The following is a 112899-nucleotide window of genomic DNA, read 5'->3' as shown; positions in this document are numbered from 1 at the left end:
CGGCGAGCTTGCGCTCCGGTTCCCGGTCCGGGTGGGTCAGCCGCCACAGCACCAGGTCGTCCGGGTGCAGGAAGATCGGCGCGCCGACCGCCTCGGCCAGTTCCGGGGCCTTGCGCACGTGGTCGTCGTGGGCGTGCGTGGCCAGGATCGCCAGCACCTTCCGCCCGGCGATCAGCTCCTGGACCGCGGCCGGGTCATGCGGCACGTCGATCACGACGCACTCGGCGTCGTCGCCGACCACCCAGGCGTTGTTGTCCACGTCGAAGGTCTGGCCGTCCAGCGAGAACGTGCCGGAAGTCGTGGTGTGGTCGATGCGCGCGGCCATCAGAACACCACCACCGAACGCAGCACGTCACCGGCGTGCATCTTGCTGAACGCGGACTCCACCTGGTCCAACCCGATCTCCTCGGTCACGAACTTCTCCAGCGGCAGCCTGCCCTGCTGGTAGAGCTCCACCAGCATCGGGAAGTCCCGGCTGGGCAGGCAGTCGCCGTACCAGGCGGACTTCAGCGAACCGCCCCGCGCGAACACGTCCAGCAGCGGCAGCTCGAGCCGCATCTCCGGCGTGGGCACGCCGACGAGCACCACGGTGCCCGCGAGATCGCGCGCGTAGAACGCCTGCTTGTAGGTCTCCGGCACGCCGACCGCGTCGACCACCAGGTCGGCGCCGAACCCGTCGGTGAGTTCCCGGATCGCCTCGACGGTGTCCTGCTCACCGGCGTTGACGGTGTGCGTGGCACCGAACTGCTTGGCCCAGTCCAGCTTCTTGGGGTCCTTGTCCACGGCGATGATCCGCCGCGCACCGGCCATGTTCGCGCCGGCCACCGAGCCGTCGCCGACACCGCCGCAGCCGATCACGGCCACCGTGTCGCCGGGACCGGCGTGCCCGGTGTTGACCGCGGCGCCGATGCCGGCCATCACGCCGCAGCCCAGCAGCCCGGCCACCGCGGGCCGCGCGGACGGGTCGACCTTCGTGCACTGTCCCGAGTGGACCAGCGTCTTCTCCGCGAAGGCGCCGATGCCCAGCGCCGGTTCCAACGGGGTGCCGTCGGTCAGCGTCATCGGCTGCGCGGCGTTGTGCGTGTCGAAGCAGTACTGCGGGCGCCCGCGCTTGCATGCCCGGCACACGCCGCAGACGGCGCGCCAGTTGAGCACCACGAAATCGCCCGGCTCAAGATCCTGGACGCCATCGCCGACCGACTCCACGACACCTGCGGCCTCGTGGCCGAGCAGGAACGGGTAGTCGTCACTGATGCCGCCTTCCCGGTAGTGCAGGTCGGTGTGGCAGACCCCGCACGCCTGCACGGCCACCACGGCCTCCCCAGGGCCCGGGTCCGGGACCCGGATGTCGACGACCTCGACGGGAGCTCCCTTGCCGGTCGCCACCACGGCACGGACTTCGCTCAACGAACACCTCCTGGCTCTCGGATTTCGCCCAGATGCGCATATCGACATCTGGCGTCGCGACCATACCGCCCGATCGGACGTAGCCGGTGCCGTCGCGACTGCGGTTCGGTCGAACAGCGGACGCGCCTGGGGGCGGACGGTTCGACACAGTGCGTCACAACGTGACTACTGTACGGTGCCGGCGATCGAACGAGGAGCACACCATGGCCGAAGCGCAGCGCCTGCTGTCCAGGGAGATGGACATCGACCGGCCCTGCGCGGCGCGGATCTACGACGCCTTCCTCGGCGGCTCGCACAACTTCGGCGTCGAGCGGCGGTTCGCCGAACGGCTCGAGCTGGCGCTGCCCGGGGTGACCGGGGTTTTCCGGGACAACCGGGCGTTCCTGCGGCGTGCCGTGGAGTACCTGCTGGCCCGCGGGGTGCGGCAGTTCCTGGATCTGGGTTCGGGCATTCCGACGATCGGGCACGTGCACGAGGTCGCGCGCAGGCGCACCGGCCGGTTCCGGGTGCTGTACGTGGACAACGAGCCGCTGACCGTCGCGCACAGCAAACCGCTGCTGGCCGCCGAACCGCGGGCGGAGATCATCCGCGCGGACCTCCGCGAACCCGGGTCCGTGCTGAACGCGCCGGAAACCGCCGAGCTGCTCGACCTCGCTCAGCCGGTGGGGGTGCTGATGTCGGCGGTGCTGCACTTCCTGGACGACGGCGACGACCCGCACGGCTTGGTGCGCACCTACCAGCGGGCGGTGCCGCCGGGCAGCGCGCTGGTGATCTCGCACGTCACCGGGGGCGAGCAGCCCGCTCCGATGCACTTGCTGGCGAATTTCTACGCGGACACGGCGGATCCGCTGGTGGACCGGTCGCCGGAGTGGATCGACGAGTGCTTCGGCGGGTTCGACCGGCTCGGGCCGGGCACCTGCTGCGTGAGCGATTGGCGTCCTGATCCGGGAGCGCCCGCGCACCCCCACTACCGCATCCTGCACGGCGGTGTCGCACGCAAACCCGCTCGGCACGAGTAGCCGGGTGAAGGGCCCGTCGGACCCATCGGACGGGGCGAAAGTCCCCTTCGCACTCCGAACGAGATTACGCGGGTCGGGTGACGCGTCGGCGTGTCGGCCGTCCGGATGGCCGTGCGTGCGCGGGCCGCTCGATCGCCGGCGCCTCCGGTGGGTCAGGAGCGGGGAGTGCGGATGAACAGCAGCAGGACACCGGCGACGACCGCGGCGGTTCCGGCCGCCAGCCAGGCGGCGCCGAGACCAGCGTGCTCGGCGAAGAAGCCGAACAGCAGCGGCCCGGCGCTGCCGCCCAGGTAGATCCCGGTCTGGGTGAACGAGGTCGCGCTCGCCACCCGGTCCGGCGCGATGCGGGCGACGGCGAAGTTCAGCAGCCCCGGCCACGCCCACCCGGCACCGAAGCCGACCGACACCCCGAGCAGGAACAGCTCGGCCGAACCCGCCCCCATCAGTACGTAACCGACCGAGCCGACCAGCAGCATCGCCGTGATCAGCCGCAGCAGGTTCGGGTTCCAGCGATCCGCGACCACCCCGGCCGCCAGCCGGATCGTCAGACCGGCCGCGGAACCCAACGACAGCACCAGCCCCGCCGCGGACGGGCTGAACCCGACTTCGACGGCGGTGGTGGTGACGAACGAGCCGAGCGCGTTGGCCGCCGCCGACCCCAGCCCTCCCGCGATGGCCAGCAACAGCAGCGGCACGAACTTCGAATCGCCGGACGATTCAGCCGAAGACGCCCGCGACGAGCGTTCCGCCTCCGCCAGCGCAGGCACCGCGAACGCGGCCAGCAGCCCGAGCAGCCCGCCGAACACGAACACCCAGCGCCAGCCGATGGTCAGCGCGATCGCCGGTACCGCAGCGCCCGCCAGCAGCGTGGCGACCGGGATGGAGGACTGCTTCACGCCGAAGCCCATGCCGCGCCTGGCAGCCGGAACACCTTGGGTGACCAGCAGGTTCGCCGCGGGTTGCGCGAGCGAGTTGGGCAACCCGGCAATCCACAGCAGCGCGACGAGCCAGCCCGAGTGCTGCACGGCGGCCATCCCGAACAGGCAGGCGGCACTGCCCGCCGCGCCCAGCCGCATCGCCAGCCGGGAGCCGATGCGCTCCACCACCCAGCCCATCGAACGCGACGCCAGCGCGGCGACGCCGAAGAACCCGGCGGTGGCCACGCCGAGCAGCGCTGCGCCGAAATCCAGCTCCCGCTGCAGCTGCACGCCGAGCCCGCCGACGAGGAACACCGGGAAGACCCCGACGGTCACCACCGCGGCGACCGCGCTCAGCACGCGCACCGCGCCGGGGCGGCGTTGGAGCGATCGCCGGTTGCTGATCACCGCTGCGGACATCCGCGCCTCCTCGAATCCGGCCACCAGCGTGTGAACCGAGCAATCGGTTAGCAACGCTAACGTGACGCAGGCCTCGCTGACCGCACTCGAATGCAGGTGCGCACGGCCTTGACGCGCAGGGGCGCAGCGGGACACGGTCGGTGATCGGCACAGCGGCGTGGGGAGTTCGGGTGGCAGCAGAGTTCAGCGGAATCCCATCGCCGGGCCTCGAAGAGCCGGTGCTGCTCGACGCGGTGGAACTGTCCTGGTCGATCCGGCGGCGGGAGATCTCCTGCGTCGAGGTCGCCGAAGCCTTCCTGCGCCACATCGACCGGTTCGACCCGCTGGTCAACGCGATCGTGTCCCGGGCGGACGAGGAAGACGTGCTCGCCCAGGCCCGCGAGCGCGACGCCGCGCTCGACCGCGGCGAGCCCGTCGGCTGGATGCACGGCTTCCCGATCGCGGTGAAGGACCTCGCCGACGCGGCCGGATTCCCCACCACGCAGGGCTTCCAGCGCACCGCACCGGCGACCGAGGACGCGACGCACGTGCGCCGGATGAAGGAAGCGGGCGCGATCGTCGTCGGCAAGACGAACGTGCCCGAGTTCGGACTCGGCTCGCACACGTTCAACGAGGTCTTCGGCACCACGACCAACCCCTACGACCAGACCCGCACGGCGGGCGGCAGCAGCGGAGGGGCCGCTGCGGCGCTGGCGATGCGGATGCTGCCGGTGGCAGACGGCAGCGACTTCATGGGTTCGCTGCGCAATCCAGCGGCGTTCTGCAACGTGCTCGGGCTGCGGCCCGGTTTCGGCCGGGTGCCCTCGCCGGGTTTCGTGGCCGATCCGTCGGTGCCCGGGCCGATGGCGCGCACGGTGCGCGACCTGGCGATGCTGCTGTCCACAATGGCCGGTCCGGACGAGCGGGCGCCGCTGAGCCTGGACCGCGACCCCGCGGAGTTCACCGGGCAGTTGCGCAACGACCCGGCGGGCGTCCGGATCGGCTGGATCGGCGACTTCGACGGCTACCTGCCGACCGAGCCGGGTGTGCTGGACGTGTGCGGTTCCGCGGTGGAGCTGTTCCGGTCGCTGGGCTGCGAGGTCGAGCCGGTTCCGGGCGGGCTCCCGGTGGCGCGGGCGTGGGAGACGTTCCTGCTGTGGCGGCACTGGATGGTCGGCGAGAAGCTGCGCGAGCTGTACGCGGACCCGGCCACCCGCTCGCGGATGAAGCCCGAAGCCGTCTACGAGGCGGAAGGTCACGGCAAGCTCGGGGTACCGGACATCACCGCCGCGCTGGAAGGCCGCGACGCCTGGCGGGCCGTGGTTTCGGACCTGTTCGCCCGCTACGACTTCCTGCTCGCGCCGAGCACGCAGGTCTTCCCGTTCGATGTCGGGATGCGCTGGCCGGAGGAGGTCGGCGGCCACCCGATGGACACCTACCACCGCTGGATGGAGACGGCCGCGCCGTGGACCTTGTCCGGCCATCCGGTGCTGAACCTGCCCGCCGGGTTCAACGGCGCCGGGTTGCCGACCGGGGTGCAGCTCATCGGCCGCGGCCACGCCGAGTGGGAGCTGCTGCGGCTCGGGCACGCCTACGAGCAGGCCAGCGATTGGGTGCACGCAGCCCTGCCACCGGCCCTGACCTGACCGCGTCGCGGCCGGATGTCGAGTGGATTCCCCGGATTCCGCCGTTGCCCGCGCCTCACGGTGCCCTGCGACGCACTCGCTGACCGGCCTCGCGGTCCCGCGGCCTCGCTGGTCATGCTCGAACGAGCGGCATTCGCGGCAGGCGAACGGCCCGGGGCCGGTGTGCACAGCCGCGCAACCCGGTGTGCAGGATGTGCGAGGCTGCATCAGCAACGTGGCGTTTCAGGGAAGGTGGCAAGTGGGTACCGAGGTTTTCTCCCTGCAGGACAAGGTGGCGCTGGTGACCGGTGCCGGGCAGGGCATCGGGCTGGAGATCGCCAAGGCGCTGCGCTCGTCGGGTGCGCACGTGGTGCTCGGGGAGATCAACCCGGAGACCGGCAAGGCCGCGGCCGAGCAGATCGGCGGTGAGTTCCTGCAGGTGGACGTGACCGACTCCGCGCAGGTCGCCGACGCGGTGGCGAAGATCGTCGCCGAGCACGGGCACCTGGACGTCTCGGTGCACAACGCGGGCATGGTGCGCAACGAGCCCGCCGAGGACATGAGCGACGAGTCGTGGCGCAAGGTCGTCGGGCTGAACCTGGACGCGGTGTTCTACTGCTGCCGCGAGGTCGGCAAGCAGATGCTCGCCCAGGGTTCCGGATCGATCGTGAACATCGCGTCGATGTCCGGGCTGATCTCGAACCACCCGCAGCCGCAGGTCTCCTACAACTCCTCCAAGTCCGGCGTGATCATGCTGACGAAGTCGCTGGCCGGTGAGTGGGGCGGCCGCGGCGTGCGGGTCAACTCGATCTCGCCCGGCTACACCGGCACCGAGCTGCTGCGCGGGGTGCAGACCACGCAGCCGGAGTGGTTCAACAGCTGGGTGGCGCAGACCCCGCTGGGCCGGGTCGGTGAGCCGCACGAGCTCGGGCCGGTGGCGGTGTTCCTGGCCTCGGAGGCGAGCAGCTTCGTGACCGGCAGCAACATCGTCGCCGACGGCGGTTTCACCGTCTGGTGATCGGCGCGGGTGCGCGACGAGGGGACCGCGAGCGGCCGGTGACGACCGGCCGCTGATCCCGGTCCCCTGGTCGGCCTCGGATGCCGTCCCGTTCCGGGACCTCTTCCTGAGCCGACGCCGCTGCAAGCCGGCACCCGGACGCGTGTCCTTTGTGGACGTTGCGGCCAGGTCGAGCGGCGTCCGCCCGCGGCATCCCCGATCGGTCCAGCGCCAACGCGCGGACGGTGGTCCGCTGTTGACGGTTGTTTCCTGGCGGCCCCGGCGCGCTCGCCGGGGCGGAACCAGCTCGACCACCGGCGGGCCCTCCTAGCCGCGGAAGGCGTTGCTGCCGGTCAGCGCCTGGCCGATGGTCAGCGCGTGCATCTCGCTGGTGCCTTCGTAGGTCATCACCGACTCCAGGTTCGTCATGTGCCGCATGATCGGGTACTCCAGCGAGATCCCGTTGGCGCCGAGGATGGTCCGCGCCGTGCGGGCGACCTCCAGCGCGCCGCGCACGTTGTCCAGCTTGCCGAAGCTGACCTGCTGCGGAAGCAGCGTCCCGGCGTCCTTGCGCTTGCCCAGGTGCAGCGCCAGCAGCCGGGCGTTGTTCACCCGCACCGCCATGTCGGCGAGTTTGCCCTGGGTGAGCTGGAAGCCGGCGATGGGCCGGTCGAACTGCTCGCGGGTGCGCGCGTAGTCCAGCGCGGTCCCCAGGCAGTCGCGGGCCGCCCCGTTCGCGCCCCACACGATCCCGTAGCGGGCCTCGTTCAGGCAGCTCAGCGGACCGCGCAGCCCCACGGCCCCGGGCAGGGCGGCCTCCGCGGACAACCGCACCCCGTCCAGCACGAGTTCGCTGGTCACCGAAGCGCGCAGGGATGCCTTCTTCTTGATCTCCGGCGCGGAGAATCCGGGCACGTCGGTGGGCACCACGAAACCGCGCACGCCGTCATCGGTCTGCGCCCAGACCACGGCGACATCGGCGACGCTGCCGTTGGTGATCCACATCTTGCGCCCGTCGAGCACCCAGTCTCCGCCGTCCTTGCGCGCGCGGGTGCGCATCGACGCCGGGTCCGAGCCGTGGTCCGGTTCGGTGAGCCCGAAGCAGCCGATCGCCTCGCCCGCCGCCATCCGCGGCAGCCACTGCTGCTTTTGCTCCTCCGAGCCCCAGCGCCAGATCGCGAACATCGCCAGCGATCCCTGCACCGACACCAGCGAACGCAGCCCGGAGTCGACGGCCTCCAGCTCTTCGCAGGCCACCCCGTAGTCCACCGCGGACGCGCCCGCGCAGCCGTAGCCCTCCAGGTGCATCCCGAGGACGCCGAGCTTGCCGAGTTCGCGAGCGAGTTCCCGGGCCTGCGGGAACTCGCCGCGCTCGAACCAGTCGCCGACGTGCGGCACCACCAGGTCCCGGCACAGCGCCCGGACGCTGTCGCGCAGCGCGAGCTGCTCGGTGCTGAGCTCGGCGTCGATGCCGAGGGGGTCGCGGGGGTCGAAGTCGGGTTTGGCGCTCATCGGCGGCCTCCTCGGGACGGATCGTCGAACAACGGCGCCGGCGCGGCGGTCTCGCCTGCCAGCCAGGAACGCACCTCGTCGGTGTGCTCGCCCAAGTGCGGGGGCGCTACCGGCGGCACGACGCCGGACTCGGAGAACTCGATCGGGGTGCGCACCTGCGCCACTCCCCCGTCACCAGGATCGGCCGTGGGGGCCAGCCCGAGCGACTCGGCGTACTGCAGCGCACCGCCGAGGTCGTTGACCTGGCCGCAGGCGATGCCCACCCGGTGCAGCCGGTCCTGCCAGTCCGCGGCCGGCCGCGCGCCGAGCACGTTCTCCAGCCGCTCCACCAGGGAGTCGCGGTTGGCCACGCGCGCTGCGTTGGTCGCGAAGGCCGGGTCGTCGGCCAAGCCGACCAGGCCCAGCGCTTCGGTGAGCCTGCGGAACTGGTCGTCGTTGCCGACCGCGACGGCCAGCAGCGCGTCCTCGCAGCGCAGCGTCTCGTACGGGGCGATGCTCGGGTGCCGGTTGCCCATCCGCTCCGGCGGGATGCCGGTGGTCAGCAGCCCGCTGACCTGGTTCACCAGCGAGGACAGCAGGCTGGAGAGCAGGTTGACCTCGACGTGCTGGCCCTGCCCGGTGGCGTCCCGCTGCCGCAGCGCGGCCATGATCCCGAACGCGAGGTCCTTGCCGGTGAGCACGTCCACCACGGCGACCCCCACCTTCGTCGGTGGGCCTTCCTGGCCGCCGGTGACGCTCATCAGCCCGCCGACCGCCTGCACCACGAAGTCGTAGCCGGGCAGGTCCGCGCCGGGACCGGAACCGAAACCGGACACCGACGCGTAGATCAGCCCGGGGTTGAGCTGCTGCGCGGCGTCGTAGTCCAGCCCGGCCTTGTCCAGCACGCCCGGCCGGAAGTTCTCCACCAGCACGTCCGCGCGGCGGACGAGTTCGCGGGCGGTGGCCCGGTCCTGCTCGTCGGCGAAGTCCAGCGCGATGCTGCGCTTGCCGCGGTTGACCGACTCGAAGTAGGACGAGCTGCGCTCCGTCCACGGTGGACCCCAGCCGCGAGTGTCGTCCCCGGCGCCGGGCCGCTCGACCTTGATCACGGTCGCGCCGAGGTCGGCCAGCAGCATGGTCGCGTAGGGACCGGCCAGCACCCGGCTGAAGTCCGCCACGACCACGCCGTCCATCGGCAGCGCCCGACCCATCGCTGACCACCTTCCGGTTCTTCGACCGCCTGCGGGAACGCACCGCCGGACCGCGCGACGAGCACGCACGTCCCGCCAACCGCCTGCACCGACCGGCCGCCGCCACTTGCGAGCATTCGGCTCCGTGCCAGCGTGTTGCGTTCCACCGAGATTGGATCCAATATACAGTCAGCGCCGCAGTCGTCAACAAGATCTCGTCCGGGTGATCGTCGATCCGGGGCGGTCGTCCGCGCGATGATCGGCGTCACGTCCGCCGAGCACGACGCCACGCCCGAAGACCCGGCAGGAGCCCGATGCCCGCAGATCGCGACCACCCCGACGAGGCGCCGCAGGACCAGGCGCGCACCGCAGATGCCCGCACTACAGATGCCCGCACCGCAGCTCCCCGCGCCGACCTGCGCTGGCCGGACCAGGGCACCCGGCCGCCGACCACGCAGGCCTTCGTGCTCGACGCGCTGCGCCGCGCGATCACCTCCGGGTCGCTGCCACCGGGCCGCCCGATCCGGCAGGACGGCATCGCGCACGACCTCGGCGTCAGCCGGGTGCCGCTGCGGGAGGCGCTGAAGACCCTGGAAGCCGAGGGACAGGTCGTCTACCGCCCGCACCGCGGCTACGCGGTGGCGGAGCTGTCGCTGGACGACCTGGTGGAGGTCTACCGGATCCGGGAACTGCTGGAGTCGGAGGCGGCCGGGATCGCGGCAACCGCGTTCACCGAGGCCGACCTGGCCCGGATCACCGATGCGGCCGAGGACGTCGAATCGGCCGCCGAGGACGGGGACCTGGTGGGCATGATCGCGGCGAACCGCAGGTTCCACTTCGCCTTGCTGGAGCCCGCCGGAATGCCGCGGCTGATGCGGATGGTGCGGACGCTGTGGGACGCCACGGACGCCTATCGCGCGGTCTACTACAACGCGACGGCCAACCGCGCGCGCGTGCGCGAGGAGCATTCGGCGATCGTCCGCGCGGCCGCGGAAGGCGACGCCGAGAAGCTGATCGCCGAGCTGAGCACCCACCGCAGCCACGCCATCGATTCGCTGCGCGAGACGATCACCTGATCAAGTCTTCAGCAGTACCTCGGCCGCCTTCCGCGCCTGCCGCGCCGCATCCGGCACATCCATCGAGGCGGAGACGGTGACGCCTTCGTAGAGCAGCAGCGCGGTCTTGGCGAAGTCGGCCGGGTCGGGCGCATCCGCGGCTTCGGCGAGCCGCGCGAAGTGCTCCCGCACCCATTCCTGCTGCGCGGTGATGATCGCGCGCGCCGGGTGCTCGGCGTCGGGGATCTCGGCCAGCGCGTTGACGAAGCCGCAGCCGCGGAAGTCCCCGCGATCGATCCACTCGGCCAGCGCGTCGAACGTGCCGAGCACTTGCTCCGCGGCCGATCCACCGTGCTCGTCGAGCCACCGCAGCACCCACTCGCGCCAGCGCTCGTCGCGCTGCTCGAGGTATGCGGTGACGAGGTTGTCCTTGGAGCCGAAGCAGGCGTACAGCGTCTTCTTCGTGACCCCGGCTTCGGCGGCGATGCCCTCGACGCCGACCGCGTGGATGCCCTGCCGGTAGAACAGCTCGGCGGCCACGTCGAGGATCCGCCGCCCGGCGGGTGTGAGCCGTTCGCGAGTCATGAGCCCATTCTATACCGACCGGTGTGTTGACAAATCCGCCGCGCGCGTCTTCAGTGATAACCACACCGGTCGGTATACCTAGGAGAAGCGATGCGAGCAGTGCAGTTGACCGGGTTCGGCGGACCCGAACGGCTCGACTACCGCGACGACCTGCCGGAACCCGAACCCTCCGCGCACGAGGTGCGGATCCGCGTCGGCGCGACGGGCATCAACAACACCGACGTGTGGACGCGGGAAGGCGCGTACGGCTCGTCCGACGACCCGTCGGCGACCGCGGGCTGGCGCCGCGAACCGCTCGAATTCCCCCGCGTGCAAGGCGCGGACGTCGCGGGCCGGATCGACCGCGTGGGCCCCGGCGTCGGCGAAGAACGGATCGGCGAGCGCGTGCTGGTCGACCCGATGCTCTACACCGGCGGCGAGCGGGAACTGGTCGACACCGAATACCTGGGCAGCGAGCGCGACGGCGGTTTCGCCGAACTCGTGACCGTGCCCGCGGGCAACGCGCATCCGATCGACAGCGAACTCGGCGACGCGGAGCTCGCCACGTTCCCGACCGCCTACGCCACCGCAATGCGGATGCTGGAGCGAGCCCGCGTGCGCGCCGGGGAGACGGTGCTGGTCACCGGCGCCTCGGGCGGAGTCGGTTCGGCGTTGATCCAGCTCGGTGCGCTGCGGGGTGCGCGGGTCGTCGCGGTCACGACGGCAGCGAAGGCCGAGCGCGCCGCGAAGCTGGGTGCCGAAGCCGTCCTGGACCGGGCGGATCTGGCGGTGGAGCTCGAGCGCACCGGCCCGGTCGACGTCGTCGCCGATGTCGTGGCCGGTCCGGCGTTTTCCCCGCTGCTGCGGGCTTTGGCGCCGTTGGGCCGCTACGTCGTCGCCGGCGGGATCGCCGGGCCGCTGGTCGAAACCGATCTGCGCACGATCTACCTGCGGCAGGTCGAGCTGGTCGGTTCCTCGTTCGGCACGCACGAGGATTTCGCCCGCGTGGTTCGGCACATCGCCGCCGGTGAACTGCGCCCGCTGCTGGCCGGGACCTACCCGCTGCACCGGCTCCGCGAAGCGCAGCAGGACTTCAAGGCCAAGGACTTCTTCGGCAAGCTCGTCGTGCTCCCGGACGCGGCGTGAACCACCTGAGCGCCAGGAGCGACGCGCCCATGGACAACGCGGTCATCGACGGCGCCCGGCTCGCCTACCACCACTCGCCGGGCACGACGGGAGAAACGGTCGTGCTGCTGCACGGCACCCCGTCGCACAGCTTCTTGTGGCGCAACGTGATCCCGGAACCGGAAGCCGACGGGCACGGAGTTCTCGCGCACGACCTGCTCGGCTACGGCCGCTCGGAACGTCCGGTGAGCCGGGCGACGTCGGTGGTCGAGCAGGTCCCGCTGCTGCACGGGCTGCTCGATCACCTCGGGATCGAGCGGTGCACGCTGGTCGCGCACGACATCGGCGGTGCGATCGCGCAGCTTTTCGCCGTCGAGCACCCGCAACGGGTGCGGCGGCTGATGCTGATCGACAGCGTGTGCCGGGACTCGTGGCCGTCACCGACCTGGCGACGGATCATCGAAGAGCACGGCGACGACCACGCGCGGCTGCCGCAGCAGGACTTCGAGCAGATCCTCACGCGGCAGTTGCAGTCGGCGGTCACGACGCCGATGGCGGAGCCGGTGCTCGACGCCTACTTGGAACCGCATCGAGGTCCGCTGGGTCGCATGTCGTTCTTCGAGCACCAAGTGCGCCACTACGACTCGCGGCCCACCCGGGAGATCACCGCGCGCCTGCCGGAACTCGCGATGCCCACGCGGGTGCTGTGGGGCGAGCAGGACCGCTGGCAACCGGTGGAACTGGGCGAATGGCTCGCCCGCACGATCCCGGGCGCCGAGCTGGCCGTGATCCCGGCGGCCGGGCACTTCCTTCCCGAGGAAGCGCCCGGCCGGGTCGCCGCGGAGATCCGGAGCCTGCTCGGGGAATCTTGAGAGGATTCCTCAGTACGTGTAGAAGCCGCGGCCGGACTTCTTGCCGTAGTGCCCGGCGTCGACCATCCGCTGCAGCAGCGGCGGCGCGGCGTACAGCGGCTCCTTGAACTCCTCGTACATCGAGTCGGCGACGGACTTCATGGTGTCCAGCCCGATCATGTCCGACAGCGTCAGCGGCCCCATCGGGTGCGAGCAGCCCAGGACCATGCCGTTGTCGATGTCCTCGGCGGAGGCCACGCCGCTCTCGTACATCCGCACCGCGGACAGCAGGTACGGCACCAGCAGCGCGTTGACCACGAACCCGGCCCGGTCCTTGGCGCGGATGGCCTGCTTGCCGAGCTGTTCGGTGGCGAAATCGGAAGCTCGCTGCACGGTCTGCTCCGAGGTCGCCAGCGAGGGCACCAGCTCGACCAGCTTCATCACCGGCACCGGGTTGAAGAAGTGCACGCCGAGCACCTGCTCGGGCCTGCCGGTGGCGCCCGCGAGCTTGGCGATCGGGATGGAGGAGGTGTTCGAGGCCAGGATCGCGTCCGCGCCGGTGACCCGGTCCAGTTCGGCGAACACGCTGGTCTTGAGCTGCTCGTTCTCCGCGATGGCCTCGACGACCAGCTGCCGGTCGGCGAAGTCGGCCAGCGAGGTGGTGAACCGCAGCCGCCCCAGCGCGGCGTCCCGGTCGGCTTCGGCGAGCTTGCCGCGCTGCACGGCGCGCTCCAGCGAGCCGGTGATGCGCTGCCTGCCTGCTTCGACGGCTTCCTCGCTGACCTCGGAGACCAGCACGTCGAGCCCGGAGCGGGCGTTGACCTCGGCGATGCCGGCTCCCATCAGGCCGGAGCCCACCACGCCCACGCGTTCGATCTTCGTCACCACACCGATCCTTCCGTCCGCGACTCGGCCGCTGCCGAACGACAGCCCGGATGATGTCAAAACGAACGGTTACCGGTCGGTAAGGGGTGCGGTAGGCCACCCCAGTGCGGTCAGGTGGGAGCTCGAAGAAGCCGGACCGCTGCTTGCACGGCCCGGCTTCCTGCCTCCCGGAGCCCCCCGCCACTGACCCCCTGGAGCGAGCCACACTACAGCAACGGACGTGGACGGATCTACGTCTTGCGGCCACATGTGTGGACATCTTTCACGGCATCGGCGGTGTCCCGGAGATCGCCACGCCTTAGAGTCGTGTCCGTGGAGCCCGCGCCCGACTTCTCCGCCAGCCCCGCTTCGGGAAGCGCGATCAGCGTGCACGTGTTCGCCGAGCGGCTGACCGAGCTGCTGGAGGCGCAACCCGATCCGGAAACCGGCAAGCCCTACGGCAGCGAGCGGATGGCCGCGCTGCTGACCGAGCGCGGCGTGCGGATGTCCGGCACGCACATGTGGCACCTGCGCACCGGCCGCGCGGTGCCGCGGCTGACCGAGGTGGTCGCGTTCGCCGAGTTCTTCGGCGTGGGCCTGGACTTCTTCGATCCGGCGATCTCGCGGGACCTGCTGGCGCAGTGGCGGCTGGCCGGGCAATTCCGCAGGCAGGGGGTCGAGGAGGTGGCGCTGCGCCAGCTCACCGGGCAATTCCCGGAGCAGGATCGTCCGCACGTGGCCGAGGCGATTCTCGGGGTGCTGCAAGGGTTCAAGGCGCTGCGCGCGGATCAGTTGCCGGGTTCGCCCGACGACCGGAGCCCGACCGAACCCCTCGAACGGCCCCGGCAGGACGGCAAGCGCGGCAAGGGCCGGAAAAGCTCATGAGGTTCCTGGTGTGGAGCGAAGGCGGGCGGGCGCGTTCGCGCTGGATGCTGCGCAGGCGCAGCGCGCGGCGGCTCGACGCGCTGGGCCTGCCGCACCGGTTCACCGCTGCGCAGCTGCTCGACCGCGCCCGCGCGCACCTCGGCAGGGAGATCTACTTCGCCGCGGTGGAGCTGCCGCCGCGCGCCCCCAGCGGCCTGGCGCTGCTGCCGGCGGGTTGCGTGATCATCGTCGCGGACGCGCGCACGTCGCGCTGGCACCGCTGGCACATCTGGCTGCACGAGCTGATGCACCTGCTGTGGGGCCACGTCGGCCGTCCGGTCGGCGATCCGGCTCCGGCGTTGCGCTCGCTGTTCGGCGATCTGCCGCCGGAGGTGCTGGATCGGGTGCTGACCCGTTCGGCATGTTCGGCGCAGGAGGAAGCGGCGGCCGAGATGATGGCTTCGGTGGCTATGCAGCGGATCAGTTCGTGGGATTCCCCGCAGGCGCACGAGGTGCCCGACGAGGCGCGCGAGGTGCTGCGCCGGTTCCAGATGGCGCTCGGGTGAGCCGGTGACGTTCGCGGTTCTGTACTCGCTGGCGCTGCTGCTGCAGCTGGGCGCTTTCCTGTGGAAGCTGCGGGATCTGCTGCGCGACCCGCGGGATCCGCGGCTGGGGGCGATCACGCTGGCGCTGCTGTTCGTGGCGTGCGGCTTCAACTTCGCGATCCCCCCGGTGTATTCGGCGGTGGCCGCGGCGACCGGCGTGCCGAACCTGTCCACTTTGGCCGTCTACGCGTCGATCGTGCTGTGCACCGCGTCGTTGCAGGTGTTCTCGGTGAATCTGGCGCGGTCGCGGGACGAGGCGGTGCCCGCGGGGCGGGCGCTGGTGCTCGGCACGGGTGCCGCGCTGGCGGTGCTGGTGGCGCTGTTCTGCGTCGCGCCGGTGCACGACGAGCCGCACGTGCTGGACTTCGATTCGCACTACTCGGGCGAGCCGGTCGTCGTCGGGTTCCTCGCGGTGTACCTGGGCGCGTACTCGCTGGGCCTGATCCGCAGTGCGCTGGTGTGCCTGCGGATTCGGCCGCACGCGGCGGATCCGTGGCTGCGGCGCGGTGTGTCGCTGGTTCCGGTCGGTGTCGTGTTCGGGCTCGGGTATTCGCTGTTGAAGGCGGTCGCGGTGGCCGCGACCTGGCTCGGCGGGGATCTCGCGCCGGTCAGCGATGTGGCGGCTCCGGTGAGCGCGACGGTCGGTGCGAGCGTGATGGCGGTCGGGTACGTGCTGCCGTCGGTTCCGCGGTTGCGTCGCCATGCGCGGGCGCGCCGGCAGCTTCGTCCGCTGTTGCGCGCTTTGCGGCCGCTCGCGCCGGAGCTGGCGCAGAACACGCGGCTCGCCTCGGCCGAGTACCGGTGGCTGATCGCGACCGACGACCTGCTGCGGGTGCTGCGGCCGCACCTCGCGCCGGAGGCCGCCGCGCTCGCCGAAGAACACGCGGACCGCCAGGGCCTCGAAGGCGACGAACGCGCCGCAGCCGTCGAAGCCGCCCGCATCGCCGCGGCGCTGCGCGCGCATCGCGCGGGGAGCTCGCCCGGCAACGGCAGCGCCATGATCCGCGAAGAGTCCGGAATGGACGGTCAAGACGTGGCGCTGTGGCAGGTGCCCGACCAGGACCCGGGGCGCGACCTCGCCGAGGAGCTGCGCTGGCTGTGCCTCATCGGTGAAGCGTTCCACCGCCCGCATCCGCTGGTGCGCGCCGTGCTGGACGATCCGCGGCGCGCGGAAAAGAATCCGGCTTCGTGAAAGCTCCGGCCTCCTGACGCTCCAGCCTCGTGGACAGCCCGGCCTCAGAACCCCGGCTTCGCGGGGAACCCGGCTTCGTGAACGGGCCCGCCTCATGAAGAATCCCACCTCGTGACCGACGCGCTCACCGTCTCCGAAACCGCGCACGAACCGTTCGCCTCGCTCGCGGAGCTGCGCGCGCAAGGACCGGTGCACCGGATCGACACTCCGGACGGCCCGCCCGCCTGGCTGGTCACGAGATACGCGGAAGTCCGCGCGCTGTTCGGGGATTCGCGGTTCGCGCTGCACCGCGAGCACTCGCACGGCCGCGACTTCACCGGTTTCGACCTGCCTCCGCAGCTCGACGCGCACCTGCTCAACAGCGACCCGCCTCGGCACACCCGGCTGCGGCGGGAGATCGCGCCCAGCTTCACCGCGCAGCGGGTTCGCGCGATGAGTCCGCAGGTTCGTGCGGTGGCCGACGAACTCGCCGCTTCGCTGTCGGGCGAAGTGGACCTAGTCGGCGAGTTCGCGGTGCTCCTGCCGGTGCGGGTGATCGCGGAGCTGCTACCGCTGCCCGCCGACGCGCGGGACACGTTCGCGGGCTGGGCTGATTCGCTGCTGCGGCACACGCCCGGCGCGGAGCCGCGTGCGCGGGACACGATGGACGACATGCGGCGGATCATCGGTTCGGCGTTGTCGTCGGATCCGCCCGCCGACTCGCTGCTCGCGGGGCTGCTGACCGCGCGCGGCGCGGGACGGCTCGATGCGGACGAGTTGACCAGCATGGTCTTCTACCTGCTGTTCGTCTGGTACGAGATCATGGTGCACGCGGTGTCCTCGGCGATGCTGCGGCTGCTCGGCTCGGAACGGCTCGACACCGGCGTCGAGGAGGTGCTGCGGCTGCACCCGCCGCAGTTGCTCGCCGCACCGCGATACCCGTTGCACGACTTGGAAATCGGCGGAGTGAGCGTCCGCGCGGGCGATACGCTGCTGCTGTCGCTGGCATCGGCGAACCGGGATGAGCGGGTGTTCTCGGAACCTTCGGAATTCGTGCCCGACCGCAACCCGAACCCGCACCTGAGCCTCGGCCACGGCACCCACGCCTGCCCGGCTTCGACGCTGACCCGCGTCATCGCCCGCTGCGCCGTGGAGGCGCTGCACGCGCAACACCCGCACGCCGCGCTGACCCCGGCCCCGGTGACCTGGCGCGGCAACTTCCGCCACCACGGCCCGGCCGCGCTGCGAGCGAATCTCACCCGCCACAAGCGGTAGTCCGCGGAGTGAACGGACCGTTGGTCCCAATAGATTGGATGAACAGGCCGTTCACTCGCCTCGGTCCGCGGGCGCCGGCATGTCGCCCCGGTCCGCGTACGCGGGATGCAATCCGAGCGAACGGACCGTTCGTCCGAATAGATTGGGCCAACAGGCCGTTCGCTCAAGGAACTGCGCTTGCTAGGAGTTGTCGAGGGGCTGGCAGTTCGGACAGTGGAATGTGGTTCGGCCCGCGGTTTTGGTGCGGTCGAGGGCGGTCGAGCAGCGCGGGCAGTGCGGGTCGGGCTCGTCGCGGTGGCCGGTGAGCCAAGACGGGCGGTCGGGCACGTGGGCGACCTTCGCGGACTGGCGCAGCACGGTGTGCGCGCGGCGGCTGAGCTTGGACAGCTCCGGCGCGCTCAGGTCGCCGGTGCTGCGCGCCGGGTGGATGCGGGCCTGCCAGAGGGTTTCGTCGACGGTGAGATTTCCCAGCCCGGCCAGCACTTCCTGGTCCATCAACGCCGCTTTCACGCCGCGCTTGGTGCGGGTCAGCCGCTCCCGGTAGTCCGCTGCGGAGGCCGCCATCGCGTCCGGGCCGAGTTCGCCGAGCTGCGCGTCCAGGTCGGACTGCCGCCGCGCCAGGTGCAACCCGGTCAGCTTGCGCATGTCCCGGTACCGAAGCTCGCCGTCGGCGAAGCGGAACACCACGCGGTCGTGCTTGTGCGGCTCGTCGTCCCGGCCGCACCACAACATCCGGCCGGTCATGCCGAAGTGCAGCAGCACCTCCGGGAACTCGGTGCCGACCGGTATCACCAGCCACTTGCCGTGCCGCCACGGCGTGCCGAACTCCTTGCCGCGCAAGGCTTTCCGGAACTCCTGCGGGCGCACCCCGCGCAACACCTGCGCGTCGTTCACCACGACGTCCTCGACTTCGCGGCCGACCGCCTCTTGTGCGACCCGGCGGAAACCCTCGACGTCCGGCAGTTCAGGCATGTCATCGGAGTACCCGGCACGCCGCCCGAAAACCCAAACGGCTCGCTACGCGGATCAGCGTTCGTAGATCTCCCTACGGTGGCCAAGAGCCAAGACAACGACGACCAAATGATCGTCTTCGATGCGATATATGATCCGCCAATCCCCCACTCGCAACCGCAGTTTCCCCGGCAATCCCTTCATCGCCACGACACCGGGTGGCCGCGGGTCGTTCCTGAGCCTGTCGATCGCCGCTTGCAATCTCCGGCGTACCGGCTTGTCGAGCTTTTGGAGTTCTTTCAGCGCTTCACGCTTGATCTCGATGTCCCAGTGGGCCACTACGAACGGCCCTCAAGGGCAATGATCGCCTCATCCCAGGAAACAGTGTCGGACTGCTCCGCTTCGGCGACCCGGCGCGCCCAGTACTCCTCTTCCGCCGCCTCGTGACGTTCGGCGACGTCAGCGGGAACCAACGCCGCGTACCGAGCCCCGTTCACCGTGATGTACGTGACGTCGCCTTCCCTCGCGCCATGCACGAGGTTCGGCAACTTGGCACGTGCCTGCGAGATGCTGACTTCGTCCGGGTCACCTTCGTACGTCATATCGACCATCTCAACGCTCATGTACCGAATGTACAAGCCGTACATGACAACGAACTCAGCACGGTCTCACTTCAAGTACTGCGTGAACCAGCTGGTGGCGACGGTGGCGGCTTGTTCCAGGGCGCCGGGTTCCTCGAACAGGTGCGTCGCGCCGTCGACGACGTGCAGGTCGTGCGGGGCGCGGAGTTGTTCAGCGGTGCGGCGGTTGAGTTCGAGCACTTCCATGTCGCTGCCGCCGACGATCAGCAAGGTCGGTGCCCGCACGTTCTGCAGGGCCTCCGAAGCGAGATCCGGACGACCACCACGGGAGACCACCGCCTGCACCACATCCGGTCGGCGGGCGGCGGCGCCGAGTGCAGCGGCCGCGCCGGTGCTGGCGCCGAACAGGCCCGCCGGGCCGCGCCACCAGTCCAGCACGCCCAGCACCCGCACGGTCAGCAGCGGGATGTTGAACCGCAGCTCGGCGTGCACGTCGGCGCGGTCCTCGTCCGGCGTGAGCAGGTCCATCAGCAGCGTGCCGATACCGGCTTCCTGCAACTGCTCAGCGACCCAGCGGTTCCGGCTGCTGTGCCGGGACGAGCCGCTGCCGTGCGCGAACACCACCAGCGGCCCGTTGCGGTCTGGCAGCGTCAGGTCGCCGATCAGCTCACCGGTCCCGTGCACGACCGGGAGCGAGACCTGTTCAGGTTCCGCCATCCTGCACCCGCTCCGCGCCTTCCTCCGGTGAGGCGTTGCTGACGCCGGTGGCGTCGCCCTCGTTGGTCGCCGCGGACAGGCCGGTGTCCTCGACCTCGTCGCCCTCCAGGACCGTGCCCGGTTCGCCTGCGGCGTCCTGCTCGGCGGCGATCTGCTCACCGCGGGAACCGTCGGCGACCTCCTGGGTGGCCTGCTCGTCCACCGAGTCGTCCAGCTCGTACAGGCGGGTTTCGGCGACCGGTCTGCCCGGTTCGGCGTCCGGGTCGGGGCGTTCCTCCGAGATCCGTTCGTCGATCGAGTCGCCCGCGCGCTGCTCGCTCGGCGTGGGGCGCTCGGCCGTGGTCTGCGACAGGTGCTCGGGCGGCTCCACGCCCCCTTCGAGCGGGTCCACGCCCAGTTCGTCCTCGTCGAGGTCCCCCGCGGATTGCAGCTCGGCCGGATCTTGCGGTTCCGCAGGGTCCGGGCCGACCTCGTCAGCAGACGGGGTCGTGGCGTCCAGGGGATCCGACATCGTGCGCGTCTCCATTTCCCTACGCGGACATGACCTCCGCGCACGGACTACCCGCAGGTGCCGCTGTTAATCCCCCTTGATCGAACGCAGGAACGACGCCCAGCGGGAGCGGTCGAACACGAGCGTGCCGCCGGAGCGGTCCTTGGTGTCGCGGACGCCGACCGTTGATGGCGTGCGTGCGACCTCGACGCACGCTGCGGCGTTCGAGGTGTAGCTCGACGTGTACCAGTGGGCATCTTCTAGCGGGGTCACACGCTTCACCGTAGTGCCTTGATCTCGCGGTGAATCAAGTCCAGCGAACCTTCGCGCCCCGCTGTCTGTTTCACCGATTCTGCGAACGTCGCGCTGAACTGACCGACTCTCGGGCGGTGTTCCATCACGGTCGCCGACGTCACCGCTTCCTGCCATGCCACCCGTGGCAACCGCGAGTTCGCGAAGTGCAGGATGTGGAATGTGGACGCGCCCAATGCGCCATGCGCACCTGCGCTGAAAGGCACGACCAGAACTTCCAGCGTGTCGGGCTTTTCCTCGATTACCTCGGTCAAGTGCCGCAGTTGCTCGACCATGACTTCGCGACCGCCGACCTGCTGGCGGAGCGCACCCTCGCTGAGTACGGCGGTGAGCCGCAGCGGGTCGTCGCCGGTGAGGCGCTGCTGGCGGCGCATCCGGACCTCCACCCGCTGGTCCGCCTCCGAGGTGCGGATGTTCGGGCCGTCACTGGTGACGATCGCGTAGGCGTACGCCTCGGTCTGCAACAGCCCGGGGATCAGCAGGCTTTCGTGCGTCTGCACGGATTCCGCGCCGTGCTCATAACCGAAGTAGCGCAACACTTCGGCGGGGAAGATGCCGGAGTACTTCGACCACCAGCCGCGTCGCGCGCTCTGCTCCAGCATGGCGCGCAATTCCGCCGCTTCGTCCGCGTCGATCGCGTAGACCTCGACCATCGCCTCAAGCTTGGCCTCGGTGACCTTGCGCTTGCCGTGCTCGAGATCGCTGAGGAAGTTCTGCGACATGTTCAGGCGTTTGCCCGCCTCCACGGCGGTCAGCGCCGCGGTGTCGCGCGCTTCGCGGAGCCGGATTCCCAGCTCCCAGGCGGTAACGGTCGGGGAAGGCGGTGGCATGGCGGTCTCCTTCGTGCGTTCGGGGACAGCGTACGAGTCGATCACCGTTACCCGATCAGGGAATACCCTTTGAGATATCGCAGTCGCTATCGTTCCCGCGGCGGCGGCCCCGGTCCTCCCCGACCCCTCCCCGTTGGGGCCGCCGCCTCCCCTGGGTGGAAGGAGCGGGACGTGGATCCGATCTCGAACGGTCCGGTGGCCTACTGGCGGCCGGTCGGCGGTGTGCGGCACGGGATGCTGACCTCCGAGCGGCCGTATCCGGGCGAGGAGCGCAAAGCGCTCTGCGGCGAGCCGCTGCTGATCACGAAACCGCGCGACGAGGACTGGCTCTCGCCGACCTGCGCGACCTGCTGGGCTGAGGCGAAAGCATTGCGGGACAAGCGATCGCGGCGCTGAGCCGTCAGCTCTTGCCTTCGGTGCTCGCCCGCGGGACCAGCACCCGCGGCGGAAGTTCCAGGTCGTCGGCCGTGCCGGTCTCGATCAGCTCCAGCAGCAGGTGCACCGCTGCCTCCGCGTTCTGCTCGTCGTCCTGCGCCAGCGCGGTCACCTGCGGCGTCACGACCCGGCACAGCATCGAGTCCTGCCAGGACAGCACCGCGAGCTCATCCGGAACGCGGGTGCCGAGCTCGGCGGAGCGCGCCACGGCCGCGACCGCCATCACCGCGCTGTCGTAGACGATCGCCGTGGGCGGCGGGTCCGCGGCCAGCAGCCGCCAACTCGCCCGCACACCACCGGATTCGGTGCTGTCGGCCTCGGCTTTGACCAGGTCGGTGCCGAGGCGTTCGCGCACCCGCCCGCGCAACGCGGCGCTGCGGTTCTGGGTGTGCTGCAGATCGGGACCGCCTTGGACGTGGCCGATCCGGCGATGCCCCAGCGACGCCAGGTGATCGACGACGGCGTGCACCTCTTCGCGCTCGATGTGGCGCAGCACCGCGACGTTGCCGAAGCGTTCGTGGTCACCGACGACGACGGCGGGAATGCCGAGTTCGCGCAGCAGTTGCGGGCGCGGGTCGCAGGCGCGCAGGTCGGTGACGATCATGCCGTCGATGCGGCGCTCGGCCCACCAGCGGCGATAGGTCAGCAGCTCGGCGTCCTGGTCCGGAGTCAGCGCCAGCTGCAACGACAAGCCGTGCTGCGCCAACGCGGCCTCCACCCCGGACAACCACTGCACCACGAGCGGATCGGACCGCAGCTCGTCCGGCGGGCGGGACAGCACGACGCCGACGCTGCCGGTGCGGTCCGCGGCCGGAGTGCGGGCCGGGCCGCCGGACTCCCAGCCGAGCTGGGCGGCGACGTCGAGGACGCGTTCGCGCGTCGCGGCCGAAACACCCGCGCGGCCGTTGAGCGCGTAGGACACCGCGGCCTTGGACACGCCCACGCGGCGCGCGATGTCGATGATCGTGGGCCGGTTCAACTCAGGCTCCCCCTCGGTCAGCCCTCCCCGCCCCGGCAGCATAGCGAATTCCGCGATCTCATCGGCCGGACTTTCCGGAGTGCGAGACCCGTTCGCCCGCTCTTCCCGGGGGCACGGTCCGCTCACTCCGAACACACGATCCCCGGCCGGGTAAGGCGCGGGCGTGTCGATTTTCCGAGTGAACGGACCGTTGGTCCCACTAGATTGGACGAACAGGCCGTTCACTCGGAGAGGACGAGCCGGACGGGGCCGGACATGCCGAAGGCGCCGGGGATCAGCCCGGCGCCTCCAGCGCACTGAACTCGCTCGATCGCGGAAAGACCGAGCGCAACCGGCTCAGCTGCCCCGGTTCTCCCCCAACTCCTCGACGATCGGGTTCGCCGGGACCTCGGCCTGGTGCTCGGCCAAGCCGCCCTTCTGCGGCCGGCGGTTCTGCTGAGCCTTGTCGGAATCCGACTGGCCCTCCTCCTCGCCCCGCTCCAGCGGGACCGAGCGCACTACCTCGGTGACGTTGTCGTAGTCGGCGGGCGGCATCGCCCGCAGCGCCCGCACGGTCTCCTCGTCGACACCGTTGTTGTTGGCGAACTCGACCAGCTGGTCCTTGCTCGCCGGGAAATCGACGCCGGACAGCGAAGCCTTCAGCGTCTCACGCGTCGTCGTCATGCTTTCCCCTTTCGACGCGGGGTCTCGGTTCACGTTCCGCGGCAGGCCCTCAGCCGTCGCTGTAGCGCAGGATCGCGCCGACACCGCCGTCGAGCTCGACCTTCTCCGGATCGACCAGCACCAGTTCGGCGTCGGTGCCCGCCACCGCCCACGCGGTCGCCGCACTCGCGGGCGCGGTGCCGGGGCTGGCCACGCCCATGTCCGTCAGCGGGCGCTGCTCGAGCGCGATCTGGTTCGGCAGTGGACCGACGTGCAGCCAGGTCACCGACTCCGGGCGGGACCACAGCAGGGTCCGGACCTGGCCGCGCTGCAGAGCGCCGATCACGCGTTCCCAGCCTTCGACGGCGCGTTCGTGCCTGCCGCGTTCCTGCTCGAACTCGCGCACCGTCTCGTTCGCGCGGGCCTCCACGGCGTGCGCCACGGTGTCGTCGACCTCGCGGCGCAAGCTCTCGCCGGACGCCTTGCGATCCAGGTGGCTCGCCTCGGTCTGCACCGTGCGTTCCCGGACGTTGTCCGGCAGCGCCTCGTGCACGAGCTTGCGCTGCTGCGGATCACCGGCCAGCACGACCGCTTCGGCGCCGATGCGCATCGCCTGCTTGGCGAGTTCGTCGGCGGCCTCGCGGGCGTTGTGCTGCCACTGCTCCTCGACCGCGTGCTGGAAGCGCTTCTCGTTCTCGTCGTGGCCCCCGACGTGGGCCTTGTGCACCGGGTGCTCACCGCCCTGAACCCGCCGGGTCTGCGGCTCGCCGCCCGCCGGGGCGATCGTGAGCTCCGCGTTGATGTGGTCGACCAGCGCGACCACGTGCGGGATCTTGGAAGCACGCAGCCGCAGGTACGGCATCAGGTGCGGCAGCGTGCCGTAGTGCACCTTCTCGTCGTCGGAAGCGTCGGTCGGCGGTTCCGGCAGCTCCTCGTTGAACACGACCTCGCCGCCGGTGGCGACCAGCACCTGGCCGCGGCGGCCGGTGCGGTACTCGTGCCGATCGACGGTGTCGTCCAATGCGCGCAGCGTGTCCTCGTCGGCACCTTGGTCGGTGAGCTGCTCACGCGCCGAACGCCACCGCAGCTGCACGGCCTTCTTCGCGTCCTCGGCATCCGCCGAGGTGTCCAGGTACACCGTCGCGAACGGCCCGCGGCGTTCGTAGACGTCTTGCAGGAACGCGAGTTTCATCGACCACTCCAATTAAATCTCAGGGCCTCCGATCCGCCGCGCGATGCGCGCGGGCCGGATCAAGCGCTGCGGGCCTGCGCGCGGTGCTTGCCCTCGGCGACCTCTTCCACGAGCTTGTCGCAGAACGCGGGCAGATCGTTCGGGTTGCGGCTGGTCACCAGACCGGAATCGACGACGACCTCCTCGTCGACCCATTCCGCGCCCGCGTTGCGCAGATCCGTGGCCAGGCTCGGGTAGGAGGTGACCCGGCGGCCGCGAACCACGTCCGCCTCGACCAGCGTCCACGGGCCGTGGCAGATCGCGGCGACCGGCTTCTGCTGCGAGAAGAAGGTGCCGACGAAGCGCACCGCGCTCGGCTCGGTGCGAAGCGCGTCCGGATTCGCCACACCGCCGGGCAGCACCAAGCCGTCGTACTCGTCCGGCGAGACCTCGCTGACGACCTTGTCCACGGTGAACGTGTCCGCCTTCTCCAGGCCGTCCCGGCCCTGCACCGAACCGGGCGCCACCGACACCAGCTCGGGTGTGCCGCCCGCGTCCTGCACGGCCTTCCACGGCTGGGTCAGCTCCACCTGCTCGATGCCGTCCTGGGCCACCAGGAACGCCACCTTCGCGCCGTTCAGACTGGCGCTCATCGCACAACCTCCGTGTCGATCGGTGAAGCACCGCTGTGCTGCGGTGCCGCTTGGCCGTGCCCTACCCGTGGCCCGGATGCGGCAAACTCCACGGTGGATCACCCGCGATCGACTTCGAGGAGCCCGGATGCGCATCGGCGCGACGATCGACGACTTCGCACTGCCCGACCAGCACGGCGCGGAACGCAAGCTCTCCGAACTGCTCGCGCACGGCCCGGTGGTGCTGTTCTTCTACCCGGCGGCGATGACCTCGGGCTGCACCGCGGAGAGCTGCCACTTCCGCGACCTGTCCGCGGAGTTCGCCGAGCTCGGGGCGCAGCCGGTGGGCATCAGCACCGACCCCGTCGACAAGCAGGCGGAGTTCGCCCGCACCAACTCGTTCCAGTACCCGCTGCTGTCCGACACCGACGGGGCCGTCGCGCGGATCTTCGGCGTCAAGCGCCGGTTCGGTCCGCTGCCGGTGAAGCGGCACACCTTCGTCATCGGCCAGGACCGCACGCTGCTGGAAACGGTGCGCAGCGAGTTCAACATGGGCACGCACGCCGACACGGCGCTGAAGTTCCTCCGCGAGCGAAGCGGCGCATGAGCCACATCGCGTTCGAAGCCCCACCCGCACCGGGGCACGTGAACCCGACGCTGCCGCTGGTCGCCGAGCTCGTCCGCCGCGGGCACCGGGTCAGCTTCGCCACCGGGGAGCGGATGCTGCACGCGGTGCGGCAGGCGGGTGCCGAGCCGGTCCGGCTGCCCGGTGCGCTGCCGGTGGCCGAACCCGGTGCGGGCGGCGAATCCTTCGGCGCCGAACAACTCGCGGTGCTGCTGGAGGGCGTGCTCGCCGAGATCCGCGCGGACCTGCCCGTGCTGGTCGAGCACTTCGGCCTCGACCGGCCGGACGTGGTGTGCTTCGACGCGATCAGCCCGTTCGGCTCGATGATCGCGGAGAAGCTGGGTGCGCGCGGCATCGCGCTGAGCACGAACCTCGTGGGCGGCGGGACGTTCATGCCGGAGCGGTTCGACTTCGGCCACCCGCGGCTGGTAGCGGTCCGATCCGAGATGGCGGCGTTCGCCGCCGAACACGGGGTGTCGCTACCCGATCCGATGGCCGGATCACCCGCGGGAACGACCATCGTGTTCGCACCCCGCGCGTTCCAGCCCGGTGGTGACGAGTTCGACGAGGGGGTCCGATTCGTCGGGCCGTCCCTCGACCGCCACGAAGAACCGTTCACGCCGCCGGGTTCGCCGCTGCTCTACATCTCGCTGGGCACCGCGCACACCCGCAGGCCGGAGTTCTTCCGCACCTGCGTGGCCTCGTTCGCCGACACGCCGTGGCGAGTCGTGCTCGCCACCGGTGCGGTCGACGCGGGCGAACTCGGGGCGGTGCCGGAGAATTTCACCGTGGCGCCGTCGATCCCGCAGATCGGCGTGCTGCGGGCAGCGGACGTGTTCGTCACGCACGCCGGGCTGGGCTCGGTACTGGAAGCGCTGGCCCTCGGCGTGCCGACCGCGGCGGTGCCGCAGTTCCCGGAGCAGGAGACCAACGCGGCGCGGGTGCGCGACCTCGGGCTCGGGCGGTGGCTCGACGCGGCAGAGCTCGACCCGGGGTCGCTGCGGGCGGCCGTCGAAGACGTTGCCGAAGACGCGGACGTGCGGGCGAACCTCGCGTGGATGCGGCAGGTGATCGCCGAGAGCGGCGGTGCGGCCGCAGCCGCCGACATCGTGGAGAGCCGGCTCTGATCGCATCGGTGCGTACCGGCGCGGGGCAGCGGGTAACCGCGAGGTCGTGCGGGGTTTCACGAGCATCGCGCTGGTCGCGTTCGGGTTGGGTGTGCTGACCGGCTGCGGCGGGACGGTGCTGGAATCGCCCAGCGGTGCTCCGGCGGGTGCCGCGGGGACCATCGGCACCAACGAGGGCGTCGGGCAGATCAAAGTCCGCAACGTGCACTTGGCCGCCACCGAAGCGGGCTATCCGCCTGGTTCCGCCGCACCGGCCGAGCTCTTCCTGATCAATAACGGGATGCGGCAGGACGCACTGGTCGGAGCGCGTTCCCCGCAAGCCGAACGGGTCGAGCTGCGATGGGACCGGGGCTGCGACGGGCAGGCCGAACCCGTGCCGCAGATCCCTGTCACCGCGCAGGGCACGGTCCCGCTGGCGCCCGGCCAGCCCGAGTCGGCCACGCCGTACCGGCTGGAGGTCATCGGGCTGGAGCGGGTGGCCCGCCCGGGAACGACGTTCCCGCTGACGTTGACCTTCGCGCAGGCAGGTGACGTGCGCGTGGACGCGAAGATCCAAGCCACCCGCGACGGCGACAAGCCCCCGCCGCACCCGTGCGCGGCACCGCCCGGTCCACCGGCGACCGCGCCACCGCCTCCGCGAACACCGCAGGGCAGGGAATTCACCGCGCAGGGCACGGTCCAAGCCGGTCCCCGGCCGGACTGCCGGCTGCTGACCGGACACGGCAGGCCGTACATCCTGGTCGGCGGCGATCCGGCCGTGGTGCGGCCGGGCGCCGAGATCACCGTGCGCGGTTCTCCGGTGCCGGAGCTGCGCACGCCGTGCGGCCACGGCACCACGCTGCACGTGCTGCAAGCGATGCCGAGGTGACGGCGCAGCACCGGCGGGATCACCCCAGCGGGATCACTGCGGCGGGTTCGCGCACGACGGGTTCAGCAGCTTCTGGATCTCCGGAGTCCGCATGTTCTCCTTGGTGACCAGCGTCGAACCGGTGTCGGTGGCCGGGCTTTCGCCCGGCAGCCTGCGGATGTCGGTGATCGCCGACTGGACCGAGGAATAGCCCATCTTGAACGGGTTCTGCGCGATCAGACCGGTGATCACGCCGTCCTTCAACGACTCGATCTGGCCTTCCGAGGTGTCCCACCCGATGATCTTGACCTGGCCGGCCTTGCCCGCCTGCCGAACCGCCTCGGCTGCACCCAGCACGCTCGGCTCGTTGCCCGCGTAGATCCCGTTCAGGTCCGGGTTCGCGGTCAGGATGTCCTGGGTGACCTGCAAGGCGGTGTTGTAGTCGCTGCTGGAGGACTGCCGCGCCACCAGCTGCAGGCCCGGGTTCTTCGCCAGCCCGCGCTCGAAGCCCTCCGCGCGGGTCTCGTTCGTGCTGGTGCCCGGCAGGAACTCGATGAACGCGACCTTGCCGCGCCCGCCGAGCTGGTCGGCCAGCAGCTGGGTGCCCTGCTCGGCGGCCTGCACGTTGTTCGTGGCGTAGACCGGCACGCCCGGCGGCTGCGGCGTGGTGCCGGAGTCCATGTTCACCACCGTGGTGCCCTGCTGCAGAGCCGACTCCGACACCTGCGCGAGCGCTTTCGCGTCCGTGGCGGCATAAACCAGACCCTGCACGCCCTGGGCGATGGTGTCCTGCAGCAGGCTCTGCTGGCCGCTGACGTCGTCCTCGGAGGTGACGCCGTCCCAGTAGACGTTGACGTTCGGATGCTTCGAGGCCGCGCACTCGGCGCCGACGCGCACCTGCTCCCAGAAGTCGAACCCGATCGCCTTCGGGATCACCGCGAGCCGGATCGCGCCGCCCTCCGCGGCGGCCGTCCCGCTCGGCCGGTGGATCCGCACGCTGCAGCCGGACGCGGCCAGCAGCACGACCAGGCACAGCAGTCCCAGCAGCTTCTTCATCGCCGAACCCCTCACCCGACGTCCCCGGCGAGCTTGCGGCGCTGGTACCGGTCCCACCACACCGCGAGCCAGATGATCACGCCGATCAGCACGTTCTGGTAGAAGGTGCCGATGTTCAGCTGCACCGCACCGTTGCGGATCACCGCAACCAGGAACGCGCCGATCAGCGAACCCAGCACCGTGCCGCGCCCGCCGAACAGGCTCGCCCCGCCGATCACCACGGCCGCGATCACGTCCAGCTCCAGGCCCTCGCCGAAGTTCGGCTGACCCGAGTTGATCCGCGAAGCCGCGATCATGCCGCCGAGCCCGGCCAGCATCCCGGACAGCACGTAGACCCAGGTCGTGTGCTTGCGCACCGGCACGCCGGACAGCCGCGCGGCCTCCGAGTTCGAGCCCATCACGTAGGAGTAGCGGCCCAGCCGGGTGCGGGTGAGCACCAAGTGCCCGAGCACCGCGACCACCACGATCATCAGCACCGGGATCGGCACCGGACCGATCACGCCCTGCCCGAGCAGGCGGAACGACTCCGGCGCGCCGAACACCGCGACCGCGCCGGTGCTGATCAGCACCAGACCGCGGGCGACGCTGAGCATCCCCAGCGTCGCGATGAACGGCGGTAGACCCACCGTCGACACCAGCAGGCCGTTGACCAGGCCCGCGGCCGCGCCGACCACGAGTCCGCCGAGGATGCCCACCAGCGGGTTGAAGCCGAAGTCGGCCATCAGCATCACGCCGAGCACCCCGGACAGCGCGGCCACCGAACCCACCGACAGGTCGATGCCGCCGGTGATGATCACCAGCGTCACACCGACCGCCATCACCGCGTTCACCGAGGTCTGCGACCCCAGGTTGAACAGGTTGTCCGCGGTCAGGAACGACGGCGCGATGATCGAGAGCACCACGAACACCACGATCAGCGCCCCCGCAGCGGCGACCTGCGAGATCGCTCCGGAGAAGCGGTCGGTCAACCCGCCGAGCAGGCCACCGGAGGCCGCACCCCCGCTTTCCGATCTGTCCTCTTCGACCGGCGGCTGCCCGCCAGGCCCGGTCGGCGACTGCTCGCTCACTGGTCCTCCCTCGCTCCGGTCGCCAGCGCCACGATCCGTTCTTCGGAGAACTCGGCGCGCTCGAGCTCACCGGTGATCCGCCCCTCGCGCAGCACGAGGATCCGGTCGCACATGTTCAGCAGCTCCGGCAGGTAGCTGGAGATCAGCACGACCGCCTTGCCGTCCACGGCCAGCGCGTCGAGCTGGCCGAACATCTCCGATTTCGCCCCGACGTCCATGCCGCGGCCGGGCTCGTCGAACAGCAGCACCTCGGCCTCGGTCTGCAGCCAGCGCGCCAGCACGACCTTCTGCTGATTGCCGCCGGACAACGCCTGCACCGGGCGGCCGATGTTCGGCACCCGGATCCGCAGCCGGTCCCGTTCCCGTTGCGCGACGCGGCGTTCCGCGCCCAGGTCGATCAGCCCGCCCATCATCGGCAGCTTCGCCAGCGTGATGTTCTTGTCCACGCCGAGCTGCAGCGCCAGCCCGTCGGACTTGCGGCTCTCGGTGAGGTAGCCGATGCCCGCGGCGATCGCGTCCGCCGGTCCGCGGATCTTGAGCTCGCGGCCGTCCAGCTCGACCGAGCCGGAATCCGGCGGTTCGGCCCCGAACACCGAACGCGCCAACTCGGTGCGCCCGGCACCCACCAGCCCGGCCATGCCGACGATCTCGCCCGCGCGCACCTCGAACGACACGTCGCGCACCGCCGCGCCGCGGGACAGCCCGCGCACCCGCAGCCGCACCTCGCCCGGGTCGGTGTAGGTGCGCGGGTAGAGATTCTGCACGTCGCGGCCCACCATCAGCGCGACCAGCCGCGACTCGTCCAGCTCGGCCACCGGCCGGGTCGCGACCACCTCGCCGTCGCGCAGCACCGTCACGCGGTCGCCGATCTCGAAGATCTCGTCCAGCCGGTGCGAGATGTAGAGGACGCCGATGCCGGCCGCGGTGAGTTCGCGGACGATGCCGAACAGTTCCGCGGTCTCCTGCTCGGTCAGCGTCGCCGTCGGCTCGTCCAGGATGAGCAGCTTCGCCTCGACCGCCAGCGCCTTCGCCAGCTCCACCCGCTGCTGCTGCGCGGTGGAGAGCTTGCCCACCGGCCGCGCGGGATCGACGTGCAGCCCGACCCGCTTGAGCAACGCCCGCGCCTGTTCGCGCTCGGCGCTGCGGGAGATCCACCCGGCGCTGCCGGGCTCGTGCCCGATGAACAGGTTCTCCGCCACCGACAGGTCGGGGGCCAGCGCGAATTCCTGGTGCACCATCGAGATCCCGAGCCTGCGCGCCGCGGCGGGCCCGCGGTAGGACACCGGCCGGCCGTCGACCTCGACGGTGCCGGAGGAGGGTTCCTCGACCTGCGCCACCAGCTTCATCAGCGTCGACTTGCCCGCGCCGTTCTCACCGGCCAGCACGTGCACCTCGCCCGCGCGCACGTCCAAGTGGACCCCGGAGACCGCGACCACCCCGGGGAATCGTTTGCTCACGTCGTCGAGCCGCACCAGCACCGGCGCCGCCGACCCCTCGGAACGCGACACGGTGTGCCTCCCTCGATCATCGTTGATCAGGTACCGCCACTGCGGTGCGCCGGAGCATACTCACCGCGGCACTGCGCCGGAAGAGTTGCGGCGAACCCGAGTAACCGATTACCAGCAGCCCTCGCGAACGCTCTCGGCGGGGATCGCGACAACGCCGGTGTCCGAATCCGTAAGCTGGCCCCCGCCACCGAGTCATCGAGGGGGACTTGAAGTGCAGCCGTTGCTGGCAAGCGATCCCGCCAAGGTCGGGGACTACCGCCTGCTCGCGCGCATCGGTGGCGGCGCGATGGGCGCGGTGTACCTGGCGCGTTCCCGCGGCGGCCGCGTCGTGGCGATCAAGGTGGCCCGCCCGGAGCTCGCCGAGGACGCGGAGTTCCGCGAACGGTTCCGCCGCGAGGTCGACATGGCCCGCTCCGTCGGCGGGTTCTGGACCGCCGCCGTCGTCGACGCCGAACCGGACGCCGAGCAACCTTGGCTGGCCACCGAATACGTGCCCGGCCCGACGCTGCACAGCGCGGTCTCCGACCACGGCGCGCTGCCCGAGCCGACCGTGCGCAGCCTCGCCGCCGGGCTGGCCGAGGCGCTCAGCGCGATCCACCGCGCCGGGCTGGTGCACCGCGACCTGAAACCGGGCAACGTGCTGCTGGGGCCGGACGGGCCGCGGGTCATCGACTTCGGCATCTCGCGCGCGGTGACCAACAGCGCGCTCACCGCCACCGGGATCTTCCTCGGCACGCCGGGGTACTTCTCACCGGAGCAGACCACCGGCAGCGACGTCGGCCCGCCCAGCGACGTGTTCTCGCTCGGCGCGGTGCTGGTGTTCGCGGCAGGCGCCGCCGGGCCGTTCGGCTCCGGCAGCGCGCCGGTGATGCTGTACCGGGTGGTGCACAACCATCCGGACCTGAGCGCGCTGAGCCCGGGCCTGCGCTCGCTGCTCGGCCCGTGCCTGGCGAAGGAACCGGCCGAGCGGCCGACGCCGGACCAGCTGCTGGACGCGATCGGCGCGACGAGCCCGCAGGGCGACAACTGGCTCCCGCCCGCGATCAGCGCCGTGATCAACGAGCACACCACGCAGCTCAAGCAGGCTTCCGAGGCGGCGTTCGAGATGCCGCTGCCGGGTGGTGCCGCCCAGAACGGCGGCACGGCTCAGAGCAGTGCCGCCCACCAGGGCGGCAACCGAGGAACCGCATTCGCGCAGCCGCCCGGCGGGCAGGCCGTGCCCGGCTCGGCCGCGTTCCAGGCCGGCACGCCGTCGAACCCCGGCTCACGACCGCGGGGTGACTGGTCGGCCGCACCGCCGCAGTCACGGAACCCGAACGCGGGGGCCGCGCCCGCCGCGCAGACCAAGCGGCCGCCCGCCCCGAAGGCTCCCGAGCCGTCGTTCCCGTCGTCGGTGCCGCGGAAGGTTTCCGCGAACACCCCCGGACCGGTGTTCGTCACCGGCGGTCGCGGCGGCGCGCTGCTGTGGGCGGTGTTGATGTTCGTGGTCGCGGCATTCGCTTACACGCTCGGCGACGAAGTCGCCGGCAACCCGGTACCGACGCTGGCGTTCCTGCTGTTCTTCGTCAGCGGTCTGCTGTCGCTGGCCAAAGCCGTGCTGCCGGGCCTGCGGCTGAAGGTCAACACCGACGGGCTGCGGATCTCGCGGGCCGGGCTGGCGCGGGAGATCCCGTGGCACGAAGTGCGCCGCGTCGGCATCGTCGGCAAGGGCAAGAGGCAGGCGTTGACCGTGTGGCTGGCCGAACACGCGCCGCCGCAGCGCTGGCACGCGTGGCACCCGGTGCGCCGGATGCACGGCGGGGTGCAGATGTTCCCGCTCGGCGCGACCGGCGGGCCGATCACGCGGCGGCAGGAGACCCACCGGGTGCGCGAGGCCCTGCAGCAGTACGGCCGCGGCACCTACGACCGCCGCTTGAGCTGACGGTCACTCGGCCCGCGGCGGAACCGGCAGCACGCACGCCGGAGCCGGGGTGGGCACCGGATCGCCCAGCGTCGCGAGCTCGCCCGAGTCCGAAACTTCGAAAGCCTGCACCGTTTCGCTGAGCTGCCCGGCCGCGTACAGCACCCCGCCTTCCGGCGACAGCGCGATGTGCCGCGGACCGCGCACGCCCGCGGGCACGAACCCGAGCGGCTCCAGCTCGCCGGTGAACACCGCGATGCTGTCGTGGCCGCGGTTGGAGGCGAACACGAACCGGCCGTCCGGGGAGACGACCACCTCCGCGGCCAAGTTCTCGTCGGTGTGGCCCGCGGGCACCAGCGGTCGCGGGCGGCCCGGCTGCAGCTCACCGGTCTCCGGGTCGTAGGCCAGCGGCACGATCGTCGAGTCCAGCTCGTTGACCAGGAACGCGCGCTCGCCGTCCGGGTGGAAGGCGAGGTGCCGCGGCCCGGCGCCCGCCTGCGGCGAGACCTCGTGCTTGAGCGCCATGTGCCCGGTGTCCGCGTCGAAGGCGTACACGTACACCGCGTCCGTGCCGAGGTCTGCGGCGAGCACGAACCGCCCGTCCGGCGACGGCAGGATCTGGTGCGCGTGCGGGCCTTCCTGGCGCTGCCGGTTGGGGCCCTGGCCGCTGTGCTCGACGGCGTGGCACGCCTCGCGCAACGCCCCGCGCTCGCCGACCGGATGCACCACGACGTTGCCGGAGAGGTAGTTCGCGGTCAGCACGTAGCGCCCCGAGGGGTGCACGCTCACGTGGCAGGGCGCTGATCCGTGCGTGGGCTGCGAGTTGACCTCGGTGAGCCGGCCGTCCGCACCCACCGCGAACGCCACGACCCGTCCCCTGGCCAGCTCGTTGACCGCGTACAACGCCGCGCCGTCCGGGGACAGCGCCAGGAACGACGGGTCGTAGCTGTCGGCCACGCTGTCGGTGCACCGCAATCGCCCGGTCCCGTCGGCGTGCGCCAGGCGGATCCCGTTGGCGGCGGATTCCGGGCCGGTGTAAGCGCCCAGGTAGACCCGGTAGTGCGCGTCTTGCGGCATCGGCGACCTCCACTCGTGGGTGCGCTCCGCGCGGACTCGCGCCGACGGAGGCCTCGGGGATCGCGCCCGGACATCCGATCATCGACGCTGGGTCATCGACGGTACACGCGGTGTTCATCCGCGTTCGCCCGACCGTAGCCACCGCGTGCCGTCCCGCACAGGTCCGCCGGACCTACGGCCGCACGACGCGTGAACGTTTCACGCCGGAGCCGAAGTGCGCAACGATCAGTCGCGTGAAGCAATGCTGCGCGGCTGAAACGAAGGCGTCGGGCGGCATAACCTGAGCGGCATGACTTCCGCTTCGACCGACACGCCTGCCGCCGCCGGGGCTTCGGGCGCCCCCGACGTCTCCGGTGCCGCCGACATCTCCGGCGCTTCGGGCGCGGCCGAATACCTCCGGCTCGACGAGCAGTACGGCGCGCACAACTACCACCCGCTGCCGGTGGTGATCGCCGAAGCCGACGGGGCGCGGGTGACCGACGTGGACGGTCGCCACTACCTGGACTTCCTCGCCGGGTATTCCGCGCTGAACTTCGGGCACCGGCACCCGCGGCTGGTCGCCGCGGCCACCGAGCAGCTCGGTCGGGTCACGCTCACCAGCCGGGCGTTCCACCACGATCAGTTCGGGCCGTTCTGCCGGGAACTGGCCGAGCTCACCGGCACCGAGCGGGTGCTGCCGATGAATTCCGGGGCGGAGGCCGTCGAATCCGCCATCAAGATCGCCCGGAAGTGGGCGTACGAAGTCAAGGGCGTGCCCGCGGAGCAGGCCGAGATCGTCGTGGCCGGGGGCGGCTTCCACGGCCGCACCACGACGATCGTGTCGTTCTCGACCGACGAGTCCGCCCGCGGCGGCTTCGGGCCGTTCACGCCCGGGTTCCGCATCACCCCCTACGGCGACGCGGCGGCCGTCGAAGCGGCGATCTCCGAACGCACCGCGGCCGTGCTGGTGGAACCGCTGCAGGGCGAGGCCGGTGTGGTCGTTCCGCCGGAGGGCTACCTGAAAGCGGTGCGGCGCTCCTGCGACGAGCACGGCGCGCTGCTGATCGCCGACGAGATCCAGTCCGGGCTCGGCCGCACCGGCGAACTGCTGGCCTGCGAGCACGAGGGGGTGCGCGCCGACCTGTACACGCTCGGCAAAGCGCTCGGCGGCGGCATCCTGCCGGTTTCCGCGGTCGTGGGCCGCGATGACGTGCTCGGCGTGCTGCGGCCCGGTGAGCACGGCTCGACTTTCGGCGGCAATCCCCTGGCATGCGCGGTCGGGCGCGAGGTGGTGGCGATGCTGGCCACCGGCGAGTTCCAGCGACGCTCCCGCGAACTCGGCGCGCACCTGCACGCGCGGCTCGGCGAACTCGTCGGCCGCGGGGTCACCGAGGTGCGCGGGCGCGGGCTGTGGGCGGGTGTGCAGCTCGCTCCCGGCGGCCCGACCGGCCGGGAGGTCAGCGAAGCCCTGGCCGCGCGCGGCGTGCTGTGCAAGGAAACCCAGGACACCACGCTGCGGATCGCACCCCCGCTGGTGATCGGCCGCGACGAGCTGGACACCGGCCTGGACGCGATCAGCGAGGTGCTCCACCAGGAGTGAACGGACCGCTGGTCCCAATAGATCGGGCGAAGAGGCCGTTCACTCGGAACTCAGGATTTGACGATGTCCCTGGATAGCGAAGTGAGACGGCTCAGCGCCCGCAGGTACTTCTTGCGGTAGCCGCCGCGCAGCATCTCCTCGGTGAACAGCCCGGACAGCGGCTCGCCGGAGACCCGCACCGGGATCGCCCGGTCGTAGAGCCGGTCGGCGAAGGCCACCAGGCGCAGCCCCACCGTCTGGTTCGGCGCCGCGTGCAGTCCGCGCAGGTGCACGGTGCTGACGCCGTCGACGAGCTTGCCGTACTTCGACGGGTGTAATCCGGCCAGGTGGGTGCAGAGCTCGTCGAAGTCGTCGAGCGTGGCGCACGCGGCGGAAGCGGCCTGCTCGGCCAGCTCCGCGTCGTCGGCCGGTTCCGGCGGATCGGGCAGCCCGCGGTGGCGGTAGTCCGGCCCGTCCACCCGGACCACGTCGAACCGCTCGGCCATCGCGTGGATCTCGCGCAGGAAGTCCGCGGCGGCGAAACGTCCCTCGCCGAGCTTGCCGGGCAGCGTGTTCGAGGTGGCCGCGACGTGCACGCCCGCTTCGGTGAGCTTCGCGATCAGCTGGGTGACCAGCATCGTGTCGCCCGGGTCGTCGAGCTCGAACTCGTCGATGGCCAGCAAGCGGTGCTCGGACATCCGCCGCACCGTCTCGCTGAACCCCAGCGCGCCGACCAGGTTGGTCAGCTCGACGAACGTGCCGTAGGACTTCGGGCCGGGCACCTCGTGCCACAGCGAGGCCAGCAGGTGCGTCTTGCCGACGCCGAAACCGCCGTCCAGGTACAGGCCCCGCTTGGCCTGCGGGCGCTTCCCGCCGGACTTGCCCGTCTTCTGGCCGAAGAGCGTTCGCCACCACGAGCCGCCTTCGCCGGCGGCCGCGACCCGGCCCGCGAACTCGCGGCAGGCCGCTACGGCCTCGGCCTGGCTGGGCTCGTCCGGGTTCGGCACGTAGGTCTCGAACCGGGCCTCGTCGAACAGCGGTGGCGGAGCCATCGCGTCGATCAGTTCGTCCGGGCTCAGCTCGGGGCTGCGGTCCACGAGGCGCGCGGCGGTCATGCCGCCGACCCTATAACCGGTGTCGGACCGGTGACCGGTGGCAGTGCTCACCCCTCGGCGCCGGCCCTACAGCGCTGCGGGTCCGGCCGATCGGGCGGGCGCCGCCCGTGTTGGGATGGGCGGGTGCAACGCCTCTGGCCTCCCGAACAGCGGTCCCCCGACGAGATCCCGGCCGCCGACCTCGAAGCGTTCTACGCCTACCCGGCCGACCGGCCGTGGCTGCGGGTGAACTTCGTGTCCAGCCTGGACGGAGCGGTGACCGTGCGGGGCAGCTCGCGGGGGCTGTCCGCGCCCGCCGACCGGCGGGTGATGGCGCTGATCCGCAGCCTCTCGGACGTCGTGCTGGTCGGCGCGGGCACCGCGCTGGTCGAGGGCTACCGCGGGGTGAAACGGACCGAGGTGCGCAGCGAGCTGCGGTCCCGGCTCGGGATGCCGGAGGTGCCGCCGATCGCGGTGGTGTCCCGGCGCTGCTCGCTGGAGCCGGACTCGCTGCTGCTGACCGACACGGTCGTGCCGCCGATCGTGGTGACCTGCGGCTCCGCCCCGGAGTCCCGCCGCGCGGCGCTGGCGGACGCGGGTGCCGACGTGCTCGTCGCAGGCGACGAGACCGTAGACCTGCCCGCCGCCGTGACGGCGCTGCACGAACGCGGGCTGCGGCGCATCGGCGGCGAAGGCGGGCCGACGCTGTTCGGCGACCTCATCGCCGACGACCTCGTCGACGAGCTGTGCCTGACCATGTCCCCGCTGCTGACCAGCGGCGACGCAGGCCGCATCGCGCACGGTGCGCCGATCGCGGCGCGCGAGATGCGGCTGAAATCGGTGCTGCACGCGGAATCGCTGCTGCTGTTGCGCTACGGGAGACTGCGGGGGTGACCGAGCAGGTCGACACCGACCGGGACCTGATGGGCGCCGCGCAGCGCGGCGACGGAGTGGCCTTCGACGAGCTGGTCCGCAGGCACACCGCCGCCATGTACCGCGTCGCCTACCGGATCCTCAACGACCGGGCCGAGGCCGAGGACGCCGTGCAGGAGGCGTGGGTCTCGGCGTGGCGCTCGCTGCACCGCTTCCGCGGGGACGCCGCGCCGACCACCTGGCTCTACCGCGTGGTGACCAACGCGGCGCTGGCGCAGGTGCGCAGGCGCAAGCCCGCGGTCCCGATGGACATCAGCGACGAGTCGATGAGCCATCTGGTCTCCGACCGGGAATCCGGCAATCCGGAGGACCACGCGATGCGCTCCGAAGAGGCCGGCCGAGTGCACCGGGCCATCGCGACCCTGGAGCCTTCGCAGCGCGTGCCGCTGATCCTGCGCGAGTTCGAAGGCATGTCTTACGAGGAGATCGCCGAGGTGCTAGAGGTGAACGAGGCGGCATTGCGATCACGGTTGCACCGCGCGCGGCTGGCCCTGGTGGCGAGGTTGAAGGAGATGCACCGTGAGTGAGTCCTCCCTCGACGCCGACCAGCACTTGGCCTGCGGCCGCACTGTCGGCGAACTCGTCGAGCACCTCGCCGGGGACGCACCGCCGGAGTTCGCCGCGCACGCCGCGAGCTGCCCGCACTGCCAGGCGGCACTGGCGGACCTGGCGCCCGGCTGGGAGCCGGTGCGCCGCGCCGCGCAGCTGTCCGTCGAACCGCCGAGGGGTCTGCTCGAACGCACGCTGCTGACGGTGCGGGGAGCGCGGGACGGCGCCGGTGGTTCTCCCGCGGAGATCGCGCAGGAGCAGGGCTCGCTGCGGGTGGCACCGCAGGCGACACTGGTGCTGGCGCGGCGGTTGAGCGGCGAGCTGCTCGCCGATCGGCCGGGAGTCCGGCTGCTGGCCTGCACCGGGGACGTGCAGGAGGTCCGGGTGGATCTGCAGGTCGGCTACGGGCTGGACGCACCGGAGGTGACCACGCGGTTGCGTGCCGAGCTGGAGCGGGCGCTGCGGAACCTGCTCGGCGCGGCGGCACCCGCGGTGTGGGTGCGGGTCGCCGATGTCGCGCCGCGGCAGGGATCATGATTGGCTCGCGAATGTGACTTGAGTCGCACCTGCGCGACGGCTGCGGGATCAGCCGCATCCGATCTTGCGTCGGCGACTCCGCCGGTACTCGCGCGGCGCCGGCGACAACCCCCAACGCGCGCAAGGAAGGAGCCTTACCCATGGCCGAGACGAGTGGTAGCACCAGGCAGAACGCCGAGGAGCAGGCCGGTTCCGCGGGCGCGGGCAAGACCGTGACCACCGGATCCTCCTCGCCCGCCCGGCTGGCCGACGAGACGTCGCAGGGCAAGACGACGATCGCCGCGTCGGTCGTGCAGAAGATCGCCGGGATCGCCGCACGCGAGATCTCCGGCGTGCACGCGATGGGCGGCGGCGTCTCCCGCGCCTTCGGCGCCATCCGGGAGCGGATCCCCGGCGGCAGCGGCACCACCTCCACCTCCGGCGTGCAGGTCGAGGTCGGCGAGAAGCAGGCCGCGATCGACCTGGACATCGTAGTGGAGTACGGCGCGTCGATCGTCGAGCTGGCCCGCGCGGTGCGCCGCAACGTGATCACCGGTGTGGAGCGGATGACCGGGCTGGAGGTCATCGAGGTCAACATCGCGGTCAACGACATCCACCTGCCGTCCGACGACGACGAGGAGAACGGCTCGGCGGCGGGCGGCAGCGCCTCGTCCCGGGTCGAGTGAGCACCGCGGTCCCGGCCTGCCCCGCCGGGACCGCGTCCGGGCCGAAGGAGCTGCCATGACCGAACCCCCGCGCGAAGAGCCCCCGCAGATCGCGGAACGGGTGGCCGCGGCGGTGCGCGCGCACCCCGCCGTGGCCGAGCTGCACGGCGGCCCGTTCGGCACCATCGCCTCGCACCTACCGGGCCGACGGGTCACCGGAGTCCGCGCCGACTCGGCCGGTGAGCCGGTGGAGGTCGGTGTGGTCCTCCGGCTGATCGACCCGCTGCCGGGCATCGTGGCGCAGCTGCGCGAGCTGGTCGCCGAGGTGACCGGTCCGGCGCCGGTGGACATCACCGTCGTCGACGTCCGCACCGCCGAGGACGTCGATGCGGATGATCCGGGCACCGGCGAGGCGGACCGCTGATGACCGGCGCCCGGGACGAAGACGCGCAACGGCGGTACCGCGCCTTCGTCCGCGCCCACCACCCTGACGCGGGTGGTGATCCGGACGAGTTCGCCGCCGGGCTGGCCGAGCTGCGCGCCCAGCGGGACCGTGCGCTCGGCCGGTGCCCGCAGCTGGACCGGCAGGCCGGCGCGGGCGCGCGGCCGGACCGCTACGACGCGCCCGTTCGCGTCGTCGCCGGCCCGCGTCCGTTGCGCGGCGTGGTGCACCGGATCCGGGCGTGGCACCGGCGCAAACGCCGCACGCGAGTGCGCTGAGCGCACTACGGGAGAGTCAGAGCGAGGAAGGTTCCCCAGATGAACGCAACGCAGACCGGCCTGATCGCCGGCCTCATCCTCGGCGCGGCCGCCGCCTGCGGCGGCTTCGTCGGCTTCCTGGTCGCGCTGGTGCTCGGCGCGATCGGCCTGCTCGTCGGGCGCGTGCTGGACGGCGAGCTGGAGATCGGCGACATCCTGGGCCGGGGCAAGGACCGATGAGCGCACCCGCCGAGGCCACCGCAGAACCTGCGGGCGGGGACGCCGTGCGGCCTGCCGCCGGGGACGCCGCCGAGCGCGGCACGCTGCAGATCGACCGCGGGGTGCTGCGCAAGATCGCCGAGCACGCCGCGGACACCACCGCGGGCACCACCCGGGCGCAGCGGCGGATCGCCGGGTTGGGGGTCGGCACGCACGGCTCCAGCGCGAAGCTGTCCGGCCCGGACCGGGAACTGCGCATCCGGCTGGACCTGGCGCTGCGCTATCCCGAGCCGGTGGGCGAGTCGGTGCGGGCGGTCCGCGCGAAGGTCCGCGAGGAACTGGATCGGCAGGCAGGTGTCCGGGTGATCTCGGTGGAGGTCACCGTCTCGGCATTGGTGCCCGCGCCGAAACGCGACCGAGTGGAGTGAGCCCTTGCGTGCCGTTGTCCGTTTGATCACGTCCCTGGCCGGGCTGGCCGCCCTCGCGGCGGGCGTGCTGCTGATCGTCGAGATCGTCGGCGCGTGGACCCGGCGCGGATCGGGTGGCGTGCTGGTGCCCTGGTCCGCGGCCCGTCCCGCGCTGGACGGCTTGAACTGGCAGGACCTGCCGGTGCGGCTGGTGTCGGCAGGTGTGGTGCTGCTCGGGCTGGTGCTGCTGCTGGCGGCGCTGCGCGCGGGCCGCAAGGAGATCCGGCTGCTCGACCCGGCGCCCGAGGTCACCGTGACCACCGACCCGCGTTCCCTGGCGCGGCTGGTGGGGCACCAGGTCCGCGCGCAGGACGGCGTCGCCGGGGCTTCGGTGACCGCGGACCGGCGCCGGGTGCGGGTGCGGGCCACCGGGCAGTTCCGGGTGGTCGGCGACCTGCGCGACCGGTTGTCGCAGACCACGGCAGGCGCGGTCGGCGAGCTGCCGCTGCAACGCGCACCCAAGGTGTCGGTTTCGGTTTCCCCGGCGAAGGAGCGGCGATGACGCACCGAGAAGTTCCCGCCCGCCCGAGTCGCACCGCGGTCGGCCGCTCGCTCGGCTTCGAGCGGTCGCTGCTGACGGTGATCGGGTTGGTGCTGCTGCTGGTCGGCGCGCTGGCGCTGGTGGTGGGCGCGGGCTGGCTCGGCCGGTTCCGCGCGCAACGCCCGGTGCTGGATCCGCTGGCCACGCGCTGGGCGAGCGGCCACAGCGAGTGGGTCTACGGCATCGGCATCGCGCTCGGGGTCGTGCTGGCGGTGCTGGGCGTGTGGTGGCTGCTGCGGTCGCTGCGCCCGGAAGGGCGGCCGGACCTGCGGCTGACCGGTGAGGGGGAGAGCTCGGCGACGGTCACGTCCGCGGCGCTGACCGAGGCGGTGCGCGCCGACGCGGAGAACGTCACCGGGGTCAGCCGCGCCCGGGTGCGGATGGCGGGCACCGATCAGCGGCCCAACGTCCGGCTCACGCTGTCGCTGCAGGAAGGCACGAACGTGCGGCACGTGTGGGAGGAGCTGGACGACAAGGTCCTCTCCCGCGCCCGTCGGGCGCTGGGCACCGAGGAGCTGCCCACCGCCGTCCGGATGCAGCTGGACCGCTCGCCGCGGCAGCGGGTGCGCTGAGCCGCGCACATACTCGACGAACTTGGTGCGGACCGAGGAGGTCGTCGTGGCGCTGCGGGTGCATCCGCCGGTGAAACCGATGCTGGCCGGGCCGGTCGACGGGCTGCCGGAGCGCCCGGGCCTGTGCTTCGAGCCGAAGTGGGACGGCTTCCGCTGCCTGGTCTTCGCCGATCCGGGCGGGCCTGCACCGGACGACGCGGCCTCGGATCCTCCCGTGATGCTGCAGTCGCGCACCGGCAAGTCGTTGAACCGCTACTTCCCGGAGGTGCTCGAAGCGGTCGCCGCGAAGCTGTCCCGTCCCGCGGTGCTCGACGGCGAACTGATCGTGGTGCGCCGCGACGAGCACGGCGACCACCTCGACTGGGACGCGCTCAGCGAACGCATCCACCCGGCGGCCAGCCGGGTGCGGCAGCTGGCCGAGCGCACCCCGGCGCGGTTCGTCGCCTTCGACCTGCTCGCGCTGGACTCCGACGACCTGCGCACCGAACCGTTCTCCACCCGCAGGCAACGGCTCGACGAGCTCGGCCTGACCGGCCCCGAGCTGCTGGCGACGCCGATGACCACCGATCACGGCACGGCCGAGGCGTGGTTCCGGGTGTTCGAGGGCGCCGGGCTGGACGGCATCATCGGCAAGGACGCGGAAAGCCCGTACCTGGCGGGCAAGCGCACCATGCTGAAGATCAAGCACGCGCGTACCGCGGACTGCGTGGTTGCCGGGCTGCGCTGGCACGCCAACACCGAACCCGGCACGGCGGTGGGGTCGCTGCTGCTGGGGCTCTACGACGACCGCGGCGTGCTGCACCACGTCGGCGTCGTGGGCGCGTTCCCGGCTGCGATGCGGCGCGAACTGGCGGACCAGCTCAGCACCCTGCGCACCGAGGGGGAGCACCCGTGGCTCGGCGAGCACGCCGCGGACGGCCGCAGGCTGCCCGGTTCGATCAACCGCTGGCGCAGCACCGAACAGCCGTGGCAGCCGCTGCGGCCGGAACGGGTCGTGGAAGTCAGCTACGACCACACCGAAGGCGCCGCGCCATCCCGATTCCGGCACACCACGCAGTTCGTGCGCTGGCGACCGGACCGCGACGCCACCTCCTGCCGCTACGACCAGCTCGACGAACCCACCCGCTACGACCTGGAGGCGGTGCTCCGCGGCGAGATCACCGCGGCCGGTCGGGGAGGCTCCGGGATCGGGACGTAGTGCCGATCGAGCTGCTGAACGGCTTCTCGCGGCTGATCGAGGGGTGCACGAACAAGTAGGCTGCGGCCGTGGCTGCTCAACGAATTGCGGTGATCGGGGCGGGTGCGGTCGGCGGGGTGCTCGCGGCAGCGGCGCACGCGGCCGGGCACGAAGTCACGGTGTGCGTGCGCACGCCGTTCGACGAGCTCGTGATCGAGGACCCGGACGGCAGCAGCGAGCTGCCCGTCGCGATCGAGACCGACCCGCAGCGGCTCGGCCCGGTGGACTGGGTCCTGCTGACCACGAAGGTCCAGGACATCGCGAGCGCCGAAGGGTGGCTGCGGGCCGCGGACGGGCCGAAGACGCCCGTCGTCGCGGTGCAGAACGGCATCGAGCACCACGCGTCGCTCGCCCCGTTCGGCCTGCGCTCGCCGGTGCTGCCCGCGCTGCTCTACGGGGGCGCGGAACGGTTGCGGCCCGGATACGTGGTCCGCCGCTCCCCGATCAGCCTGGTGGTGCCCGCCTGCGAGCTCGCCGAGCGGTTCGAGGGCCTGCTGAGCGGGCCGGACGTGCGCACGACCGAAGACTTCCGCAGCGCGGCCTGGCGCAAGCTGCTGACCAACCTCGGCGCGAACCCGATCTCCGCGCTGACGATGCGGCGGCTGGACGTGTTCGCCGAACCCGGCGCGCGCGAGCTGCTGCGCGCGGTGCTGTCCGAAGCGGTCGCGGTGGCGCGCGCGGAAGGTGCCGAGCTGGACGAGGGCGACGTGGACCGCAGCATCGAAGCGTTCGGCTTCCTGGTCGACGACTCCACCGGCACGTCGATGCTCTACGACCGGCTGGCCGGGCTGGGCACCGAGCACGAGGCCATCACCGGCGTTCTGGTGCGCGCGGCGCGGCACCACGGCATCCCGGTGCCGCGCAACGAAACGCTGCTCGCTCTGCTGCGCGCCCTCCCGGAGAACTCCCCGCGACCTCCCGGGTGAACGGACTGCTCGATGCTCCTATGTTTGACCAGCGGTCCGTTCGCTGCACCGGCGATCACCCCGGCCCGGTGGCGTCCGGGCGTGTCGGCGCCCCGGCAGTTCCGAGTGAACGGACTGCTCGTCCAATCTATTGGGACCAACGGTCCGTTCACTTCCGGCTGAACCGGGTCGGCGGGAGCCGCTACTGGGCGAAGCGGGTGGAACCGACCGAAGCGAGCACGACGCAGCCGATGGCCACCCACTGCAAAGCGCTCAGCGCCTCCCCCAGCACGAGCAGCCCGGCCAGCGCGGCGACCGCGGGCTCCAGGCTCATCAGCACGCCGAACACCCGCGGCGGAATCCGGCGCAGCGCCTCCAGCTCCAGCGAGTACGGCACCACCGACGACATCAACGCCACCACGAGCCCGGCCACCAGCACCGGTGGCTCCAGCAGTTGCATCCCGGAGCCGGTGATCCCGAACGGCAACGCGACAACTGCGCCGAACGCCATCCCCAGCGCCAGGCCGGAACCACCGCTGGTGTACTTGCCGAGCTTCCCGCCCACCAGGATGTAGCTGCCCCACAGCACTCCCGCAGCCAGCGCGAAACCGACGCCGACCGGGTTCAGCCCACCGTCCACACGGGACAGCAGCAGCACGCCGATTCCGGCGAGGACCGCCCACAGCAGGTCCAGCTTGCGCCGCGAGCCGAACACCGCCACCGACAGCGGCCCCAAGAACTCGATGGTCACCGCCACGCCCAGCGGAATGCGGTCGATCGCCTGGTACAGGCAGATGTTCATGCCCGCGAGCACCGCCCCGTAGGCGGCGATCACCAGCCAGGTCGTGCGATCCAGGCGCAGCGACGGACGCCAGACGACCAGCAGCACGAGCGCGGCGAACAGCAGCCGGAGCGTCACCACCCCGTTGGCCCCGGCCATCGCGAACAGCTGCTTCGCGAACGCGGCGCCGACCTGGAGGCTGATCACGCCGAGCAGCACCAGCATCGGCGGCGGGACGGCACCGAAACCGCGGGCGACGGCAGGTCGAAGCGACTCCCACGGCCGCCGCCTGCCCCACGATGCTCCGGCCATGTTCGCCGCGTCCACGTCCGCGCCTCCGATTCCGCCGCTATCCGCGATTCGGATTCCCGCCATCCCGATCGCCTGCGATTCCGCCGGTCCGCACGCCGGTGCTTCGGGGGAACCGCCGGGAACCCGGCGAGCAACCGTAGCCGGTGCGCAGCGGCCGCCCAAGCGCAAGCACGGCGACGTTCACCACGCCCGGCCCGCTCCCCCTAACCGGGGGCTCACGCCGATCATGCGATGCTCAGCCGCAGCCAAACCTGCGTCGAGGGAGCAGCCGTGCCGCGCGCCAGCCACCGGATCGGTGCTCTGCTGCTGCTGGCCGCACTGGCCACCGGCTGTTCGGCCGGTCCCTCGCAACGCCCGGCGGTGGCCTACCGCGGGCCGGAGCAGCAGGTCGCGCCCACTCCCCCGCCGCCAGGCCCGGCTCCCGTGCCCGAGCTCGGCGCACCCGCGGGCGGCACGTTGAACTGGAAGGACTGCACGCAGCAGACCCGCGACGAGATCGGGGCCACCGACGGCCCCGCGTTCTCCTGCTCGCAGTTGCTGACCACATTGGACTCACCGGAGTCGCCAGCGGCGGGCACCACCCGCGCCGAGCTGCTCAGCACCGGCAACGGCGGCATCCCGCTGGTCGTGCTCGGCGACGCCGGTGGTGAGCCGGGCACCAGCGTCGCCGCCCGGATGGCGCTGCGGATGCCGCCGGAGATGCTGAACACGTTCCGGATCATCGGCATGGACCGCCGCGGCACCGGGGGCTCCGACCCGGCCGACTGCATCCCGCCGCAGCAGCGGCAAAGCATCGCCGGTTTCGACCCGCGGGCGACCGACCGCGCCTCGCTGGACCGGTTGCTGGTGTCGGTGCGCGACTCGAGCCAGGAATGCCTGCTCGACCTCGACGACCGGTTGCAGGCGTACGACACCTGGCGCACCGCGGGTGATCTGGAGGAGCTGCGCCGCGAACTGGACGTGCCGAAGCTGCACGCTCTGGCCAGGGGCGAGGCGTCGCGGGTGCTGACGACCTACGCCCAGCGCTACCCGGGCTCGGTGGGCCGGATGGTGCTCGACGGCGGGCCGAACCCGCTGATGGACGCGATGGGCCAGGCCAAGGAGCAGGCGCAGAGCGCGGAGCGGACCTTCGACGCGTTCGCCGAGGACTGCGCGGCCAACGGCCCTTGCCCGCTCGGGCCGGATCCGCGGCGCACCGTCGAGGACCTGGTGGAGCGCACGCGGGCCGCACCGCTGCCCGCCGCCGGTGCGCCGGTGACGGCGGGCAAGATCGTCCGGGTGCTGGCGAGCGGGCTCGGCGACAGCGACCGTTGGCCGCAGCTGCGGGAAGCGCTGGCCGCGGCGAACTCCGGTGACGGAGCTGCCATCGGCGAGCTGGCCCGGCCGCTGGTCGAGGACACCGGTCAGGATCCGGCGCAGCTCGACGGCGACCTGATCACCAGCTGCAACGACACCGCGCTGCGGGTTCCGCCGGAGCGGGTCGTGGCTCTCGCAGGGGAATGGGTCCGCACGCATCCGCTGTTCGGCGGCATGTACGCGCAGCGGCTCGCGTGGTGCAGCCAGTGGCCGCCACCGGAGCAGGAGCCGCCGGCGCCGTCGGCGCCGGGGTTGCCGCCGATGCCGGTGGTGGCGACCGCGAAGGATCCGTCGATGCCGGAGAAGGGCACCGAGCAGCTCGCCGAACAGCTCCCGTCCGGCGTCCCGATTCGCTGGCTGGGCGCAGGCCACGGCGCGTTCGGCCGTTCGGACTGCGTCACGGAGGCCGTCACGCGGTTCTTCGTGCGCGGCGAGGTACCCGCTGCCGGGACGGCCTGCCCGGCGTGATCGGCCGGGGCACCTGCGCGTGAGTCCCGGGGAGGTCGGCGGCCACCCCGGGACTCACGTGCAGAAATGCGACGAATGAGTTCGTCAGCAGTTCGAGCAACACCCGCAGGAGGGTCCGCTGCAACTGGCGCAGCAGTTGCAACCGCCGGCCTGCGGAGCGGTCTCGTTCTCGGTGGGAACCATCGGGGTCCTCCTCACGTGGTGAACACCAGCAGTAGCGATGGTGCGCGGCCATCCGCCACGCGGCACACCGCCGCCAGAGGGACCCGGTCTGGTCCATCCCGTTGAACAGGGATCATGCACACATAGCAATGGGTGACCAAAGCGCTGTGCGCACGGGCGGCTGCGCCAACGGGGTCACCGTTCGACCGCGGGACTGTTCTTCCGGGACCTGGTCGGCTCGCCGGGCATCTTCGGGTAGTCCGGCGGGTAGGGCAGCTCGCCGAGACCGCGATCGCGCTCGTCGCGCTCGTACCACTCCAGCAACGCGGTGATGTCGTGCGCGCGCTCGTCCAGCCCGCGGTGCGGGTCGCCGTGCTCGGCAAGCCAGTCCGGCACCGTGGCCAGGTCGAACTCGTCCGGTTCGACCTCGGCGAGCCGGTCCCAGGTCAGCGGGGTGGACACGGTCGCGCGCGGATTCGCGCGGATCGACCACGCGGAGGCGATGGTGCGGTCCCGCGCGGCCTGGTTGAAATCGAGGAACACCCGCTCACCGCGGTCCGCCTTCCACCAGGCGACCGTGGCGTGCTGCGGGATGCGCCGCTGCACCTCGCGGGCCAGCGCGATCACCGCGTGCCGCACTTCGACGAAGTCCCAGCGCGGCCGGATCCGCACCAGGACGTGCACGCCGCGGCCGCCGGAGGTCTTCGGGAATCCTTCCAGGCCCGCTTCGCCGAGCACTTCGCGCAGCACCTCGGCGACCCGGACGGCCTCCGCGTACCCGGTGCCCGGCTGCGGGTCGAGGTCGATCCGCAGCTCGTCGGGATGATCGACGTCGGCCGAGCGCACCGGCCACGGGTGGAAGTCCAGCGTGCCGAGGTTCGCCGCCCACGCGAGCACCGCGGGCTCGCTCGGGCAAACCGTCTCGGCGGTGCGCCCGGACGGGAAGGTCACCTGCACCGAGCGCACCCACCGCGGCGCGCCCTTCGGCACGCGCTTGGCGTAGAAGGGCTCGCCGGTCACGCCGCCGGGAAAGCGCTTGAGCGTCGTCGGGCGGTCGCCGACGGCCCGCAGCAGCGGTTCGGCCACCGCGAGGTAGTACTCGACGACCTGGCGCTTGGTGAATCCGCGCGCCGGGAAGTACACCTTGTCCGGGTGCGAAACCCGGACCGTCCTGCCTGCGACGTCCAGTTCCAACGAGGATTCGGCCACGCCGCCAGACTAGGCCGCCGACCCGGCCCGAGCGCCGTTGCGCGCGCGGCAGCTCCAGCGGCCTGTGTTCAGCGGAGCACAGCGGCGCCGCCGGAGCGTTAACGTGGGCCGATGCCGCCGGGACACGGGGCCGACGATCCAGAGGCGCGCGGCCCGCAGGGAAGGTTCGCCGACGACCTCGTCGGCTTGGACCCGCAGGATCCGGAGGTGCGGCGGTTCGCCGAACACCTGGACAAGATCGAGCACCCGAACTCGCCCGCCACCGTCGAGGGGATGCTGCGCGGCGTCGGCGACTTCGCGGACGGGGCGAACCGCGCCGGGGGCCACCGGCGACTCGTGGTGGCCCTGATCGTGCTGCTGGTCGTCGGCCCGTCGGCGCTGATGCTGGTGTGGACCGGGCTGCGGCTGGTCGCCGAAGCGCTGGCCGGTTGACCGGGCACGGGCAGTCGATCACCGGAAGGGTTAGCGTGGAGGCATGGATCCGGTCGCGGGCGCCACTCCGAAGGTCTCCAAGTCCGAGCAGGAATGGCAGCAACAGCTCAGTCCGAACGAGTACGCCGTGCTGCGCCAGGCGGCGACCGAGGCGCCGTTCAGCGGCGAGTACGTCGACACCGACACCACCGGTGTCTACGAGTGCCGGGCGTGCGGCGCGGAACTGTTCCGCAGCGAGACGAAGTTCGCCTCGCACTGCGGCTGGCCGTCGTTCTACGACCCGCGGGACACCGACGCGGTGATCCTGCGCGAGGACCGCTCGATGGGCATGGTCCGCACCGAGGTGCTGTGCGCGACCTGCTTGAGCCACCTCGGCCACGTCTTCACCGGCGAGGGCTACGACACCCCCACCGACCAGCGCTACTGCATGAACTCCATCGCACTGCGCCTGGTGCCCGCGCAGTGACCGACCAAGGCCCTACCAGCGGGCGCACCAGCTCGTCAGGGACAAGCGAGCGGCGTGAGCCTCAACTAGGCGCGGGGTGATCTCCGAACCGCCGGTGCGGCCGCGCGAAATGGTCGCGCGGCCGCGGCCGGTTGGCGCGTCGTGCTCGTCGGCAGTCCACCGGTCCGGAAACCGCTGAGCGTCAGGGCAGCCGCTCGAGCAGGTCCGCCACGTCCACGCGCTTGCCGGTGAAGAACGGCGTCTCCTCGCGCACGTGCCGCCGCGCCTCGGTGTAGCGCATCTTCCACATCAGGTCGACGATCCGGTGCAGCTCCGGGGCCTCGAAGGCGAGGATCCACTCGTAGTCGCCGAGCCCGAACGAGGACACCGTGTTCGCCCGCACGTCCGGGAAATCGCGGGCCGCCATGCCGTGGTCCTTGAGCATCGTGCGGCGCTCGTCGTCCGGCAGCAGGTACCAGTCGTGCGAGCGCACGAACGGGTAGACGCAGAGGTAGTCGCCCGGTTCGTTGTTGACCAGGAAGTCCGGCACGTGGCTCTTGTTGAACTCCGCGGGCCGGTGCAGCGCCGCGTTGCTCCACACCGCCTCGGAAGCCTCGCCGAGCGTGGTGCCGCGGCGGAAACCGGCGTAGGCGGCCTGCAGGGGCTCGATCTGCTCGGCGTGCCACCAGATCATGAAGTCGGCGTCCGCGCGCAACCCGGCGAGGTCGTAGACGCCGCGCACCACGACGCCGGATTCGGCGAGACCGTCGAGGTATTCGCGGGTGGCCACCGCGGCCTTCTCCCGGTCCTCGGGCAACGCGCCCGGCTCGACCTGGAAAACCGACCACATGGTGTAGCGGAGAGTTTCGTTGAGTTCGGAGTAGTTCAGCCGCGCCATGCGGCCATGGTCCCACTTCTGGGCAGTCAGGCGGCCACGAGGTGTTCTGCTATGGCACTCGCGGCCGCTTCACCGGTGGCCACGCACGCGGGCACGCCCACTCCGTGCAGCACAGCACCGGCCAGCGCCAAACCGCCCGCACCGGCCACCGCTCGTTCCAGCTCGGTGACGGTGTCCAGGTGGCCCACCGCGTACTGCGGCAAACCGCCGCCCCAGCGCACGACCGCGGAGTCCACGGGTTCGACCGCGAGCCCGCTGATCTCGCGCAGATCGGCAACGACCCGGCGGACCATCTCGGCGTCGGTGAGCCGCAGCAGCTCGTCCTGCCCGGATCGGCCGACGGAACCGCGCACCAGCAGCTCACCGCGGCTGCCTGCCAGGTGCGGCCACTTGCGGCTGGAGAAGGTGAACGCCTTCGCGGTGAACGGCGTGCCGTCGGCGTGCGTCTCGCCGCGCGCGATGAGCGTGCCGGACGCGTCCGGCAGCTCGGTGTCCGCGGGCAACGCCAGGCCGAGCACCGCCATCGACGCCAGTTCGACCTCGGAGAGCAGTTCGGCCGCGGCCGGGACCTCCTCGGCGAGCAACCGCCGGGCGGCGGGGGCGGGCACCGCGAGCACCACCGCGTCCGCGTCCAGCACCTCGGGATCCGGCGCGGGGCCGATCTCCAGGAGCCATCCGGGACCGCCGCGGCGCAGCGCCCGGACCGGTTGTCCGAGCCGCACGCGCGCCTGCGAGGACTCCGCCAAGCGCTGCACGAGTTCGCCGTATCCGGCCCGGAAGGCGCCGAACACCGGTGGTTTCGGTCCGGAGGTCGGCGGCGGCAGCGCGGCCGCGGCGGCCGCGGTGATCGATTCGGCGCCCGCGTCCAGCGCGGCGGCCAGCGCCGGGACCGTCGCGCGCAGCCCGAGCCCGTCCGCGCTGCCCGCGTAGACCCCGCCGAGTAGCGGCTCCACCAGCCGGTCCACGACCTCGCCGCCGACGCGTTCCCGCAGCAGTGCGCCGACCGAGACGTCCGCGCCGCGCAGGTCCAGCGGAGGCAGCTGCGCCTCGCCGCGCAACGCGGCCATTCCGTCCTCGGACAGCACCTCGCGCACCGCCTCCGGATCCGACGGCACCCCCATCACGCCACCCGCAGGCAGCGGATGGATGCGCCCGCCGGCGCGCACCCGCGCGGAAGCACCGCCGGGGTGCACGACTTCGCCCGGGATTCCGAGTTCCTCGGCCAACCGCAGCACTTCCGGGCGCCGGGCCAGGAAAGCCTCCGCGCCGAGATCGAACTCGCGGCCTGCCAGCTTCGCGGTGCGCAGCTTCCCGCCCAGCCGGTCGGTCTGCTCCAGCAGCACGATCTCCGCATCGGGCAGCGCGGTCCGCAGCCGGTGCGCGGCGGCCAGGCCGCTGACGCCGCCACCTACCACCGCGATCCGCGGTCCTGTCACGACCGGGCGCTCTCGGCGTGCACCTGCCGCACGATCCGGGTCAGCACGTCCGGGTCCGTGGTGGGCAGCACGCCGTGCCCGAGGTTGAACACGTGCCCGCCCGCGGCGCGGCCGTCCGCGAGAATCCGGCGCACTTCCCGCTCGACGGCCTCGTCCCCGGCGAACAGCACCGCCGGGTCGAGATTGCCCTGCACCACCGGATCGGTCCCGGGAGCGGCCTCGCGCAACCGCTGCGCCGCGGTGTCCAACGGCACCCGCCAGTCGACGCCGACCACGTCGGCACCCGCCGAACGCATCGCGCCGAGCAGCTCACCGGTGCCCACCCCGAAGTGGATCTTGGAGACGTCCGGGGCGGATTCCGCGACGCCCTCGAAGATCCGGCGGCTGTGCGGCAGCACGAACTCGCGGTAGTCCCGCAGCGACAGCGCGCCCGCCCAGGAGTCGAACAGCTGCACCGCGTCCACTCCGGCCGCCAGCTGCACGCGCAGGAAGGTCAGCGTCGTCTCGGCCAGCTTCTCCAGCAGCGCGTGCCAGGTGCGCGGGTCGGAGTGCATCAGCGCCTTGGTGCGCTCGTGGTTGCGGCTCGGACCGCCTTCGACCAGGTACGAGGCCAACGTGAACGGCGCACCGGCGAAACCGATCAGCGGCGTGTCCCCGAGTTCGCCCAGCAGCCGCCGCACGGCCTCGCCGACCGGCGCGACCTGCTCGGGATCCAGCTCGGGCAGTGCTGCGACCGCTGCGGGATCGCGCACCGGCTCGGCCACCACCGGGCCGGTGCCCGCGACGATGTCCAGCCCGACACCGGCCGCGTACAGCGGCAGCACGATGTCGCTGAACAGGATCGCCGCGTCCACGCCGTGCCTGCGCACCGGCTGCGCGGTGATCTCGCTGACCAGGTCCGGAGTCAGGCACGCCTGCAACATCGGGGTGCCTTCGCGCACCTTCCGGTATTCCGGCAGCGACCGCCCTGCCTGGCGCATGAACCAGACCGGGGTGTGCCGGGGAGTGCCGCCGCGCGCGGCGACCAGCAGCGGTGCGTCGGTGAGGTCCCGGCGAGCCGAGACCGGTGCGGGTTGAGTCATGGCGCGTCCGTACTCGATGAATGGAGTCGCGGCGCTCGACCGTCGCGACGGCCCGGGCGGTTCCCCCGGTTCGACAGCGGGCTTGCTCGACTTTCCGCTCGCCGAACTCCGCCGGCCGCGCGGGGTGCGGTGCGCCGTACCGGACATCTTCGCAGACGCCCTTCCGCCCGGACGCGCGGGCAAGATCAGCTTCGGCGTGCGGGTGCCCGGCGTGGCTCCTACACCCCGCCGAGCGGGCCGACTACGGTCCCGACCCGTGACGGAGATGGCGGCGGTGCCCGAGACGTTCCGGCAGGCAGTTGCCGCACTGGCCGCACCCGCTGAGCGCACGGGGGTGGCGGTCAGCGAGGTGCGTCCCCCGAAGCGGCTCGCGCCGTGGGCCTACGCGGTCGCGGCGGAGGCGAACGGACCCGCCGACGAACTCGCGACCGCCCGGCTGGTGCTGCTGCACGACCCGGACGAGCCGGACTCCTGGAACGGCGTGCTGCGGCTGGTGGTGTACCTGCGGGCCGAGCTCGATCCGGAGCTGGCCGCCGATCCGCTGCTTCCCGGCGTCGGCTGGTCCTGGTTGACCGACGCCCTGCACGAGGCGGGCGCGGCGGCGGACCGGCTGGGCGGCACGGTGACGCTGACCTCTTCGGCGCGATTCGGCGACATCGCGGGCCCGCCGCGCAGTCACGATCTGGAGCTGCGCGGTTCGTGGACGCCGGGCGGGGAGGACCTCGGCGCGCACGCCATCGCCTTCCAGGAGTTGCTGGCGAGTGCCGCGGGCCTGCCTCCCGAGGGCGTCTCGCTGCTCAACCAGCGAGCCGGTGGCGCTGCGCCGCGTTGATCCGGAACGGCCGGCGCCGAGCGGCCACGCGCGCACGGCCGGGCGCCGCGCGCGAAGCGTCGGGATTCCCCTCACGAGGACCCCGAAAATCCCGCAGCTGGTTGCTTCGGCAACGTTTTTGCGATGTGCAAACTAGGTGTGTCGTTCAACCACGTTCCGGCGTTACGGAAATCCCCCGCACCCACCCGATCGAGTGACAAAAACGGACCGCTGTGACAACTCGATCGGGATACATACCCGATTGATCGTCCCGCTGACCCGCTTGGGCGGTTACGCTGCCCCCGACGACACCACTTTCGGTCGATCAGTGGCGCGGCTGATTGGTCGAGAGTCCCGGTGCCGGTCGGGGGGCACGACCGACTCCAGGGAGGTAGTGACGTGGCTGCCGTCGGCTTAGGTCAGGCCGCTCGAACCACGCCCGCCGGCGCGTTGCCGGCCAACATGGTCCCGCACCCGCGGGAAGAGCTGTTCACGGTGCTCGTGGTGGATGACCATCCGCTGCTCCGGGAGGCCATCGCCGCCCGGCTGCTGCAGATGGGCGCCGGCACGGTGCACGAGGCCGCTTCGATGGCCGAGGCCAGGGCTCGCGCCCTGGCGACCGGTCCGTGCGACCTCGCGATACTCGATCTCGGACTCCCCGACGGGACCGGCATCGACCTGGTCACGGAACTCCGTACCCAGGGCTGGCCGCGGATCGTGGTGCTCGCTTCGTCCGACGACCCCTATGCGGTCCGGGCCGCCTTCCAGGCAGGCGCTCAGGCGTACCTGCTGAAGTCGGCCTCGCCGATGGTCGTCACCGACGGGGTGCGCCGCGTTCTGGACGGCGGTGTGTATGCCGACCCCAGCGTGGCTCCGGTGCTCGCAGCGGGCACCCGGGTCCCGGGAACCGACAACACGCCACGGGAACTTTCCGGGCGTGAGGTCGAGGTGCTGCAACTGGTGGCCGATGGCCGATCCAACAAGGAGATCGGCGAGGCGCTCAACCTCTCCGCGCTCACGGTGAAGAGCCACCTGTCGCGGATCGGCCGCAAGTTGGGCACCGGAGACCGAGCGCAGATGGTTGCCCTGGCCATGCGGGCCGGGGTGATCAGATGACCGGTTGATCATCGAGTGATCCGAAGTCCCACCGCGATCGTCGGGTCCGGTCGGGCACGGCGGGCCTCGGGCTGGTCGCTCCCGCGGGCGGACCGCAACACGTAAGGTCTGATAGCCGTGGAAGCTGCTTGTCCCGAGTCCGTCGAACCCGACCGCCCCGAGCCCGCGCTGCTCACCGAGCCCGCTGACGGCGTCCCGCCGGTAGTGGAATCACCGGCAGCGCTGGAGACCGCCGCGGCCGCACTGGCCGCGGGGTCCGGTCCGGTCGCGGTGGACACCGAACGCGCGTCCGGCTACCGGTACTCGCAACGCGCCTACCTGGTGCAACTGCGCCGGGAAGGGGCGGGAACCGTACTGGTGGATCCGGTCGCGCTGAACGGTGCCCTGGGGCCGCTGGCTGCGGCCCTGGCGGGCACCGAGTGGGTGCTGCACGCCGCTTCGCAGGACCTGCCGTGCCTGGCCGAGCTGGACCTGCGGCCGGAGCGGTTGTTCGACACCGAACTCGCCGGTCGGCTGGCCGGGTTCGAGCGGGTGTCGCTGGGCGCTCTCGTCGAGCGGATGCTCGGTTTCCGGCTGGAGAAGGGCCACAGCGCCGCGGACTGGTCGCGTCGGCCGCTGCCGCAGGAATGGCTGGTCTACGCGGCGCTGGACGTGGAACTGCTGATCGCGTTGCGCGAGGCGATGCGCGCCGAACTGGAACGCCAGGGAAAGCTGGACTGGGCCTGGCAGGAGTTCGACGCGGTTCGCACCGCGGAACCACCCCGTGCGCGCCCCGAGCCGTGGCGGCGCACCTCCGGGATCCACCGGCTGCGCAATCCCCGCCAACTCGCCGCCGTTCGTGCGCTGTGGGAGGCCCGGGACCGCATCGCGGCCGAGCGCGACATCGCACCCGGCCGGATCCTGCCGGACTCCGCGGTGGTGCAGGCGGCGCAGGCCGACCCGAAGACCGCGGAGGAGCTGACCGCGCTGCCGGTTTACGGCGGCAAGCAGCAACGGCGCCGGGCATCGACCTGGCTGGGCGCGCTGCGCTCGGCCCGCGAACTCACCGGCGCGGAGCTGCCGGTCGCGTCCCCGCCGCAGGACGGCCCGCCGGCACCGAACCGCTGGGCGGACCGCGACCCGGCCGCCGCCGCGCGGCTGTCCGCGGCGCGCTCGGCGATCTCGGAGATCGCCGAGGCGAACGGCTTGCCTGCGGAGAACCTGCTGCTGCCCGATCTGCTGCGGCGGATGTGCTGGACCCCGCCGAAGCAGCTCGACACCGAATCCGTGGCGGCGCACCTGCGCGAACGCGGCGCCCGCGAATGGCAGCTGGACCTGACCGCGGCAGCCCTGAGCACCGCGCTGCAGGCCGGGTCCGAGGGATGAACACCGTCGGCGGAGAACGCCGCGCAGCTCCTCTCCCCACGTCGCGCGGGCTCCCGCGTCCCGAACCGACCGCGGCGCTGGGATGACCACGCGGCCGGACAAGGCGGAGCACGCGGGTGAAGGGACCGAAATCGCGGACCTCCCGACCGGCCCGGTCGAGTACCGGCTGACCGGCGGCGGCGAATCGACCGTCGTGGTCTTGCACGGCGGGCACATGCGGGCCGGCCTCCGGCTCGGCGAGGACGTGTTCGCCGAGGGCCGTTCGGTGCTCATCCCCTCGCGACCCGGCTACGGCCGGACTCCGCTGGAGGTCGGCGCGTCCCCGGCCGCGTTCGCGGACGTCACCGCTCGGTTGTGCGAACGGCTGGGTCTGCGGCGGATCGAAGCCGTCGTGGGCGCCTCGGCAGGTGGCCCGACGGCGGCTGCGCTCGCGTCGCGGCACCCGCACCTCGTCCGGCGGGTCGTGCTGGAGTGCGCCGTCGGTCCGCTTCCGTGGCCGGACCGGCGAACCAGGCTGGTAGGGCGGGTCGTGTTCGCACCTGGTGTGGAGACCGTGACGTGGACCGCCGTGCGGGCACTGCTGCGGATCGCTCCCGCAACCGGGCTGCGGACACTGCTGGGCGGGCTTTCGAACCGCCCGCCCGCCGAGGTGTTCGCCGCTCTCGACGACGACCGCCGGGCCGGTTTAGCCGAGGTCCACTCGCGGATGCGTTCGGGCCGCGGCTTCCGCAACGACCTGCGCACCTGCTCCGGTTCGGTGCCGTCGTTCGAGCAACCATGCCTGGTCGTCGCCGCTCGCGGCGACGGCGCGGTGCCCATGGCGCAGGCTCTGGCGTGGGTGCGTGCGCTGCCCAACGCAGAGCTGCTGATCAGCGATGCCGATTCGCACCTGCTCTGGTTCGATGCGGACTACCCGCTCGTGGCCGATCGCATCCGGCGGTTCCTCGGGGCCGGTGCCTGATTCGCCGTCCAGGGATCACGGCCGCTTCCGTCCCAGCTGACACCGCGCAGCCTGCTGTGATCGACCAGACAGGTACCGGCTGGAAGCGGTGCACGAGCCCGGTGGTTACCGGCGGGTAATGGGCGCTAGGGTGCAGTTACCGGCCAGTAGCGGCCCGCGGGTTCCGGCGATCGCCGCCCGCGACCACGAGCGAAGCCGGGCAACGAGCCAGACAGTCCACAGTGAACAGTGAGGAGCACGCCGTGGCCGCACCCGCGTCGGCGCCAGCCGACTCGCGCAGCGCAGCACGTGCCGTACGGGACGTGGTCTTCGTCGACGGCGTCCGCACGCCGTTCGGCAAGGCAGGCAAGAAGGGCTACTACGCCGAAACCCGCGCCGACGACATGGTTGTCAAGGTCATCCGCGAGCTGCTGCGGCGGCATCCCGAGCTGCCGCCGGAACGCATCGACGAGGTCGCGATCGCCGCGACCACCCAGATCGGCGACCAGGGGCTGACCATCGGCCGCAGCGCCTCGCTGCTGGCCGGGTTGCCGCAGTCGGTGCCCGGCTTCGCCATCGACCGGATGTGCGCCGGGGCGATGACCGCGGTGACCAGCGTCGCGGGCGGCATCGGGTTCGGCGCCTACGACGTGGCCATCGCGGGCGGCGTCGAGCACATGGGCAACCACCCGATGGGCGAGGGCGTGGACCCGAACCCGCGCTACGTCGCGGACAACATCGTGGACCCGTCCGCGCTGGTCATGGGCTCCACCGCGGAGAACGTGCACGACCGCTACCCCAGCCTGACCAAGGAGCGCACCGACGCTTACGCGGCGCTGAGCCAGCAGCGCTACGAGCAGGCCGCGCTGGCGGGCAAGATCTCCGCCGACCTGGTGCCGGTCTCCACCCGCTCCGCCGAGCAGGGCTGGGGCCTGGCCGCCGCGGACGAGCCGCCGCGGCCGGGCACCACCGCGGATTCGCTGTCCGGGCTGAAGACGCCGTTCCGCCCGCACGGCCGGGTCACCCCGGGCAACGCCGCCGGGCTCAACGACGGCGCCACCGGCTGCCTGGTCGCCGACGGCGACACCGCCCGCTCGCTGGGCCTGCCGATCGGGATGAAGCTGGTCGGCTACTCCTTCGCCGGGGTGGAACCCGAGGTGATGGGTGTCGGGCCGGTCCCGGCCACCGAGAAGGCGCTGCAGCGCGCGGGCCTGAGCATCGACGACATCGGCCTGTTCGAGATCAACGAGGCGTTCGCGGTGCAGGTGCTGGCGTTCCTGGAGCACTTCGGCATCGCCGACGACGACGCGCGGGTGAACCCGTGGGGCGGGGCGATCGCCTGCGGCCATCCGCTGGCCTCCTCCGGGGTGCGGCTGATGACGCAGCTGTCCCGGCACTTCGCCGAGCACCCCGAGGTGCGCTACGGCCTGACCACCATGTGCATCGGTTTCGGCATGGGCGGCACGGTCATCTGGGAGAACCCGAACTTCGACACCGCAGGGGGCGCGGAGTGAGCACGCAGACCGACTTCGCAGCGCTGTTCCCGGACGAGGTCGTCACCGAGGCCCGCACCCGGCTGCTGGACGTGCCGGGACTGCGCGGCAAACTAGCGCTGATCACCATCGACAACGGCCACGACCACACCAAGCCGTCCACGTTCGGCCCTGGCGGGCTGACTTCGCTGAACACCGCGCTGGACGAGGCGTTCGCCGCCGAGCCCGCCGCGATCGCGGTCACCGGCAAGCCGTTCGTGTTCGCCGTGGGCGCGGACCTGTCCGGGATCGGGCAGATCTCCCAGCGCGAGCACGCGCACCAAGTGGCCAAGACCGGGCACGACGTGTTCCGGCGGCTGACCGAGTCGACGATCCCGACCTTCGCGTTCGTCAACGGGGCGACGCTGGGCGGCGGGCTGGAACTCGCGCTGTCCTGCCACTACCGGACCGTGTCCGAGGGCGTCTCGGCGGTCGCGTTCCCGGAGTGCTTCCTCGGGTTGTTCCCCGGCTGGGGCGGCACGCAGCTGCTGCCGAACCTGATCGGCGCCGACTCCGCGGTCAGCGTGATCATCGAGAACTCGCTGAACCAGAACAAGATGCTCGACGCGAAGAAGGCCACCGGCCTGGGCATCTTCGACGAGCTGCTGGGCAGCGCCGACTTCCTGGAGGAGTCGGTGCGCTGGGCGGTGCGCGTCGCGAACGGCGAGCAGACCGTCCAGCGTCCGGAGGTCGACCGCGGCCAGGCGTGGGATGACGCCGTCGAGCGCGCCAAGGGGATCGTGCAGGCCCGCACCCAGGGCGCCTCGCCCGCGGTGACCAGGGCCGTCGAGCTGATCGAGCTGGCCCGCGGCAACGACCTCGACGCCGGCTACGCCGCCGAGACCGAGGCGCTTGCCGACGCGCTGATGTCGGACGAGCTGCGCGCCGGGCTGTACTCGTTCGACCTGACCCAGAAGCGCGCCAAGAAACCGGCCGGGGCCCCGGACAAGTCGCTGGCCCGCGAGGTCAACAAGGTCGGCGTGGTCGGCGCCGGGCTGATGGCCGGGCAGCTCGCGCTGCTGTTCGTGCGGCGGCTGCAGGTGCCGGTGGTGATCACCGACGTGGACCAGGGGCGCATCGACAAGGGCGTGGCCTACATCCACGGCGAGATCGACAAGCTGGCGGGCAAGGGGCGGTTGTCGCCGGACGCGACCAACCGGCTCAAGGCGCTGGTCACCGGCTCGCTGGACAAGGCGGCGTTCGCCGACGCCGACTTCGTCATCGAAGCGGTCTTCGAGGAGATGTCGGTCAAGCAGAAGGTGTTCGGCGAGCTGGAGCAGCACGTCTCCCCCGAGGCGATCCTGGCCACCAACACCTCCTCGCTGTCGATCAGCGAGATGGCCGCGCAGCTGAACAACCCCGAGCGGGTCGTGGGCTTCCACTTCTTCAACCCGGTCGCGGTGCTGCCGCTGCTGGAGGTCGTGCGCGGCGCCAAGACCGATGACGGCGCGCTGGCCACCGCGTTCTCGGTGAGCAAGCAGCTGAAGAAGTCCAGCGTGCTGGTCTCCGACGCCCCGGCGTTCGTGGTGAACCGGCTGCTGACGCGGTTCATGGGCGAGATCATCGCGACGGTCGACGAAGGCACCCCGTTCGACGTGGCCGATCGCGCGCTGACCCCGCTGGGGCTGCCGATGAGCCCGCTGGTGCTGCTGCAACTGGTCGGCCCGGCGGTGGCGCAGCACGTCAACGAGACGATGCACGCCGCCTACCCGGACCGCTTCGGGCTCAGCGACAACCTGGACCGGTTCGTCAAGGCGGGCAAGACCGCCGTGTGGCAGTCCGACGAAGCGGGCAACCAGGTTCTCGACCCCGAGGTCGCCGAGCTGTGGGTGCAGGGCTCGAACCCGTCCACCGAGGAGCAGGTGCGGGAGCGGGCGCTGCGGGCGCTGGCCGAGGAAGCGCAGCTGATGCTCGACGAGGAGGTCGTCGCCGAGCCGCACGACCTCGACCTGTGCATGATCCTCGGCGCGGGCTGGCCGTTCTGGCTGGGCGGCATCACGCCGTACCTGGACCGCGCTGGGCACGCCGAGCAGGTCAACGGCAAGCGGTTCCTGCCGCGGGGCGTGGCCTCGGTGCCGACCGCCTGATCAGCGGGACCACGCGGGGCCGGGGCGATCCGTTCGCCCCGGCCCTTCGTCGTCCGGAAGTGGATCTCCGAACACGATCTCGTGACTTCTTCATCGGCCCACGACGAGCCATTTCACCGTCCGTGATGTAGGCATCGGACTCGTTCGTGCCTAAGCTTGGACTGTCACGATGGCCGCGTCCCGGACGAGACGAGGTGATGACCAGTGGTCGCGCTGGTGCAGCACGAACTCGGACCTTTCACGGTCGAGGACTGGCGTGTGCTGCCCCCTCGCGAAGACGGTTCGCGCCTGGAGCTGATCGAGGGCTACTGGCTCGTGACACCCGCCCCCACCGGACAGCACCAGTTCGCGGAAAAGCGCATCCTCAACGCGTTCGATGCGGCGATCGCTGCCGCGGAGAGATCGGACCTGACCGCGCTGAGCGGCATCGGAGTGGAAGTCAGCACGCCCTACCGCACCGCCATCAACCCGGACTTCGCGGTGCTCGGCGTAGCGCCGATCGGCACGAAGTTCGCCGCCTCGGATGTGCTGCTCGTTGGCGAGATCTGGTCCCCCGGCAACACGTCCATCGAGCAACGTGGCAAGTTCGACGGCTGCGAGCGCAAGAAGATCCCGTTCTTCTGGAGCATCGCCCAGGACGAGATCGGGCCGACCGAGCTGGTCACCTACCGATTGATCGGGCGTCGCTACGAGCTGGAGGACCACATCAAGCTCGGCGACGGTCCCCAGACGATGACGGCTGGTCCGGTACCCGTCGAGCTCGACCTCGCGCATTTGCGGTATCCGCGGCGGTAGCTCTCCCGATCAACACCGGCGCCGTTCAGGCCTCAGAAGCGCTCATGTCCGTCAGCGTAGTTCGGCCCGCACCACCTTTTCGCCTACTGGCGAGGTGGAAAGGAGACGGTGATGGCGAGGCCGCCGGTGTTGACAGGACTGGCGTGCAGGTGACCTTCGTGGGCGGTGACGGCGGCTCGGACGATGGACAGGCCGAGCCCGGCCCCGGTGCGGGCGGTTCGCTGGATGCCGGCGCGGCGGAACGGATCGAACAGGGCGTCGACCTGATCCGCGTCGATCACCGGCCCGGAGGAAGCGACCCGGAGCGTTCCCTCCCCGGTACTGACCTCGACCCAGCCGCCGTCGACGTTGTGCCGCACCGCGTTCTCCAGCAGGTTGCCCGCCACCCGCTCCAGCAGTGCCGGATCACCCTGCACCAGCGACCGCCCGGCCGTGCGGGTCAGCTGCAGCGAGCGGGCCGCTGCCTCGTCGCGCACGCCGTTCCAGGCGCGGGTGACCACCTCGTCCAAGTCCACCGGCTCGCGGGTGGCGAGCTCGGCCCCCTCCGTGCGGGCGAGCAGCAGCAGCGCCTCGACCAAGCGTTCCGCGCGGGTGGTGGCCTCGCGCACCACGGTCGCCATCCGGCGCAGCTCCGCGGCGTCGGCGTCCGGGTCGGACAGCGTCACGTCCAGCTCGGTGCGCAGCACCGACAGCGGAGTGCGCAGCTCGTGGCTGGCGTTGGCGACGAACCGCCGCTGCGAATCGAACGCGGCCTGCAACCGGTCCAGCATCGCGTCGAAGGTGTCCGCCAGCTCGGCCACCTCGTCGCGCGGACCGGTCAGCTCGATCCGCTCGTCCAGCGACTCCGCGGACAGCCGCCGCGCCGAGCCGGTGACCTCTTGCAACGGCCGCAGCACGCGTCCGGTGACGGTCCACGCCAGCACCGCGGCCGCCGCGACCACCGCGACGAACGCGATCCCGCCGATGGTCAGCACCTGATCGCGTGCGGCGCTGCGCAACGCGGCGCCCAGGTTCTCCGCGGGCACCTCCGCCCCGGCCACCCGCACCCGGCTGCCCGGTGGCAATCGCGGAACCGCGGCGACGACGTTGCCCGCCAGCATCCATCCCAGCCACAGCAGCAATCCGCTCACCGCGGCGACCAGCCCGGTCGCCAGCAGCGTCAACCGCACCCGCAGGCCGGGACCGCGGCGGATCAGCCGGCGCCCGGCGCTCACTCGTTGGCCGGCGCTCACTCGTACTCGGTGCGGGCCGCCGTGGGCACCTGGTAGCCGGAGCCGACGACGGTTTCGATCACGCCGGGCTCGCCGAGCTTCTTGCGCAACGTCATCACCGTGACCCGCACCGTGGTGGTGAACGGGTCGGCGTTCTCGTCCCACACCCGTTCCAGCAGCTCCTCGGAACTGACCACGGCGCCGCCCGCGGCGAGCAGCACTTCCAGGACCCCGAACTCCTTGCGCGTCAGGTCGACCTCGGCGCCGTCGCGGGAGACCACCCGCCGCGCCGGGTCCAGCGACAGCTCCCGTGCGGTCAGCAGCGGCGGGACGGCCGGTGTGGCGCGCCTGCCCAGCGCGCGCACCCGCGCGGTCAACTCCGGGAACGCGAACGGTTTGGCCAAGTAGTCGTCGGCACCGAGCGACAGCCCGTCCACCCGGTCCTGCACCGCGGCGCTGGCCGTCAGCATGAGCACACGGGTCAGCTCGCCGGAAGCCACCACCTCGCGGCACAACTGGTCCCCGGACAGCACCGGCAGGTCCCGGTCCAGCACGATCACGTCGTAGCGGGTGATCGCGGCCTTCTCCTGGCCGTCGGCGCCGTCGTAGGCGACGTCCACGGCCATGCCCTCTCGGCGCAGCCCGCGAGCGACGGCGTCCGCCAGCGGCTGCTCGTCCTCCACGACAAGGATTCGCACCTGTTCACCGTGCCACAGCCGTGCCGGTCCGGATCAGCGCCCGGCGGGCGCTCGGCGGATACTCCGGATTCGCGTATCGCCGCGGAGCAGGTTCGCGGGTCGGGCCAGGACACGCGGGTGTGGACGCAGACCGCGCAACAGACGGGATCTACGGTTTGCGGCCCACGGCGCAGCGGGAGAAGTGCTCCGCAGCGGGCTCCGCGCCGTCGGGTCGCCACTGGTGGCAGGGCACCAGCCCGGGATCGACGAGGTCCAGGCCGCGGAAGTAGTCCGCCACCACCTCCGGACTGCGCAGGAGGTACTGCGGCGCACCGGTCGCGGCGTACTCCGCGGCCGCTCGCGCTGCCTCGGGGTCGGTGTCGAGCGTCTCGTGAACGGCGAGGTAGCTGCCGGAGGCGAGGCCGCCGACCAGGCCGTGCACCACCCGCAGCACCTGTTCATCGTCGCCCGCGTGCCCGAGCACGCCCATCAGCATGAGCCCGACCGGGCGGTTCAGATCGAAGGACTCCGCGACGCGAAGCAGGGTCGACCGCGGATCGCACATGTCGGCGTCGAGGACGGCGTGCCGCGGCTGCTCGCCGAGCAGCTCCTGGTAGCGCTGCCGGACCTGCGGGTCGACGTCGACGTAGCCGACCCGGGCGTGTCGGCTGATCCGTTCGACGATCTCGTGCGTCGGGTTCGCCGTCGGCAGGCCGGGGCCGACGTCCAGCACCTGGTCGACACCGGCCTCGCCGACGAGGAAGCGCACGGAGCGGGTGATGAACGCCCGGCTGGAGCGGGCCACGTCGACCACGCCGGGAAACGCCAGCCGCCCCCGCTCGCCCGCTTCGCGGCCGGCCGAGCCGTGTTCCGAACCGCCCTGCCAGTAGTTCCACACCTGCGCGGACGTCGGGACGTCGGCACCGGACCGGTCATCGGAATCCGTTCGCCCGCCGCCCATCTCGCCTCCCGCACCGTGGGACCGCTGGGCTCGATGCTGCCGCACCGAGGCGGGGAAACCAACGTCCATCCGAACGAACGACGTGGTGTCCCCACCTCAACGCGGAGACGGGTCGCGTGCTGGGCGGGACCGCGGGTCGCGGTGCTGCCGCGGCCGTCCGGGAACCACCGCCCGGGAAGATCAGCGGTCAGGCCTCGCGGCTGAGCGTGTCGCCGATGGACTCGCGCTGCGCGGCACGCAACCGGTCGGCGACCCACTCGGTGATCTGCCGGGCCACCTGCTGCTCGGTCAGGCCGAGTTCGGCGAGCACCTCCTCGCGCGAGGCGTGCTCCGGGAATTCGTTCGGCACCGCCAGGTCCCGCAACGGCACGTCGATCCCCGCGTCCCGCAGCGCCGCCGCCAGCGACCAGCCGAAGCCGCCGTGCCTGCCGCAGTCCTCCAGCGTGACCACCAGCTCGTGCTCGCCGACCATGGTCACGACCTGCTCCGGCACCGGCAGCACCCAGCGCGGGTCCACGACGGTGACGCCGATGCCCTGCGCGGACAGCCGCCGGGCCGCGGCGACCGCCGCCTCGCCGAACGCGCCGACCACGGCCAGCAGCACATCGCTGCGCTCACCGCGATCAGGCCGGTGCAGCACGTCCACACCGCCGACCCGCTCCACGGCGGGGACCTCTTCGATGACCGAGCCCTTCGAGAACCGCACCACCGTGGGCCCGTCGTCGACGGCCACGGCCTCCCGCAGTTCCTCCCGCAACGTGACCGCGTCGCGCGGCGCGGCCACCCGGATGCCGGGGATCACGCCGAGGATCGACAGGTCCCACATGCCGTTGTGGCTCGGACCGTCGTCACCGGTGATCCCGGAGCGGTCCAAGGTCACCGTGACCGGCTGCCGGTGCAGCGCCACGTCCAGCAGCAGCTGGTCGAAGGCCCGGTTCAGGAACGTCGAGTACACCGCGAACACCGGGTGCAGCCCGCCCATCGCCATGCCCGCGGCCGAGGTCATCGCGTGCTGCTCGGCGATGCCCACGTCGAAGCAGCGCTCCGGGTACGCCTTGGCGAACTTGTCCAGTCCGGTCGGCCCGAGCATCGCCGCGGTCAGCGCCACCACGTCGGAGCGTTCGGCGCCGATGCGCACCAGCTCGTCGGAGTAGACGTTCGTCCAGCTCGTCGGCGCGGGCTTGGTGGGCGCCCCGGTCTCCGGATCGATCACCTTGACCTGGTGCATCTGGTCGGCCTCGTGGTTCTCGGCGGGCGCGAAACCGTTGCCCTTGCGGGTCACCGCGTGCACGATCACCGGGCCGCCGAACGAGCGGGCCATCTGCAGCGCCTGCTCCATGGCGCGCATGTCGTGCCCGTCGACCGGACCGAGGTATTTGATGCCGAGGTCGGAGAACATCACCTGCGGGCTGAAGGCGTCCTTGAGCCCGGACTTCGCCGCGTGCAGCCCGGTGTAGAGCGGGCGCCCCACCACCGGCAGGTTGCGCAGCGTGCGCCTGCCGCTTTCCAGCGCCTTCTCGTAGCCGGGGTTGAGCCGCAGCGCCGCCAGGTGCTCGGCCAGCCCGCCGATCGTCGGGGCGTAGGACCGGCCGTTGTCGTTGACCACGATCACCAGCGGGCGTTCCTGGTCGGCGGCGATGTTGTTCAGCGCCTCCCAGCACATCCCGCCGGTCAGCGCGCCGTCGCCGACGACCGCGACGGCGTGCCTGCCGCCGCCGGTGAGCTGGAACGAGCGCGCCAGCCCGTCGGCGTAGGACAACGAGGTGGAGGCGTGCGAGTTCTCCACCAGGTCGTGCTCGCTCTCCGCCCGCGACGGGTAGGGCGCCAGCCCGTCCTTCTTGCGCAGCCGGTCGAAGCCCTGCTGCCGGCCGGTGACCATCTTGTGCACGTAGGACTGGTGCCCGGTGTCGAACACGAGCGCGTCCCGCGGCGAGTCGAAAACCCGGTGCAGCGACAGCGTCAGCTCCACCGCGCCGAGGTTGGGGCCGAGGTGGCCGCCGGTGCGGGAGACCTTCTCGACCAGGAACGACCGGATCTCGGCGGCCAGCTCCACCAGCTCACCGTGCTCGAGTCGTTTCAGGTCGGCCGGACCTTGCACGGATTCCAGCAGCGTCACCGCTCCACCTCGCTCGTCATCCAGCAATGCTTGTGCTCAACCCGGTTCGCACGGGTTCCGGGAGTGCTCTCCGCCGCAGGCGGCCCCGACCAGTCTACGGAGCGCGGCCACCCGCCCCGGACAAGGTACGCAGGCCTGCGCCCGCTCCGGATCACCGGTCCGCGGGAATCCGGCAACGCGTGAACACGCTGCACAGGTAACGGAAACGGCCCCGAACGCCGCGGATTCGCAGGTACATCCCTCGGACGGGTGGACCGACTACCACACTTTCCGGGCAGCTCGATCACGCTTCTCGCGGCCGGCCGGGCGCCACGGGTTCGAGCAGCGCGATGCACTCCACGTGGTGCGTCATCGGGAAGGCGTCGAACGCCTCGAGCTCAGCGAGCCGGTATCCGTGCTCGGCGAACAGGCCGACGTCGCGCGCCAGGGCAGCCGGGTCGCAGGCCACGTGCACCACTCGCGCCGGCCGCCGCGCGCACACGGCCTCGACCACCGCCCGGCCCGCGCCCTTGCGCGGCGGGTCGAGCACTGCCACGTCCGGCCGCGGCAAGGATTCGTCGGCGAGCACGTCCTCGACCGCTCCGGCCCGGAACGACACCTGCGGAAGGTCCCGCAGGTTCGCGACCGCGTCCTCGGTGGCGCGGCGGGAGGACTCGACCACGAGCACCGAACCGGCCGGTCCGGTCTGCTCGGCCAGCACCGCGGCGAACAAGCCGACTCCGCCGTAGAGATCCCAGGCCACACCACCGCCGGGCACCGCAGCCATCCGGCGGACCGTCTCGGCGAAGGTGTCCGCTGCGGCCGGGTGCACCTGCCAGAAGCCGTCCGCGGCGAGTTCCCAGTTCCGCCCGGCGGCCTGCTCGCGCGCCACGCCCGATCCCTCGACCTGCGTGGAGATCACCGCGCCGCGCTTGCCCCTGCGGCGCTGCGGCGCCTTCTCCCGCTGCGCGACGTGCACTTCGCCCTGCGCGTCGGCCACGACCTCGAGCTCCGCGCCGCTCGGCCACTCCCGGTCGGTGACGCCGTCCAGCGCGCCCGGCACCGTGATCGGGCAGTCCGCGACCGGCAGCACCCGGTGGCTGCGGTGCGGATGGAAACCGGGACGCCCCACCCGGTCCACCGCCAGCCGGACGCGGGTGCGCCAGCGCAGCGGACCGCCCGGCAGTTCCCGGACCACGACCTCGCGATCCAGACCGGCGATGCGCTGCAGCTGCTCGCGGACCACCGCCGCCTTCAGCTCGCGCTGCGTGACCGGATCCGCGTGCTGCCAGTCGCAGCCGCCGCAGCGGTCCCGGCCCCGCGACATGTCCGCCAGCGGGCAGGGCGGCTGCACCCGGCCCTCGGCCGCGGTGAACACCTCCACCGCGTCGGCCCGGCAGAACCCCTTGCCGGGGTCCTCGGTGACCTCCGCCAGCACCACCTCACCGGGTAGCGCGTGCCGCACGAACACCACCCGGCCTTCGTGGCGGGCCACGCAGTGCCCGCCGTGGGCGACCGGTCCCACGTCGAGTTTCAGACGCTTGCCGGTCCAGTCGAGTTTGCCGGTCACCGGCGTTCGTTCCCCTTCGTCTCACCCAGGCCGCGCCGCAGCGCGCCCGGCATCACCCGTTGCTTGGCGCGCTGCTTGGCCCGCGTCGACGACGCGAGCTGCCACGGCACGCTGGTCACCATCACGCCCGGCTCGAACAGCAACCGGCCCTTGAGCCGCAGCGCGCTCTGGTTGTGCAGCAGCTGCTCCCACCAGTGTCCGACGACGTACTCCGGGATGAACACGGTGACCACGTCGCGGGGGCTGTTGCGGCGGATCCGCTTGACGTATTCGATCAGCGGCCGGGTCACCTCGCGGTACGGCGACTCGATGACCTTCAACGGCACCGGCAGGTCCTTCGACTCCCAGGCGGAGGTGAGTTCCCTGGTGCCCGCGTCGTCCACGTTGACCGTGATCGCCTCCAGCGTGTCCGGGCGGGTCGCCCGCGCGTAGGCCAACGCGCGCAGCGTCGGCAGGTGCACCTGGGACACCAGCACCAGCGCGTAGTTCCGCGACGGCAGCACGGCCGGCTCGTCGTACTGGGCCAGCTCCTCCTGCACCGAGTCGTAGTGCCGCCGGATCGCGGTCATCAGCAGGTAGATCGCCGCCATCGCCGCCAGTGCGATCCACGCGCCCTTGGCCAGCTTCGTGGCCAGCACGATCACCAGCACCGAGCCGGTCATCACCAGCCCGAAGGCGTTGATCGCCTGCGAGCGGCGCATCCGCCGCCGCTGCGAGACGTCCTTCTCCGTGCGCAGCAACCGGTTCCAGTGCCGCACCATCCCGGTCTGGCTCACCGTGAACGACACGAACACGCCCACCACGTAGAGCTGCACGAGCTGGGTGACCTCGGCGTCGAAGGCCATCACCAGCACCGCCGCGAACACCGCCAGGAACACGATGCCGTTGGAGAACGCCAGCCGGTCGCCGCGGGTGTGGAACTGCCGCGGCAGGTAGCGGTCCTGCGCCAGGATCGACCCCAGCACGGGGAAGCCGTTGAACGCGGTGTTCGCCGCCAGCACCAGGATGATCGCGGTGCAGGCGGTGACGTAGTAGACGCCGGGCGGGAAGACGTTGAACACCGCGGCGGCGATCTGGGCGATCATCGTCTGCTGCACGTAGCCGGGCGGTGCGCCGATGATCTGGTGCACCGGGTCCTCCGCGATGCGCACCCCGGTGTACTGCGCCAGGGAGATCAGCCCCATCAGCATGATGACCGAGATCGCGCCCATCATCAGCAGCGTCGTCGCCGCGTTCCGGGACTTCGGCTTGCGGAACGCGGGCACCCCGTTGCTGATCGCTTCCACGCCGGTCAGCGCCGCGGCACCCTGCGAGAACGCCCGCATCACCAGGAACACGAACGCCAGCCCGGCCACCTGCGTCTCGTCCGGGGCGATCTGCACCGAAGCGCTCTCGGCGCGCATCTCGTGGCCGAGCACGAGCGCGCGGAACAGCCCGAACGCGATCATGCCGAGCACGCCGAGCAGGAAGGCGTACACCGGCACCGCCAGGAATCCCCCGGACTCGCGCAGCCCGCGCAGGTTGATCGCGGTCAGCACGACGATCGCGGCCACCGCGAACCACACCTTGTGCGTGCCCACGAACGGGATCAGCGCACCGATGTTCGCGGCCGCCGACGAGATCGACACGGCAACCGTGAGCACGTAGTCCACCAGCAGCGCGCTGCCCACCGTCAATCCCGCGCGCCGCCCCAGGTTCTTGGTGGCGACCTCGTAGTCCCCGCCACCGGACGGGTAGGCGCGCACGTTCTGCCGGTAGCTGGCCACCACGGTGAGCATCACCAGCGCGACCAGCGCACCCAACCACGGCGTCAGCGCGTAGGCCGACAGTCCCGCCACCGACAGCACCAGGAACAGTTCCTCCGGCGCGTAGGCCACCGACGACATCGCGTCGGAGGCGAACACCGGCAGCGCCAGCCGCTTGGGCAGCAGCGTGTGCGACAACCGGTCGCTGCGGAACGGTTGCCCCACCAGCAGGCGTTTCGTCGCGGTCGCGAGCTTGAACACGGCCATGAGCGTAAGCGCTCGCTTTTCGCACGTTGCCGCGCCCGTGCGCCCGCGGGCGCGGCCCCGGCACCACCGCGGCGTGCGCTCGGATACGGTGCATCCGCCGAAAGCGGCGGTCCCGGCCGCGGCGTGCGCGGGACACCGCGCCCTTTCCTGCCGGGGTACCGTCACGCAGGCGCGACGCGGCGGCACGTCGTGCCGCACGAGCAGGACAAGGAGACAGGCCGTGCACGTCGTGATCCTGGGCTGCGGCCGGGTCGGGTCTTCCCTGGCCACGGCCCTGCAGCGGCTCGACCACACCGTCGCGGTGGTGGACAAGGACGACCAGTCGTTCCACCGGCTGGGCAAGGACTTCACCGGCTTGCAGGTCACCGGCAACGGTTTCGACCGGGACGTGCTGATCGAGGCGGGCATCGAGGGGGCGGCGGCATTCGCCGCAGTCTCCAACGGCGACAACTCCAACATCGTGGCCGCCCGGGTGGCGCGGGAGACCTTCGGCGTGGAGCACGTCGTGGCCCGCATCTACGACCCCAAGCGCGCCGAGGTCTACCAGCGCCTGGGCATCCCCACCGTGGCCACCGTGCCGTGGACGACCGACCGGTTCCTGCGGATGCTGCTGCCGGAGGGCGTGGCCACGGCGTGGCGCGAACCGTCCGGCACGGTCGCGGTGCTGCAACTACCGCTGCACGAAGACTGGGTGGGCCACCGGATCCCGGAGCTGGAGAACACCATCGGCGCTCGCGTGGCATTCGTCATGCGCTTCGGCAACGGCGTGCTGCCGGAGCCGCGCACGGTCATCCAGGCCGACGACACGATCTACGTCGCGGCGCTGTCCGGGACCGTCACCGACGTCACCGCCGCCGCACTGCGCGCACCCGACGAGGAGGGCCACTGATGCGCATCGCGATCGCAGGCGCGGGCGCGGTCGGCCAGTCCATCGCCCGCGAGCTGCTCGAAGGCGACCACCGGGTGATGCTGCTCGAACGCAGCTCCCGCAACTACCTGCCGCGGGACATCCCGGACGCGGAGTGGGTGCTCGCCGACGCCTGCGAACTGGCCTCGCTGGAGGAGTCCGGGCTGCAGTCCTGCGACGTGGTCATCGCCGCCACCGGCGACGACAAGGTCAACCTCGTGGTCTCGCTGCTGGCCAAGACCGAGTTCGCGGTCCGCCGCGTGGTCGCCCGGGTCAACGACCCGCGCAACGAGTGGCTGTTCACCGAGGCCTGGGGCGTGGACGTCGCGGTTTCCACGCCGCGGATGCTCGCGGCGATGGTCGAGGAAGCGGTCAACGTCGGCGACCTGGTGCGGCTGATGACCCTGCGGCAGGGCCAGGCGAACCTGGTGGAGATCACGCTGCCGGACAGCACGCCGCTGGCAGGCCGCCGCGTGCGGGACCTGGCACTGCCCTCGGACGCCGCGCTGGTGACGATCCTCCGCGGCGGGCGGGTGATCGTCCCGCAGCCGGACGACCCGGTGGAAGCCGGGGACGAGATGCTGTTCGTGGCAACCGCGGACGTGGAGCACAAGATCCGGGACGCGGTGCACGTCGGCGAGGGCTTGCAGAACTGACCGCACCGCGATCGTGACGACGGCGTCGCCGCGCGCCCACGACCGCGGAACTCAGGCCGTGCGGGTCATCATCCCGGCGATCACTGCGCCGCGCCGGAACCGCCCGTCTCAGGCGCGATCGAGCCACCCGCGTAGCGCGCGTACGCAGCCCGGTCGGCGGCCGCCTCCTGCTCGGCGACCTCCTCCGCGACCTTGCCCGCGCGGCGCACCGCCCACACCGTCACGATCAGCGCCAGTCCGGTCAGCGGATAGCCCATCGCGATCCGGGCGAACGCCAGCCATCCCGTCGCGTCCTCGTTGTAGAGCCACTGCTGGACGATGTACTTCGCGCCGAACACCACGACCCACGCCATCGTCGCCAGGTCGTAGCCCGTCATCGCCCGCCGCTGGTTGCGCCAATCCATGCCGAGCCCGTTGAGCAGCGACCACGCCACCCCGACCAGCGGCCAGCGCACCAGCACCGACACCAGGAACGCGCCGCCGTAGACCAGGCTCGTGTAGATCCCGAGCAGGAAGAAGCCCTTGGCATCACCGGAGCGGTAAGCGATGTAGGAGCACACCGCGACCCCGAGCAGACCGGAGATCGCCGGCTGCAGCGGCTCCCTGCGCACCAGGCGGTACACCGCGATGGCCACCGCCACCCCGATCGCCGACCAGATCGCGGGCATCAGCCCGGTCAACGCGTTGACCACGACGAACACCACGATGGGCACCGCCGAGTAGGCGAGGCCGGCGACCCCGCCCATCTGCTCCAGCAAGGTCTGCTCCGGCGCGGCCGTCCCGCCCGCGGACGCCGTGCCGGATGCTTCCGGAGCGGATTCGGGCGTGGCGGGCCGTGCGTCCGGGTCCGGGATGTCGCGTTCGCTCATGCGGTGTTCTGCAACTCGTAGTAGGGGTTGTAAAGCACTTTGCGGCCGTCGCGGACCGCGATGCGGCCGCGGGCCTTGATGGTGCGGCCGGGTTCGATGCCGGTGATCCGGCGGCGGCCGAGCCAGACGAGCGTGACGCCCTCGGTGCCGTCGAAGAGTTCGGCCTCCAGCGTCGGAGCCGAAGCCTTCGGCGACATGTCGACGCTGCGCAGCCTGCCCAGCACCACGGCTTCCTGCCCGCACTCGCAGTCGCAGGCCCGCTGGGCCCCGCTCGCCTGCGAGCGCTCCGAGAGGTCGTCGGCGTCGAGCTCGGCGACATCGCTGGTCAACCGGCGTACGAGGCGGCGCCAGTAGCCGCCCCCGGTGTTGCTCATCGCTAGCGCTCCCGTGCGCCTGGGCACTCGACTTCGAAGGGTTGGATCTTGCCGGGCCGGTCCGGGTCCGCGCGGAACCCGCCACCGATCCGCGAATCGTTCGGCGGGCTCCGGTTTCGCAGCAGGCTCCGGTTTCGCCGGGGGTTCCGGTCTCGCCGGGGGTCCGCCGGGCTGCGCCCGAACACCAGCGTAGCCCGCGCGCGGCGGCCGGTCGCCACCCTGGCGGCATTTGGAAATTGATCACTCGATCGAGATCCCCACCGGCGCTCGCAACGAGCGCGCGGAGCTCCGCCAGGAGCTTCCGGCCGTGACCGATCAGGCCTCTTGCTGGCCGCCCTGGGCCTGCTGGATGTGCCGCGCGATGCTGTCCGGCAGCTCGATCGGCAGCGGCGTGCGCACCGGCAACGGGTCCTCACCGCGAACGACGACGGTGTCGTCGAGCACCGAGTACAGCAGCTTCGTGCACGCTTCGGCGTGCTCGGCGGGCCCGGCGGCGACGCCCCGCACCATCCAGCGCGGCCCGTCCACCCCGACGAACCGCAGCACGGCCTGCTGCGAGTCGGCGATCAGCTCCGGTCCCCACTCGCCGTCCTGCTGCCCGACCTTCGCGCCGTCCTTGCGCAACTGGTCGGCCAGTTCCATGCGGACCTCGGGCCAGAGCCCGGCGCTGCGCGGTGCGGCGAACGCGCTCACCGTCAACCGGCCCACCTGGGTCACCAGGTGCACCGCGCGCACCGGCCCGGTGGGGTCGACTTCGACCTGCAGCTGACTGCCCTCCGGCACCGGTAGCCGGACCGATCCCAGGTCGAGCCGCTGCACCGAATCGGAATCCGGCAGTTCGGTGAGGTCGTACGGCCCGATGCCCGACTCGGCACCGGCACCGAACTCGTACCCGTCGGCTTCCCCGGGCTGCGCGGCGTCCTCGGCCTGCGGGCCTCGCCCGCGGCGGCCCAATCCGAACATCCCCTCAGACCTCCGTCCTGTGTTCGGCCCCTGCCGGGGCCGTCAGCACCTCGTGGCCACCGGTGGACCCGTGGCCACCGGCACCCCGCTGCGACTCGGGCAGCTCGTCGACCTCCTCGAACACCGCGTGCTCCACGCGCTGCACGACGAGTTGCGCGATGCGGTCGCCGCGGCGCAGCGACAGCGGCTCCGCGCGGTCATGATTGATCAGGCATACCCGGATCTCACCCCGGTATCCCGCATCCACCGTCCCCGGCGCGTTCACCACGCCGAGCCCGGCCCGCGCGGCGAGCCCGGAGCGCGGATGCACGAAACCGGCGTAGCCCTCCGGCAGCGCCAGCGCGACACCGGTGCCGACGAGCGCGCGCTCACCGGGCTGCAGCAGCACGTCGCTGGTCGTCACCAGATCCGCCCCGGCATCACCGGAGCGGGCGTAGGACGGCGGCGGGAGATCGGGGTCGAGACGGGTCAACAGGACCTTCACGTTCGGCACGGGCCGCGAGACTACCCTGGAGGCGTGTCGGAAAGCGCAGAAGCAGCCACCCCCCGCCAGGACACCCCCGGTCAGGGGAATCCCGAGGGTGGAAATGCCGAGGCGGGGAGCACCGAACGGGAAAACGCCGAGCGGGGCAGCGGCGGCGAGCCGGCGGAGTATCGGGAGCGGCTGTTCGCGTCCTGGTGGACCTGGCCGCTACCGCTGATCATCGCCGTGCTGCTGGCCGCAGAGGTGCACATGGGCCACCCGGGCGTGCGGGCGTGGCTGCCCTACGTGGTGCTGATCCCGGCCGCGATCGCGGTGCCGCTGTGGCTGGGCCGCACCAGGGTCGAGATCTCCGGCGGGGAGCTCTGGGTCGGCGATGCGCACCTGCCGCTGCGGTTCATCGAAGGGGCCGAGGTGGTGCCCGCCGCGGACAAGCGGCGCGCGCTCGGCCCGGAACTGGACCCGGCCGCTTTCGTGGTGCACCGGCCCTGGGTGAAATCCTCGGTTCGGGTGTGGCTCGACGACCCTGATGACCCGACGCCGTACTGGGTCATCAGCAGCAGGCGACCGGAACGTTTGGCCGCCGCGCTGCGCCGCTGAACAAATTTGCCGGGAAAGGGATTTCCCTCGCCGAATTGGGTCCCGGTTGTTTTCACCGGGCGAGCGCGGTACCCGAAAGCACCCGCAGATACGACGAACCTGGGCCCACGCCCCCTGCGTGTGCCCAGGTTCGTGTTCGGCCGTCGGGGCGAGCCCCGGCCGATCCCGTCCGCGTCCGCACTTGCTTTCCCCGGCTCCGTGCTCGCACGCCGCCGAGCCCGCCCGCGGCCGGACCGACGACGGCGCCTGCTAGCCGGATCCGGCGCGCCCGGCGTCCGCCGCGCCCGGCTCAAGCAGCGCAATCGCGGCAGATCAGCCCGCCGTTGCGCTCCTCGGCCAGCCTGCTGCGGTGGTGCACCAGGAAGCAGCTGGCGCAGGTGAACTCGTCGGCCTGCTTGGGCAGGACCTTGACGGTCATCTCCTCACCGGACAGGTCGGCGCCCGGCAGCTCGAAGTTCTCCGCGATCTCCGATTCATCGGCGTCGACGACGCCGGATTGCGCGTCGTTGCGCCGCGCCTTGAGTTCTTCCAGCGAGTCCTCGGTCATTTCCTCGGACTCGCTGCGGCGCGGAGCGTCGTAGTCGGTCGCCATCGTGATTCACCCCTGCGATAGTGGAGACTGCAATGGTGTGCCGCTGGTAAACGTTCCAGGGCCCTCATTTGTGCCCGAGGGCTTGCGTGACGGTGATCTCGCTGCTGCGCCCCAAGTACCCCCGAAACGAGCCGTTCCCGCTCGCCGTCACTGCCCGAGGCGCCGAGAGGGTAGCCCATCGCAACGCAAAAGACGCACCAGGTCACCCATAGGTGTGGCGTGTGTAGCACCACCGTGCGGTCGGCATCTCCGCGCGGCTCACCTGGGCACCCGCACCGCCGTCCGCAGGGCACGACACGAGAGGCCGTCCGGCGGCGCGGAACGAACCGCTAACGCATAGGCTGATCGGCGAACGTCCGATCCGGTCACGGCAACGGCAAGGAGGGTGGCAGGACGTGTCTGCCGCGAGTTCACGGTGGGGCCGTCAGGGTCCGCGATACCGGCGACGCCGGCCACTGCCCGCCCTGCTGGTGCTGGGGCTGCTCGTGGTGCTGTCCGGCTTCGTGTGGACCCGGGTGTTCGAGACCGCCGAGACCACTGAGACCGCGACCCGGTGCAACATGCCCGGGCCGCCGACCGCCGCATCACCACCCGGCGAGCAGCAGGTTCCGGTGGGGCAGATGCTCGGCCGCACCGCGCTGGACCAGACCAGCCCGGCGCCACCGCAGGACATCCGGGTGCGGGTGCTCAACGGCAACGGGGAGGCGAACCAGGCGTCGTTGATCAGCCAGGAGCTGACCAACCTCGGGTTCGCGCCGGGCGGCGAGCCGGACAACGACTCGGTCTACCCGGCCTACGACCTCAACTGCCACGGGCAGATCCGCTTCGGCGGCGCCGGAGCCCCGTCCGCCCGCACGCTGAGCCTGATGGTGCCGTGCGCGCAGCTGGTGCGCGACGACCGTCCGGACGCGTCGCTGGACCTGGCGCTGGGCGCGGAATTCGACGACATCAAGAGCACTCCCCAGGCGCGGCAGGTGCTGCAGGAGCTGAAGAACTGGGCGCCGCAGGGCGGCGCAGCGCAGGAGGCGCGGCCACCGCAGATCAGCAACGAGCTGATGACCGCCGCCCGCGACGTCTCCTGCTGAAACCGCACCGACCGCCCCGCCGATCCGCTCGGCGGGGCGGTTTCGCGCTGATCACACCGCGCCCGCTCCCGCGCGCACCAAAGCACCGGTCAGCTCGTCGGCCACTCCCGGCGCCGCGCACAGCAGCGCCTCGTCGCCGAGCCCGTCGGCGGAATCTCCGCCCGGCAGCCGCAGCTGCGCGCCCGCTTCCTGCGCGATCAACGCGCCGGCAGCCCAGTCCCAGCGCTTGAGCCCGACCTCGAAGTAGGCGTCGATCCAGCCGGCCGCGACCGCGCACAGGTCCAGCGAAGCCGCGCCCGACCGGCGGATGTCGCGGACCTCGCCGAGCAGTTCCGCCGTCGCCGCCGCCTGCGCGCGCCTGCGGCGGGGGTCGTAGGCGAAGCCGGTGCCGACCAGCGCCAGGTCCAGCCGGTCCGCCGCGGAAACGCTCAACCGCACGCCGTCGCAGTGCGCACCGGCGCCCTCTGCCGCGCTCCACACGCGCCCGGACACCGGCTCCACGACCGCTCCCGCCACCGAACGGCCGTCGATCTGGGCGGCCAGGGACACCGCGTACCAGGGGAAGCCGTACAGGTAGTTGACGGTGCCGTCGATCGGGTCGACGACCCAGCGCAGGCCTTCCAGCGCGGCCGCGCCGCCTTCCTCCTCGCCGAGGACCGACTCACCCGGCCGCAGTTCGGCGAGCCGGTCCCGCACCAGCCGCTCGGCTGCGCGGTCCGCTGCGGTCACGACGTCGGTTTCGGTGCTCTTGGTGTGCACCGCGGCGCCGGTCACCGACTCGTCGCGGATGCTGCGCGCCAGCTCGGCGGCCTCTTCTGCGACCTGCACCGCGGCGGTGCGCAGAGTTTCGGTATGCACGTTGGCTGTCAATCCCACATTCACATCGCAACACAGCGCGGTTAAGGTCTGCACACCTTGGTCTGAATCGAATAGGAAGGATCGGGCATGGGCACTGCCCGCGGTTTCGGCGTGGACGTCGGCGGGTCCGGCATCAAAGGATGTCCGGTGGACATCGACGGTGGGGTGCTGGCCGAAGAGCGTATGCGGATTCCCACGCCGCACCCTTCGACACCGGAGGCGGTCGCGGACGCGGTCGCCGAGATCGTCGAGAAGTTCGGCTGGAGCGGGCCCGTCGGGGTCACGCTGCCCTGCGTGGTCAAGCAGGGCACCGCGCACACCGCCGCGAACATCGACAAGAGCTGGATCGGCACCGACGCGCAGGGGTTGTTCGCCGAGCGGCTGGGCCAGGACCGGTCGGAGGTGGTCGTGCTCAACGACGCCGACGCCGCCGGGCTGGCCGAGATGCGCTCCGGTGCGGGCGCAGGCGCTTCCGGCCTGGTGGTGGTGCTGACCTTCGGCACCGGCATCGGCAGCGCGATGTTCGTGGACGGCAAGCTGGTGCCGAACACCGAGTTCGGGCACATCGAGGTCGACGGGCACGACGCGGAGAAGCAGGCGGCCGCGTCGGTCAAGGACGACCTCGACCTGTCCTACCCGGAGTGGGCGCCGCGGGTGAGCCGCTACATCCAGGCGCTGGAATCCTTCCTGTGGCCGGACCTGATCATCGCGGGCGGCGGGGTCAGCAAGAAGCAGCACAAGTGGCTGCCGCTGCTGGAGACCCGGACCCCGATCGTGCCGGCCTCGCTGAAGAACGACGCCGGGATCGTGGGCGCCGCCGCGGCGGCCGCGGCGGGCGCCGGGAACTGAGCCGCACGGCCGACCGGGGCGATGCGGCGGCATTTCCCCGGTGCGCCATTCGCCGGACCCGGCGAGCGCCGTATTTGCGCTGCGACGGGACGGATCTCCACCTTGCAGCGGAACCGCACTCGGCGAGCGCAGTTACAATGGAACACGGCCAACCTGATCCGGGGCCTCCGATCCGGTGCCGAGCAGGCGTTTCGCCGGCATCGATGCCGCTTCGGAAGTTCCGGTGGGTGGGTTGTTCCCCGACCTCTGGCGGCCGAGGTTTCGCGTCCTCCGGCCTGCTCTGATCGACCGTCGCGAAAGGGCGTACGTGGCAGCCGCAGAAACCGCAACCCGACGCTCCAGCTCCGCTGCAACCGCCGGCGGTGCTCAGTCCCCGTCGGCCCAGTCCGGATCCCAGCCCCAGGCAGAGACCGCCGCGCAGGAAACGGCCGAGCAGGCCGGAACCGACGCGGGCCAGGACTCGTCCGCCAAGAGCGCGGCGGGCACCAAGTCGGCGGGCCGCAAGACCGCCACCAAGTCGGCGGCCAAGAAGGGCACCAAGTCCGCCTCGGCCAAGACCGCGAAGTCCGCGGCCAAGACCGACGCGGCTGGCACCGCGGGCAAGGCCGAGGGCCTGGAGATCGACGAACCGATCGAAACCGACCTGACCTCCCCGGACGTGGGCGATCTCGCCGACGTCGAAGTGGAGATCCCGGAGGAGCCGACCGTCCCGGAGGACGAGGACGGCAAGCCGGACTCCGACTTCGTGTGGGACGAGGAGGAATCCGAGGCGCTGCGGCAGGCGCGCAAGGACGCCGAGCTGACCGCCTCGGCCGACTCGGTGCGCGCCTACCTCAAGCAGATCGGCAAGGTGGCGCTGCTCAACGCCGAGGAGGAGGTCGAACTCGCCAAGCGCATCGAGGCCGGCCTCTACGGCGCCGAGCGGCTGCGCCAGGCCGAGGAAGCCGAGGAGAAGCTCGCCTTCCAGATGAAGCGCGACCTGCGCTGGATCGTCCGGGACGGTGAGCGGGCCAAGAACCACCTGCTGGAGGCGAACCTCCGCCTGGTGGTCAGCCTCGCCAAGCGCTACACCGGCCGCGGCATGGCGTTCCTGGACCTGATCCAGGAGGGCAACCTCGGGCTCATCCGCGCGGTGGAGAAGTTCGACTACACCAAGGGCTACAAGTTCTCCACCTACGCGACCTGGTGGATCCGCCAGGCCATCACCCGCGCGATGGCCGACCAGGCCCGCACCATCCGCATCCCGGTGCACATGGTCGAGGTCATCAACAAGCTGGGCCGCATCCAGCGCGAGCTGCTGCAGGACCTGGGCCGCGAGCCCACGCCCGAGGAGCTCGCCAAGGAAATGGACATCACCCCGGAGAAGGTGCTGGAGATCCAGCAGTACGCCCGGGAGCCCATTTCGCTGGACCAGACGATCGGCGACGAGGGCGACAGCCAGCTCGGCGACTTCATCGAGGACTCCGAGGCGGTCGTCGCGGTCGACGCCGTGTCGTTCACGCTGCTGCAGGACCAGCTGCAGTCGGTGCTGGCGACGCTGTCCGAGCGGGAGGCGGGCGTGGTGCGGCTGCGCTTCGGCCTCACCGACGGCCAGCCGCGCACGTTGGACGAGATCGGCCAGGTCTACGGCGTGACCCGGGAACGCATCCGGCAGATCGAGTCCAAGACGATGTCGAAGCTGCGGCACCCGTCGCGTTCGCAGGTGCTGCGCGACTACCTGGACTGAGCCGCATCAGCTCCGCGGGCGCCCGGTCGGTTTCTCCGGCCGGGCGCCTTTTCGCATCGGCCCACGAAAGGTGGAACACACGGAGCCGCTCCGCGCGGCAAGATCCCCTTCCGTGAGTCGAACTGGGGGCACGCGAGCGGACGGTGTGCTGTCCACCCGGACCATTCTCTGGTGGGCGGGCGGTCTGGGGCTGCTGGCGATCACGTCGCTGACCGTGCTGTGGTTCGTGCTGCGCGGCTCGGTCCAGCAAGCGGCGGTGCAGGTCAACATCATCCGCACCGCGTTCAGCATCGTCGTGGGCGGTGGCGGTGCGGCCGGGTTGCTGCTGACCGCGCGGCGGCAGCGCGCCACCGAGCTCGATCTGGTGCAGCGCGACCACGACGCCACCGAGACGCGGGTGACGGAGCTTTACGGCAAGGCCGCCGACCAGCTCGGCAGTGACCAGGCTCCCGTGCGGTTGGCGGGCGTGTTCGCGCTGGAGCGGCTCGGGCAGAACCACGCGGAGCACCGCCAGACGATCGTCGACCTGCTCTGCGCCTACCTGCGGATGCCCTTCGACCAGACCGGGGCGGATCCGGTGCAGGAGCAGGAGGTCCGCGAGACCGCGCAGGGCGTGCTGACTTCGCACCTGCGCGACGAGGACGACGAGGCGCTGTTCTGGTCCGGCATCCGGCTGAACCTGGCGGGCGCGACGTTGAGCACCTTCACGTTCACCCGTTGCCGCGTGCAGACGGCCACCTTCGCCGGAGCCCGGTTCGTGGGGCCCGCCGTCTTCCGCGGCTGCACCTTCGAGCGGCAGGGCGATTTCCGGTCCGTGCGCTTCACCGGCCTCGCCGATTTCCGCCGGGTCTCGTTCGACGGGGAGGGGGCGAACTTCCGCGGGGCGACGTTCGAGGCCGAGGTCGACTTCGGCACGCACACCTCGGCCGCGCTCACCGGTGCGACCACGCGGGCGGTGCACAACGGCACGCGGCGCAAGTGGCCCGCGGACTGGGCCGAGGAGCCGGACCCGGAGCGGCCGGACTGGGCCCGGCTCGTACATTCGGGTTAGCGATCTACCGAGCGCCCGGAAAGCACTGGCAGACTCGCCCTTTCCTGCGGCACAGCGTGTTGCCGCGGCGAACCGGGTTGGAGACGGACCATGAAGACCTTTCACCCAAATCGCCTCATGGCGGGCATCTCTTGCTCTGTGCGGGGACGCCGGGTGAACGCTGCGGTCCACAGCTGCGGTTCACGCGAAACTCCACGCGACTAGGCGGTCACGTGGCCGCGAGACCGGCCACGGACCCGAGCGCGCACCCGGCGAACTCCCGCGACAGCGTCGCAAGATCAGGTCGAAATCCGTTTCGCCTGCCATGCGGAGTTCGCTGCGGCTTGGTGGTCGCGCGCCGCCCGGTCGGCGAGGCGGTCGCCGATCATCCGACGCCGCGGGTTCCTCGCCTCCTCCTTCATCGCCCCCTCCTTCATCGCCCCCTCCTTCATCGCCCCCTCCTTCATCGCCCCCTCCTTCATCGCGGAGCGCCACATGGCGTTCGACGATCGCTGCGCGAGCGCGATCTTTCCGCGAGTCCCGCGCCGGGTCGGCGCGATCACCGGTGATTCACCGCACATTCGCAGATCGGTTTTCTCGCGTTCCAGGAAGCCGCCTTAGTTCGCTTGCAGCAGAACGCCGGACGGGATGAGGCGCCCTCGCGCACCGCGCGCACCCACGGATCACCTCGCGGCGCAACGCGAGCCGACGCGTTTTCCCTGGCCAGGCGACCGAAACCGGCCCTGGACGTGCGATTGCCACGCTGCGCTACCGGGACTGCGGCAAGCGGGTACTTCGACGTGACGACGCTCAACCCCCGGCGCGGGAACACTGACGTACGGCTGTGCGTCTGCAAGAGTGGAGCCAGCGAGCACCGGCCCCGCCGCCAGTGGGCCACCGGTGGTCGCAGCAGGATCGAGGGCGCCGGGGAATTCCGGCGCCGGGACGGAGGGAGATCACGATGCCTGGAACGCTCACCCGCCCCGAGCTGACCGCCGCCGACCGCTGCGACCGCTGCGGGGCCGCTGCGAAGCTTCGCGCCGTACTTCCATCCGGCGGGGAGCTGCTGTTCTGCGGGCACCACGGCCGGGAGTTCGAACCGCGTCTGAAGGAGATGGACGCCGAACTCCAGCAGGACGAGCAGTAACGCGAACCTCGACACGAAGGCCCCCGGTGGTTTTCCACCGGGGGCCTTCGATGTTCCAGGGGCGGGTCAGCCCAGTTCGGCCAGGGCGTCGAGCAGGCGCTGCACGTCGCTTTCCGAGGTGTAGTGGCACAGACTGGCCCGCACCGCACCTTCCGGTCCGAGCCCGAGCTGCGGCAGGGCTTCCCATGCGTAGGAATGCCCGTGCGAGACGTTCACGCCGCGCTCGCCCAGGTGCGTGGCCACGGCCTCCGGCGTGTGGCCGTCGACGCTGAACAGGGCCAGCGGCGTGCACTGCCCCTGCGGCGCTCCGATGCGGGTGACGTGCGGCAGCTGCGCCACCCCTGCGAACAGCGCGGCGGCGAGGTTCTCCTCATGGGCCAGGACCGCCTTGCGGGCGGCCGCGAGCCGTTCCCGGCGCTCCCCCGTCGCCGCGGGGTCGAGCCCGGCCAAGTGCTCGACCGCCGCGGTGACCCCGGCCAGGGCCTCGAACGATGCGGTGCCCAGCTCGAACCGCGCGGGGACGGCGTCCGGCGCGGGCACGAGCTTGTCGGGGTGCAGCGTCTCCAGCGCCCACGGATCCGACGCCACGACCGCCCCGACGTGCGGACCGGACCACTTGTAGGCGCTGGTCGTGTAGAAGTCGGCGCCGAGCTCGCCGACCCGGACGGCGGCGTGCGGGCAGTGCTGCACCCCGTCGACGAAGCTGACCGCGCCGACCTCCCGCGCCCGCCGCGCGATCGCGGCGACATCGGGCACGGTTCCCAGCAGATTCGATGCCGCGGTGACCGCGACCAGCCGGGTGCGCTCCCCGATGAGTTCGGCGACCCGCTCGGCGGGCAGCTCACCGGTCGCCGGGTCGAAGTCGGCGAACCGCACCGTCGCTCCCGCCCGCTGGGCGTGCTGCACCCACGGCCGCACGTTCGCGTCGTGGTCCAACCGGGTCACCACGACCTCGTCACCGGGCTGCCAGGCGTCCGCCAGCACCGCGGCGAACCGGTAGGTGAGCGCGGTCGAGCTCGGACCGAACACGACGCACTCCGGGTCGGGCGCGCCGGTGAGGTCGGCCACCGCCGAACGCGCTTCGGCCACGACCCGCGCCGCGCGACGGCTGGATTCGAACGCTCCTCCTACGTTCGACACGCCCGCCGCCATCACTTCGGACATCGCGTCGATCACCTGCTGCGGAACCTGCGTACCGGCTGCGGCGTCCAGCCAGGCCCGGCCGTCGGCCAGCGCCGGGTACTGCCCCCGCACCTGCTCCACGTCTAAAACCATGCGTGCGAGCGTAAGCACGGGCGGTCACACCCAGGTCGCGCCGGGACGGATCGAAGATCCGTTCACCCGGACGAGTAGATCACCACGACCGCAGCGTCGCGATGCGCTCCTCCAGCTGCTCCACGGTCGCCATCGCCGTGGGCGGACCGCCGCACACTCGGCGCAGCTCGTTGTGGATCTTGCCGTGCGGTTTGCGGGTCCGGTGGTGGTGCAACGAGACGAGCGTGTTGAGCTCCTTGCGCAGACCCTGCAACCGCTCCTGCACGCTCTGCGGACGGCTGGGCTGCTTGGCCTCCTCCGCGCGCTCCGCGGCCTTCTGCGCCTTGTCCTCGGCTTCGCGCTTGCCGACCTCGTGCAGCTGCTGCTCCTGGCGCTGCCGCAGCAGCGCGCGCACCTGGTCCGGCTCGAGCAGCCCGGGCAGGCCCAGGTAGTCCTGCTCGTCCTCGGTGGTGCCGAACGCGGCGGTGCCGAACGAGGAACCGTCGTAGATCACCTGGTCCAGCTCGGCATCGGCGCCCAGCGAGGTGAACGCCTTCTCCTCCTCGCCGGGTTCGTCCTTGGTGCGGTTGGCCTCGGCGAGCAGTTCCTCGTCCCATCCCTCCTTCTCCCGGTGCGGCTTGCCCAGCACGTGATCGCGCTCGGCTTCGAGCTCGCTGGCCAGGCCCAGCAGCACCGGCACGCTGGGAAGGAAGATGCTCGCGGTCTCGCCCTCCCGGCGGGCGCGCACGAACCGGCCCACGGCCTGCGCGAAGAACAGCGGGGTGGAGGCGCTGGTGGCGTAGACGCCGACCGCCAGCCGGGGGACGTCGACGCCTTCGCTGACCATCCGCACCGCGATCATCCAGCGGTCGTCGGAGTCGGCGAATTCGGCGATCCGGCCGGACGCCTTCGGATCGTCGGACAGCACCACGACCGGTTCCTCACCGGTCATCCGTTGCAGCGTTTTCGCGTACGCCTTGGCACTGGCCTGGTCGGAGGCGATGATCAGCCCGCCCGCGTCCGGCATCCCGTTCTGCCGGAGCTGGTTGAGCCGGGTGTCGGCGGCCCGCAGCACCGACGGGATCCACTCCCCCGCCGGGTCCAGCGCGGTGCGCCAGGCCCGCGCGGTCTGCTCGGCGGTCAGCGGCTCCCCGAGGCGCGCGGAGAACTCGTCGCCCGCGTTGGTGCGCCAGCGCGTTTCGCCCGAATAAGCCAGGAAGATCACCGGGCGGACCACGCCGTCCTGCAACGCCTCGGAATAGCCGTAGGAGCTGTCGGCGGCGCTGCGCATCGAACCGTCCGCGTCCGGTTCGTAGTTCACGAACGGGATCGGCGTGTCGTCACTGCGGAACGGCGTACCGGTCAACCCGAGGCGCCGAGTCGCCGGAGTGCACGCCTCGCGCACCGCATCGCCCCAGGACTTCGCGTCACCGGCGTGGTGGATCTCGTCGAGGATCACCAGGGTCTTGCGGCGCTCGGTGCGCACCCGGTGCAGCGTCGGATGTGCGGCGATCTGCGCGTAGGTGACGGCCACTCCGACGTAGTCGCTGGAAGTCATGCCGTCGCCGTTGCGGAAGTCCGGGTCCAGCGGGATGCCCGCGGCGTTGGCGGCCAGCGCCCACTGGTGCTTGAGGTGCTCGGTGGGAGTGATCACCGTGACCGCCTCGACGGTCCGGTCCCCCAGCAGTTCCGCGGCCACTCGCAACCCGAAGGTCGTCTTGCCTGCACCCGGCGTGGCGACCGCCATGAAGTCCCGCGGCTTCTTCGCGAGGTACCGGGTCAACGCCCGCCGCTGCCACGCCCGCAGCGGGCGTCCGGCGGTGTCGGCGGGGTCGCTGAGAACGGATCGGACGGGATGGTCGAGTTGCGACTCGGACAAGCCTGCTCGCCGCTCCTTCCTGTGCCTTTCCCCGAACGTTCCTGGCGCGGATCGCGGGCGCCGCTCGGGCGACCCGGCGTCGCGGTGGATTCCCGCGAGCGACCGGGCTGCGATCGACCGGGCCGGATCGACTCCGGTCGGCAGGCCCGCGGCGGACCGCGGGACCTGATCAGCACCCTCGGCCGCGCGTCGTCGCGTCCAGCCGGGCGATCCGCCGATGGCGCCCCGGCAGCTTACCGTCCCGCTCCGGCCGTCCGGTCGCACCGACCCGCGGATCGGATTCAGATCACCCCGCGGATCGGATTGAGATCACTCCGACACCCCCGGTTGACCGGGTGCACGCTCGTTGGTGAGCCCTATGCAGCATCCTGGTAGATGCGATGGGTTCCACAGGTCCGACCGGTAACAGCCAACGGCCCGGCCAGCACGGCCGCGAGCCGGAGCCGCCAGCTGCGCGGGCCGGACCGGCCGCCGACCCGCTCGACGATCAGGCTCCCGTGATCCAGTCCCCGGAGATCGGCTCGGTCACCACCGCGGCGACCCGCGCGGACCCGGTCCGCTGGGGGCCGTTGCGGCTGGTGTGGCGCACGGTGCACAAGGCGTGGTGGGACAACATCTTCTCGGAGTCCGCGGCCGCCGCCTTCTGGCAGACGCTGTCGCTGCCGCCGCTGCTGCTGGGGTTCCTCGGCAGCCTGGGCTTCGTCGGCGACTGGTTCGGTCCCGTGGTGGTCGACACGGTGCACAGCAAGATCCTGTCGTTCGCGCACACCGTGTTCAGCGCCAACGTCGTGGACCAGATCATCGGGCCGACGGTGGAGGACATCCTGACCAAGGGACGCACCGAGATCATGTCGGTGGGCTTCCTGCTGTCGTTGTGGGCGGGCTCGTCCGCGCTGGCCTCGCTGGTCGACTCGATCACCCTCGCCTACGACCAGTACACCGTGCGGCACAGCGTCTGGCAGCGGATCTTCGCGCTGCTGCTGTACCTGGTGGGCCTGCTGCTCGCCGTGGTCGGGCTGCCGGTCATAGCACTCGGCCCGGACTGGCTGCCCACGGTCTTCCCGCCGCAATGGCAGGACGACATCGCCTGGCTGATCCGGGTGTTCTACTACCCGGCCACCGGAGTGCTGCTGGTGCTGGCGCTGGCCGCGCTCTACAAGGTGGCGCTGCCGCGGAAGCTACCGTGGCACCGCGGGCTGCCTGGGGCGCTGCTGGCCATGGTGGTCTTCCTGTGCTCCAGCGTCGGCCTGCGGCTCTACATCACCTGGGTCACCAGCACCGGCTACACCTACGGGGCGCTGGCCACACCGATCGCGTTCCTGCTGTTCGCGTTCTTTATCGGGCTGGCGATCATCATCGGTGCGCAGTTCAACAACGCGATACAGGAGCTGTGGCCCGCGAAGATGACGCGCAAGGAGCGGCGGCGCTGGCGGCGGCTGGAGATGCGGCGCGCGGAGCAGCGGCTACGCACCGAGGAGGGCTACCGGGCCTGGCGGGAAGGCGATCGGGAGGACTCGGGAGCGAAGCCGCCGACCGGCTTCGGGCGCACGGCCGTGCCCGCGCGCTTCGGGCAAGAACCTCGGGCGCGCCGGGACCGCGGCTGAGCGGGCGCCCCGCCGCCGCGGCCGGTGGTGCTCAGCTCATTCGTCGTCGCCACCGCCGGGCGGCAACTTCTCGAAGACCTTCTTGCAGTCGGGGCACACCGGCGAGCCCGGCTTCGCGGACTTCGTCACCGGGAAGACCTCGCCGCACAGCGCCACCACGTACGTGCCCATGACCGCGCTCTCGGCGATCTTGTCCTTCTGCACGTAGTGGAAGACCTCGGGCCGGTCGTCCTCGGTCTGTTCCGTGGTGTCCGGCCGGACGTCGGTTTCCGGAAGCGTCATGGTGCTCATGCGTCCATGATGCCGCACCGGGCCGCCGCTGCGCGGATCACCTGGCGGGTTCAGGGGTTCTCGATCACGCGATGCTCGCGGGACTCCAGCGCGCGCGATTCGTGCTGGTACCGGTTGACGTGCTCGGTCTTGCGCGGCGGCCGGTCGTTCGCGATCAGCACCGCCATCCACGGCAGCGGGATCGAGATCGCCAGGATGATCAGCGCCAGCCACCAGATCTGGTAGCAGGCGGCCGCCGCCACCAGGCAGGGGATCCGCAAGGACATCATGATGGCGTACTTGCGGCGCCGCGCCGCCTGCTGATCGTCGTAGGACGGCTCCGCCTCGGTGATCAGCACCGGGGTGTCGTCGCCATGCTCGGAACTGCTCACGACACCACCTCCACGTCCGCCATCGTCCCACTCCGGTGGAACGGTGGACACCCTCGGGGCTGCGCGATGCGCCATCCCGCTACACGGGATCGGCTCTAGGAGTTCACATGGCCGCCACGAGCCCGCACCACGGTCCGGATAGATTCCCGGAGGCGGTGCCGGGACGCGGCGGGGAGGTTCGAATGTTCTACACACTGACCAAGCGGATCGTCGGCTCGGTCGCCCGCGCGGTGTACCGGCCGCGGGTGCACGGCCTGGAGCACGTGCCCGCGGACGGACCGGTGATCTTCGCGATCAACCACCTGTCCGTGGCCGACAGCTTCATCGTGCCGCTGGTGGTGCCGCGGCCGGTGTCGTTCCTGGCCAAGGCCGAGTACTTCGAGGGCGGCGGGCTGAAGAACCGGCTCACCCGCAACGCGTTCGGCGCGCTCGGCGCGATCCCGGTGCAGCGCGGCCGCGGCCGGGCGGCGAAGGAAGCGCTGGGCACCGCTCAGCGGGTGCTGTCCGAAGGCGGTGCGTTCGGCATCCACCCCGAGGGCACGCGCTCCCCGGACGGGCGGTTGTACCGCGGCCGCACCGGTGTGGCGCGGCTGGCGTTGAGCGGGCGCTCGCCGGTCGTCCCGGTGGCGCTCAGCGGCACCGCCGACCTGCTGCCGAAGGGCGCCAAATTCCCCCGGCCCACCCGCGTGACGGTTCGTTTCGGCGAGGCGCTGCACTTCTCCCGCTACGACGGCATGGAGAGTGCGCTGCCGATCCTGCGGTCGATCACCGACGAGATCATGTACGCGATCTCGGAGCTGTCCGAGCAGGAATACGTGGACCGCTACCAGTCGTCGGCCGCGGCCTGAGTCACTTCTTCGCGGCGGCCTTCTGCTGCTTCTTCCAGGCCCGGACCTCTTCCAGCGTCTGCTGGTCGAGCACGTCGGCGATGGAGCGCCGCGCCTCCGGATCGCCGTAGGCACCGGCGGCCTCCCGCCAGCCCGCGGGCTGCACGCCCCACTGCTTGCCGAGCAGCGCGAGGAAGATCCGCGCCTTCTGGTCACCGAAACCGGGCAGCGCCTTGAGCCGCTTGAGCACCGCGGTCCCGTCCGGGTCCTCGCCGGTCCAGATCCCGCGCACGTCGCCGTCGAAGGTGTCGACCAGGTACCGGCACAACGTCTGGATCCGCTTGGCCATCGAGCCAGGGAACCGGTGGATCGCCGGCGGCGTGGAGCACAGCTGCGCGAACTCCTCCGGGTCCATCCCCGCGATGCGGTGCGCGTCCAGTTCGCCGAGCCGCTCGACGAGCACCTTCGGGCCGGCGAACGCCTTCTCCATCGGGATCTGCTGGTCGAGCAGCATGCCCAGCAGCAGGGCCAGCGGGTCGCGCGAGAGCAGTTCGTCGGCTTCGGCGTCCTGGGTCAGGTGCAGCGTCCGGCTCATGCGCCCAGGTTCTCACGGGTGCCCGGGCGATGGGCCCGGGCGGAGCTCGCGCCGGTGCGTGGCGGCACCTCGGTCGGTGCGGGTGCCCCGGGGGCGTGTGAGGATCGAACTCGTGATCCCAGACTTGACGAACGATCGACTCGACCGCCTCCGCGAGGCGTTCCTGCGGATCGGCTACGGCACGGACGGCGTCGTCGACCTGCTCGGCGCGCAGGCGCATGCCGCGCTCAGCCGCGGCGAACCGGAGCCGGCGCTGCGCGCCACCGAAGGCGGCGGACCGCTGGGCACCGCGATCCGGATGTTCCTGCTCGGCGAGGCCGAGCAGGCCGGGGACGTCGAGCAGGCGCTGCACCCGCTGCCGCTCTCCGAGGCGATCGCGGGCGGCCTGCTGGCGGCCGAAGGCGACCGGGTGCGCGCCGCGCTGGACATCCGGCCGCACAGCGCTGGCGAGGACTCGTGGTGGGTGGTCTCGGACCTGGACGCCGACACCCGGCCGGACGGCTGGGCGACCAGCGCCGACCACGTGCTCGGCGTCGGACAAGCGTCGCTGAGCCTTGTCCGGGCCACCTCCCGCCGCCAGGTCGGCTCGGTGCTGGACCTGGGCACCGGCTGCGGTGTGCAGGCGCTGCACGCGAGCACGCACGCGCAGCGGGTCACCGCCACGGACGTGTCGCAGCGCGCGCTGGCACTGGCCGCGGCGACGTTCCGGCTCAACCGCATCGACGTGGAACTCGCCACGGGCGAGTGGTTCGAGCCGGTGCGCGGGCAGCGGTTCGACCAGGTCGTCTGCAATCCGCCGTTCGTCGTCGGCCCGGCGCGCACCGACTACGTCTACCGCGACTCCGGGCTCGCAGGCGACGACGCGAGTGCGCTGATGGTGCGGCAGCTGCCGTCGTTCCTGAACGAAGGCGGTACCGGGCAGTTGCTCGCCTCCTGGCTGCACCGCAAGGGCGAGGACTGGCAGGACCGGGTCGCCGGCTGGCTGCCGCCCGGCGGCGTGGACGCCTGGTTCGTGCAGCGCGACGTCGCGGACCCGGCGCTCTACGTCGGGACCTGGTTGCGCGATGCGGGGTTCGATCCGCGTTCTGCCCTCGGGCGCCGCAAAGCCGCGGAATGGCTGGACTGGTTCGCGGCGAACGACGTCGAAGGCGTCGGGTTCGGTTTCGTCACGTTGCGCCGTGCCGGGTCCGAACGCGGCGAAGTCGTCTGCGAGGACCTGCGGCAGGCGTTCGACGATCCGCTGGGGCCGGAGAGCGATGCGTGGCTGCGCCGGGTCGACTGGCTGCGCGAACACGGCTCCGCGGAAGGATTGCTCTCGGCGCGGTTGATGACCGCGTCCTCCACCGTGCTGGAGGAGTTCGCCTCCCGCGGCGACGAGGGCTGGGAGCGGTTCCTGCACCGGCTGCACCGCACCGACGGTCCCGGCTGGCAGCACGAGATCGACGAGCTCGGTGTGCGGCTGCTCGCCGGCTGCCACGGCGCGATGCCGCTGCGGGATCTGGTCGAGCTGCTGGCGATCGGTTCCGGGGAAGATCCGGAACAACTCGCCGAAGCCGCGGTGCCGATGTTCCGCGAACTCGTCCGGCACGGAATGGTGATCCCGGCGGAATGGGCGGACGACGAGTAATGCGGGCAGTGGTCAGTCGCGTCGCGCGGGCATCGGTGACCGTCGACGGCGCGGCGGTCGGCAAGATCGAAGAACCCGGGCTCCTGGTGCTTTTGGGTGTGACACATTCCGACGGCGCCGAACAGGCCGCCAGAATGGCCCGCAAACTGCACGAGATTCGGGCGTTGCGCGACGAGGAGTCCTGCGCCACCACCGGCGCCCCGATGCTGGTGGTGAGCCAGTTCACGCTGTACGGCTCGACGCGCAAGGGTCGGCGCCCGTCGTGGACCGAGGCCGCCCGCCCTGAGCAGGCCGAACCGGTGGTCGACGAAGTCGTCGAGCGTCTCCGCGAACGCGGTGCGCGGGTGGCGACCGGGGTTTTCGGTGCGGAGATGGCGGTGGACAGCGTCAACGACGGACCATTCACGTTGTTGATCGACGCTTGAATGTAACGCCGGTTCTCAGCAGATCCTCAGACTGCGCGGAGCAACGGATGTGACGGCCGCGACGTCTGCCGGTGGAGAAGTCCGGGAACGAATTCGAGGTCACGTTCGTTTTACAGGTATCCAGCTTCGACAGTCCGGCCCACGGCCGCACACCGCCGCACCGAGCGAAGGCGTGCGGCGCGGCTCGGCCGGGCGCGGAGTGGAGCCACAACACCCAACACGGCGCACCACTCCGAACTGACAGCCCGGACGAGACCAAAGCGGCACCGCTCACCACAACGGCACCGCACCGACCAGCAGACAAGCACAACCGTCCACATACGGAAGGCGTGCCCGATCGGCCCGCAACACCGAGCGTACGCGGACTCGGCACCGCGCAGCCAGCGCCGTGAGCACGCCCGCAAGCCAGCCCGTCAGGGAGGGAGCTCAATGACCGTCCCGCAGACCAACCACCCCACCGATGTCTCCGTCGAGGCGGACCTCGACGGCCAGGGGCCGTCGGCCGACCTGGTCCGGGTCTACCTCAACGGCATCGGGCGCACCGCGCTGCTGTCCGCGCAGGAGGAGGTCGACCTCGCCAAGCGGATCGAGGCCGGCGTCTTCGCCAAGCACGTGCTGGACACGGAAAGCAACGTCGCGCCCGAACGCCGCAGCGACCTGCGGGCGGTGGTGCGCGACGGCCGCACGGCCAAGAACCACTTGATGGAGGCCAACCTGCGCCTCGTGGTCAGCCTCGCCAAGCGCTACACCGGCCGCGGCATGCCGCTGCTGGACCTGATCCAGGAGGGCAACCTCGGGCTCATCCGCGCGGTGGAGAAGTTCGACTACACCAAGGGCTTCAAGTTCTCGACCTACGCGACCTGGTGGATCCGCCAGGCCATCACCCGCGGCATGGCCGACCAGTCCCGCACCATCCGGCTGCCCGTGCACCTGGTGGAACAGGTCAACAAGCTGGCCCGGATCAAGCGCGACCTGCACCAGAAGCTCGGCCGGGAGGCCACCGACGACGAACTGGCCGCCGAGAGCGGGCTGGCGACGGAGAAGGTCGTGGACCTGCTCGACCACTCCCGCGACCCGGTGAGCCTGGACATGCCGGTCGGTGCGGAGGAGGACGCGCCGCTCGGCGACTTCATCGAGGACGCCGAGTCCGCCGACGCGGAGAACGCGGTGATCTCCGGCTTCCTGCAGGACGACCTGCGCCGGGTGCTGTCGACCCTGGAGGAGCGGGAGACGGCGGTGATCCGGATGCGCTACGGCCTCGAGGACGGCCAGCCGCGCACGCTGGACCAGATCGGCAAGGCGTTCGGGCTCTCCCGCGAGCGGGTGCGCCAGATCGAGCGCGAGGTGATGTCCAAGCTGCGCCAGGGCGACCGGGCCGACCGGCTGCGCGCCTACGCCAGCTGAGGACAGCGCCGTTGACACGTGACTTTCGTCACGGAAGCATTCGGCAGTGAACGTTCGCGACCGGTTTTCCGGTCGCTCACCCCGGAAGGCCGGACTCGCCGCAAGGGCGGGTCCGGCCTTTCGCATGCTCGCCCGGTGGTTCAGCGCTTGCAGCGCTGCTCGAGGTTGTGCTCGCCGAGCCCAGCGCTAGCCGCACACAGCGCTGGCCGGACTCAGGATTCAGCGCCCGTCTCGTCCAGGAAGCGCCGCCGCCAGCGCGACAACTCGTCCTCGGTGACCCCGTGCTCGGCCAGCCAGCCCGCCGCGGCACCTTCGTGCTCCTCGAACCGCGACAGCACACCTTCGATGGCCTCCACCGGCGTGGAGATCAGGTCCCGCACGTCCTCCTCGGTGACCCCGGGCGGCAACGCGGGCGCCATCTCCAGGCGTTGCAGCACGCGGAACATGTTCCGATCGGTCCGCACGTAATCCGCGATGATCGCGTCCCGGCGCACGCCCACCGCGCTGAGCAGCATCGCCGAGACGACCCCGGTGCGGTCCTTGCCCGCGGCGCAGTGCACCAGCACCGGCCCGTCCGCTTCCAGCGCGAGCCGGAACACCCGCACCAGCTTGTGCGCGGCCTTGTCCAGCATCAACTCGTAGAGCACCGGCAGCGGATGGTTCACCTCCGCCGAGTGGATGCCCGCCAGCAGCTCGATCTGGTGCACCTGCGCCTCCGCGGCGAGCGGGTGCGCGACCCCGTTGAGTTCGGCGGCATCACGCAGGTCGAGCACCACTCGCGGTGGCCACGCGTGCTCCTCCGGCGCGCGGTCGCCGTTCCTGGGTGCGTCGCTGCGCAGCACCACTCCCGAACGTGTGAGCACGCCGTCCTCGGCGGGGACGCCGCCGAGGTCCCGCAGGTTCACCAGCCCGTCGAGCGCGCCCACCGCCGGATCCGTCATGGACACCCGAGTCCCTCCCATCGATCGTCTCCGACGAACAGCGTCGCAGGTGGGCAGGACCGGCGACAGACCCGACCCGGCACAGCGGTTCAGCAGTGCGTTCGGCGTGGTCGGCGGGCTTGTTCGCGCGATTCCCGGCCCGCAGGAGTCGTTCGCGCGATGAGACGGGCCGGGAGGCGCCCGTCCGGCACCTCCCGGCCCTCGCTACACACCACTCACGCGCGAACGCACTTCTCCCGCAGGAGCCCCACCTCCTGCGGGAGAAGTGCCTGCGGCGCGCAGGTCCGCACGTCAGCGGCGCGGTACCTGCACGTCGCGCTCTTCCAGCACCACGGTGCGCTGGTCCAGCGGCTGGTCCAGTTGGACCGCGACCGGCGGGTGGCGCAGGTCCATCGTGCAGATCCCCGGCGGTTCCGGGGTCTCGTTGACCAGCAGGACCTTCACCTGCTGGGCGTTCTGGTCGGCGACCTCGGCGTGCACCTTGCTGCAGCCGCCTTCTTGACCGGTGGTGACGACGACGTTGCCACCGTCCTGGGTCCACACCCGCGGCGTTCCGGACTGCCCGGGTATGTTGGCCTTGATCAGGTTCGCCGGTACCGGTGTGCGTTCTTGCTGAGGTTTCGGCTGCACCGGTGCCGGAGGTTCCTGCGGTGCGGGCGGCTGCCCACCGAAACCGACGTCTCCTTGCTGTCCGGCGCAGGCGGAAAGCGCTAGAAGCAGGGCGCCTGCGCCCACTGTGGTGTGTAGCGGTCTCATGCCCCGAAGACGGGACCGGGCCGCATCGAGGTTGCTCGGAAATCGGATTCTCCGGACGCGCACTGTGGACCACGACCCATGATCAACGCATCCGCAGGTCGAGCAGTCCCGCCGGTCAGCCGCTTTCGGCCGCCGGCTCGACAGCGGCGGCCGCCGCCCACTCCCCGATCCAGCGGGCCAGTTCGTCGCTGTTGTGCACCCAGGCGTAGTGCCCCAGCTTCGCCGCGCCCGCGATCTCGCACGAGTAGTGCCGCCTGGTGCGCGCGGACCGCGCGGCCTTGCCCGCCAAGTGGTCCACTGAGGACTCCGGGGCGAGTTCGTCACCGTCCATGGTGACCGTCAGCAGCGGAACGTCCGATGCGGCCAGCGCGGCTTCGTAGTCGGTGTCCGAGCCACCGAGGCGGTAGCGGCCGGAACGTCCCTGCCTGGCCCAGTCGCGCATCACCCCGGCCGGCTGCCTGCCGCCGAAGCCGAGCCGCTCGCCCGGCCAGCAGCCCAGCACCGCGGACAACGCGGCGACCACCTGCGTGCCGGCCAGGTTCTTCCACGCGCGGCTGCCCTGGAAGCTGCGGAACCACACCGAACCGGAACCCAGCAGCGTCACGCCGCTCACCCGATCCGGATGGCTCGCGGAGTACAGCAGCGCGACCTGCCCGCCGAGGCTGTGACCGAGCAGGAAACGCGGCGCCTGCGGGAAGTTGCGCGCGACGAGGTCCACGACGGCGCCGGTGTCGTCGATCAGGTCCTGGTACCCGAAGCGGGTGCCGCGCCGCGCGCGGGGCAGCGCCTCCCCCTGCCCGCGCAGGTCGAAGCTGACCACCGTCCGGCCGCGGGCGGCCAGCGAGCGCAGGAACGGCTGGTAGTAGCGGGCGGGCACACCCATCGCGGGCAGCACGATCATCACCGGCGAAGCGGGATCCGCGCCGCGGTGCGCGCGGATCGTCAGCTGATGTTCGCCGGCCTCGACGGTGCCCAGCTCCACGAGTTCCAGGTCGTGCACGGCGGATCTCCCTTCATCGACCGGCACACCATAACCGGAACGCGTCGGTCTCGTAGTGGAGGTCGCTCTCAACGGAGCCGGCGCGGGCCGGTGTCCGGCGCGGCCGACGAGCGGCGCACCGACACCCGCGCACCGGTCACCTGCGCGCCACGGGCCGAGGCAAGCACCGGCTGCAAGGTCAGCTCGCAGACCTCCGGCAGGTCCTCCACCAGCGTCGCGACCCGCAACACCAGGTCCTCCACGGCCGCGAGGTCCGCCGGCTCATCCCCGCGGTAACCGGCCAGCAGCGGAGCAGCCCGTGGCGCCCGGACCAGCGCAGCGACGTCCGCATCGGTCATCGGCACCGCCCGGTAAGCCTTGTCCCCGAGCAGTTCACTGGCCACACCGGACAGTCCGAAGGAGACCAACGTGCCGAACGACGGGTCGTCCATCAGATCGATCACGCAGGAATTGCCGCGATCCGCCATCCGCTGCACGTAGACATCGTCCACTTCGGACATTCGCGCGAGGTCCTGGCAGGCTGCACGCACGGCCTCCGCGTTGATCAGGTCCAGCCGCACGCCCACGAGGTCGCTGCGATGCCGCAGGTGTTCGCCCGCCGACTTCACCGCCACCGGGTAACCGAGTTCATCGGCGGCCGCTGCGGCCTCGTCCGCACCGCGCACTCGACGGAACGGGACCAGCTCGATGCCGTAGCAGCCGAGCAGCTCCACCGCCTCGTCGTCGGTGAGCCGATGCTCGCCGTCGGTCAGCAACCGCTCGACCACATCCCGCGCGCGATCCTCGGCGATGCCCTCGGGCCGTACGAAATGGCCCTGCGGAGCGGCCCGCCAGCGCGCATAGCGGGTGGCGCGCGCCAGCGAGAGCACCGCCCGCTCCGGGCTCGGGTAGGACGGGATCGAACCCCACGCCGCGGAACCGTCCGAGCCGGGAACCGCGAGCTCGTCCGGCACCCCCTCGGCGGCGAGGAACGTGGTGACGACCGGCTTGGTCGCGGTCGTACCCGCTTCCTGCAGCGCTTCTCGCAACGCGCGCGCGTAGGCGGTGCCGGGCACCGCGACCGGCGGAGCGAACACCGCAACCAAGGCGTCCACGTCGTCCCGCAACGCGGCCTCGCGAACGGCGGCCGCGAACTCCTCCGGCTCGGCAGCGGCACCCACGTCGACCGGTTCGCAGGACAACCGCAACCCCTCGGCCTGCGCGACATCCGCGGCCAACATGCCCAGCGCCGAGGAGTTGCCGACGACCGCGATGCGCTCCCCCGCGGGCAACGGCTGGTGCGCCAGCAGCAGCGCGGTGTCGAACATCTGCGCCACCGACTCGACCCGGATCACCCCGGCTTGCTCGAACAAGGTCTGCACGCTGGTCTCGTCGACCTGCACCGAAGTGGCGGCCAGCCCGGCGCGAACCGCGTTGCGGCCCGACTTGACCACCACGATCGGCTTGCTGCGCGCCAGTCGCCGAGCCAGCCGGGCGAACTTCCGCGGATTGCCGAACGACTCGAGGTACAGCAGCACCACGTCCGTGGCCGGGTCGGTCTGCCAGTACTGGAGCATGTCGTTGCCGGACACGTCGGCCCGGTTGCCCGCCGAAACGAACGTGGACAGCCCGAGGCCGCGTTCGGTCGCCGTCGCCAGGATCGCCACGCCCAGCGCACCGGACTGGCAGAAGAACCCGGTCCGGCCGCTTCCCGGCAGTCGCGGCGCGAGCGTCGCGTTGAGCCGGTTGCCCTGGTCGGTGTTGACCACGCCGAGCGCGTTCGGCCCGACCACGCGCATCCCGTGCACGCGGGCGGAACGCACCATGCGGCGCTCGATCTCGCGGCCGTCCGGGCCGGATTCGCTGAACCCGGAACTCACGATCACCAGCGCTTTCACGCCTTTGGCCAGGCAGGCGTCGAGCACCTCGTCGATGCCGGGCGCGGGGATCGCCACCACCGCGAGATCCACGTCGTCCGGGATGTCGAGCACCGACGCGTAGGCGCGCACGCCGCGCACCGAGCGGTGCTCCGAATTCACCGGGTACACCGGGCCGGCGAAGTCCGCGGTGAGCAGGTTGACCAGCACCGCGTGCCCGATCTTGCGATGGTCGGTGGAGGCGCCGATCACCGCTACCGAACGCGGATGCAGCAGGTTGTGCACGCTGCGGGCTTCGGCGGCCTGCTCGCGGGCGCGGGCCACCGCCAGCGACTCCTCGGTGGGGTCGATGTCGAACTCCAGGTGCACGACGCCTTCCTCCATCGCGCGCCGGACCTGGTAACCGGCGTCGCGGAAGACCCGCACCATGGCCGAGTTCTCCGCGAGCACTTCGGCGACGAACCGCCGCAACCCGCAATCCCGCGCGGCCGCCGCCAGGTGTTCGAGCAAGATCGACCCCAACCCGCGGCCCTGGTGCTCGTCCTGCACGACGAAGGCCACCTCGGCCGAGTCCCGCTCGCCGAGCCGGTCGAACCGCCCCACCGCGACGATGTCGTCGCCGAGCAGCGCCACGAAGGCGACCCGGTTGGCGTAGTCGACGTTGCTGAAGCGCTCCACATCGCGCTTGGGCATCCGCGGGTACGGGCCGAAGTAGCGGAAGTAGCGGGTCCGGTCGCTTAGCCTGCCGTGGAAGGAGACCAGCTGGTCGGCATCGGCCGGGATGATCGGACGAAGATGCACGGTGCCGCCGTCGGACAGGACCACGTCGGCTTCCCAATGCCGCGGATATTCCTGCTGCGCGTCCGACCGCGCTTGCGCACCGGAGAATGCGTCCCCGGGCGGGATCCCGGCAGCGCTGACCGGTCCTTGCACCTGCCCGGCATCGGCCGGGTCCTGCTCCGTCGGGCCGCTGCCCATCCAACGATCACCCTTCCAGCCGTCCTGGTGAGCGGTCCCTCGCCACCACCGTCGACACCAACCAGGTAGGTAAGGCCGACTCAGTCCCGGACATCCGCAGGACTCAAACCGTGCAACGGGAACACCTCGTGCCGGGTGTCCCGGATCGCGGTGTCCACCGTGGTGTCGGTGATACCGCTCCACGGCGCGAACGACGGATCCACGTTGTCGGTCAACGTCGTCGGCAGCGGTACGTTCCCGGCAACCCGCAGCGCGTGCGCCAGCCAGTCCTGCGGCAACGTCGTGGCCGGATCGAGGTCCCTGTCCAGGACGGTGGCCAGCAGGTGCGTCCACGCGCGGGGCACGACGCGGTACAGCGAATACCCGCCGCCGCCCAACGCCACCCACTTGCCGCCCGCATAACGCTCGGCGTAGTCACGCAGGCTGCGATAGGTCGCGCGCTGACCGTCCACGGACATCGACAGATCGGCCAACGGGTCTTCCCGGTGCGCGTCGGCACCGCACTGCGTCACCAGCACCTGCGGGCGGAACGCTTCGAGCACGGAAGGAACCACCGCGTGGAAAGCGCGTTGCCAACCGGCGTCGTCCGTGCCCGGCGGCAGCGGGATGTTCACCGCCGTGCCTTCGGCACCCGCACCGCCGGTCTCGCTGGGGAACCCGGTGCCCGGCCACAGCGTGACCGGGTGCTGGTGCATCGACACGGTCAACACCCTCGGGTCGTCGTAGAACGCGGCCTGCACACCATCGCCGTGATGGACGTCGACGTCGATGTAGGCGACCCGTTCCACCCCCATCTCGAGCATTCCGGCGATGGCCACCGAGCAGTCGTTGTAGACGCAGAACCCCGCAGCCCGCTCGGCCATCGCGTGGTGCAGCCCGCCGGAGATGCTCACCGCACGATCGACCTTGCCGGAGACGACCTGCTCGGCAGCGGTCAGCGAACCGCCCGCGATGAGCGCCGCGGCCTCGTGCATCCGATCGAAGATCGGGTTGTCGTCGGTACCCAGCCCGTGTCCGACGTCCCAACCCGAGGTCGGAGCGGACCGCACCGCCGCCAAGTAGTCCGGCCGGTGCACGCGTTGCAACTCCTCGTCCGTGGCAGGACGCGGTCGCAGGGGCTCGACCCCGTCGAGCACGCCGAGTTCGCGCGCCAGCCGCATCGTCAGGTCGAGCCGGACGGGATGCAGCGGGTGCTGCCCGCCGAGGTCGTAGTCCAGGACCGAGTCGTCCCAGACCACCGCGCAGTCGTTGCCCATGGCGGCCGACGCTACCTGCCGTGTGTGCGGCCCCACAGTGGCGAAGGGCACAAGCGATCTCCGGTGTCCCTGCACTGCGCACTACCGCGGCCCTCGGCGCCGCCGCTCGTTGCGACGACCGGTTCGGGTAGCCGCTCAGCCCGGCTCCGGACCGGTCGCTGCGGGCCGCTCCGGGTCGGCTGACCAGTGCGACCAGGAACCCGAGTACAGCGCAGCGGGGTTGTCAGGTCCGCTCAGCCCCGCGTGTTCCAGCGCGAGCAGATTCGAGCAGGCGGTCACGCCGGAACCGCAATAGACACCTACCGCCGAGTCCGCGTCCACCCCGGAGTTCCGGAACCGCTCAGCCAATTCCGCCGGGGATTTCCACCTCCCTCCGGCGGTCACGTTGTGCGCGAACGGCACGTTCACCGCGCCCGGGATGTGCCCGGCACGCGGATCGACCGGTTCGGTCTCTCCTCGGTACCGCTGCGGTGCGCGGGCGTCGAGCAACCTCCCCTCGCGCGCGAGCCACGCGGCACCCTGCTCGTCGACCACCGGCATCGACCCCGGTACGACATCGAAACCGGTCTCCGTCGGCTCGGGCACCTCGGTGGTCACGGGCTCGCCCTGCTCGACCCAGGCGTCGTAGCCACCGTCGAGCACCCGCACGTCCCGGTGACCGGCCCAACGCAGCAACCACCACGCCCGCGCGGCCGCGGAACCGTCGTTCGCGTCGTAGGCGACCACGGTGCGATCGGACCGCACACCGGCGCGTCGCAACACCCGTTGCAGTTCCCCGGCTCCGGGCAACGGGTGCCTGCCGCCCGGTCCCGGTGGCGCGGCCAGCTCGGTGTCGAGGTCGACGAAGACCGCGCCGGGTAGGTGGCCGCGCTCGTAGTCCTGCCTGCCGGGCGGCCCGAGCAGACTCCAGCGGACGTCGAGCACTACCGGGCCGCCGGGCTCGCCCAGCCTCGCGGCGAGCTCGTCGACGGTGATCAACGGGTGCATGCGGCTCCCTCAATCCGAATGCGGACAGCTGCGCAGAAGAACCAGTCGAACAGCAGAAACGGCCGACCCGAAGCCACCGACCCGCGGTAGTGCCACGGGACTAGAATCGTGGTGGGACTGCAACGGGGAGCCAGCGTGAACGATCTCATCGATACCACCGAGATGTACCTTCGCACCATCTACGACCTCGAAGAGGAAGGGGTCGTCCCACTGCGCGCCCGGATCGCCGAACGCCTGGAGCAGAGCGGGCCGACGGTGAGCCAGACCGTGGCGCGCATGGAACGCGACGGGTTGCTCGCCGTCGCCGAGGACCGGCACCTCGAGCTCACCGAAGCCGGGCGGAGCCGGGCGATCCGCGTGATGCGCAAGCACCGCCTGGCCGAACGCCTGCTGGTGGACGTCATCGGCCTGGAATGGGAACACGTGCACGACGAGGCGTGCCGCTGGGAGCACGTGATGAGCGAGGCGGTGGAACGCAAGCTCGTCACCCTGCTCGGCAACCCGGCGACCTCCCCGTACGGCAACCCCATCCCCGGCCTCGACGAACTCGGCATGGCCGTGTCGGCACCGTCCGCCGAAACCGATCTGCAGCGCGTCGACGAGATCGCCCGCCGCGGTGGCGGGCGGGCGCTGGTGTGCCGCATCGCCGAGCACGTGCAGCTCGACCCCGACCTGATGAGCGAGCTCAAGGAGGTCGGGCTGATGCCTTCGCACGAGATCGAGATCGTGCCGGTCACCGGCGTGAACAAGCCGATCGAGGTCAAGGGCGCCAAGGGCGGCACCAAGCTGACTCCGGGCATCGCGCACGCCGTCCTGGTCCGCGCCAGGTGAGCCCGGCCGAACACGCCGCCGACGCCTTCGGCGGCGAGCACGGACGCGCCCCGGAACGGGTCTGGTCGGCACCGGGCCGGGTCAACCTGATCGGTGAGCACACCGACTACAACGACGGCTTCGTGCTGCCCATCGCGCTGCCGCACCGGATCGCGGTCGCAGCGTCGGCGCGTTCCGACGGCGCGCTGTCGGTCGCCTCGCTGGGTGACGACGGTGTGCTGCACCGCGCCGGGCCGATGCGCGTGCCCGACCTCGCTCCCGGCTCGCCGGCGGGCTGGGCCGCTTACCCCGCCGGCGTCGCATACGCGCTGCACGGCCAAGGCATCGACGTTCCCGGTGCGGACCTGGTCATCGCCGGTGACGTGCCCGCGGGCGCCGGACTGTCCTCTTCGCACGCTCTGGAATGCGCCGTAGCGCTGGCGCTGCTCGACATCGCCGGTCGGCCCGCCGGGGCGCCGGGCTCCCCGTCGACAGCCGAGATCGCCCGGTGGGTGCAGATCTCGGAGAACGACTTCGTCGGCGCCCCCACCGGCCTGCTGGACCAGACCGCGTCGTTGTCCTGCACCGAAGCGCACGCGCTGTTCTTCGACGTTCGTTCCGGGGAGACCACGCAGATCCCGTTCGACACCGATTCGGCCGGCTTGGAACTGCTCGTGATCGACACGCGTGCGAAGCATTCGCACAGCGACTCGGGCTATGGCGAGCGCAGGCGAGGCTGCGAGCGCGCTGCGGAATTGCTCGACGTCAAAGCACTGCGCGACGTCTCCTCCGGCGAGCTGGACGACACCCTGCCCGGTCTTCCCGAGCAGCTGCGGCCGCTGGTACGGCACGTGGTCACCGAAAACGACCGGGTGCTGGCAACCGTCACCGAGCTCAAGGCCGGAAACCTGGCCGCCATCGGGCCGCTGCTGACCGCATCGCACGTGAGCATGCGCGACGACTACCGGATCTCCTGCCCGGAACTGGACATCGCAGTGGACGCCGCGCTGAACGCCGGTGCCTTGGGAGCGCGAATGACCGGCGGGGGATTCGGCGGATCCGCGATCGCGCTGGTAGCTGCCACCGAGCGGGAGCGAATCGGCCAGTCCGTGTTGGACTCCTTCGCCGAGCACCGGTTGCAGAGGCCCCGGTTGTTCACCGCGACCCCGGCGGCCGGCGCCGGCCACGACCGGTAGCCTCGCCCGCTCCCGCCCGCCCCGCGGCAGGCGGGGCGAGTTCACCTTCGTCGGAAAGGCAGAAACCCCGTGAAGCTCCTCGTCACCGGTGGTGCGGGATACGTAGGCAGCGTGTGCGCCGCCCGGCTGCTGGAGAACGGCCACGACGTGACCGTGGTGGACGACCTCTCCACCGGGCACGCGGACGCGGTGCCCGCCGGCGCCGAGTTCGTGCAGGCCGACCTCGCCGACACCGCCGGGCAGCTGCTCGCCGACGGCTACGACGGGGTTCTGCACTTCGCGGCGAAGTCGCTGGTCGGCGAGTCGATGCAGGATCCGGACAAATACTGGCAGGGCAACGTGGTCACCTCGTTGCGACTGCTGGAAGCGATCCGCGAACACGGCACTCCGCGGCTGGTTTTCTCCTCCACCGCTGCGACCTACGGCGAGCCGGAAAGCGTGCCGATCCCGGAGGACGCGCCAACCCGCCCCACGAATACCTACGGGGCGACGAAACTGGCGATCGACCACGCCATCAGCTCGTACGCCACCGCGCACGGGCTGGGCGCGACGAGCCTGCGCTACTTCAACGTCGCAGGCGCCCATGGCGCGTTCGGCGAGCGGCACACCACCGAGACGCACCTGATTCCCATCGTGCTGCAGGTCGCGCTCAGCCTGCGCGAGCAGGTCCAGATGTTCGGCGACGACTGGCCGACCGCGGACGGCACCTGCGTCCGCGACTACATCCACGTCACCGACCTGGCCGACGCGCACCTGCTCGCGCTGGAGCACACCCGCCCGGGAGAGCACCGGGTCTACAACCTGGGCAACGGGACGGGCTTCTCGGTGCAGCAGGTGGTCGAGACCTGCCGGGAGGTGACCGGCCACCCGATCCCGGCGGCGGTGGCGCCGCGCCGGGCGGGTGATCCCGCGACGCTGGTGGCTTCCAGCGACCGCGCCCGCAGCGAACTCTCCTGGCAGCCGAAGCACGCGGATCTGGGCGTGATCGTGCGGGACGCGTGGGAGTTCGCCCGCGGTCGGAACGCGGGCTGAGCGGATCGGCCCGATCCCGGCTCGGTCGGGCCGGCACCCGACGCCGCCGTGGTGGTAGCGGCTCATGAGAGTTCGTCCTCGTCGATCGTGAGCTTGGCGTCCTGGATAGCGTCCCGGGTGAGCGACTCCAAGTGCTTCGGCGGCACCCCGGCGTCCAACGCACCCCGCAGCAAGCAACCCAACGGGTGCTCAGGCCTGCAGGACTCGATGCGTTCCAGTGCGACACCGGCAAGCGCGCCCTCCCCGCGCAGGTACGCCGAGAAGGCCAGCATGGCGGCCACCTCCGCGACCTCGGGAGCGGGAGCTTTGCGCACCAAGGTCAGCCAGAGCTGCTCGGCGGCCATCGCGTTGTCCCCGAGCGCCGCGCTCAAGCACAGGTCGCGGACGCGGCTGTCGGACAACGCCAGCAGCACCCGGAGCTGATCAAGCTCGGTGAGTGCCTCGTTCGCCGCTGTGCGGGCGACCGCGCCGAGTACGAGCTCGACGTCCTTGCGAGCTCCGGCGGGTTCCCGCGCGGATTCCTCGATCAGCTCGTTGAGCTTCGCCGACCAGCGCGCCGACAACTCCTCGGATTCCGGCGCGACGAGCCGCTCCAACTCGCTTCTGCTCTCGAACGTGACCGCGCCGGACGCGGCCAGCGCAGCGCCCATGGCCGAGCTTTTCGGGTCGGGAATCTTGCCGCCGCAGGTCGGGTCGTCGTAGCACTGCCACGATCCGCCCGCCCGCAACCGCGGCGTCCACAGCAGGTGCCAGATCGAGAACCCGGCCTCGCGGAAGGCTCCTGCCAGGACCCCGGCCAGGCCGCTGTACGGCAGCGACCCGGCCTCGCCCGCCGCGTGATCCGTCGGCGGCGCGGCTCCCGGTTGCCCGTCCGCGTCGTCCGGTTCCCGGCCGTCGGTACCGACGATCACCAGCAGGACCGCGGTCGCGTCCTGCCTGGCCAACGGCCCTTTCACCAAGTATTCGGCCAGCGCGGAGTGGTTCTCCGATTCCGGCAGGTCGATTCGCAGCGTGACGCCGCAGGCGGCCGAGGTGTCGCTCGTTTCGTGCAGCGCTACCAGCACCAGCGACTGGGAAGGGGTGAAACCGAGCAGGTGCGGCACGGCGGCCAGCACGTCCGCGGGGTCGCCGAGCCGAACGGAATGCGTTGAAGTGGTCATGCCCAGAACATCGGTGCCCGAACTGGATGCGGCGCAGGGTCGATTCCGAGATCTGTGGATGGATCGAGACCCTGTGGACGGAATCGCCGAACAAGAACGGAAAACTCACCGACGGGTGACAGTGAATCCGGCTACCTGCCTAGCCCCGTTGACGTGCACGCTGAGTGCACCACGTCCCGGCCGGAGCCCGGTGAGCCGTCCCGAGTCCGGGTCGAACGCCGCCACGGCTCCAGGAAATGCCTGCTCCGGCGGCCCGATGAACACTTCCGGGCTACCCTGCCAATCGGCGCTCACCGGGTACCGCACCGGAACGGCCCGATCACCTTGGAAAAGTTCGGCCGTTGTGGGCACCGAAGCACCGACCTCGACGTTCGCGGGCGCAGCGAGCTCAAGCCGGTCCACGTTCGGCTTCGTTTCCCATCGCACACCGCGCGGTCCCGTTCGCAACAGACTCCAACCGGTGAAGCCGCCCGACTCGGGTGCGGTCGCCGGGGCTTTGCCGGAATTTCCGTTCACTTCCAGCGACACGCCATCCACTGTGGACGAATGGAAGGTACCTGCGTGCGCGGCGACCAATGCCGCCGATTTCCCGGAGGAACCTTCGAAATCGGCGAGCCAGCGGTTCAGCAGCGCAGCTTCCTTCGGGTCCGCGAGCCGCGAAGCGTCACCGGCACCCGGGTCGTCCAACGGATGATGCAGAAACACCGCCACCGAACGAATCCGTGGGTCTCGCCGCGCTTGGTCGAGCGCAGCACGCAGCATCCGCACTTGCTCGAAGCCGCCGCCGAGCAGCGCGCCGGAGGAGGAATCCAGCGACACCATCCGAGTCCCGGCGACGTCGGCAACCCGCTGCGGTGCCCCGAATTCCGCGGTGAACTCGCGCAGATCGCCCGGTCCGTTCGCTTCGTGGTTGCCCGGCACGTAGAACCACGGGACACGATCACCGACCTCGGAGTCGATGAGCCGCCGCGCCAGGTCGAAGTCGGCAGCAGTGCCCCGATCGACGAAGTCACCGTTGATTACCAGCGCATCCGGCCGAGTCGCCACCGCCTCCCGCAACGCGCGGCGAGCCTGCTCGACCAGCGGGCCCGCCGGGTCGTCCGCGGTGAACTGGGCATCGCTGACCACGGCGATCCGGGCAGCGCCCGGAGCCGGCCGCAACGTCCCGTCCTGCACGACGGAACGATCCTGCGGCTGGGGAGTGACCGGAACGTCCACTTCGGGCGCGACCGAAGCGGTCAGGTCGTCGAAGACCAACCGCCCACCGTACTGCCGGGCGTCGTCCGTCTCGACCGCGTACAAGCGCTGCAAGCGCAGCGGTCCGGACGCGCCGGCCGGAATCGGCGCCTGCACGTACCGCCAACCGGTCCAGTCGACCTTCTCCGTCAGGTCCACCGTGGTCGCAACGCCCGCAGGATCGAGCAGCGTGCCACGCAGCCGCGCACCCCGGCCGTCACCGTTGACCCACACGCCGACCTGCTGCGTGCCGTCCGGCAGCGGCAAGGCCGACTCGGCGTTGACGTAGGCGGCCCTGGTCGAGGTACTGCCGGTCAGCGAGTAGTCCAACGCCAGCCCAGGAGTGCCCGCCCGGCCTTCGCCTTGCGTCAGCGAAGCACCTACCGGCTGCGGGAACCCGCTCGGCCGCCACCCACCGACATCGTCCATAGTGGACAGCGACTGGGGTTGCGCACCCGTCGTCACGCCCAAGTGGGTAACCTTGTCGCCGACGCGCGCGGTCACCACCGCAGAAGCCGAAGGTGACAGCGCAGTCACCGCGAAACCGTCCCGGTCCGGCTCGATCCGCACCGCATTCGAGTCGTATTCGAGGCGCACGTCGGCGGGTTCCACCCACGTTCCGAAGCCGTCCGCATCGTGCCCGAGAATCTGGAACCGGTCGCGAGCACCTTCCCCGGCCAGCCGGACACGCCCGACGCTCGGAGACAGCCGCACGGGCGGGCCCAACACCGTCAATTCGGCGGACCCGGAGGCGGCTGCACTGTGCGCGGTCACCTCCGCGGTCCCGGGCAGCCCACCCCGCAGGACACCGTTGTCGATCCGCCCTCTTCCCGGAGTCACCGACCACTCCGGACCGGCGGGAACCGGCGCACCGGTTTCGTCGTGCCCGTGCGCAGCGAAGCGACGGCTCAACCCGGACAACACCCGCCCACCACCGGGCTCCACGCGGAAACCGCGCAACCGGCCGCTTCCGGGTGCTGTCGAGAAGCCGAGCCCATTGGGCACCGGGCGCAACTCGCCCTCCGACGGCGAGTTGCGAACGCCCGGAGCGCTGCCGCCCTCCGGGCGCGCCAACAGCGTCGACGAACCCCCGCCATCCAGGTTGATGGCGTCGTCCGCGCCGAGCCGTCGCAACTGCTCGGCGAGTTCGAGTTCGGTCATCCCGCGGCTGGCGGCCTGCCGACCATCGATCGTGACCAGCCACATCCGTTGTCCATCGGCCGAGAACCCGGCCGCGGTCCGCGGGTGCAGCGCGGTGTCGTCGACCTGCTGCACCGCGCCGTCGCGCAGCAGAACCTTGTTGCCGCCCACGGCGACATCCGGTTCATCACCCGACGTGCGGGGCCGGTAGTGCACGCCCACCCGTTCGCCGACGCGCACGGTCGCCAGTTGATCGGCGCCGGCTCCCACCCCGAGCAGACGGACCGAACCGCGCGGTACCGGCCCTTCGGCCGGGGCAGGGCTCACCCGCGTGACCTGGTCACCTGCGACCTCCACCTCGGTCACCCGGTGCGCTCCGTCCACAGCGGACCGGCGGGATGCGTCGCCCCAACGCGGCGTGTACAGCGCAATGCCGTCGTCGGAGACCTTCGGGACGTTCAAGTCGGTCACCCGCGTGCGCCCACCGTCCGCGCGAGTCAGCTCCGCCTCGAGGAAGAGCTGCATCAGCCGCCCCGCGCGCTGCCGCCCGCCGACTGCGGCGACGTCGTTGTTCCCGGCCTCGGGGGCGCTGAGCAGCTCACCATCGGACATGGCAGGACCCAGCGGCGCACCGGAGGCGTCGATGTCGAAGAAGTCACCGTTGACGCCGGCAACAGCGCCCGAACGCGCGGCTTGCTCGGTCAGCGGGCTGCGCATCGAAGCACTACCAGGGCTCAAGTACTCGGGACGCAAGCCGGGTTCGGAGAGCTCGGCCGTCAGCACGTCGCCGCGCAGCCAGCCGTCCGGCCCATAGCGCTCGAACTCCGTCAGGCTCAGCCCGGGCGCTACCGGTGAGGTGTTGCGCGCCGTCTCGACTCCCTCGGACCGATCTCGGCCGCCGGCGCGGACGCTGACCGGGCCCTTCTCCAGCACCGAGGCGGCAGGACCGTCCTCCACCGGCGGAGTCGGCACCGCGGCCGAAGCGTTCGGCACGCTGAGCCCACCGGCCAGCACGACTCCCGACAGCACCACTGCGAAAGACCGCAATCCGCCCTCCCGACGCCGGAACACCGGCGCACCAGCAGATCGCAGGACGGCGGCCGACAGCGAGCGAACAGCTGAACTACACCCGAACAGCCGATGCCGATCACTCGGCGCTGTTGCACGGACTGCTGATCATGCCGAAACGCGCGACGGGCCGAAACGCGCATGGGGGAGTCGGCCGCGACGGCCGACTCCCCCATCAGCACCGGGACGTATCGGCGCCGGTGCTCGATCTCGCGTTGGACGCTGCGATTCCGGCCTCAGCTGCAGCCGGAGGTGGAGCCGCAGCCCTCGCACAGGTAGCAGGACCCGGACGGGCGCATCTTCGTGCCGCAGGTCATGCACAGCGGCGCATCAGCGGCCTTGCCCAAGCGCAGCTCCAGCAGCTCGGTCGAGCTGCCCGCGCGGTGGTCGTCCTCCTGCGCGGGTTCCTGCGCCTGCGCCGCCGGGTAGTCGACGGTGGAACGCATCGTGTCCAGGTCGACCGAACCACCGCCCGGCTCCGAGTCGTAGTCCGAAGTCTGCGCCGTGCGCTCCTCGTTGGTGAAGATGCCCAGCTGCGCCCGCTTCTCGTACGGCAGGTAGTCCAGCGCCAGCCTGCGGAACAGGTAGTCCAGCACGCTGCTGGCCATCCGCACGTCCGGGTCATCGGTCATGCCCGCCGGCTCGAAGCGCAGGTTCTGGAACTTCGAGATGTAGAACTCCAGCGGGATGCCGTACTGCAGACCCACCGAGATCGACATCGAGAAGGCGTCCATCACGCCGGACAACGTGGAGCCCTGCTTGCCGAGCTTGACGAAGATCTCGCCGAGCCCGTCGTCCGGGTAGGACCCGGCGTGCAGGTAGCCCTCGGCACCGCCGACGGTGAACGACACGGTCTGGCTCGGACGCTTCTTCGGCAGCCGCTTGCGGACCGGGCGGTACTCGATCTGCTTCTCGACGGCCTTGTCCGACTCGCCCTGCTCGCCCTTGCCCGCCGAGAGGGGCTGGCCGACCTTGCAGTTGTCCCGGTAGATCGCCAGCGCCTTCAGGCCCAGCCGCCAGCCCTCGAAGTAGATCTCCTCCACATCGGCGACGCTGGCCTGCTCCGGCATGTTCACCGTCTTCGAGATGGCGCCGGACAGGAACGGCTGCACCGCGGCCATCATCCGCACGTGCCCCATCGGTGCGATCGCCCGCTGGCCCATGGCGCAGTCGAACACCTCGTAGTGATCCGGGCGCAGCCCGGGGGCGTCGATCACGTGGCCGTGCTCGGCGATGTACTCGACGATCGCCTCGATCTGCTCTTCCTGGTAGCCCAGCGCCTTCAGCGCGCGCGGCACCGTCTGGTTGACGATCTGCATGGAGCCGCCGCCGACCAGCTTCTTGAACTTCACCAGCGCCAGGTCCGGCTCGACCCCGGTGGTGTCGCAGTCCATCATCAGGCCGATCGTGCCGGTCGGAGCCAGCAGCGACGCCTGGGCGTTTCGCCAGCCGTGCCGGGCGCCGATCGCCAGGCCGTCCTGCCACACCTTCGTCGCCAGCTTGTGCACCGCCACGTCGTTCTGGTGGTAGGTGCGTACAAGGTCGTTGGCCGCCGCGTGCTTGCGCATCACCCGCTGGTGCGCCTCCGCGTTGCGCGCGTAGCCCTCGTACGGTCCGACCGCACCGGCCAGCTCCGCGGAACGCTTGTAGGCGGTACCGGTCATCAACGAGGTGATCGACGCAGCCAGCGCTCGCCCGCCGTCGGAGTCGTAGGCGTGGCCGGTGGCCATCAGCAGCGCGCCCAGGTTCGCGTAGCCGATGCCGAGCTGCCGGAACTTGCGGGTGGTGTCGCCGATCGACTCGGTCGGGAAGTCCGCGAAACCGATCGAGATGTCCATCGCGGTGATGACGAACTCGACGGCCTTCTCGAACAGCTCCGCGTCGAAGGTCAGGTCCTCGCGCAAGAACTTCATCAGGTTCAGCGAAGCCAGGTTGCAGCTGGAGTTGTCCAGGTGCATGTACTCCGAGCACGGGTTCGACGCCGAGATCCGGCCGCTCTCGGGCGCGGTGTGCCAGTCCTGGATCGTGCCGTCGTACTGGATGCCCGGGTCGGCGCTCTCCCACGCGGCGTGCGCCATCTTGCGGAACACGTCACGACTGCGGACGTCTTCGACGACCGAGCCGTCGGTGCGGGCACGCAGCCCGAACCGACCGTCGCTTTCCACCGCACGCATGAACTCGTCGGTGACCCGGACCGAGTTGTTCGCGTTCTGGTACTGCACCGAGGACATGTCCGCGCCCCCGAGGTCCACGTCGAACCCGGCGTCGCGCAGCGCCCGGATCTTGTGCTCCTCCTTGGACTTGGTCTCGATGAACTCCTCGACGTCGGGGTGGTCGACGTCCAGGATGACCATCTTCGCCGCACGCCGGGTGGCCCCACCGGACTTGATCGTGCCCGCGGAAGCGTCCGCGCCGCGCATGAACGACACCGGCCCGGAGGCGGTGCCGCCGGAGGACAGCAGCTCCTTGGACGAACGGATGCGGGAGAGGTTCAGGCCGGCCCCCGAGCCGCCCTTGAAGATCAGGCCCTCTTCCTTGTACCAGTCGAGGATCGACTCCATCGTGTCGTCGACGGACAGGATGAAGCAGGCCGAGACCTGCTGGCGCGAGCTGGTGCCCACGTTGAACCACACCGGCGAGTTGAAGCTGAACACCTGGTGCAGCAGCATCCAGGTCAGCTCGTGCTCGAAGATCTCCGCGTCCACCTCGGTCGCGAAGTAGCCGTGCTGCACGCCGCTGCGCACGTACGTCTTCACGACCCGGTCGATGAGCTGCTTGAGGCTGTGCTCACGCTGCTCGGTGCCCTGCGCCCCCCGGAAGTACTTGCTGGTCACGATGTTGACCGAGTTCAGCGACCAGAACTCGGGGAACTCGACTCCGCGCTGTTCGAAGTTGACCGAGCCGTCCCGCCAGTTGGTCATCACCACGTCGCGGCGTTCCCAGGCAACCTCGTCGTAGGGGTGCACCCCCTCGGTGGTGTAGACCCGCTGCACCCGGATGCCCTCGGTGTGGGCACCTGTCTCCGGCTCCCCCGTTGCACCGACCGGGCCGTCCACGGTCTCTGTCATGACCTGTCCCTCTTCCCTGTTGCTCGCTCGTGCATTCCCGCCGCCGTCCGGTCTCCCCGTCCGGGTCGGTCGCGTCCCACCCGCGTTCGCCGGCCCACGCCGCGCCGATCGCCGCTTCGGTTTAGCCACTGCCGCTCTCCCCCGTTCGCGCCCCGTCCCCACTGCCGCGGGCCGCGCGGAGATCGACGATCTCCTTTTCGAAGTCGGCTACCGAGGAGAAGGCCCGGTAGACGCTGGCGAACCGCAGGTACGCGACCTCGTCCAGTTCGCGCAACGGCCCCAGGATCGCCAACCCCACCTCGTGGCTGGGCAACTCCGACACGCCCCGCGAGCGGACCGCGTCCTCGACCCGATGGGCGAGCTGCTGCAGCGCGTCCTCCTGCACCGGCCGCCCTTGGCAGGCGCGCAACACCCCCCGGACGACCTTTTCGCGGCTGAACGGCTCGGTAACCCCAGAGCGCTTGACCACCGACAGCACTAGTTCTTCCACTGTCGTGAACCGGCGACCGCAACCGGAGCAAGAGCGCCTGCGCCGGATCGCCTGCCCTTCCTCCACCTCGCGCGAGTCGATCACCCGGGAGTCATCGCCCCGGCAGAATGGGCACCGCATCGGACTCACCCCCTTTCGGCCGTCATCAGCCACACCTCCGCAGCAACCGGCGCACTCACCGTGCGTGGGAACCAGAGTACTCCTCGAGCACAAGCTGTGGAGTAACTACACCGGCGTAACTACTAGATGTTGTGGCGAACTCTAATCGGCCGCACATCGGGAAGCAAACCGACCCGCCCCGGTGCTCCCCGGACGAGTGATACCGGACGGAGCAGCGCGCGCGAACAGCAGGTGACCGCCCCGCGAAGATTCAGCCGCGCCGGACGGGCACGATCAAACTCCGCCCGGTCGCAGGCTCAGCAGCGTCGAGATGGTTCAGCTCGACGATGCGGCGGATCACCGCACCCTGATCGCTGTCCGGCGCGAAGCGAGCAGCCAGTCCGGGCAGCGTGTCGCCGCTGCCGACGGAGACCAGTTCAGTAGCATTCGGCACCGGCTCCGCCGGTTCGGCCGCGAGCAGGCCGAACGCTAAGACCACCGCGAAGGCGCAGAGACCGACGCCGGCGAGCCAGGCGGACTCGACCAACGCGTGGCGCCACCGGAACACCGCGCCCACCGGCTCCGCGGCGATCGATTCCGCCGGCACCGGCGGGTCGGCGGCCTCCTGCGCAGGCGTTCGCAACACCGCACCACCGGACGTCCGCGGCCGCGCCGCCGGACCGAGCACCGTCACCATGAGCACCTCCTGCACCGGGACCGCCCGCGGCCCACAACGGCAGATCGCAATCAAGATCGAATGGTTGTTCGATCGAACCTCCGTGCGATTGTGTACCAGCAGTGCTCGACAGCGCCAGACCTGGGGCGAAATTAACTCGAACAGGTGTTTGATCTTCCCTGCTGCCCGGTCTACTGTGGAAATCGGAGTCACGAGCAGTCCCGTTCACGAGGGCAGGAGGCAGTGGTGGTCAGCAACACGACCGAATCGATCGGCGACCGCGACGAGGTGCGCGACGGCAACGGGCAGGGCGGCGCAGGCGGAGTGGTGACCGAACTCCACGGACGCGGCGAACCGGCCGAGACCGTCCAGGAACAGCCCGCCGTTCCCGAGCAACCCGGCACAGCGGAGCTGAGCGATCGACAGCTCAAGGTGCTCGAAGCGATCCGCGAATGGATGCGCGAGCACGGCTACCCACCGAGCGTGCGCGAGATCGGCGACGCCGTCGGCCTGACGTCGACCTCGTCGGTCGCTTACCAGCTGCGCGTGCTGGAGCGGAAGGGCTACCTGCGCCGCGACCCGCACCGGCCGCGCACGGTGGGCGTGCTCGTCGCCGATTCCGAGCAGGGCGATCTCGCCGGGCAGCCGAAACCCGCGTACGT

Annotated in this window: 112 protein-coding genes (2 of these 112 only partly in view); 55 read left to right on the top strand and 57 right to left on the bottom strand. The window is 71.2% G+C overall.

Going from position 1 to position 112899, the window contains the following annotated elements:
* Together INP57_RS17745 and INP57_RS17740 are read right to left on the bottom strand one after the other, a co-directional pair.
* Positions 1-325 carry the 5' portion of an MBL fold metallo-hydrolase gene (locus tag INP57_RS17745; RefSeq protein WP_200071354.1) on the bottom strand. 305 nt of this gene lie to the left of the window's left edge, so only the first 325 of its 630 coding nucleotides appear in the window; its start codon is at positions 323-325; the stop codon falls past the left edge of the window.
* Positions 325-1407 (bottom strand): S-(hydroxymethyl)mycothiol dehydrogenase, encoded by a 1083-nt coding sequence (locus tag INP57_RS17740; RefSeq protein ID WP_233627756.1) that lies wholly within the window; start codon positions 1405-1407, stop codon positions 325-327. Before INP57_RS17740 ends, INP57_RS17745 begins: the two co-directional genes overlap by 1 nt.
* 203 nt (positions 1408-1610) lie before the next feature.
* Here INP57_RS17740 and INP57_RS17735 point away from each other — a divergent pair, with 203 nt between their 5' ends.
* Positions 1611-2426, top strand: a complete 816-nt coding sequence (locus INP57_RS17735; protein WP_200071352.1) for an SAM-dependent methyltransferase — start codon at positions 1611-1613, stop codon at positions 2424-2426.
* A 152-nt stretch (positions 2427-2578) separates the two neighbouring features.
* Here the strand turns inward: INP57_RS17735 and INP57_RS17730 are convergent, their stop codons facing one another.
* On the bottom strand, positions 2579-3763 hold the full coding sequence (locus INP57_RS17730; protein ID WP_200071351.1) for an MFS transporter: 1185 nt from the start codon (positions 3761-3763) through the stop codon (positions 2579-2581).
* Between the two features lie 170 nt (positions 3764-3933).
* On the opposite strand from INP57_RS17730, the gene INP57_RS17725 reads away from it, so the two are divergent.
* Both INP57_RS17725 and INP57_RS17720 read left to right on the top strand, forming a co-directional pair.
* A complete protein-coding gene (locus tag INP57_RS17725; protein ID WP_200071350.1) occupies positions 3934-5388 on the top strand; it encodes an amidase in 1455 nt (484 codons plus the stop codon).
* A 238-nt stretch (positions 5389-5626) separates the two neighbouring features.
* Positions 5627-6385 carry an SDR family NAD(P)-dependent oxidoreductase gene (locus tag INP57_RS17720; RefSeq protein WP_200071349.1) on the top strand — a complete coding sequence of 253 codons (759 nt, stop codon included), beginning with the start codon at positions 5627-5629 and terminating at the stop codon, positions 6383-6385.
* 306 nt (positions 6386-6691) lie between these two features.
* On the opposite strand, the gene INP57_RS17715 is transcribed toward INP57_RS17720, so the two are convergent.
* Positions 6692-7876, bottom strand: a complete 1185-nt coding sequence (locus INP57_RS17715; RefSeq protein ID WP_200071348.1) for an acyl-CoA dehydrogenase family protein — start codon at positions 7874-7876, stop codon at positions 6692-6694.
* A complete protein-coding gene (locus INP57_RS17710) occupies positions 7873-9066 on the bottom strand; it encodes a CaiB/BaiF CoA transferase family protein (RefSeq protein WP_200071347.1) in 1194 nt (397 codons plus the stop codon). The genes INP57_RS17715 and INP57_RS17710 overlap by 4 nt, the downstream gene beginning before the upstream one ends.
* A gap of 293 nt (positions 9067-9359) precedes the next feature.
* Here INP57_RS17710 and INP57_RS17705 point away from each other — a divergent pair, with 293 nt between their 5' ends.
* Positions 9360-10121, top strand: a complete 762-nt coding sequence (locus INP57_RS17705) for a GntR family transcriptional regulator (RefSeq protein WP_200071346.1) — start codon at positions 9360-9362, stop codon at positions 10119-10121.
* Here INP57_RS17705 and INP57_RS17700 read toward each other — a convergent pair whose 3' ends face one another.
* Positions 10122-10685, bottom strand: coding sequence for a TetR/AcrR family transcriptional regulator (locus INP57_RS17700; protein WP_200071345.1), 564 nt, complete (start codon positions 10683-10685; stop codon positions 10122-10124).
* Between the two features lie 90 nt (positions 10686-10775).
* On the opposite strand from INP57_RS17700, the gene INP57_RS17695 reads away from it, so the two are divergent.
* Both INP57_RS17695 and INP57_RS17690 read left to right on the top strand, forming a co-directional pair.
* Positions 10776-11810 carry an alcohol dehydrogenase family protein gene (locus tag INP57_RS17695; protein ID WP_200071344.1) on the top strand — a complete coding sequence of 345 codons (1035 nt, stop codon included), beginning with the start codon at positions 10776-10778 and terminating at the stop codon, positions 11808-11810.
* A 29-nt stretch (positions 11811-11839) separates the two neighbouring features.
* Positions 11840-12661: an alpha/beta fold hydrolase gene (locus INP57_RS17690; RefSeq protein WP_200071343.1), complete on the top strand. Its 822-nt coding sequence runs from the start codon at positions 11840-11842 to the stop codon at positions 12659-12661.
* Between the two features lie 9 nt (positions 12662-12670).
* Here INP57_RS17690 and INP57_RS17685 read toward each other — a convergent pair whose 3' ends face one another.
* Positions 12671-13525, bottom strand: coding sequence for a 3-hydroxybutyryl-CoA dehydrogenase (locus INP57_RS17685; protein WP_307850141.1), 855 nt, complete (start codon positions 13523-13525; stop codon positions 12671-12673).
* A gap of 312 nt (positions 13526-13837) precedes the next feature.
* On the opposite strand from INP57_RS17685, the gene INP57_RS17680 reads away from it, so the two are divergent.
* The 4 genes from INP57_RS17680 (at position 13838) to INP57_RS17665 (ending at position 17419) form a co-directional block, all read left to right on the top strand.
* Positions 13838-14389 (top strand): hypothetical protein, encoded by a 552-nt coding sequence (locus INP57_RS17680; protein WP_200071341.1) that lies wholly within the window; start codon positions 13838-13840, stop codon positions 14387-14389.
* The gene (locus INP57_RS17675; RefSeq protein WP_200071340.1) at positions 14386-14934 is read left to right on the top strand and encodes a hypothetical protein; all 549 of its coding nucleotides are present in this window, start codon (positions 14386-14388) and stop codon (positions 14932-14934) included. Before INP57_RS17680 ends, INP57_RS17675 begins: the two co-directional genes overlap by 4 nt.
* Before the next feature lie 4 nt (positions 14935-14938).
* Entirely contained in the window at positions 14939-16165 is a 1227-nt protein-coding gene (locus tag INP57_RS17670) for an MAB_1171c family putative transporter (RefSeq protein WP_200071339.1), read from the top strand.
* 111 nt (positions 16166-16276) lie between these two features.
* Complete coding sequence (locus INP57_RS17665) at positions 16277-17419, top strand: cytochrome P450 (protein WP_200071338.1); 1143 nt, start codon at positions 16277-16279, stop codon at positions 17417-17419.
* Between the two features lie 180 nt (positions 17420-17599).
* Here INP57_RS17665 and INP57_RS17660 read toward each other — a convergent pair whose 3' ends face one another.
* The 7 genes from INP57_RS17660 to INP57_RS17630 form a co-directional block, all read right to left on the bottom strand.
* On the bottom strand, positions 17600-18391 hold the full coding sequence (locus INP57_RS17660) for an Fpg/Nei family DNA glycosylase (protein ID WP_200071337.1): 792 nt from the start codon (positions 18389-18391) through the stop codon (positions 17600-17602).
* Between the two features lie 54 nt (positions 18392-18445).
* On the bottom strand, positions 18446-18709 hold the full coding sequence (locus INP57_RS17655; protein ID WP_200071336.1) for a type II toxin-antitoxin system RelE family toxin: 264 nt from the start codon (positions 18707-18709) through the stop codon (positions 18446-18448).
* Positions 18709-18993 (bottom strand): type II toxin-antitoxin system prevent-host-death family antitoxin, encoded by a 285-nt coding sequence (locus INP57_RS17650; RefSeq protein WP_200071335.1) that lies wholly within the window; start codon positions 18991-18993, stop codon positions 18709-18711. Before INP57_RS17650 ends, INP57_RS17655 begins: the two co-directional genes overlap by 1 nt.
* 45 nt (positions 18994-19038) lie before the next feature.
* Positions 19039-19668 (bottom strand): dienelactone hydrolase family protein, encoded by a 630-nt coding sequence (locus tag INP57_RS17645; protein WP_200071334.1) that lies wholly within the window; start codon positions 19666-19668, stop codon positions 19039-19041.
* Positions 19655-20179 carry a hypothetical protein gene (locus INP57_RS17640; RefSeq protein WP_200071333.1) on the bottom strand — a complete coding sequence of 175 codons (525 nt, stop codon included), beginning with the start codon at positions 20177-20179 and terminating at the stop codon, positions 19655-19657. Before INP57_RS17640 ends, INP57_RS17645 begins: the two co-directional genes overlap by 14 nt.
* 66 nt (positions 20180-20245) lie before the next feature.
* Positions 20246-20431, bottom strand: coding sequence for a DUF397 domain-containing protein (locus INP57_RS17635; protein WP_200071332.1), 186 nt, complete (start codon positions 20429-20431; stop codon positions 20246-20248).
* Positions 20432-20436: 5 nt separating this feature from the next.
* Positions 20437-21300 (bottom strand): helix-turn-helix domain-containing protein, encoded by an 864-nt coding sequence (locus tag INP57_RS17630; RefSeq protein WP_200071331.1) that lies wholly within the window; start codon positions 21298-21300, stop codon positions 20437-20439.
* 171 nt (positions 21301-21471) lie between these two features.
* Between INP57_RS17630 and INP57_RS30065 the strand changes: the two genes are divergently transcribed.
* The gene (locus INP57_RS30065) at positions 21472-21696 is read left to right on the top strand and encodes an HC3 family zinc finger protein (RefSeq protein ID WP_200071330.1); all 225 of its coding nucleotides are present in this window, start codon (positions 21472-21474) and stop codon (positions 21694-21696) included.
* A 4-nt stretch (positions 21697-21700) separates the two neighbouring features.
* Here the strand turns inward: INP57_RS30065 and INP57_RS17620 are convergent, their stop codons facing one another.
* The 4 genes from INP57_RS17620 to INP57_RS17605 all read right to left on the bottom strand — a co-directional run bounded on the left by INP57_RS17620 (position 21701) and on the right by INP57_RS17605 (position 25180).
* Positions 21701-22714, bottom strand: a complete 1014-nt coding sequence (locus INP57_RS17620; protein ID WP_200071329.1) for a LacI family DNA-binding transcriptional regulator — start codon at positions 22712-22714, stop codon at positions 21701-21703.
* Positions 22715-23050: 336 nt separating this feature from the next.
* A complete protein-coding gene (locus INP57_RS17615) occupies positions 23051-23377 on the bottom strand; it encodes a DUF2795 domain-containing protein (protein ID WP_200071328.1) in 327 nt (108 codons plus the stop codon).
* A gap of 49 nt (positions 23378-23426) precedes the next feature.
* Complete coding sequence (locus INP57_RS17610; RefSeq protein ID WP_200071327.1) at positions 23427-24548, bottom strand: baeRF2 domain-containing protein; 1122 nt, start codon at positions 24546-24548, stop codon at positions 23427-23429.
* A 59-nt stretch (positions 24549-24607) separates the two neighbouring features.
* The gene (locus INP57_RS17605) at positions 24608-25180 is read right to left on the bottom strand and encodes a type 1 glutamine amidotransferase domain-containing protein (RefSeq protein WP_200071326.1); all 573 of its coding nucleotides are present in this window, start codon (positions 25178-25180) and stop codon (positions 24608-24610) included.
* A 127-nt stretch (positions 25181-25307) separates the two neighbouring features.
* Here INP57_RS17605 and INP57_RS17600 point away from each other — a divergent pair, with 127 nt between their 5' ends.
* The 3 genes from INP57_RS17600 to INP57_RS17590 are packed head-to-tail and all read left to right on the top strand — an operon-like array spanning position 25308 to position 27779.
* Positions 25308-25766: a peroxiredoxin gene (locus INP57_RS17600; RefSeq protein WP_200071325.1), complete on the top strand. Its 459-nt coding sequence runs from the start codon at positions 25308-25310 to the stop codon at positions 25764-25766.
* The gene (locus INP57_RS17595; protein WP_200071324.1) at positions 25763-26911 is read left to right on the top strand and encodes a macrolide family glycosyltransferase; all 1149 of its coding nucleotides are present in this window, start codon (positions 25763-25765) and stop codon (positions 26909-26911) included. The genes INP57_RS17600 and INP57_RS17595 overlap by 4 nt, the downstream gene beginning before the upstream one ends.
* 46 nt (positions 26912-26957) lie before the next feature.
* Positions 26958-27779 carry a copper chaperone PCu(A)C gene (locus tag INP57_RS17590; protein WP_307850140.1) on the top strand — a complete coding sequence of 274 codons (822 nt, stop codon included), beginning with the start codon at positions 26958-26960 and terminating at the stop codon, positions 27777-27779.
* A gap of 33 nt (positions 27780-27812) precedes the next feature.
* Here INP57_RS17590 and INP57_RS17585 read toward each other — a convergent pair whose 3' ends face one another.
* The 3 genes from INP57_RS17585 to INP57_RS17575 are packed head-to-tail and all read right to left on the bottom strand — an operon-like array spanning position 27813 to position 31389.
* The gene (locus INP57_RS17585; protein ID WP_200071323.1) at positions 27813-28814 is read right to left on the bottom strand and encodes a substrate-binding domain-containing protein; all 1002 of its coding nucleotides are present in this window, start codon (positions 28812-28814) and stop codon (positions 27813-27815) included.
* 11 nt (positions 28815-28825) lie between these two features.
* Positions 28826-29881, bottom strand: coding sequence for an ABC transporter permease (locus INP57_RS17580; RefSeq protein ID WP_200071322.1), 1056 nt, complete (start codon positions 29879-29881; stop codon positions 28826-28828).
* A complete protein-coding gene (locus INP57_RS17575) occupies positions 29878-31389 on the bottom strand; it encodes a sugar ABC transporter ATP-binding protein (RefSeq protein ID WP_307850139.1) in 1512 nt (503 codons plus the stop codon). Before INP57_RS17575 ends, INP57_RS17580 begins: the two co-directional genes overlap by 4 nt.
* Before the next feature lie 211 nt (positions 31390-31600).
* On the opposite strand from INP57_RS17575, the gene INP57_RS17570 reads away from it, so the two are divergent.
* Positions 31601-33310: a serine/threonine-protein kinase gene (locus tag INP57_RS17570; RefSeq protein ID WP_200071321.1), complete on the top strand. Its 1710-nt coding sequence runs from the start codon at positions 31601-31603 to the stop codon at positions 33308-33310.
* A 3-nt stretch (positions 33311-33313) separates the two neighbouring features.
* Here the strand turns inward: INP57_RS17570 and INP57_RS17565 are convergent, their stop codons facing one another.
* The gene (locus INP57_RS17565) at positions 33314-34366 is read right to left on the bottom strand and encodes a lactonase family protein (RefSeq protein WP_200071320.1); all 1053 of its coding nucleotides are present in this window, start codon (positions 34364-34366) and stop codon (positions 33314-33316) included.
* 289 nt (positions 34367-34655) lie between these two features.
* On the opposite strand from INP57_RS17565, the gene rocD reads away from it, so the two are divergent.
* Positions 34656-35945, top strand: a complete 1290-nt coding sequence (gene rocD, locus INP57_RS17560) for an ornithine--oxo-acid transaminase (RefSeq protein ID WP_200071319.1) — start codon at positions 34656-34658, stop codon at positions 35943-35945.
* A 50-nt stretch (positions 35946-35995) separates the two neighbouring features.
* On the opposite strand, the gene zapE is transcribed toward rocD, so the two are convergent.
* Positions 35996-37039, bottom strand: a complete 1044-nt coding sequence (gene zapE / locus INP57_RS17555) for a cell division protein ZapE (protein WP_200071318.1) — start codon at positions 37037-37039, stop codon at positions 35996-35998.
* A 123-nt stretch (positions 37040-37162) separates the two neighbouring features.
* Between zapE and INP57_RS17550 the strand changes: the two genes are divergently transcribed.
* The 12 genes from INP57_RS17550 to INP57_RS17495 all read left to right on the top strand — a co-directional run bounded on the left by INP57_RS17550 (position 37163) and on the right by INP57_RS17495 (position 44342).
* Positions 37163-37912, top strand: coding sequence for a pyrimidine reductase family protein (locus tag INP57_RS17550; RefSeq protein ID WP_200071317.1), 750 nt, complete (start codon positions 37163-37165; stop codon positions 37910-37912).
* The gene (locus INP57_RS17545; protein WP_307850138.1) at positions 37909-38478 is read left to right on the top strand and encodes an RNA polymerase sigma factor; all 570 of its coding nucleotides are present in this window, start codon (positions 37909-37911) and stop codon (positions 38476-38478) included. Before INP57_RS17550 ends, INP57_RS17545 begins: the two co-directional genes overlap by 4 nt.
* Entirely contained in the window at positions 38471-39037 is a 567-nt protein-coding gene (locus INP57_RS17540) for an Asp23/Gls24 family envelope stress response protein (protein WP_200071316.1), read from the top strand. Before INP57_RS17545 ends, INP57_RS17540 begins: the two co-directional genes overlap by 8 nt.
* Positions 39038-39177: 140 nt before the next feature.
* Positions 39178-39702 carry an Asp23/Gls24 family envelope stress response protein gene (locus INP57_RS17535; protein ID WP_200071315.1) on the top strand — a complete coding sequence of 175 codons (525 nt, stop codon included), beginning with the start codon at positions 39178-39180 and terminating at the stop codon, positions 39700-39702.
* A 55-nt stretch (positions 39703-39757) separates the two neighbouring features.
* On the top strand, positions 39758-40105 hold the full coding sequence (locus INP57_RS17530) for a hypothetical protein (protein ID WP_200071314.1): 348 nt from the start codon (positions 39758-39760) through the stop codon (positions 40103-40105).
* Positions 40105-40401, top strand: a complete 297-nt coding sequence (locus INP57_RS17525) for a hypothetical protein (RefSeq protein ID WP_200071313.1) — start codon at positions 40105-40107, stop codon at positions 40399-40401. Before INP57_RS17530 ends, INP57_RS17525 begins: the two co-directional genes overlap by 1 nt.
* Before the next feature lie 39 nt (positions 40402-40440).
* Complete coding sequence (locus tag INP57_RS17520; RefSeq protein WP_200071312.1) at positions 40441-40620, top strand: hypothetical protein; 180 nt, start codon at positions 40441-40443, stop codon at positions 40618-40620.
* Entirely contained in the window at positions 40617-41027 is a 411-nt protein-coding gene (locus tag INP57_RS17515) for an Asp23/Gls24 family envelope stress response protein (protein WP_200071311.1), read from the top strand. The genes INP57_RS17520 and INP57_RS17515 overlap by 4 nt, the downstream gene beginning before the upstream one ends.
* Positions 41028-41049: 22 nt before the next feature.
* The gene (locus INP57_RS17510; RefSeq protein WP_233627755.1) at positions 41050-41568 is read left to right on the top strand and encodes a DUF6286 domain-containing protein; all 519 of its coding nucleotides are present in this window, start codon (positions 41050-41052) and stop codon (positions 41566-41568) included.
* A complete protein-coding gene (gene amaP, locus INP57_RS17505) occupies positions 41565-42179 on the top strand; it encodes an alkaline shock response membrane anchor protein AmaP (RefSeq protein WP_200071309.1) in 615 nt (204 codons plus the stop codon). Before INP57_RS17510 ends, amaP begins: the two co-directional genes overlap by 4 nt.
* Positions 42180-42225: 46 nt before the next feature.
* On the top strand, positions 42226-43377 hold the full coding sequence (locus tag INP57_RS17500; RefSeq protein ID WP_200071518.1) for an ATP-dependent DNA ligase: 1152 nt from the start codon (positions 42226-42228) through the stop codon (positions 43375-43377).
* Between the two features lie 68 nt (positions 43378-43445).
* Entirely contained in the window at positions 43446-44342 is an 897-nt protein-coding gene (locus INP57_RS17495) for a 2-dehydropantoate 2-reductase (RefSeq protein ID WP_200071308.1), read from the top strand.
* Positions 44343-44523: 181 nt separating this feature from the next.
* On the opposite strand, the gene INP57_RS17490 is transcribed toward INP57_RS17495, so the two are convergent.
* A complete protein-coding gene (locus INP57_RS17490; protein ID WP_200071517.1) occupies positions 44524-45414 on the bottom strand; it encodes an EamA family transporter in 891 nt (296 codons plus the stop codon).
* A 270-nt stretch (positions 45415-45684) separates the two neighbouring features.
* Between INP57_RS17490 and INP57_RS17485 the strand changes: the two genes are divergently transcribed.
* Complete coding sequence (locus tag INP57_RS17485) at positions 45685-47238, top strand: alpha/beta fold hydrolase (protein WP_307850137.1); 1554 nt, start codon at positions 45685-45687, stop codon at positions 47236-47238.
* A 357-nt stretch (positions 47239-47595) separates the two neighbouring features.
* On the opposite strand, the gene ligD is transcribed toward INP57_RS17485, so the two are convergent.
* The gene (gene ligD, locus INP57_RS17480; RefSeq protein ID WP_200071306.1) at positions 47596-48609 is read right to left on the bottom strand and encodes a non-homologous end-joining DNA ligase; all 1014 of its coding nucleotides are present in this window, start codon (positions 48607-48609) and stop codon (positions 47596-47598) included.
* A gap of 111 nt (positions 48610-48720) precedes the next feature.
* Between ligD and INP57_RS17475 the strand changes: the two genes are divergently transcribed.
* Both INP57_RS17475 and msrB read left to right on the top strand, forming a co-directional pair.
* Positions 48721-49041: a hypothetical protein gene (locus tag INP57_RS17475; protein WP_200071305.1), complete on the top strand. Its 321-nt coding sequence runs from the start codon at positions 48721-48723 to the stop codon at positions 49039-49041.
* Between the two features lie 43 nt (positions 49042-49084).
* The gene (gene msrB, locus INP57_RS17470) at positions 49085-49507 is read left to right on the top strand and encodes a peptide-methionine (R)-S-oxide reductase MsrB (RefSeq protein ID WP_200071304.1); all 423 of its coding nucleotides are present in this window, start codon (positions 49085-49087) and stop codon (positions 49505-49507) included.
* Between the two features lie 181 nt (positions 49508-49688).
* Here msrB and hemQ read toward each other — a convergent pair whose 3' ends face one another.
* From hemQ to hemE, 3 genes are read right to left on the bottom strand one after another with little or no spacing between them, the layout of a single operon-like run.
* Complete coding sequence (hemQ, locus tag INP57_RS17465) at positions 49689-50384, bottom strand: hydrogen peroxide-dependent heme synthase (protein ID WP_200071303.1); 696 nt, start codon at positions 50382-50384, stop codon at positions 49689-49691.
* 26 nt (positions 50385-50410) lie between these two features.
* Positions 50411-51820 (bottom strand): protoporphyrinogen oxidase, encoded by a 1410-nt coding sequence (hemG, locus tag INP57_RS17460; protein ID WP_200071302.1) that lies wholly within the window; start codon positions 51818-51820, stop codon positions 50411-50413.
* The gene (hemE, locus tag INP57_RS17455) at positions 51817-52902 is read right to left on the bottom strand and encodes a uroporphyrinogen decarboxylase (protein ID WP_200071301.1); all 1086 of its coding nucleotides are present in this window, start codon (positions 52900-52902) and stop codon (positions 51817-51819) included. Before hemE ends, hemG begins: the two co-directional genes overlap by 4 nt.
* A gap of 256 nt (positions 52903-53158) precedes the next feature.
* On the opposite strand from hemE, the gene INP57_RS17450 reads away from it, so the two are divergent.
* The 7 genes from INP57_RS17450 to INP57_RS17420 all read left to right on the top strand — a co-directional run bounded on the left by INP57_RS17450 (position 53159) and on the right by INP57_RS17420 (position 61548).
* A complete protein-coding gene (locus INP57_RS17450; protein WP_374220954.1) occupies positions 53159-53734 on the top strand; it encodes a DUF3000 domain-containing protein in 576 nt (191 codons plus the stop codon).
* A gap of 378 nt (positions 53735-54112) precedes the next feature.
* On the top strand, positions 54113-54829 hold the full coding sequence (locus INP57_RS17445) for a response regulator (protein ID WP_037304891.1): 717 nt from the start codon (positions 54113-54115) through the stop codon (positions 54827-54829).
* Positions 54830-54940: 111 nt separating this feature from the next.
* A complete protein-coding gene (locus INP57_RS17440; RefSeq protein ID WP_200071515.1) occupies positions 54941-56194 on the top strand; it encodes an HRDC domain-containing protein in 1254 nt (417 codons plus the stop codon).
* A gap of 82 nt (positions 56195-56276) precedes the next feature.
* Positions 56277-57155 (top strand): alpha/beta fold hydrolase, encoded by an 879-nt coding sequence (locus INP57_RS17435; RefSeq protein ID WP_200071300.1) that lies wholly within the window; start codon positions 56277-56279, stop codon positions 57153-57155.
* A 242-nt stretch (positions 57156-57397) separates the two neighbouring features.
* Positions 57398-58648, top strand: a complete 1251-nt coding sequence (locus INP57_RS17430) for a thiolase family protein (protein WP_200071299.1) — start codon at positions 57398-57400, stop codon at positions 58646-58648.
* Entirely contained in the window at positions 58645-60753 is a 2109-nt protein-coding gene (locus INP57_RS17425; protein ID WP_200071298.1) for a 3-hydroxyacyl-CoA dehydrogenase NAD-binding domain-containing protein, read from the top strand. The genes INP57_RS17430 and INP57_RS17425 overlap by 4 nt, the downstream gene beginning before the upstream one ends.
* A 204-nt stretch (positions 60754-60957) precedes the next feature.
* Positions 60958-61548: a Uma2 family endonuclease gene (locus tag INP57_RS17420; RefSeq protein WP_307850135.1), complete on the top strand. Its 591-nt coding sequence runs from the start codon at positions 60958-60960 to the stop codon at positions 61546-61548.
* Positions 61549-61631: 83 nt separating this feature from the next.
* On the opposite strand, the gene INP57_RS17415 is transcribed toward INP57_RS17420, so the two are convergent.
* From INP57_RS17415 to INP57_RS17390, 6 genes are all read right to left on the bottom strand, one after another.
* Positions 61632-62762 carry a sensor histidine kinase gene (locus INP57_RS17415; RefSeq protein WP_307850134.1) on the bottom strand — a complete coding sequence of 377 codons (1131 nt, stop codon included), beginning with the start codon at positions 62760-62762 and terminating at the stop codon, positions 61632-61634.
* A gap of 14 nt (positions 62763-62776) precedes the next feature.
* On the bottom strand, positions 62777-63457 hold the full coding sequence (locus INP57_RS17410; protein WP_200071297.1) for a response regulator transcription factor: 681 nt from the start codon (positions 63455-63457) through the stop codon (positions 62777-62779).
* A gap of 148 nt (positions 63458-63605) precedes the next feature.
* Positions 63606-64397, bottom strand: coding sequence for an SAM-dependent methyltransferase (locus tag INP57_RS17405; RefSeq protein ID WP_200071296.1), 792 nt, complete (start codon positions 64395-64397; stop codon positions 63606-63608).
* A 187-nt stretch (positions 64398-64584) separates the two neighbouring features.
* Entirely contained in the window at positions 64585-66513 is a 1929-nt protein-coding gene (gene dxs, locus INP57_RS17400) for a 1-deoxy-D-xylulose-5-phosphate synthase (RefSeq protein WP_200071295.1), read from the bottom strand.
* 283 nt (positions 66514-66796) lie between these two features.
* Positions 66797-68062: a class I SAM-dependent RNA methyltransferase gene (locus INP57_RS17395; RefSeq protein WP_200071294.1), complete on the bottom strand. Its 1266-nt coding sequence runs from the start codon at positions 68060-68062 to the stop codon at positions 66797-66799.
* The gene (locus INP57_RS17390; RefSeq protein WP_200071293.1) at positions 68059-70068 is read right to left on the bottom strand and encodes an APC family permease; all 2010 of its coding nucleotides are present in this window, start codon (positions 70066-70068) and stop codon (positions 68059-68061) included. The genes INP57_RS17395 and INP57_RS17390 overlap by 4 nt, the downstream gene beginning before the upstream one ends.
* 226 nt (positions 70069-70294) lie before the next feature.
* On the opposite strand from INP57_RS17390, the gene INP57_RS17385 reads away from it, so the two are divergent.
* A complete protein-coding gene (locus INP57_RS17385) occupies positions 70295-70963 on the top strand; it encodes a potassium channel family protein (RefSeq protein ID WP_200071292.1) in 669 nt (222 codons plus the stop codon).
* Positions 70963-71637, top strand: a complete 675-nt coding sequence (locus tag INP57_RS17380) for a potassium channel family protein (RefSeq protein WP_200071291.1) — start codon at positions 70963-70965, stop codon at positions 71635-71637. The genes INP57_RS17385 and INP57_RS17380 overlap by 1 nt, the downstream gene beginning before the upstream one ends.
* Positions 71638-71717: 80 nt before the next feature.
* Here the strand turns inward: INP57_RS17380 and INP57_RS17375 are convergent, their stop codons facing one another.
* From INP57_RS17375 to dut, 4 genes are all read right to left on the bottom strand, one after another.
* A complete protein-coding gene (locus INP57_RS17375; RefSeq protein WP_200071290.1) occupies positions 71718-72506 on the bottom strand; it encodes a DUF3159 domain-containing protein in 789 nt (262 codons plus the stop codon).
* On the bottom strand, positions 72503-72880 hold the full coding sequence (locus INP57_RS17370) for an OB-fold nucleic acid binding domain-containing protein (RefSeq protein ID WP_200071289.1): 378 nt from the start codon (positions 72878-72880) through the stop codon (positions 72503-72505). Before INP57_RS17370 ends, INP57_RS17375 begins: the two co-directional genes overlap by 4 nt.
* A 315-nt stretch (positions 72881-73195) precedes the next feature.
* The gene (locus INP57_RS17365) at positions 73196-73843 is read right to left on the bottom strand and encodes a DUF3710 domain-containing protein (protein ID WP_200071288.1); all 648 of its coding nucleotides are present in this window, start codon (positions 73841-73843) and stop codon (positions 73196-73198) included.
* A 4-nt stretch (positions 73844-73847) separates the two neighbouring features.
* Positions 73848-74336, bottom strand: coding sequence for a dUTP diphosphatase (dut, locus tag INP57_RS17360; protein ID WP_200071287.1), 489 nt, complete (start codon positions 74334-74336; stop codon positions 73848-73850).
* Positions 74337-74360: 24 nt separating this feature from the next.
* Between dut and INP57_RS17355 the strand changes: the two genes are divergently transcribed.
* Positions 74361-74924 carry a DUF3093 domain-containing protein gene (locus INP57_RS17355; protein ID WP_200071286.1) on the top strand — a complete coding sequence of 188 codons (564 nt, stop codon included), beginning with the start codon at positions 74361-74363 and terminating at the stop codon, positions 74922-74924.
* A 289-nt stretch (positions 74925-75213) separates the two neighbouring features.
* On the opposite strand, the gene INP57_RS17350 is transcribed toward INP57_RS17355, so the two are convergent.
* Positions 75214-75516 (bottom strand): DUF4193 domain-containing protein, encoded by a 303-nt coding sequence (locus INP57_RS17350; protein WP_200071285.1) that lies wholly within the window; start codon positions 75514-75516, stop codon positions 75214-75216.
* 395 nt (positions 75517-75911) lie between these two features.
* Between INP57_RS17350 and cei the strand changes: the two genes are divergently transcribed.
* Entirely contained in the window at positions 75912-76601 is a 690-nt protein-coding gene (gene cei / locus INP57_RS17345; RefSeq protein WP_200071284.1) for an envelope integrity protein Cei, read from the top strand.
* A 51-nt stretch (positions 76602-76652) separates the two neighbouring features.
* Here cei and INP57_RS17340 read toward each other — a convergent pair whose 3' ends face one another.
* A complete protein-coding gene (locus INP57_RS17340) occupies positions 76653-77459 on the bottom strand; it encodes an inositol monophosphatase family protein (protein WP_307850133.1) in 807 nt (268 codons plus the stop codon).
* An 87-nt stretch (positions 77460-77546) separates the two neighbouring features.
* Between INP57_RS17340 and ppgK the strand changes: the two genes are divergently transcribed.
* The 3 genes from ppgK (at position 77547) to INP57_RS17325 (ending at position 81085) form a co-directional block, all read left to right on the top strand.
* Positions 77547-78308: a polyphosphate--glucose phosphotransferase gene (gene ppgK, locus INP57_RS17335; RefSeq protein WP_200071283.1), complete on the top strand. Its 762-nt coding sequence runs from the start codon at positions 77547-77549 to the stop codon at positions 78306-78308.
* Between the two features lie 280 nt (positions 78309-78588).
* Positions 78589-80034 (top strand): RNA polymerase sigma factor, encoded by a 1446-nt coding sequence (locus tag INP57_RS17330; protein ID WP_233627813.1) that lies wholly within the window; start codon positions 78589-78591, stop codon positions 80032-80034.
* A 112-nt stretch (positions 80035-80146) separates the two neighbouring features.
* Complete coding sequence (locus INP57_RS17325) at positions 80147-81085, top strand: pentapeptide repeat-containing protein (protein WP_307850132.1); 939 nt, start codon at positions 80147-80149, stop codon at positions 81083-81085.
* Between the two features lie 278 nt (positions 81086-81363).
* Here the strand turns inward: INP57_RS17325 and INP57_RS17320 are convergent, their stop codons facing one another.
* Positions 81364-81627 carry a hypothetical protein gene (locus INP57_RS17320; protein ID WP_200071281.1) on the bottom strand — a complete coding sequence of 88 codons (264 nt, stop codon included), beginning with the start codon at positions 81625-81627 and terminating at the stop codon, positions 81364-81366.
* Positions 81628-82025: 398 nt separating this feature from the next.
* Here INP57_RS17320 and INP57_RS17315 point away from each other — a divergent pair, with 398 nt between their 5' ends.
* The gene (locus INP57_RS17315; protein ID WP_200071280.1) at positions 82026-82211 is read left to right on the top strand and encodes a DUF7455 domain-containing protein; all 186 of its coding nucleotides are present in this window, start codon (positions 82026-82028) and stop codon (positions 82209-82211) included.
* 66 nt (positions 82212-82277) lie between these two features.
* Here INP57_RS17315 and INP57_RS17310 read toward each other — a convergent pair whose 3' ends face one another.
* The gene (locus INP57_RS17310; RefSeq protein ID WP_200071279.1) at positions 82278-83486 is read right to left on the bottom strand and encodes a cysteine desulfurase-like protein; all 1209 of its coding nucleotides are present in this window, start codon (positions 83484-83486) and stop codon (positions 82278-82280) included.
* A gap of 79 nt (positions 83487-83565) precedes the next feature.
* Positions 83566-85344 carry a DEAD/DEAH box helicase gene (locus INP57_RS17305; protein ID WP_200071278.1) on the bottom strand — a complete coding sequence of 593 codons (1779 nt, stop codon included), beginning with the start codon at positions 85342-85344 and terminating at the stop codon, positions 83566-83568.
* A gap of 380 nt (positions 85345-85724) precedes the next feature.
* Here INP57_RS17305 and INP57_RS17300 point away from each other — a divergent pair, with 380 nt between their 5' ends.
* Positions 85725-86948 carry a YihY/virulence factor BrkB family protein gene (locus tag INP57_RS17300; protein ID WP_200071277.1) on the top strand — a complete coding sequence of 408 codons (1224 nt, stop codon included), beginning with the start codon at positions 85725-85727 and terminating at the stop codon, positions 86946-86948.
* 36 nt (positions 86949-86984) lie between these two features.
* Here INP57_RS17300 and INP57_RS17295 read toward each other — a convergent pair whose 3' ends face one another.
* Positions 86985-87239 (bottom strand): DUF3039 domain-containing protein, encoded by a 255-nt coding sequence (locus INP57_RS17295; protein WP_200071276.1) that lies wholly within the window; start codon positions 87237-87239, stop codon positions 86985-86987.
* Positions 87240-87289: 50 nt separating this feature from the next.
* Positions 87290-87610 (bottom strand): DUF3099 domain-containing protein, encoded by a 321-nt coding sequence (locus INP57_RS17290; RefSeq protein ID WP_295146186.1) that lies wholly within the window; start codon positions 87608-87610, stop codon positions 87290-87292.
* 182 nt (positions 87611-87792) lie between these two features.
* Between INP57_RS17290 and INP57_RS17285 the strand changes: the two genes are divergently transcribed.
* Positions 87793-88458 (top strand): lysophospholipid acyltransferase family protein, encoded by a 666-nt coding sequence (locus INP57_RS17285; protein ID WP_200071274.1) that lies wholly within the window; start codon positions 87793-87795, stop codon positions 88456-88458.
* 1 nt (position 88459) lies between these two features.
* On the opposite strand, the gene INP57_RS17280 is transcribed toward INP57_RS17285, so the two are convergent.
* The gene (locus INP57_RS17280) at positions 88460-89032 is read right to left on the bottom strand and encodes an HhH-GPD-type base excision DNA repair protein (RefSeq protein ID WP_200071273.1); all 573 of its coding nucleotides are present in this window, start codon (positions 89030-89032) and stop codon (positions 88460-88462) included.
* Positions 89033-89147: 115 nt separating this feature from the next.
* Between INP57_RS17280 and INP57_RS17275 the strand changes: the two genes are divergently transcribed.
* From INP57_RS17275 to INP57_RS17265, 3 genes are all read left to right on the top strand, one after another.
* Positions 89148-90659: a DUF7782 domain-containing protein gene (locus INP57_RS17275; RefSeq protein ID WP_307850158.1), complete on the top strand. Its 1512-nt coding sequence runs from the start codon at positions 89148-89150 to the stop codon at positions 90657-90659.
* Positions 90659-91084 carry a D-aminoacyl-tRNA deacylase gene (gene dtd / locus INP57_RS17270; protein WP_200071510.1) on the top strand — a complete coding sequence of 142 codons (426 nt, stop codon included), beginning with the start codon at positions 90659-90661 and terminating at the stop codon, positions 91082-91084. Before INP57_RS17275 ends, dtd begins: the two co-directional genes overlap by 1 nt.
* A 429-nt stretch (positions 91085-91513) precedes the next feature.
* Entirely contained in the window at positions 91514-92488 is a 975-nt protein-coding gene (locus INP57_RS17265) for a sigma-70 family RNA polymerase sigma factor (RefSeq protein ID WP_200071271.1), read from the top strand.
* Positions 92489-92700: 212 nt separating this feature from the next.
* Here the strand turns inward: INP57_RS17265 and INP57_RS17260 are convergent, their stop codons facing one another.
* The 6 genes from INP57_RS17260 to INP57_RS17235 all read right to left on the bottom strand — a co-directional run bounded on the left by INP57_RS17260 (position 92701) and on the right by INP57_RS17235 (position 100262).
* Positions 92701-93429, bottom strand: coding sequence for a tyrosine-protein phosphatase (locus INP57_RS17260; RefSeq protein WP_200071509.1), 729 nt, complete (start codon positions 93427-93429; stop codon positions 92701-92703).
* 291 nt (positions 93430-93720) lie between these two features.
* The gene (locus INP57_RS17255; protein WP_295150985.1) at positions 93721-94059 is read right to left on the bottom strand and encodes a hypothetical protein; all 339 of its coding nucleotides are present in this window, start codon (positions 94057-94059) and stop codon (positions 93721-93723) included.
* Positions 94060-94300: 241 nt separating this feature from the next.
* Complete coding sequence (locus INP57_RS17250) at positions 94301-95185, bottom strand: alpha/beta hydrolase family protein (protein ID WP_307850131.1); 885 nt, start codon at positions 95183-95185, stop codon at positions 94301-94303.
* A gap of 68 nt (positions 95186-95253) precedes the next feature.
* Complete coding sequence (locus tag INP57_RS17245) at positions 95254-98019, bottom strand: bifunctional acetate--CoA ligase family protein/GNAT family N-acetyltransferase (RefSeq protein ID WP_200071270.1); 2766 nt, start codon at positions 98017-98019, stop codon at positions 95254-95256.
* Positions 98020-98099: 80 nt separating this feature from the next.
* The gene (locus tag INP57_RS17240; RefSeq protein ID WP_200071269.1) at positions 98100-99275 is read right to left on the bottom strand and encodes an acetoin utilization protein AcuC; all 1176 of its coding nucleotides are present in this window, start codon (positions 99273-99275) and stop codon (positions 98100-98102) included.
* Positions 99276-99410: 135 nt separating this feature from the next.
* Positions 99411-100262 (bottom strand): sulfurtransferase, encoded by an 852-nt coding sequence (locus INP57_RS17235; protein ID WP_200071268.1) that lies wholly within the window; start codon positions 100260-100262, stop codon positions 99411-99413.
* A gap of 135 nt (positions 100263-100397) precedes the next feature.
* Between INP57_RS17235 and INP57_RS17230 the strand changes: the two genes are divergently transcribed.
* The 3 genes from INP57_RS17230 (at position 100398) to galE (ending at position 103300) form a co-directional block, all read left to right on the top strand.
* Positions 100398-101093, top strand: coding sequence for an iron-dependent transcriptional repressor DtxR (locus INP57_RS17230; RefSeq protein WP_200071267.1), 696 nt, complete (start codon positions 100398-100400; stop codon positions 101091-101093).
* Positions 101090-102268 carry a galactokinase gene (gene galK, locus INP57_RS17225; protein ID WP_200071266.1) on the top strand — a complete coding sequence of 393 codons (1179 nt, stop codon included), beginning with the start codon at positions 101090-101092 and terminating at the stop codon, positions 102266-102268. Before INP57_RS17230 ends, galK begins: the two co-directional genes overlap by 4 nt.
* Positions 102269-102337: 69 nt before the next feature.
* Positions 102338-103300 (top strand): UDP-glucose 4-epimerase GalE, encoded by a 963-nt coding sequence (gene galE / locus INP57_RS17220; RefSeq protein ID WP_200071265.1) that lies wholly within the window; start codon positions 102338-102340, stop codon positions 103298-103300.
* Positions 103301-103362: 62 nt separating this feature from the next.
* On the opposite strand, the gene INP57_RS17215 is transcribed toward galE, so the two are convergent.
* From INP57_RS17215 to INP57_RS17195, 5 genes are all read right to left on the bottom strand, one after another.
* The gene (locus tag INP57_RS17215) at positions 103363-104460 is read right to left on the bottom strand and encodes a DUF4192 domain-containing protein (protein ID WP_200071264.1); all 1098 of its coding nucleotides are present in this window, start codon (positions 104458-104460) and stop codon (positions 103363-103365) included.
* Between the two features lie 105 nt (positions 104461-104565).
* Positions 104566-107883, bottom strand: coding sequence for a phosphodiester glycosidase family protein (locus tag INP57_RS17210; RefSeq protein WP_200071263.1), 3318 nt, complete (start codon positions 107881-107883; stop codon positions 104566-104568).
* A 257-nt stretch (positions 107884-108140) separates the two neighbouring features.
* Positions 108141-110972, bottom strand: coding sequence for a vitamin B12-dependent ribonucleotide reductase (locus INP57_RS17205; protein ID WP_200071262.1), 2832 nt, complete (start codon positions 110970-110972; stop codon positions 108141-108143).
* 121 nt (positions 110973-111093) lie between these two features.
* A complete protein-coding gene (gene nrdR / locus INP57_RS17200) occupies positions 111094-111582 on the bottom strand; it encodes a transcriptional regulator NrdR (protein WP_200071261.1) in 489 nt (162 codons plus the stop codon).
* A gap of 250 nt (positions 111583-111832) precedes the next feature.
* Complete coding sequence (locus INP57_RS17195) at positions 111833-112258, bottom strand: LysM peptidoglycan-binding domain-containing protein (protein ID WP_200071260.1); 426 nt, start codon at positions 112256-112258, stop codon at positions 111833-111835.
* A gap of 306 nt (positions 112259-112564) precedes the next feature.
* On the opposite strand from INP57_RS17195, the gene lexA reads away from it, so the two are divergent.
* A protein-coding gene (gene lexA, locus INP57_RS17190) for a transcriptional repressor LexA (RefSeq protein ID WP_200071506.1) crosses the window boundary here: on the top strand, positions 112565-112899 show its 5' portion. 361 nt of this gene lie beyond the right edge of the window; 335 of the gene's 696 nt are visible here — the first part of the coding sequence; its start codon is at positions 112565-112567; its stop codon lies off the right edge, out of view.

Origin of the sequence: Saccharopolyspora galaxeae (genome assembly GCF_016526145.1) — a bacterium.
Classification (GTDB): Bacteria; Actinomycetota; Actinomycetes; order Mycobacteriales; family Pseudonocardiaceae; genus Saccharopolyspora_C; species Saccharopolyspora_C galaxeae.
Note: the sequence above shows the minus strand (reverse complement) of the source record. Positions and strands in the feature narration are given on the sequence as shown.

What these genes read in the sequence shown, in the direction of transcription:
- INP57_RS17525 (WP_200071313.1), top strand. Translation starts at nt 40,105, where the DNA reads ATGACCGGCGCCCGGGACGAAGACGCGCAACGGCGGTACCGCGCCTTC.
- INP57_RS17640 (WP_200071333.1), bottom strand. Translation starts at nt 20,179, where the DNA reads ATGTCGGATCCCCTGGACGCCACGACCCCGTCTGCTGACGAGGTCGGC.
- INP57_RS17350 (WP_200071285.1), bottom strand. Translation starts at nt 75,516, where the DNA reads ATGGCGACCGACTACGACGCTCCGCGCCGCAGCGAGTCCGAGGAAATG.
- INP57_RS17215 (WP_200071264.1), bottom strand. Translation starts at nt 104,460, where the DNA reads ATGACCACTTCAACGCATTCCGTTCGGCTCGGCGACCCCGCGGACGTG.
- nrdR (WP_200071261.1), bottom strand. Translation starts at nt 111,582, where the DNA reads ATGCGGTGCCCATTCTGCCGGGGCGATGACTCCCGGGTGATCGACTCG.
- INP57_RS17530 (WP_200071314.1), top strand. Translation starts at nt 39,758, where the DNA reads ATGACCGAACCCCCGCGCGAAGAGCCCCCGCAGATCGCGGAACGGGTG.
- INP57_RS17310 (WP_200071279.1), bottom strand. Translation starts at nt 83,486, where the DNA reads ATGGTTTTAGACGTGGAGCAGGTGCGGGGGCAGTACCCGGCGCTGGCC.
- INP57_RS17700 (WP_200071345.1), bottom strand. Translation starts at nt 10,685, where the DNA reads ATGACTCGCGAACGGCTCACACCCGCCGGGCGGCGGATCCTCGACGTG.
- INP57_RS17205 (WP_200071262.1), bottom strand. Translation starts at nt 110,972, where the DNA reads ATGACAGAGACCGTGGACGGCCCGGTCGGTGCAACGGGGGAGCCGGAG.
- INP57_RS17610 (WP_200071327.1), bottom strand. Translation starts at nt 24,548, where the DNA reads ATGAAACTCGCGTTCCTGCAAGACGTCTACGAACGCCGCGGGCCGTTC.
- INP57_RS17675 (WP_200071340.1), top strand. Translation starts at nt 14,386, where the DNA reads ATGAGGTTCCTGGTGTGGAGCGAAGGCGGGCGGGCGCGTTCGCGCTGG.
- zapE (WP_200071318.1), bottom strand. Translation starts at nt 37,039, where the DNA reads ATGACCGCCGCGCGCCTCGTGGACCGCAGCCCCGAGCTGAGCCCGGAC.
- INP57_RS17520 (WP_200071312.1), top strand. Translation starts at nt 40,441, where the DNA reads ATGAACGCAACGCAGACCGGCCTGATCGCCGGCCTCATCCTCGGCGCG.
- INP57_RS17715 (WP_200071348.1), bottom strand. Translation starts at nt 7,876, where the DNA reads ATGAGCGCCAAACCCGACTTCGACCCCCGCGACCCCCTCGGCATCGAC.
- INP57_RS17365 (WP_200071288.1), bottom strand. Translation starts at nt 73,843, where the DNA reads ATGTTCGGATTGGGCCGCCGCGGGCGAGGCCCGCAGGCCGAGGACGCC.
- INP57_RS17705 (WP_200071346.1), top strand. Translation starts at nt 9,360, where the DNA reads ATGCCCGCAGATCGCGACCACCCCGACGAGGCGCCGCAGGACCAGGCG.
- INP57_RS17260 (WP_200071509.1), bottom strand. Translation starts at nt 93,429, where the DNA reads ATGACGGATCCGGCGGTGGGCGCGCTCGACGGGCTGGTGAACCTGCGG.
- INP57_RS17695 (WP_200071344.1), top strand. Translation starts at nt 10,776, where the DNA reads ATGCGAGCAGTGCAGTTGACCGGGTTCGGCGGACCCGAACGGCTCGAC.
- INP57_RS17315 (WP_200071280.1), top strand. Translation starts at nt 82,026, where the DNA reads ATGCCTGGAACGCTCACCCGCCCCGAGCTGACCGCCGCCGACCGCTGC.
- INP57_RS17730 (WP_200071351.1), bottom strand. Translation starts at nt 3,763, where the DNA reads ATGTCCGCAGCGGTGATCAGCAACCGGCGATCGCTCCAACGCCGCCCC.
- INP57_RS17600 (WP_200071325.1), top strand. Translation starts at nt 25,308, where the DNA reads ATGCGCATCGGCGCGACGATCGACGACTTCGCACTGCCCGACCAGCAC.
- INP57_RS17595 (WP_200071324.1), top strand. Translation starts at nt 25,763, where the DNA reads ATGAGCCACATCGCGTTCGAAGCCCCACCCGCACCGGGGCACGTGAAC.
- INP57_RS17585 (WP_200071323.1), bottom strand. Translation starts at nt 28,814, where the DNA reads ATGAAGAAGCTGCTGGGACTGCTGTGCCTGGTCGTGCTGCTGGCCGCG.
- INP57_RS17405 (WP_200071296.1), bottom strand. Translation starts at nt 64,397, where the DNA reads ATGGGCGGCGGGCGAACGGATTCCGATGACCGGTCCGGTGCCGACGTC.
- hemQ (WP_200071303.1), bottom strand. Translation starts at nt 50,384, where the DNA reads ATGGCGCGGCTGAACTACTCCGAACTCAACGAAACTCTCCGCTACACC.
- INP57_RS17370 (WP_200071289.1), bottom strand. Translation starts at nt 72,880, where the DNA reads ATGAGCAACACCGGGGGCGGCTACTGGCGCCGCCTCGTACGCCGGTTG.
- INP57_RS17645 (WP_200071334.1), bottom strand. Translation starts at nt 19,668, where the DNA reads ATGGCGGAACCTGAACAGGTCTCGCTCCCGGTCGTGCACGGGACCGGT.
- INP57_RS17490 (WP_200071517.1), bottom strand. Translation starts at nt 45,414, where the DNA reads ATGGCCGGAGCATCGTGGGGCAGGCGGCGGCCGTGGGAGTCGCTTCGA.
- INP57_RS17245 (WP_200071270.1), bottom strand. Translation starts at nt 98,019, where the DNA reads ATGGGCAGCGGCCCGACGGAGCAGGACCCGGCCGATGCCGGGCAGGTG.
- INP57_RS17535 (WP_200071315.1), top strand. Translation starts at nt 39,178, where the DNA reads ATGGCCGAGACGAGTGGTAGCACCAGGCAGAACGCCGAGGAGCAGGCC.
- INP57_RS17280 (WP_200071273.1), bottom strand. Translation starts at nt 89,032, where the DNA reads ATGAGCCGGACGCTGCACCTGACCCAGGACGCCGAAGCCGACGAACTG.
- rocD (WP_200071319.1), top strand. Translation starts at nt 34,656, where the DNA reads ATGACTTCCGCTTCGACCGACACGCCTGCCGCCGCCGGGGCTTCGGGC.
- hemE (WP_200071301.1), bottom strand. Translation starts at nt 52,902, where the DNA reads ATGACTCAACCCGCACCGGTCTCGGCTCGCCGGGACCTCACCGACGCA.
- INP57_RS17435 (WP_200071300.1), top strand. Translation starts at nt 56,277, where the DNA reads ATGACCACGCGGCCGGACAAGGCGGAGCACGCGGGTGAAGGGACCGAA.
- INP57_RS17195 (WP_200071260.1), bottom strand. Translation starts at nt 112,258, where the DNA reads ATGGTGACGGTGCTCGGTCCGGCGGCGCGGCCGCGGACGTCCGGTGGT.
- msrB (WP_200071304.1), top strand. Translation starts at nt 49,085, where the DNA reads ATGGATCCGGTCGCGGGCGCCACTCCGAAGGTCTCCAAGTCCGAGCAG.
- INP57_RS17375 (WP_200071290.1), bottom strand. Translation starts at nt 72,506, where the DNA reads ATGAGCGAACGCGACATCCCGGACCCGGACGCACGGCCCGCCACGCCC.
- INP57_RS17240 (WP_200071269.1), bottom strand. Translation starts at nt 99,275, where the DNA reads ATGGGCAACGACTGCGCGGTGGTCTGGGACGACTCGGTCCTGGACTAC.
- INP57_RS17515 (WP_200071311.1), top strand. Translation starts at nt 40,617, where the DNA reads ATGAGCGCACCCGCCGAGGCCACCGCAGAACCTGCGGGCGGGGACGCC.
- INP57_RS17380 (WP_200071291.1), top strand. Translation starts at nt 70,963, where the DNA reads ATGCGCATCGCGATCGCAGGCGCGGGCGCGGTCGGCCAGTCCATCGCC.
- INP57_RS17615 (WP_200071328.1), bottom strand. Translation starts at nt 23,377, where the DNA reads ATGACGACGACGCGTGAGACGCTGAAGGCTTCGCTGTCCGGCGTCGAT.
- INP57_RS17735 (WP_200071352.1), top strand. Translation starts at nt 1,611, where the DNA reads ATGGCCGAAGCGCAGCGCCTGCTGTCCAGGGAGATGGACATCGACCGG.
- INP57_RS17650 (WP_200071335.1), bottom strand. Translation starts at nt 18,993, where the DNA reads ATGAGCGTTGAGATGGTCGATATGACGTACGAAGGTGACCCGGACGAA.
- INP57_RS17295 (WP_200071276.1), bottom strand. Translation starts at nt 87,239, where the DNA reads ATGAGCACCATGACGCTTCCGGAAACCGACGTCCGGCCGGACACCACG.
- ppgK (WP_200071283.1), top strand. Translation starts at nt 77,547, where the DNA reads ATGGGCACTGCCCGCGGTTTCGGCGTGGACGTCGGCGGGTCCGGCATC.
- INP57_RS17605 (WP_200071326.1), bottom strand. Translation starts at nt 25,180, where the DNA reads ATGAGCGCCAGTCTGAACGGCGCGAAGGTGGCGTTCCTGGTGGCCCAG.
- INP57_RS17710 (WP_200071347.1), bottom strand. Translation starts at nt 9,066, where the DNA reads ATGGGTCGGGCGCTGCCGATGGACGGCGTGGTCGTGGCGGACTTCAGC.
- amaP (WP_200071309.1), top strand. Translation starts at nt 41,565, where the DNA reads ATGACGCACCGAGAAGTTCCCGCCCGCCCGAGTCGCACCGCGGTCGGC.
- INP57_RS17690 (WP_200071343.1), top strand. Translation starts at nt 11,840, where the DNA reads ATGGACAACGCGGTCATCGACGGCGCCCGGCTCGCCTACCACCACTCG.
- INP57_RS17630 (WP_200071331.1), bottom strand. Translation starts at nt 21,300, where the DNA reads ATGCCACCGCCTTCCCCGACCGTTACCGCCTGGGAGCTGGGAATCCGG.
- dtd (WP_200071510.1), top strand. Translation starts at nt 90,659, where the DNA reads ATGCGGGCAGTGGTCAGTCGCGTCGCGCGGGCATCGGTGACCGTCGAC.
- INP57_RS17235 (WP_200071268.1), bottom strand. Translation starts at nt 100,262, where the DNA reads ATGCACCCGTTGATCACCGTCGACGAGCTCGCCGCGAGGCTGGGCGAG.
- INP57_RS17565 (WP_200071320.1), bottom strand. Translation starts at nt 34,366, where the DNA reads ATGCCGCAAGACGCGCACTACCGGGTCTACCTGGGCGCTTACACCGGC.
- INP57_RS17660 (WP_200071337.1), bottom strand. Translation starts at nt 18,391, where the DNA reads ATGCCTGAACTGCCGGACGTCGAGGGTTTCCGCCGGGTCGCACAAGAG.
- INP57_RS17265 (WP_200071271.1), top strand. Translation starts at nt 91,514, where the DNA reads ATGACCGTCCCGCAGACCAACCACCCCACCGATGTCTCCGTCGAGGCG.
- INP57_RS17475 (WP_200071305.1), top strand. Translation starts at nt 48,721, where the DNA reads ATGCCGCCGGGACACGGGGCCGACGATCCAGAGGCGCGCGGCCCGCAG.
- INP57_RS17300 (WP_200071277.1), top strand. Translation starts at nt 85,725, where the DNA reads ATGGGTTCCACAGGTCCGACCGGTAACAGCCAACGGCCCGGCCAGCAC.
- INP57_RS17285 (WP_200071274.1), top strand. Translation starts at nt 87,793, where the DNA reads ATGTTCTACACACTGACCAAGCGGATCGTCGGCTCGGTCGCCCGCGCG.